The following is a 115343-nucleotide window of genomic DNA, read 5'->3' as shown; positions in this document are numbered from 1 at the left end:
GATGCCTCCGGCACCGTGAATATCGGCGGGGTAGACCTTTCCGTAGAGGGCACCGTTGCCGAAACGCAGTTTTCCCACTCGCCGGTGGTATGGGTATCTACCCAGACTTGGCAGAAGGTAAGCCACGCCCCAGAGGGTGTGGTCGGCACGCTTGCCCTCCATTCCGAAGAGGTCCCCGGCTCGGTCGAGATGTCCGATTCCTTCTCCGGCCTGCCCGCTTATCAGTCCGAACGCGGTTCGTTGCTGACTATGCAGGGCTTCCTTTACGGCATCTCCGCGCTGGTCACCGTGGCCTTCCTGACGGTGTGGACCCTCCAGCGCACCCGCGATCTCTCCATCCTGCGCGCCCTGGGCGCCTCGGTGCGCTATCTGCTGCGCGATGCCCTGGCCCAGGCCGCGCTGATTTTGGCCGCCGGCACCATCCTCGGCGCGTTCGTCGGCTGGCTGCTTGGCCTGCTGGCCTCCGGCACCGTTCCCTTCGACGTATCCGTGCGCACCATCATTGTTCCCGCGGTCGGCATCTGGATCCTGGGCATGGCCGGTGCCCTGGTCTCCACCCGCCGCGTAGCCAAAGCCAACCCCCTCGATGCATTGGGAGGAAATGCCTAAAATGTCCACCGTTCTTGATATTCGCGACGCCACCGTCACCTTTCAGGACGGCACGACGACTACTACGGCGCTTGATAATGCCACCTTTAGCGCCGACTCCGATACTCTCACCGCAATCGTGGGCGAGTCCGGTTCCGGTAAGTCCACGCTGCTCTCCGTCGGCGCCGGGCTCATCACTCCGGACTCCGGCACCGTAGAGGTCAACGGTACGAACTCCATCATCTTCCAGCAGTCGAACCTGTTGTCCGCGCTCAAGGTGCGCGATCAGCTGCTCATCATGGACCACATGGCCGGGCGCAAGCTGCGTAAGGATCGGGCCGATGAGCTGCTAGAATTCGTTGGTCTTAAGGGCATGGGCAATCGCCGCATCGGCCAGCTTTCCGGCGGCCAGGCCCAGCGCGTCAATATCGCGCGCGCCTTGATGGATGAGCCGAACCTGCTGCTTGCCGATGAACCCACCTCCGCCCTCGACTCCCACCTTTCCCAGGAAATCATCCGCCTGCTGCGCGATATTACCCAGGAGATGCATACCGCCACGGTGCTCGTGACGCACGATCGCTCCCTACTCACCTTCGCCGACCACGTGGTTGAGGTCAAAGACGGCCGCGTGAGCACGCAGGACGCTATCGGTGCATAACGAGCAAGCGCGCGATGGACTGGGGCATCGCCGCGGCGATCTGGGAAGCGGAACAAATGCCAAAACCATCGGGGGTATGCGCCGCGATGGCGGCCGCGTGCTGGTGTAGGGCGGCGGCGTGGAGGATCTCCATAATGATGTACTCCGCATCGGCCTTCTCGTGGTCTACCTGCGCGATGGTGGCGCCGAGGATGCCGGATAAAACATCGCCGGAGCCGGCGGTGGCCGCATAAGAGTGGCCGGCATTCATCCCATAGATGGACTGGCCAGGCGCGGTCACCGTGGTGATTCGGCCCTTGTGCAGGACAAAACAGTCCAAGTCCTCGGCGAGCTCGCGCTGGCGCGGGCCCACGCCCTCGCTGAGATCGAGCTCGCGGCCGCAGGTGGCCTCGTAGAGGCGGCGGAACTCGCCGGCGTGCGGGGTAAGGATGACCCGCGGGTGGGCGCGGACGCTATCGCGCAGCTCGGCGCTTTGGGCGAGCAGCGTCAGGGCATCGGCATCCAGGATGGTAGGCAGCCCGCGATCCAAGACGGCGTGGAGCTCGCGGGCTGCTGCTTCATCGGTGCCGCGGCCAGGGCCCACCACCCACGCCTGGGCATGCACCTTATCCTCGGCGCTCGCGTGGGGAACCACCTCGGGTAGGTGGGGGACCACGGCATCGTTATCTATCACCCGCACCATGGAGGGCGTCGCGCGCACCGCGCCGGTAGCCGCCAGGATGCCCGCGCCGGGATACGCGCTGCTGCCAGCACAGATAGCGGTGACCCCGCCGGTGTATTTCGTGCTTGAAGCGTGGGGAGTGGGGTCCACGATGGGCCCTGTGCAGCCCACGGGCTTGGGGGCGGTGACGTGGCCCAAGTGGACATCGGCAAGCACGGGCTCCGCAGGCCACTGGTAGGGGAGATCGATGGTGGGCTCGTTGGCGATATAGCCCGCTGGCTCCGCCGAGGCCGTTAGTTCCTCCGCGAAGGACCGCGGCGCGTTGGGCAGCTGCAGATCGCACAGGACCACCGTGCCGCATTCCGGGGCGAAGACGTGACCGGCGCGCGCCCAACCGAAGCTCACGGTAATCGTTGCCTCGACCGCGTTCTCTGCGGCCACGCCCGTATCGGCGTTGATGCCAGAGGGGATATCCACCGAAAGCACCGGGATATCGTGCTGCTTGGCCGCGCGGTACGCGGCAAGACCCGCTCCGCTGAGGCCGCGGGTGGAGTTAAGGCCAGCGACGGCATCAATAAGCAGGCCTGTGGCCTCCGCGCGCGGTTGCTCAGTAATGGTTCCTCCGGCGGCCTTAAAGGCCTGCAACGCTGGGTCGTGCGCGGAACCGGCGACGAGGATTGCTTCGACGCCATAGCCCTCCTCGGCGAGGAAAGCGCCTGCATAAAGGCCATCGCCGCCATTGCCGCCAGGCCCGGCCAGGATGGAGATGCGGCGAGGCGCTGGGCCTGTCAGCATGGATTTCGCCGTGGCGGCAATGCCCTGCGCGGCCAGGCGCATGAGCTCATCATCGTGGCTCTGCTGCGCGAGGAGCGCGGACTCGGCGGAACGAACGGCGGATACACTATAGGCAGGTCGCATGCCCGCCACTATAGGCCTTAAGCAGCGGATTGGCAGGTGGGGCACCAGAAGAGGTTTCTGCCCTCCATTACCTGCTCTGCAATCGGCGTGCCGCAGACATAGCAGGGCAGGCCGGCGCGCCGGTAGACGTAGACTTCGCCGCCGTGATCATCCTTGCGCGGGTCGCGCCCCATGGCCTCGGGGGAGTGCTCGGCGCGCACGGTATCGATGCGGCCGTGCTCCACGCCGTAGTTCATGAGCTCTACCAGGTCTTTCCAGATGGCGAAGAATGTTTCACGGGAAACATCCTTGCCAGGGGTGAAGGGGGAGAGGCAGGCGCGAAAGAGGGCCTCCGCGCGGTAGATATTGCCCACACCGGCATACAGGTGCTGGTCCATCATGAGGGAACCTATGCTGCGGCGGGATTTGCTCACCTTGGCCCACAGGGCTTTTGGGTCGGCATCGGCGCGGAGCGGATCCTGGCCCACCTTGGTTAGTCGCGCCCGGTAGTCCTCCTCTGTAAGTAGCAGGCAGAATTGGGGCCCGCGCAGTTGCGCGGCTTGCGCCCCATTGTCTATGCGTATGCGGATTTGCCCGCGGGTTTCCTCGCGCGGTTCGAAGCTGAGCTTGCCGATGAGCCCCAGGTGAATATAGAGGATATGCGCCGGGTTGGTGGCGGTGAAGTGCACGAAGAGGTGCTTGCCGAAGGCCTCTGCGTGGTCGATTTCTGTACCGTCCAGGATGGCCGCCTCGGCGGCGAAGCGGCCTTGCGGGCTGGTCACGCTGAGCGGCATCCCGCGATAGTCAGTGTTGAGTGTGAGGGCTAGGCGGTGGATCACGTGACCTTCAGGCATGACTTCAGTGTAGTGAAATAGTTGGTCGCCCCCAACTAGGGTGCGTGGCGCCGGGGGATGAAAAAGAGTAAACTCGAAGCGCGGATTGATTTTATTTCTATTGAAGGGTCGATAAATCATGACGCATAAAATCGGCTTTGACCGAGAAAAATACATAGAGCTGCAGTCAAAGCACATACAGGCCCGCCGCGAAGAAATCGGCGGAAAGCTCTATCTGGAAATGGGCGGCAAGCTTTTCGATGATATGCACGCCTCCCGAGTGCTGCCGGGCTTTACCCCGGATAACAAGATCGCCATGCTGGAGCGCATCAAAGAGGACATTGAAATCCTCCCGTGCATCAACGCCAAAGACATTGCCCGCCACAAAGTCCGCGCTGATTTAGACATCCTGTATGAAGACGACCTCCTGCGCTTGGTGGACGTATTCCGCAGCCGCGGCTTCTTGGTTGAAAACATCGTCATGACCCAGGTGGAAGACGGAAATGCGCAGGCAGAAGCGTTCATCGAAAAGCTCGAGCGCCTCGGCCTCAAGGTAGCTCGCCACCGCGTTATCCCTGGCTATCCCACGAATACGGATCTCATTGTGTCTGAGGATGGCCTTGGCAAGAACGAGTTCGCGGAAACCTCCCGGGACTTGGTCGTCGTGACCGCCCCAGGTCCTGGTTCCGGCAAGCTCGCCACCGCACTATCGCAGGTCTACCACGAGCACCAGCGCGGCAATAACGCTGGTTATGCCAAGTTTGAAACCTTCCCCATCTGGAATCTTCCCCTCGAGCACCCAGTCAACCTCGCCTATGAGGCTGCCACGGTGGATCTTAATGATTCCAATATTATTGACCACTTCCACTTGAGCGCCCACGGCGAATCCACGGTGAACTACAACCGCGACGTCGAGGCGTTCCCGCTGCTGCGGACCCTGCTGGAAAAGCTCACCGGCACCACGCCATACGAATCGCCCACGGACATGGGCGTGAATATGGCCGGCTACTGCATTACCGATGATGCGGTCTGCCGCGCCGCCGCACAGCAGGAAATCATCCGCCGCTATTTCAAGGCCAAAGTAGAAGAAGCCCGCGCCGGGCTGGGCGATGAGCAGTCCGAGCGCGCCGCCGTCGTCATGGCAAAGGCCGGCATTAAGGCCGATGACCGCCCTGTGGTTGGCCCGGCCCGCAAGCGCGCGGAGGAAACCGATGGACCCGCCTCCGCAATGCAGCTGCACGATGGCACCATCATCACCGGCCGCACCTCCCCGCTGCTGGGGTGCTCCGCGGCGATGCTACTCAATGCCCTCAAGTATTTAGCCGGCATCGATGACGAAACGCACCTGCTCTCGCCGGAGTCGATAGAGCCAATCCAAACGCTGAAGACGAAGCACCTGGGATCTTCCAACCCACGCTTGCACACCGATGAGGTGCTCATCGCGCTATCCGTATCCGCCGCGAAGGACGAGGATGCGCGCAAGGCGCTGGAGCAGATCAAGGAGCTCGCCGGCTGCGACGTCCACACCACCACCATCCTGGGCTCGGTGGATGAGGGAATCTTCCGCAACCTTGGCGTGCTCGTGACCTCGGATCCGGCCTTCGCCCGCAAGAAAGCGCTCTACCAGAAACGCTAAGGAATTGGGGATCTTTCCGGTAGCGGGCCTAAGATTATGGGCGTGACTATCGGCAAAGTTCTCCTGTATTACTGCTTTACCCCCATCGAGGATCCGACCGCCGTCATGCTGTGGCAGCGCACCCTGTGCGAGTCCTTGGGCTTGAAGGGTCGCATCCTCATTTCGGAACACGGCATCAATGGCACCGTTGGCGGCGACATGGATGCCTGCAAGCGCTACGTGCGCCAAACCCGTGAATACCCGGGCTTTAAGCGCATGCAGTTTAAGTGGTCCGATGGTGGAGCCGAGGATTTCCCGCGCCTATCGGTCAAGGTGCGCGATGAAATCGTGGCCTTTGGCGCGCCGGGCGAGCTGAAGGTAGATGAAAACGGCGTCGTGGGCGGCGGCACGCACCTCAAGCCGGAAGAGGTCAACAAGCTGGTAGAAGAGCGCGGCGATGAGGTCGTATTCTTCGATGGCCGCAATGCCATGGAAGCAGAGATTGGCAAGTTCAAAAATGCCGTCGTGCCGGATGTGCGCACAACCCATGACTTCATTGAGGAACTGGAATCCGGCAAATATGACTGGATGAAGGACAAGCCGGTCGTATCCTATTGCACCGGCGGCATCCGGTGCGAGGTCCTTTCCTCTCTAATGAAGAACCGTGGCTTCAACGAGATCTACCAAATCGATGGCGGCATCGTGCGCTATGGCGAAAAGTACGGCAATGATGGGCTGTGGGAAGGCTCCATGTATGTCTTTGACAAGCGCATGCACCAGGAGTTTGGCCAAGGACTAGAGGACCCGGGCTTTATCCAATTGGGCCACTGCGTGCACTGCGGCAAGGGAACTAATACCTTCCACAACTGCATTAATGAGAACACGTGCCGCCAGCAGGTGCTCATCTGTGATGACTGCATCCAAAATGTGGAAACCCAGCATTGCGGGAGACCGGATTGTGAGGAAGTGGCCCTTCGCCTTGCCAGCTAGCTTTGTGATGTCTAGTGACTTTTTGGACTCGGAGTCCATTGACTTTTTGGACTCGGAGTCCAGTTAGTTTTTTGACGCGGAGTCCAGGAAGTTTATGGACAGGATGTCTAACGACTTTTTGGACTCTGGCTTCTTGACAATGTGGGGATGGCAATTCCCATTACTCTCCGCAAGAAGATAGCGGATTTCGACCCCATCCGTGAGGGCATCACGGTCCAGCAGTTCTGCAAGAACATCGGCGTATCGAAGCAGACGTACTACAACATCAAAGCACGTATCGCCGAACGCGGGCGGGCTGGCATCGTGCCCGACAGCACGGCACCACTGAACCCGCGACGGGTCTACGATGACAAGATTCGACAACAGGTCCTGCAAGCTCGCGGTACGTTAAGAGCCCGCGGCCAAAACTGCGGCCCATGGTCAATCTTCTACTTCTTCCTCGACGAACTCGGCTACGACCAACCACCGTCACGAGCTTTAATCGCACAATGGTTGCACGAGGCTGGCGTCGCTGACATCAATGCACGTAAACGACCGCGTAAGTCCTACAGGCACTTTGCCAGGGGCGAAGTCAATGAACTGTGGCAGATCGATGCGTTTGCCTACAGACTCTTCGATGTGCCTCACACGCAAGTGACTATCTACCAAGTCGTCGACGATGCCAGCCGCTTCGACGTCGGCTCCCAAGCTTTTGGAACTCCAGAAAACGGCACCGATGCCCGCATCACGCTAAGTGGAGCCATTGATGCTTACGGACTTTTCCAAGAAGTCCTCTCTGACAACGGTGATGCCTTTGCCACCTACCATCGCGGCCGGCTGTCGCAAACCGAACGCTGGCTCGCCAGCCTGGGAGTTCAATCAAGTGCGGGCTTTGCTCCCACGACGCAAGGCAAAGACGAGCGATCGCACCAAACCATGACCAGGTTTTTGGATGCTCGTACCCCGACGACGCTGGCGCAGGTCCAACAGCTGATTGTCGACTACCGCAACTTCTACAACACACGCCGTCGCCACCAAGGACTTCTCAGGGGCAAGATGCACATCACCCCAGCCCAAGCCTGGGAGATTATCTCGCATGCCCAGCCACCGACGCAGCCGATTGACCCAGATGTTTTATGGACAAAAATCGCGAAACAATATCACCGGATTCACTCCGACAACCAGGCAGATGCCTTAGCAGCCGACACAGTGGTCGCGACAGATAATGCCCTGCCTGAAGTTGCAGCTTCAGACAGGGCACCAAGTAACGACACTCAGGCGATCCAGCAAGATACACCCCATGCCGATTCCTCAACCGTAATGCCAAGCCCTACCGGTGTAAATGCACTCTGGCCTATCCCGGACAAGCTGTGGATCAACAAAAGCGGGGTGGTACGCGTTATGGGACACGGCCTCTACGTCGGGCTGCGCTTCAAGAATCGAGCCATCTACAGCAGCGTAGCCGATGACTATGTGGAATTTTTTACTGATCACGACGGTGAGAAACTGTTTTCATTTCCGCTACCGATCCAACTGAATCAGCGTCCACCCGGCGGTCAAATCAACATAAACCACGTTGTCGGCATGTGGCACCGACAACCCCCAGAGCTAAAACCCAACCTCTCTGGGCCACGGCCAAACCGCCGGAAGAAGCCAAGCTAGCACCAGTACAAAAACTCCGTAGACTCCCCGTCCAAAAAGCGGGGAGACTCCGCGTCCACAAAGTCCCTAGACTCCGAGTCCACAAAGTAGCTGGACTCCAAGTCCAAAAACCTCATGGACATAACACTTGCCAGCTAGCTTGGACAGCTAGGTGCGGGGTTAGCGCACCAATAGCAGCTGAATATCGCTAATAGCCCAGATCATGAAGTTGAAGGCCACCACCCAAAAGATCGCCATCCAGCTGCGCCAGCGCAGGTAGCGGCGCAGCTTGCGCACCATAATGATCGCGCAGCCGATCATGCCCAGCAGCGGGATGATCATGGTGGAGATGGCAAAGAAGTTTCTTTGGCCCTCGGTACACAGCCAGCTTGCGGTGCCATCGTCGCACAGTGGGCCGCCGCTAAGGCGCGAAAAGAGCGCGACGCCGAAGCCGTACAGCGCGGAGATGACCAGCACGGACACCATGTACCAGATGGCTTGCCGCGTGGAGCGCCGGTTGGCGGCGGCTACCTCGACGGGATCGGGCTCGTCTGCCAAATCATCGAAGCTTTGCGGCTCAGGCCGGCGCAAGTTGGCATAATCGGCGTCGGTCGTCAGGTCGTTTTCGGGGTGCTCTGGGCGTGAGCTCATACTTTAAAGCCTAGTCGGTCGCGGGGTGAATGAGTACCGGTACGCGAATATGAGGGAGTAACTCGGTTGCGGTAGAACCCAAAAAGACCCGCGCGATGGGACCTTGTGGGGCAGAGGCCATCAACATTAGATCGCCCTTTTTCCACTTAAGCGAATCAACCGCACCGGACCACCCGGCCCCGGAGCCGATCTCGGAGGAGACCTTGAGCTCGGGGAAGGAATCTTGGATGTGGTCGCGAGCCCGGTCGAGCATGGCCAATGAATCCTCGTGCCACTCCGCGGTGAGCTTGAGCGCAATATCGCTTTTATCCTTCGACGGGGAATGCAACAGGTCATCCGCCGAGAAGGCCAAGATGCGCAGGGGCAGATCCCAGCGATCTGCCAGCGCGGCTGCGCCCAATAATTCCCTATCAGCACGGTCACCGCGCTCTGTAATGACAAAATTAAAGCGGGTCACACCGTGTTTCGACAACTTGGCCTTGCGGGGGATAAGCCCTAAGGATTGCGGCGAGTAGTGCAGGAGGGTATCCGCAGTTGAGCCGGGGAAAAAGCGGCCCTTGGGCGCGGCTTGGTTAGGGCCTAACAGGATAATATCGGCCTGAAAATCTTGGGCCATCTCAGTAAGAAGCTGGGGGCGAGAGGGGCCATCGACAAGCACGGAGGGCGTATCGTCCCAGTACTTTTCCGGGATACCTGCCTCCGTCAGGGCCGCAGCGGTGGCTGTCACGCATGCTTGCTTCTGCTCTTTGAACCACTTCTTGTATTTCCCGCCCAGCTTGGACAAAGACGTCGTGGTCCAGGGCTGGAAAACCGTGGAAATAACGCGCACCTCTATCACCGCGGTGCGCGATAACCATGCGGCGAAGTCGAGGGGTTCCGTACCGGAAGAGGAAGGACTCCAAGAAATGAGGATGCGCAACGGCTCTTTGGCCGAGCCTTTATGCAGGGTCGGCAGCAGCGGTTGTTTAGATTTTTTGCCCATAGAATGAATATGTATGCGAAAGTTTAATGAGTACTAAGGCTCATTATCGTCTGTTGTGGCCGCAAAACTAAAATTGCACGCCGCCGCAAGCTTGCTATTCGCTATCCATGGTGGGGCGGTAGACATCCGCAAGCTTGGAAATGACCGCACCCATCTCGCGGGCGGTGGCCAAGTCCTCGGGCTCGAGCCACCGCATAATCTCCGCAAGGGCGGCGGCGCGTTGGCCGGAAACTATGGCCAATTCGGACTCGCCCAGCTGGGTGAGCGCAACCAGCACCCCGCGGCGATCTTCCTCATCGCGGTGGCGTTCCACGAATCCGCGGCGCTCTAGTTGGTAGAGCGCGTTGGACGCAGTGGGCATGCGGATGAGCTCCGCCTGGGCGATAGTGGATACGCGGGAAGGCCCGCGCAAGCGCAACTGGTTCATGATGGAGACCTGCGAGGTAGTCAACGATGAACCCTCTGCGGTGCGCTGGAAAATAAGAATTAACTTATTGAGCGCCGGTTGGATATCCCGCGCTACCTCTACCGCGTCCTCGTATTCGGACGGGGACTTCGTTGGGGCCGTCTCATCATGATGTTGCGTCATAGAACTAAATTCTATCGTGCACTACCGCCTAGCGGTAGTATCGCGACGAAAAAATTAGCTTCCCTTAATAAAATCTTCCAGCTCGTTGCGCGCGACATCGTCGGCCTTCTGTACTGGAGGGGACTTCATCAGGTAGGAGGAAGCGGAAAGTACTGGACCGGCAACCTTGCGGTCCAAGGCGATCTTGGCGGCGCGGACGGCATCGATAATAATGCCGGCGGAGTTAGGGGAGTCCCAGACCTCGAGTTTGTACTCCAGGTTCAGCGGAACCTCGCCGAATGCGGAACCCTCCAAGCGGACATAAGCCCACTTGCGGTCATCCAGCCACTCCACGTAGTCCGACGGGCCGATGTGGACGTTGCGGTCTGCGCGCTTGCCAGCGATAGGGGAGTTGTGCACGTTGGAGGTCACGGACTGGGTCTTGGAAATCTTCTTAGACTCAAGGCGCTCGCGCTCCAGCATGTTCTTGAAGTCCATGTTGCCGCCCACGTTGAGCTGCATCGTGCGGTCCAGGCGTACGCCGCGGTCTTCAAAAAGCTTCGCCATAACGCGGTGGGTGATGGTTGCGCCAACCTGGGACTTGATGTCATCGCCCACGATGGGCAGACCGGCGTCCTCAAACTTCTTGGCCCACTCTGGGTCAGAAGCAATGAAGACCGGCAGGGCGTTGACGAATGCGCAACCGGCATCGATAGCGGCCTGAGCGTAGAACTTATCCGCCTCTTCGGAACCAACCGGCAGGTAAGAAACAACAACCTCGGCACCCGCTTCGCGGAGGGCAGCTGCGGCATCGGCAGGAGCTTCATCCGATTCCGTAATGGATTCCTGGTAGTAACGGCCCAGGCCATCCATGGTGGGGCCACGCTTAACGGTGACCCCGAGGTCTGGGACGTCTGCGATGGTGATGGTGCAGTTGCGGGAGCTGCGGGTAGCCTCCGCAAGATCCTTGCCCACCTTGTCTCCATCGACGTCGAAGGCCGCGACGAACTCAATATCGCCGACGTGGTAGGGACCGAACTGCGTGTGCATCAGGCCAGGAATATTTTCCTCTGCTGCGGCGTTGCGATAAAACTCCACGCCCTGAATAAGGGACGTGGCGCAGTTGCCGACGCCGACGATGGCGACCTTTACTTTGTCAGACACACTATGCTCCTTTATAAATTCGTTGCTGTGTGGTGCCTGCGCAACGTTAGGCCAGAAATTATGCCTGGTGGTAGCACGACGGCATATGGATCGATCAAGAAGAGGAAATTAAGATAATGCGGGTGAATTCCGTTGCCTTTAAGCACGAGGTTTCTCACGAATGGGAGCGCACCCAACACGTCCGCGAATACCGCGCCGGGCCCTTGGGGCGCGATGAGGTGTGCGATGCGGACTTCCTCCTCCGGGCCGCCGCCGAGCACCACGGCCGCACCATGGATAAACCCTGCCCGGTCTGCGGGGAGAACCTGCGCCTGACCCGGTGGGTGTACGGCGAGAGCCTAGGCCGGCGCGCCGGGAGCGCCCGCAGCGAGCAAGAAATAGCGGAATTTGTTGGTGAAGGCCTGGAATTTACCGTGCATGAGGTGGAGGTCTGCAGACACTGCCGGTGGAATCATTTGTTGCGTTCTGCAACGGCTTTTAACGCGTGTTAGTTTTCGACGCACCGCCTTAGGCAGTAAGCTGCAATTATTTAGTTTGTTACCAGGGATGAATGAGGACACGAATCAGTGACCGAGAAGGAATCTACTGGCGAGTCCACTAAGGTGGACCGCCGTAAAGAAGGCGAAGAACCCAAAAAGCGCCGCATTTGGCCGTGGGTCGTTGTGGCTCTCCTAGTGGTTTTTGTGGCACTGCCTGCAGGCCTTTTTGGCTATGCCTATTCGCAATACACCGTTCCGGAGCCCAAAGAGCTGGCCAATAACCAGGTCTCTACCATCTATGCCTCCGATAACGATACCCAGCTTGCGCTTTTGGTACCGCCGGAAGGCAACCGCACGCACGTGACCTTGGATGAAGTACCCGTCTTTGTCCAGGACTCCGTGCTCGCCGCTGAGGACCGCGACTTCTGGGAAAACTCCGGCTTTTCCTTCACCGGTTTGGGCCGCGCGGTACTGGGTAAGGTCACCGGCAATGACACCGCCGGCGGTGGTTCCACGATTACCCAGCAGTACGTGAAAAACACCCTGGTGGGCAACGAATACTCCTACGTTCGTAAAGCGCGCGAGCTCATCTACTCCATCAAGATGACCAATGAGTGGGAAAAAGAAGACATCCTCAACGCCTACCTGAATACGGTCTACTTTGGCCGCAATGCCTACGGCATCCAGGCTGCATCTAATGCCTATTTTGATAAGGACGCCAAGGACCTCACCCCTGAGGAAGGCGCCATGCTCGCCGGCCTTATCCAGTCGCCGTCTGGCCTGGACCCGCGCGTGAACCAGGAAGGTTCCGAAAACCGGTGGAACTACGTGCTTGATGGCCTCGTGGACATGGGCGATCTCAGCAAGGAAGAGCGCGATGGAATGGTCTTCCCGGAGACCCGCGACCCCTCTGAGTATTCGGCATATACGGAAGCCCCGGGTGCCAATGGCCACATTAAGGACCAGGTCATCCGCGAGCTTGAAGAGGTGGGAATTACGGAAAATCAGGTCTCTACCGGCGGCCTGCGCATTACCACCACCATCGATATGAACGTGCAAAACAATACGGTGCAGGCAGTCGATGACCAGCTGGCGCCGCTACAAGAGGATGCCCGCGCAGCTTCTGTAACCATTGACCCGAAGACGGGTGCGGTGCGCGGATACTTTGGCGGGCATGATTCCAACGGTTGGGATTACGCCAACTCCCCGTTGCAGACCGGTTCGACCTTCAAAATTATGGCGCTTGCCGCTGCACTGCAGCAGGGCATTAGCTTGGATACCAACTACTCCTCGGCGCCGTACCAGCTGCCGGGCTCCGATCTGGTCACCAACGTGGGCGGCGGCTGTGGCGTATGCGACCTGCGCGAGGCCACCAAGCAGTCCCTGAACACCTCTTATTTGCGCCTGCAGAGCGATCTGAAGAACGGCACCCAGGACACCGCGGATATGGCCCACGCTTTGGGCGTTGCCCGCTCGCTGCCGGGCATCGAAAAGACGCTGACTGAAAACGGCAAGCAGCCTTTCGAAGGTGTGGTCTTGGGCCAGTACCAGTCCCGTCCGTTGGACATGGCAACCGCGATGTCTACTCTTGCGAACCAGGGTGTCTGGCACAACCCGCACTTTGTGCAGCGCGTAGAAAATGCCGCAGGGGAAGTTCTGTATGAACACCCAGACGGTGAGGGCGAGCGCCGCGTTTCCGCCAATGTGGCCAATAACGTCCTTGAGGCCATGGGGCCAGTGGCAGCATGGTCCAACGGCTCGCTGGCGGGCGGACGTGCTTCGGCATCTAAGACCGGTACGACCCAGCTCGGTGATTCGGGAACCAATAAGGATGCATGGATGGTCGGTGCCACCCCGCAGCTTGCCACCGCCGTGTGGGTAGGTACGGCCGATAACACCTCTGCCATTTTCGACCAGTATGGCGGCATCATGTACGGCGCTGGCGCACCGACGAAGATCTGGAAGTCCGTATTGGATAACTCCTTGGCGGACCAGGAATTCCAGCAATTCCCCACTGCTTACCCGGTGCGCTTCGGCACGGTTTCTGCCGGCGGCGGTCCGGCCTACAACCCAGGTGGTAGCGCCGGCGGGCAAAGCACCCAGAACTACACTGGTCCAGCGCAAAATGGCACCCCTGAAGAAGAGACCAGCCCAGCACCTGCGGAAAGCCCGGATGCGGGTCGCGATGCCCCGTCGCAGCAGCCGGAGAACCAGGGAGGCAATAATGGAAACGGCGGCAATAGGGGAAATGGCGGCGGCAATAACGAGCCAGCCCCACCCGAAGCTCCGTCTTTAGATGACATCCTTGACCGCGAAGGCGGCCTGGCTGACCTCTTAGGCTAAGCAAGGAGCGGTACGCGTGAGCCAAGACCAGCGCTTGTCCGCCGCAGACGAACCAATGGCGCGAGGCGTCATAGAGTTCTTGGGCGGGCCGAGGGGACGCTTTGCCCGGGATAGCCGCGCGCAGTGGTGGACCCCGCTGCGCGCGCTCATCGCGGTAGCCTGGATTTTCTTGGCCGGTGGGTTCTTATCCAAGGCAAATTGCGCCGCTGGTACTCGCGGCGAAGACGGCACCATCAATCTTGATTGGTCCGCTAACCGCCAGTACACCTCTTTTTGCTATAACGACATCGTCCCGCTTTATGAAGGCCGCGGATTAGATCAACCGGGCTTTCCCTACGCCTTTTCCTGGCAGGAAGATGGCCTGACCCGCTACATGGAATACCCGGTATTGGCGGGGATGTTCCAGGGCCTGATGGGCTGGATTGCGCGCCATACTTATGGGCTCGTGGAATGGGCTGGGGTGCCCGCCGCTGGCTGGTACTTTGGGCTCACCGCCATGGTCATGGCCTGCACCTGGGTCGGCGTCATCTACATGGTTTACCTCTTGGTGGGAAACCGCACGTGGGACACCATCCTGGTAGCCGCCAGCCCGTTGATTATCATCCATGCCTTTAGCAATTGGGATATACCTGCCATCGCCTTTGCCGTCGGCGCGCTACTGGCCATTAGCCGCCACCGCCCTTGGCTCGCCGGCATCCTCATCGGCCTTGGAACCGCATTCAAATTATGGCCGATATTTCTGCTCGGTGCGTTTTTCGTCCTTGCCTGGCGCAGTCGCCGCTGGGACGCTTTTGCCAAGGTCGCCGTCGCTACGGCTGCCGCTTGGTTCGTGGTCAACCTTCCCGTTGCCTTGAAATACCCGGACGCCTGGGCGGAATTTTTCCGCCTGAACCAGGAACGCGGCGCGGAATGGACCACCCTGTATGCGCTGATTAGCCGGAATCTGGACATTTCTTTCAGCCAGGACTTTTTGAATACTTTCTCGCTCGTGGCATTCATCTTCTTGTGCGCCGGTATTGCCTTGGCCGGCTGGCGCAGCCCGCTTACCCCGCGGGTAGCGGAGTTGGTCTTCCTCATCGTCGCGGCCTTCCTGCTGGTCAATAAGGTTTGGTCCCCGCAGTATTCGCTCTGGCTCCTAGTTCCAGCGGCCTTGGCCGTGCCGCGTTGGCGGTTGGTTTTGGGCTGGGCGCTTGCCGATGCCCTCGTATGGCCCCTGCTCATGTGGCACATGCTGGGCATCGATAATAAGGGTATTCCACACGAGCTCTTGGACGTGGCGATCCTTGTGCGCGATGGATTCATCATTGCCATGGCGGTTATTGTGCTGCGGCAAATGTGGAATAAAACGGAAGATAAAGTGCGTGCGGCGCATACGGGCCGCGACCCAGTGGCGGGAGTATTTCAATGATTGTGACCATAATCGGCATGGTGTCGATCTTGTTGGGCTTTATCTGCGTTATGGCGGCCTTTTGGCTGTTTCATAACAGGGAAGATAAGCGCGGGCCCATCATCTTGGGCATCCTTGCCATTGTTTTTCTCACCATCATTCCCGCGACGTGTGCTATCTTTTTTGCCTCCACTACGACGGGATAGATTTCTTTTCGCCGGTCATTTGCGGTACTGTGGTGGGGTTGCTTGACGCAACGCACCCTCCTGCTGCATCCGCAAAGGTGATGCAGCCGAAAACGACTAGACCATAGGAGGTGATGAGGTCCGTGCGTCACTACGAAGTCATGATCATTCTGGATCCTAATCAGGATGAGCGCACCGTAACCCCGTCCCTAGATAAGTACCTCGACATCGTCCGCAAGGACGGCGGCAAGGTTGAGAACCTCGATGTATGGGGCAAGCGTCGCCTTGCATACCCTATCGAGAAGAAGGAAGAGGGCATTTACGCCGTCGTTAACCTGGAGTGCGAGCACCCTTCGGTTTCCGAGCTCGACCGTCGCCTGAACCTGAACGACACCATCCTGCGTACCAAGGTTCTGCGCACCGACAGCAAGTAGCGGATACTGGGATCAAGCACAATCCACGTAACCGATAAGGAGTAAAGACATGGCACAGGGAGATACCAATATTACGGTGGTGGGCAACATAGTTGCTGACCCCGAGCTTCGCTTCACCCCAGCGGGTGCGGCGGTAGCTAACTTCCGCGTCGCCTCCACGCCTCGTCGCTATAATTCGCAGACGAACCAGTGGGAAGACGGCGAAGCTATGTTCCTGACCTGCAACGTATGGCGCCAGGCGGCGGAGAACGTCGCCGAGACCCTGAGCAAGGGCATGCGCATCATCGTTACCGGCCGCTTGAAGCAGCGTTCCTTCCAGACCCGCGAGGGTGAAAACCGCACTGTATTTGAGATCGACGTCGATGAGGTCGGTCCGTCGCTCCGCTACGCCACCGCACAGGTAAACCGCAATCCCCGTGAGGGCGGCGGCAACTTTGGCGGCGGCGGCCAGCAGCAGCGCTCGAATAACAATAATCAGGGCGGCTTTGGAGGCCAGCAACAGCAGCAGTCGCAGCAGCAGAACCAGGCTCCTGCAGAGGATCCGTGGAACTCCGCACCGCCAGCAGGCGGCTTCGGAGGCGCTGATTCTGAACCTCCGTTCTAAGTCTGTCACCCGCAACTATTCAACTAACTCAATTGAAAGGCAGGGATCATGAAGCTGATCCTCACCGCTGCCGTTGAGAACCTCGGCGCCGCTGGCGAAATTGTTGAGGTTAAGGACGGCTACGGACGTAACTACCTGCTTCCCCGCGGCTTGGCCATCGTGGCTTCCCGCGGCGCTGAGAAGCAGATTGAGGGCATCAAGCGCGCCCAGGAAGCTCGCGAAATTCGCGACCTGGACCACGCACGCGAGGTCCGCAACCAGCTTGAGCAGCTGACGAACGTTGAGGTCAAGGTTAAGACCTCCACTTCCGGCAAGCTCTTCGGTTCCGTTAACGCAGAAGACATTGTCAAGGCCGTCTCCAAGGCCGGTGGCCCTAACTTGGATAAGCGTATCGTTGATATGCCCAAGGGCCTGGTCAAGAAGACCGGCAACTACCAGGTCGAGCTGAAGCTGCACGCTGACGTGCTCGGCAAGGTGAACTTCTCGGTCGTCGCTGCTTAAGCAGCGCTCGACGGTCCACAGACCCAAAGACAACAGCACGGCTTAAGGCCCCAAGAATTCTCTATGTGAGGTGGAGAATTCCTGGGGCCTTTTGCCTACCCAACTGGCCTGTGGATAACTGTGAAAATCTGTGGATGAATGTGGAATTCAGGGTACGGGCTCACCAAGATTTTTGCACGACTTTACCGCTGGTCACGGCCTATTTTCCGCCACTGTGTGGGAATTTTCACACTTCGAAATAATCGCCCTGACCAGCGGTTATTATCGTTGCAGGTCACAGTGATGCCAAGTTATCCACAGTCGTGACCTCGGCAAATGAAATGCAACGATCGGCCTACCAGGTAATTCCACAAGCACCTGTGGATAACTGTGGGAGTTATGCCCAGGCAGGTAGTGTCCGGGAGCTCGTCTACACTTGGACAGCGTTACGCACGGTCTCTTTACGGACACCAAGGGGGACACATGACCAACGCGAGCTTCGATGATGAACAGCTTCCGCCGGAACCACCGGCGCCGGATAATGCCGTAGCGCGCCGGCCGCGGTACCAACAGGATCAACCGCAGCGCTACGAGGAGTATCGCCAGCCGCCGTCGGACCGGGAAGCAGAGCAGGGCGTATTGGGCGCTATGCTGCTCAGCCCCAATACGGTCATGGAGGTAATTGAAGAGCTCGAACCCGATGACTTCTATTATCCGGCCCACGCCTTAATTTATGGTGCCATGCTGGACCTCTACGCGGCGGGGCAAGACATCGACCCCCTTATCCTTTCCTCGCGGCTGGATAGGTTTAATAACCTCGAACGCGTTGGTGGTGCGCCCTACTTACACACCCTTTTGGCTACCGTTCCCACCGCGGCCAATGCCCGCTATTACGCGGAAATCGTGGCGGAAAAGGCCGTCCTGCGCCGGCTTGTGGATGCCGGTACGCGCGTGGTCCAACTGGGATTTTCTGGCACAGAGGATGCCGAGATCGAATCGGTGATCGACCGAGCCCAGCAGGAAGTATTTGCCATCGCCCAGCGCAAGACCGCTGAGGACTACCGCGTGCTGGGTGATCTGATTGATCCCACCATTGATGAGTTGGCGGCGCTACAGCAGGCGGGCGGCGTTGAATTGGGCGTGCCCACAGGCTTCATTGACTTGGATAAGCTCACCAATGGCTTGCACGCAGGCCAGATGATCATCGTGGCGGCGCGACCCGGTGTGGGTAAGTCCACGCTAGCGATGGATTTCATTCGCTCGTGCTCTCTGCAGCACGGCAAGTCCTCCGTCATTTTTTCCTTGGAAATGTCAGCCTCGGAGATCGTGATGCGCCTGCTCTCCGCGGAATCTGAGGTCAAGCTCACCGATATGCGCAGTGGTGGCGTCTCCACGGAGGATTGGGCGAAGATCGATGACACGCTTAACCGCATTCAAGATGCGCCGCTATTCATTGATGATTCCCCGAACCTCACGATGATGGAGATCCGTTCGAAAGCCCGCCGGCTCAAGCAGCAGCATGGCCTCGACCTCATTGTTTTGGACTATCTCCAGCTGATGTCTTCGGGTAAAAAGGTGGAGTCGCGCCAGCAAGAGGTCTCGGAGTTCTCGCGCCAGCTCAAGCTATTGGCCAAGGAACTTGAGGTGCCGGTGATTGCCATTTCGCAGCTGAACCGTGGACCTGAAGCCCGTAATGACAAGAAGCCGCAATTGGCTGACTTGCGTGAGTCCGGTTCCTTGGAGCAGGACGCCGATATGGTGATGCTGCTATACCGCCCAGACTCGCAAGACCGCGATAACGAGCGAGCCGGAGAAGCGGATATTATTTTGGCCAAGCACCGCGGCGGGCCCATTGACACGGTTCAGGTGGCCCACCAGCTGCACTACTCCAAGTTCGTCAACATGGCGCACGGATAAAGGACTTATAGGTCCACGACGGCCGCGGGGTCCCCTAAGCGGGGACCCAGAATTACCAGCACGATAAAGACCGCGGCCGCGACCAAGGAAAGCCACCGCCATACCGGGAAGAAGCGTTGCCCGCCCCAGTGAGCGATCGCTGCACCGATGAGCGCGCCGAGGGTATTAAAGAGCAGATCATCGATATCTGTGCGGCCTAGGGCAAAAACATATTGGGCCGTCTCCAGGGTTAAACTCAGCGCGAATCCCCAGGCAGCCGATACCTTCACGGAACGGCACAGCGTGAATATCAAAAGCCCGAAGGGGATGAAGAAGGCGGTATTGCCGGCGTATTCGAAAAGCGGCGCAAACCAACTATTGCCGGAAAATTCATCGAGGGGAACTAAATGGAGCTCGCGGACGCGCTGGTTTTCGGGCTTCCACAGGTAACCAATCTGGAAGAAAGCTTTCAGGGTGGTCAGCGCCACCATGACGCCAATCCACGCGCTAAGGGCTAATTTATCGAGCAAGGGCCTCACCCTTAAGCTCAGGCAAAGTAAATGCAGCTGTGGCGGCGATGGCGAAGGCAGCCGCAAAGAGCACGAAAAGGAATCCAGCGCCGGTCGCCGCGATGAGTGGCGGCACAACGAGCGGTGCGACGATGGAGGCGATGCGACCAAAACCGGCGGCGGCACCTGTACCACGACCGCGCAGCGCGGTGGGGTAGAGCTCCGGACCAATCGCATAAAGAGCACCCCAGGCGCCGAGGTTGAAGAAGGACAACAGGCACCCGGCGATGATGATGAATACTTCGGAGCTTGCGGTGCCATAGAGCCCGGCCGAGACGGCGGAGCCGACCAAGAACACGGCGAGGGTGACTCGCCGGCCCCAGACCTCAATGAGCCAGGCGGCGGTGGCGTAGCCCGGTAGCTGTGCCAAGGTAATGATGAGGGTGAAGCTGAAAGATTTTACGAGCGAGAACCCATCGGCAACCAGCAGGGACGGGATCCAGATGAAGGCGCCGTAATAGGAGAAATTGACGCAAAACCAAATGGTCCACAGGGCCGCCGTGCGGCGGCGCAAACCCCGACCCCAAATGGAGGTCTCGGTGGAGGCAGTGGGTTCTGGGTGGACATCGTCAAGCGGCTGGCCCGCGGCGGCCTCCTCGAAGGACGCCACAACCTCTTCGGCCTCGCCGTGGCGGCCCTTGGATTCGAGGAAGCGCACCGATTCCGGCAAGCCTAGGCGCACGTAGACCGAATAAGCGGCGGGGATGAGACCCACGGCAAAGCCCCAGCGCCAGCCGTTTTCGCCGGCGCCCACGATGAAGGTGCCGATGAGCGCGGCGAGGATCCAGCCGAGCGCCCAGAAGGCCTCGAGGAGGACTACGATGCGCCCGCGGATGCGGCGCGGTGAGAATTCGGAGATGAGTGTGGAGGCGACCGGCAGCTCCGCGCCCAAGCCCAGCCCGACGATGAAGCGGAAGATGATAAGCATGGTCAGCCCACCGGCCAGGGCGGAAGCGCCGGTGGCCAGGCCATAGACCAAGAGGGTGAGGGAGAAGACGTGGCGGCGGCCGTATTTATCCGCAAGGAGCCCGCCGAATGTCGCGCCCAGAGCCATGCCGAGGAAGCCAACAGAGGCGAGCCAGGAGGTTTGGGTGCTACTCAAATCCCAATGCACGGCCAGGGCGGCCATGATGAAGGAAATGAGCCCGACATCCATAGCATCGAGCGCCCACCCTAGGCCGGAGCCCAAGAGTAGGCGCTTGTGTTTGCTGGTGACCGGAAGCCGGTCTAATCGTTCATTGCGGCTGAGCATGCGCTAATCATAGCGCTGGGTGGAAAATTTCCGGAGACGCAGGGAATTGGAGACGACGAATACGGAGCTCAACGCCATTGCAATGCCGGCAAATAGCGGGTTCAGCAGGCCAAAGGCCGCCACGGGGATGAGAATAATATTATAGGCAAAGGCCCAGAACAGGTTGCCCTTAATGATTTGCAGCGTGCGGCGGGATAGGCGAATGGCATCGGCTGCGGACCGCAGGTCCCCATTCATCAACGTGATATCGGAGGCCTCGATGGCAACGTCGGTACCGGCGCCCATCGCCAAGCCAAGGTCCGCCTGGGCCAAGGCCGCGGCATCGTTGACGCCGTCACCAACCATCGCCACATTGTGCCCCTCGGACTGGAGCTTCTTGATGACGTCGACCTTTTCCTCCGGAACCACGCCGGCTGTGACCTCGGTGATGCCAACTTCCTCTGCCACGCGCTTGGCCGCGCCCTCATTATCGCCGGTCAGCAGGTGCGGGGTTAGGCCCAGCTGCTTCATCTGCTCTACGGCCTCAGCGGAGGTGGGCTTGACGGTGTCCCGGACCTCAATGAGCCCAGCGAGCTCATCGTCGAGGTACACCGCCACTGGGGTAGCGCCCGCGCCCTCTGCCTTGCGGAAGGCCTCAGCGTACTGGCCTAGGTCCCCACGCGGCTTGCCGACGCCCACGCGGACCCCATCCACCGTTGCTTCCACGCCAGCGGTGCTGGTGGAAAAGTCGGTGCCGGGCTCCACGTCGCGCTCGCGCGCAATGGCCTGGGCGATGGGGTGTTCGGAGTTCCGCTCGACGGCGGCTGCGTACTCGAGGACATCGCCATGCACGGCCGTAACGGACATTTCACCGGCGGTCACCGTGCCGGTCTTATCCATCACGATGGTATCGACCTGCTTGGTGGACTCGAGGATCTCCGGGCCCTTGATGAGCAAGCCCAGCTGGGCACCGCGGCCGGTGCCGACCAAGATGGCGGTCGGGGTGGCAAGGCCCAGCGCGCAAGGGCAGGCGATGATCAGCACGGAGACGGCGGCGATAAACGCCGGCGCCACGCCGCCAAAGATGAGGTGTACCAGCAGCGTGAGGACGGAAATGCCGATCACTATCGGTACAAAGACCTGCGCGATGCGGTCCACCAGGCGCTGCACGGGTGCCTTGGAGGCTTGCGCGTTGGTGACCAAGGTGGCCATTTGGGAAAGGACCGTGTCCTCGCCCACCTGGGTGGCCTTGACCTCCAACTTGCCGGAAGCGTTAATGGTGGCGCCGGTAACGGTATCGCCCACGCCCACCTCTTCCGGGACGGATTCACCGGTGATCATGGAGGCATCCACGGCGGAATTGCCGGAGACGACCTCACCATCGGTGGCAACCTTTTCGCCCGGGCGCACAACGAAGACATCGCCCACCTGCAATTGGGAGATGGGGATGCGCTTTTCCTTGCCATCCCGCAGCACGGAGGCTTCCTTCGCACCCATGGACAGCAGGGTGCGCAGCGCCTCGGACGATTGTCCCTTGGCCTTGACCTCGAACCAGCGGCCGAGGAGCAGGAAGGTAATGACCATTCCCACAGACTCAAAGTAGATATGGTCCATCTCGGCCGAGCTGGAGGACCACGACATGCTCATGGTCATGCCGGGCTCGCCGGCGTTGCCAAAGAATAGCGCGTACAGGGACCACAGGTATGCGGCCGAAGTGCCCATAGAAATTAAGGTATCCATGGTGAACGAGCCGTGCTTCAGGTTGGTCCACGTAGCGGAGTGGAAGGGGGCGCCACCAAAGATGAAGACGACGGTGGCCAGCATGGCGCAGGCCCACTGCCAGTTCTGGAACTGAAGGGCGGGCACCATGGAGACAACCATGATGGGGGCGGACAATACCGCGGAGATGATGGTGCGCCGCAGCAGGCTCTGTTGTTCGGCAGCGCGGGCATCATCAACCGGCGTGCCCTCTGCGTCTGCGTCCCCGTCCTGGTCGCCGTCATCGCTGCCGGACATATCGAAAGCGCTGTATCCGGCGCCTTCGACGACCTTGATCAGATCCGCGGGCGTAGAAGTCTCCGGATCGAACTCAATAGAGGCGGATTCGGTGGCAAAGTTTACGCTCGCCTCAACGCCGTCTACCTTGTTGAGCTTTCGTTCTACCCGGGAAGAGCAGGACGTGCAGGTCATGCCCGAGACCCCGAGATCAACGTGTGACATAGTATTCGCCTACTTAAGGGTGTATCCGGCTTCGGCTACGGCGGCTGCCACTTGCTCATCGGTGAAATCGCTACCGGAGACAGACACTGCGCCGGTGGTGTGGTCTGCAGAAACTGCCTCAACACCGGCGATTTCGCCTACCTCTTCGCGGATGGACATTTCGCAGTGTCCGCAGCTCATTCCTTCTACGGTGTAGTTCTTCGTTGCCATGACTATCATCCTTTCTCGGTTGCTTATGCTTCCATGCTATACCCCCTAGGGGTATCAGGCAAGGGAGGAATTTAGGTACGGTGGGGAATAAACCACAATGTAAAGGAGTTACAACGAGTATGGCTACTATCGACGTCACTGAAGAGAACTTTGAACAGACCGTAACCGGCGAAGGCATTACGCTTGTCGATGCCTGGGCGGACTGGTGCGGCCCATGTAAGCGCTTTGCTCCTGTCTACGAGAAGGCATCCGAGGAGCACACCGATGCTACCTTTGCCAAGCTGGACACCGAGGCAAACCAGGGCCTTGCATCCGCGCTGCAGATTCAGTCCATTCCTACCCTGATGATCTTCCGTGATGGCATCCTCGTATTCCGCGAGGCTGGCGCACTGCCGCCCGCAGCGCTGGAGGATCTGCTCAAGCAGGTCAAAGACCTGGACATGGCTGAGGTTCGCCGCCAGGTTGAAGAGCAGAACGCACAGCAGGCATAGAATCTGAATTTTCAGAGCTTCCACGGCGCTTTCTGGTGAGTATCGCTAAACTCGCTAGAAAGCGTCTTTTTTATGACCAAAGGAGATAGTGATGGCTAACCCCTTCAGCAAGGGCTGGAAGTACGTGATGAGTTCTCTCGATCAAAAGATTGATGAGAACGCCGATCCAAAGGTCCAAATCCAGCAGGCGGTCAAGGCCGCCAAGGAACAGCACCAGGAAATCTCGGATCATGCGGCAGAGATCATCGGGCACAAGTCTCAGTTGGAAATGCAGATGAACCGCCTGGTGAAGTCCCAGCAGGATTACCAATCCCAAACCGAGCGCGCCTTGGAGCTCGCGGATTCCGCTGAGGACCCCCAGAAGGCGAATGAGTACAACCAAGCCGCTGAGGTAGTGGCTTCCCAGCTCGTCGCGGTGGAGCAGGAACTAGAAGACGTCAAGCAGCAGCACGCGGCGGCGGAGCAGGCGGCTGAACAAGCCAAGAACCAGCAAAAACAATCCGAGGCCCGACTCAAGGAGCAGCTGGCACAGGTGAGCCAGTTGGAAGCGCAGGCGGATCAGGCCGCAATGCAGGAAAAGAATGCGGAAGCACTCGATTCCATGAACGAGCTCAAGCCCGATGATTCCGTGCCGAGCCTGGATTCCGTCCGCTCCAAGATTGAAAAGCGCTATGCCGATGCGCTTGGTGCACAAGAGTTGCAGCAGGCAACCGGTGGCGACCGCATGAGTGAGATTCAAGCGGCCGGCAACGACATGAAGGCCAGCGCGCGGCTAGATGCGCTGCGCGCCGATATGGCCAAGAAGAAGGAAATCGAATCCGGGGATTAATTCTCGCGGCGGATATTAATTAGCACGCCGCGGATTCCTGAGTGGAACCCATCGCGCAAGTTCACGCGCTGGGTTTCCGTCAGGGTGTATTCATGCAGGGTTTCGCAGGCGAACTGCAGCAGCGGGCGGTCGATTTCCGGCGGTAATCCGCCGCCAGACAGTAAGTGGGCTTGATCGCGCTGCTCTGAGTTGGCGGCATTATCAAACCACCACGATGCGTACTGCTGGCCCACATCGAATGGGGACTGGAACCCGGCAGAGCTCCAGACCTCTTCTGGCAGCGGGACGTACTTCGAGCGCAGCTTGCGCCGCGGTGCCATCATTGACGGCTTCGGCGCAGGCTTTGGTGCTGCTTGATCGGTAGCCTCGGCCTCTTCGGCAGGGCCCTTCTCCGCTTCTGCAGTGGGCTTGTCTTGCTCTTGTGGGGTTGGGGTTGCGGCCTGCTGTGCGCTTTGAGGCGGCGCAGGCTTTGGGGCAGGCGCCGGCGTCGGCTTTTCCGGGGTGCCGAATGCGGTTTCCACCTCGGAGGGCTCCTCGCACTCGTCGCAGTGCTCGGCTCCTGGAAGCTCCTCTTCTGCTTCCTCTGCCTTCTGCGCTGCATCGCGGACCACTGGGGGAAGCGGTCCCTCGAGGACCTGCAGCTCCATGGAATCCGCGAAGTCCTCGCGCGGATCCAAGATGGTGGTGGAATCGCACGTATGGCGCAGCGCTGCGGACATGGAATCCCAGCCAAACCCGTACAGGTGCACGCGGATGCCATTGTCCACGGCGGTCTGCGCGCCGGGAATCATGTCCGCGTCGCCGCTGACCAGCACAAAGTCGGTGAACTGGTTCTTCACGGCGGCCATGACCATATCGGCCACGAGCCGGGTGTCTACGCCCTTTTGGGTGCGTCGCTCGCCCCATTCAATGAGTTGTCCCGTGCGCAATTGCACGCCCTCGCAGGTGCGAAGGCCGCGTTGGTAGCGGTGCGGACCGGTATCCGGGATTCCGTCGTACCAGTATTGGCGTTGAATCGGGTTGCCTAATTGCTCCTCGATCATTCCGCCCATGGTGCTGACCACCTCGGGCAGATCGATTTCTAGCTGCGCGCGGGCCCCCGTTTCCCAGGAGTTATAAAAGCTCGCGAGCAGGTATGAGGCATCGACAAAGACAAGTGTGCGTTCAAGCATGGCTCCTAAGTTCCGTTCTAATTGTTCTAAATAAAATTCTTTGTTACCTCCAGTGTGCCTTATTCACCCCGAAACGTCGATCACAATTCGCTAATTCCCAGCATATTGGCCGCAAATGAAAAGTTTTCGGTGACCATTGCGGCGTCGGCAAGTGTGTTATATGGTTAGTTACACAACTAACTAAGTAACTAACGAGCCGAAGGTGATGATGGATAACTCCACGCAGCCGCTCTTTCGGCAGATTGCGTCCTTGGTGGAAGACACCATTGTGGACGGCACTCTGGCGGAGGGCGATAAGGCACCTTCCACCAATGAGTTGGCGGATTTCCACAACATCAACCCCGCAACCGCGCGGAAGGGGATCACCCTCTTGGTGGACCTAGGGGTGCTGGAAAAGCGGCGGGGCATCGGCATGTTTGTGGCCGAGGGTGCATCGCGTGCCATCCGCGAGCGCAGGCGAGGCGACTTTGCCGCGGAATATATGGCCCCGCTTGTCGATGAAGCAGTTCGCTTGGGCTACAACCGCGCCCAGCTCCATGACCTTTTCGATCGGGTTGCAGAAAGCAGAGGAATGTACTCATGATTACTACCCGCGATTTCACCTTTTCCGCAGGTCTTACCCATGGCTTGGTGGGCCGCAACGGAATTGGCAAGACCACCTTATTGCGAAAAATTGCCGGCCAAATTCAATCCGGTCGCATCACGGTCTTCGACCGCCAGCCCTTTGATAACCAATCCGTACTCAACCGGGTAATCCTCATGGGCATCGACAATCCGCTGCCGGATTCGTGGGGTAGCAAGAAGCTCGGCGCCGTCGGCCAGGCGCGATGGCCCAACTGGAATGCGGAGCAATATGACGACCTCATCGCCGGATTCGACATCCCAAATAAGGCGTATTCCGCGCTCTCGCGTGGACAGAAATCGGCATTGGGATTTGTTTTCGCCGTTGCCTCTGGCTGCGAAATAATGCTTTTGGACGAGCCTTATCTGGGTCTCGACCTGCCACGGCGCGAACTCTTTTACCAGGTCCTCCGGGAAGAGCACGGTCGCACCATCGTGGTATCCACCCATCACCTCAATGAAATAGAGGGGTTGTTGGACACTATTTCCCTCATGGGGGAGAGCCCTATCAGCGGTCCAGTGGATGAATTTGTTGATTCCTTCCTGGAAATCAGCGGGCCCGAGGAGGCCATCTCCGCGGCCGTTTCCGCCCTTGACCTGCCGGTATTGGAGCGCGCTTCAACCAGCCTGGGAGACCAAGTGCTTGTCGATGCCCGCACTACCTCGCCCGATCCCGTCTTCCGCTATGCCAACGAACATCATCTCCGGGTAGCAGAGGTATCACTTGAAAAGGCTGTCCGAGCATTGGAGGAGCAGTCATGAAACTCTTATGGCACACAACGGAATGGGTCTGGGTAACAGTCCTATTCTTCATTGCGCTTTATCCTGTACTTTTTGGCGAAAAGTGGGGAACTGTCACCTTGCTCTTGCCCCTTGTGCCCATCCTGACGTATCAACCCAGTTTTGATAAGTACCAAGTACTTGGCCTGAGCTCACAGATATGGAATGAACACCGCCGGATTATCGTCTCGGTTTTTGCTGTTGTGGCCATGGCAGGAGCGGCTGCACGGCAGAGCTGGTGGGCGTTGGCTGTTTATGCGGCGGCATTGGCATGGGCGCTGTGGCGGAAACCAACCCCAACCAGGACGGGGTACTCACGACCCCTTTGGGAATTGCATCCAAGCTTGGGCGTTTCCCGCCGACGCTCGACGCGCAGGCTGTATACCGCCGCCAGGTCCGCATGTGGCTGATGGTCGTCGTATTCTTAGCCATCAACGTTGTGCTTTCGCTAATGAGCACGCTGTGGGAACCGATGGAATTCATCGCTTTCATTGCTTGGTCACTCTCCGCCGTTTTCATCAGCCAGCCCATGGGCATATTGCGGGATACGCTCAGGGATTATGTCACCCTCGGCGGCACGCGTCGGCGCTGGGCTTCCATGACCGCAATGACGGGGCTCATCCTCATCCTTGGTTGCGCCGCCGTAGGGTTAGCCCTTTCCTTCTGGGGGAACACAATCGAGGTCGCCGCCGGCATGACCGCCATCGCGGGCGTCACCGTCCCGGGACTTATGTACCTCGAGTTCCTAGAGAAGAGGACCCTTGGAGTTTTAGTCGCGTACCTCCTCGGTATCGCAGCACTGTTATGGCTTTTCGCCCAAGGCTATATCTCGGCCGCGGTGGGGATGTTTATAAGCCTTGGCATCTACGCCGTATGGGCCGTAACTCTGCCGATATATGCACGCCGCATAAGCAGCCTGTGGAGGAAAGGCTTTGCGGGCTGGCTTGGCATGAGATAAATGCGTTCGAAACCAGGAGTGACCAGCGAGTTTGTAAAAGTTTAAAGCGGTGTGTAACTTAATACGAGTCAGCGCGACCGACAGCGCCCCACAGAGACAAGAATTTGTTTCTGGCTGAAGCGGCGATAGGAAAACAGGCCCTGACAAAAAATAACTTTTTACTCGCAACGAGTTCCATGCTTTAGAGCATGTAGCTGTTGTGTGGTGACGATGTTTGAGAACTCAATAGTGTGCCAATGTACTTATTTTTTATTTTTGTGTGCATGGTTGTGTGTTGATTGGTCTGTTGGCCAGCGAATCTTGTGTGGTTTGTTGGTTGGTGTGTGCCGGTAAGGTGTTGGAATACGCATCTTTTTGAATACTGTTTAGTGTTTCGGCTGCATTGATGGATTGGTTGGCATGTGATTGTGTTCAACTTTTTGTCTCCCTTTTTTGCCCCGTCGGGTTGGGGAGGCAATGATTTTTCTTTGTAGTAATTTTTGGACGCCAGCATGGGCCTGCTTTTGTGTGGTTTGTGGTGGTTTGTTCTTTTGGTTAGGTTTGGGCTTTTCACGGCCTTTTCAGTGTTTTGCTGAAATTCTTTTTGTGGAGAGTTTGATCCTGGCTCAGGACGAACGCTGGCGGCGTGCTTAACACATGCAAGTCGAACGGAAAGGCCCTGCTTGCAGGGTACTCGAGTGGCGAACGGGTGAGTAACACGTGGGTGATCTGCCCTGCACTTCGGGATAAGCTTGGGAAACTGGGTCTAATACCGGATAGGAACCATCTTTAGTGTGGTGGTTGGAAAGTTTTTTCGGTGTAGGATGAGCTCGCGGCCTATCAGCTTGTTGGTGGGGTAATGGCCTACCAAGGCGGCGACGGGTAGCCGGCCTGAGAGGGTGTACGGCCACATTGGGACTGAGATACGGCCCAGACTCCTACGGGAGGCAGCAGTGGGGAATATTGCACAATGGGCGCAAGCCTGATGCAGCGACGCCGCGTGGGGGATGAAGGCCTTCGGGTTGTAAACTCCTTTCGCTAGGGACGAAGCTTTGTGTGACGGTACCTAGATAAGAAGCACCGGCTAACTACGTGCCAGCAGCCGCGGTAATACGTAGGGTGCGAGCGTTGTCCGGAATTACTGGGCGTAAAGGGCTCGTAGGTGGTTTGTCGCGTCGTCTGTGAAATTCTGGGGCTTAACTCCGGGCGTGCAGGCGATACGGGCATAACTTGAGTGCTGTAGGGGTAACTGGAATTCCTGGTGTAGCGGTGAAATGCGCAGATATCAGGAGGAACACCGATGGCGAAGGCAGGTTACTGGGCAGTTACTGACGCTGAGGAGCGAAAGCATGGGTAGCGAACAGGATTAGATACCCTGGTAGTCCATGCCGTAAACGGTGGGCGCTAGGTGTGAGGGTCTTTCTACGACTTTCGTGCCGTAGCTAACGCATTAAGCGCCCCGCCTGGGGAGTACGGCCGCAAGGCTAAAACTCAAAGGAATTGACGGGGGCCCGCACAAGCGGCGGAGCATGTGGATTAATTCGATGCAACGCGAAGAACCTTACCTGGGCTTGACATACACTAGATCGCTGCAGAGATGTAGTTTCCCTTTGTGGTTGGTGTACAGGTGGTGCATGGTTGTCGTCAGCTCGTGTCGTGAGATGTTGGGTTAAGTCCCGCAACGAGCGCAACCCTTGTCTTATGTTGCCAGCATTTGGTTGGGGACTCATGAGAGACTGCCGGGGTTAACTCGGAGGAAGGTGGGGATGACGTCAAATCATCATGCCCCTTATGTCCAGGGCTTCACACATGCTACAATGGTCGGTACAATGCGCTGCGACACTGTGAGGTGGAGCGAATCGCTGAAAGCCGGCCTTAGTTCGGATTGGGGTCTGCAACTCGACCCCATGAAGTCGGAGTCGCTAGTAATCGCAGATCAGCAATGCTGCGGTGAATACGTTCCCGGGCCTTGTACACACCGCCCGTCACGTCATGAAAGTTGGTAACACCCGAAGCCGGTGGCCTAAACGTGTTAGGGAGCCGTCGAAGGTGGGATCGGCGATTGGGACGAAGTCGTAACAAGGTACCCGTACCGGAAGGTGCGGGTGGATCACCTCCTTTCTAAGGAGCTTTTTATTGGGCTGCAGTTGCAGCCAATGGCCCACTGTTTGTGGGTTGCCCACTGTTGTTTGATGGTGGGTTGGTGGTTGAGTAGGCGAGTGTTCTGCTGCCACCGCATTATGGAAATTCCGGGTAGGACATACACCTTAATCAGCAGGACCGAGTGTTGAGACAGTGCTTTGTGACATGCGTAAAAGTGTCCATGCATACAAAAATGAGTGTTTAGTGGTAAGTCGTTGGTGCATTGTTGGGTGTCTGGGGCATTATCCCCTTTTTTGTGTGCCTGACTGGTTGATGGATGCTGCCTTTGTTGGTGGTGTTGGTTGCTGGTTCGGGGTGTTGTGTGAGAACTGTATAGTGGACGCGAGCATCTGCATGGTGCCACTTGCTTTGTGTGGGTGGTGTTTCATGTGTGTGATGTGATTTTTCTTTTTGTTTATTTTGTCAAGTTCACTTGTTGCTACCGCACGTGGGCTGCGTGACCTTTTGTTGGTTGTGTGGTTTGTGTGTGGTGGTTGGTGTGTTCGTTATTTAGGGCGCATGGTGGATGCCTTGGCATGCTGAGCCGATGAAGGACGTGTAAGGCTGCGTTAAGCCTCGGGGAGTTGTCAATAAAGCGTTGATCCGAGGATGTCCGAATGGGGAAACCTGGCCCTGGTTATGTGGGGTTACCCTTCAGTGAATTCATAGCTGTTGTGGGGGTTACGCGGGGAAGTGAAACATCTCAGTACCCGTAGGAGGAGAAAATAATAATGATTCTGCTAGTAGTGGCGAACGAACGTGGATGAGGCTAAACCGTGTGCATGTGATACCTGGTAGGGGTTGTGTGTGCGGTGTTGTGGGGCCTGATTTTGTGTCATCTACCAGTGGCACGCCCTGTGCATTGTTGTTAGGTGAAGTGGTTTGGAATGATCTACCGGAGTAGGTGAGAGTCCTGTAGCTGAAGATGATGATGTGGGGGTTGTTGGGTTCCCGAGTAGCAACGGGCTCGTGGAATCTGTTGTGAATCTGCCGGGACCACCCGGTAAGCCTAAATACTCAGTGTGACCGATAGTGGATAGTACCGTGAGGGAATGGTGAAAAGTACCCCGGGAGGGGAGTGAAATAGTTCCTGAAACCATGTGCTTACAATCCGTCAGAGCACCTTGTGTGTGTGATGGCGTGCCTTTTGAAGAATGAGCCTGCGAGTCAGCGGCATGTCGCGAGGTTAACCCGTGTGGGGTAGTCGTAGGGAAACCGAATCCTAATGGGGTGGTTAGTGGCATGTCCTGGACCCGAAGCGGGGTGATCTACCCATGGCCAGTGTGAAGCAGCTGTAAGAGGTTGTGGAGGCGCGAACCCACGTAGGTTGAAAACTGCGGGGATGAGCTGTGGGTAGGGGTGAAAGGCCAATCAAACTCCGTGATAGCTGGTTCTCCCCGAAATGCATTTAGGTGCAGCGTCGTATGAGCTTGGTGGAGGTAGAGCGACTGGTTGGTTGAGCGGGACTACAATCTTAGCAATGTCAGCCAAACTCCGAATGCCATCAATTGTGTTGTGCGGCAGTGAGACTGTGGGGGATAAGCTTCATAGTCGAGAGGGAAACAGCCCAGATCGCCGGTTAAGGCCCCTAAGGGTGTACTAAGTGGAAAAGGATGTGGGATCGCGAAGACAGCCAGGAGGTTGGCTTAGAAGCAGCCATCCTTGAAAGAGTGCGTAATAGCTCACTGGTCGAGTGGTTCTGCGCCGACAATGTAGTGGGGCTCAAGTACACCGCCGAAGCCGCGGCAAGCAACAGTTTTTGTTGTTTGGGTAGGGGAGCGTCGTGCATGGGTGGAAGCGTTACCGTGAGGAGGCGTGGACTGTGTGCGAGTGAGAATGCAGGCATGAGTAACGAATTGTAAGGTGAGAATCCTTACCGCCGGATGACTAAGGGTTCCTGGGTCAAGTTCGTCTTCCCAGGGTGAGTCGGGACCTAAGGCGAGGCCGACAGGCGTAGTCGATGGATAACCAGTTGATATTCTGGTACCCGTACATGTGCGCCCATGATGAAGCACTGATACTAACCACTGCGGATACGCTACCTAGCATTCTTTGAGTGTTGGTGGTGTTGATGTCGTGGGGCCTGATGTGTGGTTCGAGTGATGGGGTGACGCAGTGAGGTAGCCGCGCCACTTAGTGGATTGGTGGTGTAAGCGTGTAGGCCGTGTGGTAGGTAAATCCGCTACACATGTGGTTGAGGCGTGATGCGTAGACCCTAAAGGGGTTGATGGTGGTGATCCTGTACTGTCGAGAAAAGCCTCTAGCGAGTGTGTGTATGGCCCGTACCCTAAACCGACACAGGTGGTCAGGTTGAAGATACTAAGGCGTTCGGGTGAACTGTGGTTAAGGAATTCGGCAAAATGCCCCCGTAACTTCGGGAGAAGGGGGGCCCTGTGATGTGAAGACCCTTGCGGTTGGAGTGTTGTGGGGTCGCAGAGAATAGAGGGAAGCGACTGTTTATCAAAAACACAGGTCCATGCGAAGACGTTAAGTTGATGTATATGGACTGACGCCTGCCCGGTGCTGGAAGGTTAAGAGGACCGGTTAGTGACTTTTTTGTTGCGAAGCTGAGAATTTAAGCCCCAGTAAACGGCGGTGGTAACTATAACCATCCTAAGGTAGCGAAATTCCTTGTCGGGTAAGTTCCGACCTGCACGAATGGCGTAACGACTTCTCTGCTGTCTCGACCACAGGCCCGGTGAAATTGCATTACGAGTAAAGATGCTCGTTACGCGCGGCAGGACGAAAAGACCCCGGGACCTTCACTATAGCTTGGTATTGGTGTTTGGTTCGGTTTGTGTAGGATAGGTGGGAGACTGTGAAGCTATCACGCTAGTGGTGGTGGAGTCGTTGTTGAAATACCACTCTGATCGGATTGAGCATCTAACCTTGGCCCATGATCTGGGTTGGGGACAGTGCCTGGTGGGTAGTTTAACTGGGGCGGTTGCCTCCCAAAATGTAACGGAGGCGCCCAAAGGTTCCCTCAGCCTGGTTGGCAATCAGGTGGTGAGTGTAAGTGCACAAGGGAGCTTGACTGTGAGACAGACATGTCGAGCAGGGACGAAAGTCGGGACTAGTGATCCGGCACCTACTTGTGGATGTGGTGTCGCTCAACGGATAAAAGGTACCCCGGGGATAACAGGCTGATCTTCCCCAAGAGTCCATATCGACGGGATGGTTTGGCACCTCGATGTCGGCTCGTCGCATCCTGGGGCTGGAGTAGGTCCCAAGGGTTGGGCTGTTCGCCCATTAAAGCGGCACGCGAGCTGGGTTCAGAACGTCGTGAGACAGTTCGGTCTCTATCCGCCGCGCGCGTTGAAACTTGAAGAAGGCTGTCCCTAGTACGAGAGGACCGGGACGGACGTACCTCTAGTGTGCCAGTTATCCCGCCAGGGGTATCGCTGGTTGGCTACGTACGGAAGGGATAACCGCTGAAAGCATCTAAGCGGGAAGCCTGTTTTAAGATGAGGTTTCTTTTGAGGTCCCCTAAAGACTATGGGGTAGATAGGCCAGACTTGGAAGCACTGTAAGGTGTGAAGGCTACTGGTACTAATTGACCAAAACAAACACACCACAACAACCCAAACAATGTTTGGATATGTTGGGTGGACTTGTGAAGCGAGTAAACAAATAAATGAACACATTATTGTGTGTCGCGTCCACTATGCAGTATCTGACACAACACCCGCACACAGTGTGGTGGGTAGTGTTCTTTTAGGTTTGTCGGTGGTTTATAGCTACAGGGAAACGCCCGGTCCCATTCCGAACCCGGAAGCTAAGCCTGTACACGCTGATGGTACTGCAACCGGGAGGTTGTGGGAGAGTAAGTCACCGCCGACACCAAACAACAAACAAACAACAAAATAAAGTTTGTACCGAGAGGGGCAAGGACACCGATTCCAACGGTGACCTTGCCCTTTTTGCTTACAAAACAGCAGGGTTTTACAATCACACCCACAGACACTATTCACCCAGCTAGTTAGCTAGTAAGACGATCTTGGGCCTGACCCCCGGACAGTGGACACGTCGGGGGTTAGCTATGCTGCTGTGGTCAGTATAGCCGAAGTCTTGGTTTCAAAGACATCAGGCGCTACGAGATTGCACCAGGAGTGCCGCCGGCGCGTGTTATAGCGCATGCACCACCGGAAGACCTCTTGGCGGCAGGTAATTGGGTTGTCAAAGACTTTCCGATCACGTAGCACTTCACGTTTTAAGGTGGCGTTAAACGATTCTGCTAGGGCATTATCGGCACTAGTTCCCACCGCTCCCATGGACTGGCGTACACCTAACGACGAGCAGTAGTTCCTAAAGGTTTGTGAGGTGTACACACTGCCGTGATCAGAATGGAAAATAGCCCCGTCAAGACTGCCGCGCACACCATGTGCGTGGGCTAGGGCATCGATGACCAGTGAGACACGCATGTGGTCTGCGAGTGCATAACCTGCAAGTTTACGCGAATAAGTATCAATGACTGTGGCCAAATACATGTTCTTGCCGCCCTTACACGGCAGGTAGGTAATGTCGCCGACATACACACGGTTCGGCTCGTTGGCGGTGAATGTACGGCCTAGTAAATCCGGCATGACACGGTGACCAGGCTTGCGCCGGGTGGTGATGCATCGACGCCGTTTGCTAAAGCCTTTTAGTCCCATGGTTTTCATGATGCGTGCAACCTTCTTGTGATTGACCGGGGTATACACCGGGTCTTCCTTAAGGCTTGCGGCGATGCGTTTAGCCCCATAAAGACCATGCTCATCATCGAAGATGGTTGTGATTCTTGCACCAATAAGACCGTCAGAATATATCTTTAACCTGCGCTTTTTGCGGGTGCTCACCCACTTGTAAAACGAGGAACGATTCAGCTTTAAAACGTGGCACATCCGCTTAAGCCGAGTATTCGGTTCGGTGGTCATCGACAAACTGGAAGCGGATCACCAGTGAGTTGCTTTAAGCAAAATATTTCGCGGCCTTACGCAGGATATCGCGTTCTTCGCGCAGCTTAGAGACTTCCTTTTCCAGCTGGCGGATTCGCGCAGAATCATTCGCCGCTTGGGCTTGATCGTGCACTGCTTTTATGCGGGCACGTTTTCCGGTGCCGTACTTGGTGACCCAAGCATGAAGCGAGGCTCGATTGATACCGAGCTTGGCTGATGCTGAGTTCAGCGAGAGGTCCTCATTGTTCTCATAGAGGGCCACGGCATCGCGTTTGAACTGTTCTCAGTACCTGGACATGGTGGTAGATTACCAATCTTGCCAGCCCGACTGGGCTGGATATCAGGTGTCCACGGTTGCGTCCAGTAGCGTGGTGTATCTGTAACTGACGGTGGGCCCCTTATGAATGAGGCCGGCGACCACCGTAGTACCTTTCGATTCCGTAACCACACTTCCTCGAAAGGGATAACCACGATGGCCGCTAGCCCATATTCTATAGACCCGACTACCTACTTAGACGAATTGCTGGCCCAAGCATCCCCAGATCTCATGCGCGAGATGCTTCAAGGATTCATCAACCAAATCCTATCGACTCAAGCAGACCAGATCTGCGGCGCCGACTACGCCACCACGTCTAAGTCTCGAACCAATGTCCGCAACGGCTACCGCCACCGCGATCTTGATACTCGCGTTGGCACCATTGATGTCGCTGTACCCAAACTACGTACCGGGTCATTTTTCCCGGACTGGTTATTGCAACGACGCACTCGGGCAGAACGAGCACTAACAACCGCAATAGCTACCTGCTATTTAAAAGGCGTGTCCACACGCAGGATGAACGATCTCGTCGCCAGTTTGGGAATTAATAATCTTTCAAAGTCGCAGGTATCTGACATGGCTAAAGACCTGGACGAGATGGTCGAAGACTTCCGTACCCGACCACTCGATACCGGTCCATACCTGTATATTGCCTGTGATGCATTGACCATGAAAGTCCGCGAAGGAGGACGCGTGGTCAAAGCTTCCGTCCTCGTGGCTACCGGGGTTAATGCCGAAGGCTATCGTGAGCTATTGGGCATGCAGGTTGCTACATCTGAGTCTGTGGCGTCGTGGACTGGGTTCTTTAGGGATCTTAAAGCTCGCGGACTTAATGAGGTCTATCTTGTCACCAGTGACGCGCATCTAGGAATCCAGCATGCGATTAGTGACGTGTTGCCGAATGCGTCCTGGCAGCGGTGTCGAACGCACTTTTCTAAAAACCTGTCTTCGATGGTTGCCAAGACCCAGTGGCCAACCCTATCGGCGATGTTTCATACGATATTCCAGCAACCAGACTCGGAATCGGTGTGGTCCCAAGCACGTGAGGTCGTAGCGTTTTGTGAAGATAAATTCCCCCACGTTGCCAGCTACCTGGAAGAAGCCCTCGACGAGCTCTTAGCTTTTACCAACGCCCCGAAATCCGTCTGGAAGAAAGTCTGGTCGAATAACCCTACTGAACGGCTCAATCGTGAAATCCGCAGACGTACGGATGTTGTAGGCATCTTCCCCAATCGTGACGCTGTCGTGCGCCTTGTTGGTGCTGTCCTAACAGAACAACACGATGACTGGATCCAGCAAAACCGCTACATGTCACTAACCAGCCTGGAACAGACCAAAGCATTGATTACCGCCAACGTCATAGACGCTGACACCACCAAGGAGGTCGCATGAACCAGTTAAAGCACCGAGCACGTGCTGGCCCCTGACACCATCACACTGCATGCTCTATCGAAAGGTAGAAACACCACTCAAACGGACTTGACCCTTGCTTAAGCGCAGACAAGAAATATTTCTCCCCACCACCAGATCTCATAGCACTTTTTAAAGGTAGGTTCACCTCACTCAAGATCTACCTCCCCGTTTTCTCCTGCGCATACTTACCCTCACGACGGTGGGGATGGTTTATCTACACCTGCTGGGTTTACAGGAATACAGGTGCGGTAAAGCTGTATTCCTGTAAAACCGTATTTGTTGTTGCGGACGTATTCTTCGAGGTAGTTGCTGACAATCTCGCGAATGGTCATGCCTTTTTGCGCGGCGATGACTTTGAGTTCTGCGTGAAGTTCGCGGTCAATTTCGACGGTCATCTTCTTGACGTAGTCGCGGCCGGTGGGTTGATGGAATGCACCTCGTACTGTTTTCTTCTCCGCGGTCGGGGCCGGCCTTGCGGATTTCTTTGAGGAGGTTCGCGGGCCTTGCTGGGCCCTGGCGCGTTCTTTGCTGGTGCTCATTTCATCATCTCCATGAGTTCGTCTGCGGCTTGTTCATAGCCGTGCATTTCTGGGCCTGGGCAGTAGCCGAAGGCTAGGTGCATGTCCTCGCGTAGCGGGATTTCGGTTTTAAAGTGGGGCATTTGTTCTGTATCAAGTGCTTCTCGTGCAGCATCAAGAGCACTGGTGCCCTTCCTAGCGAACGTCAGCAGGACTGCATGCGGTGTTCCGCTAACTGCGTCGCGCAGTTCCCACACACGAGAAAGGTCAGCTGCAGCAGAACGGGTCGGAAGAATGATGAAATCACTGACAGCGATTGCTGCTTCGATAGCGTTCTCGTCTCCTGGTGGCACATCAATAAACATGAACTCATCGTCCCCGACGAGTGCCGCCTGCCTATCAACACGCTTGGGAATAGACAATTCAACCCCAAACGGTAAAGGGTCGCCTCCATCTTCCGCGCGTTCAGACCATTCCAGAGCTGAACCCTGCCGGTCTAAGTCTGTGACAGTCACGGTCTTTCCTCGGTGGGCGAAAACCGTAGCGAGAAACATCGTTGTAGTGGTCTTGCCAACGCCACCCTTGGCGTTAATGGCAGTAATAATCATGGCTTCTCCTAGGTGGATACGTCATTACGTCTATTAGTTTACAGATTTCAGTAAATACTGTTTTACATCTATACAGGTCTACAGTTGTATAGTTTACTGTAAATACTAAAAGTACTGGCAGATGAGTCTTTTGCTTCTTTTTATCGTCATGTTCTACAGACAGACCTGCGAGCTTGATGCGGCAAAACTCGTTTTCAATGCTCTTGTCTTCGAAGTCCGCTGCGATGTGTCCCCAGTGGTATCCCTCCAACTGGGACAGCATCGCAGTAACTGCCATCTTGAGTTAGAAGCCACGACTGCGACCAGTACGGGCACATAGAGCATCTAGGCGCTCGATGATGCCTTCTGACATCCGTATAGATACCACTCGGTCTGAACGGTGAGGTCCTTGAACCATAATCAGAAGGCCTTTCGCTCCTACCACAAACAATGATTGCATAAGTTCGGCCTCGACACGGAAGAGGCGACTTTTTACCATGGAGAACCTCTTCCTTATTACATATACTTAAAGTGAGCAGGAGCAAAAGTTCCCTAGCTCAACACTCAGGTACTCTATGCCTAATCACCGCCCATAGGAGATTCGAAATGCATACTTCTCACTCATGGCTGAAAAGAACCTGCACCAAACGCGCCATGATAGCCTGCGTGGCACTTAGCATGGTTGGAGGAAATACATACGCTACAGCAGCCGAGACAAATTCCCCCGATTTTACCGCTGCCGAAGTAAATTCAGAACCGACTTCTGCACAGGAAGCACAACTGGCTGATGACCTAGAAGTACTGTTTACGGAATATATTCCCCAAAAAGATGGTGTCTTCACCGTCAATGAACAAGCCGTAATAAGAGATGGTTACGCAGACAGCATGGGCGACTTTCATGCAGTGGCCCGAGCCTTCAACAGTCCCAACCCTGGACATCCTCAGGCAGGTTCAAAAACCCCAGTTATGGTACAAACTTACGATGCAAATTCATACGCAAAGTGCGTATTATGGAGTGCGCTAGGAATTCCAGCCACGGCTTTCACTAGCGGCACGTGGTCAGCCATCGTAACTGGTATTAAAGCCTTCAATTGGAAGCTGACCGCTTCCACCATCGTACGAGCTCTTGGCCCTGCATTCGTAAACGGTGCTGGAAAGGCCATCGGTGGTCCAGCGACGATCGCAGCCGCCTTGGCCGCTTCCGCAGGATTGTGTGCCTTTCAACAGTAATGGTTTCTAGAAAAAAGTATCTTGTTCGCCTGATTGGCACCAGCATTATTTTCTTTGCACTTGTTGCCGTTATCTTCGCTTTCTTTTTTTCAATGGGCCGAGGACACACGCTAAATTTTGATGACGCGATTCCTTGGCTTATCGGAACCCTAGTCTCTGGACTGCTGACTGTAATGTGGGTCAAAAGAAAAGCAAAGGACTTCCGAGAAAGAGAGAATCTCTGGGGACCATCGACGAAATAAAAGCACCTAATTTACCAGGATGGTAATGCTCAGATGTTGCGACGAGGGCCGAAACTTTTTAAAGTTTCGGCCCTCGTCGTCTGGGGTGTAGTCAAACGAGTCGAAGTTTAGATTTCAGGCCTCGACAGAGATTGCTAGTGGAATGTTTAATTGCTGCCGCGGACGTCGCGCAAGCGCGACGTCCTTGCCACGCTATTCCGGTACCACTACCAGCGTGCAAACTGGTGCAAGTATTTACAACGGAGACTTGGAACGCATTCAAATCGATGCCCACGGAACTGTAGGGACTGCAGGAGAATGTCACATTATTGTTGGATAGTTCTTCATATGTATATGAATGAATATAGTTTCATGTCCTAAAATCTACCCGCCTGAAGTCCCTCCCTATGAGGTTGTTTTGTTAGTCAAAGAATTTGTCCCGTAAGCGAGTTTCGTCGTGAGCGCCATAGGAATCTATATGGATGATTGTGTCAATCCGCCGGGCAAGCGCTTGTCGCCGCGATGCTGGCTCCCATAAATAGTAGCCCCGCGGAGATTCATTAGAAACCATCACAACGTGCGTGTACGCAGCAGCCTTGTTCGCGTAGCGAGCCGGAAGACTCATAGGCCACACATCGAGGATATTGAGTACAAGGCTTAATGGCATCGAGCCATCGAATTCGTCGAGAATCAGAGTCTTTTCCCCTGCATAAGAATCAAACGGATGGGAGTAGTCAGTGACTCGATAGAAATCGTCGCCACCTATATCCACCGCTAGTGATGTTTTCCCGGTGCCAGGCGGACCATACAGCCACAGAACCTCAATTTCTCGAGGTTCTGAGTTCTGTGCGCGCTCTCGGGCAGCAACGAGCCTTTCAACGAACGAAGTCATACGAGCAGCTTCTGGAACTTGAAGAAATATTTGGTCCGCGGAGAGCTCTTTTTCAAGGACTGCTTCACGAACTATCTCGACGTCTTTGCGACGCCCTTTTTCGTCATTGTGTCTAATTATGCCGTGTTCTAGCCTTGGCTCTCCAGTGACACGAGTTGTCTCTTTGGTGACGTACTCGATGGCCTGCTGTATGGGACCGCGGCGGGGTTCTAGATGCCCCGTGGGTAGTTTATTTTTAAGCGTGGAAAACCTGATCGGCGAGGTGTTGCCATCAATGAGTAGCTGCCAGGGGCGGTATCCGTCTTCTTCGCCTTCTTCTAGCTGCCCTAGATAGGAGTACTGTGCAAGAGCTTCTTCTATCTCCTTTCGGCTCATCTTCTCTGCTGATACTGTGGCCATCCATGACCGTGACTGCGTAGTCTTGCTACATTTTCTGCTACGCATTGCTTCACCTGAATATCCTTTCTGAGCTGGGGTGATACATGCTACAGAGGTGCCGGGTAACACTAACCCCGGCACTGGGCTGCCGCGACGGTCGCGCCTGCGACCGCCTTGCCCTGAAAAATCGCTTAAAACAAGGTGCGCGGCCCCGTCCCTGTGAGCACCGGGCCGCATCCCCCCCAATCACGGCGGCACTCACTTACCGCTCCCTCTGCTCCGGCCTCTCGGCCTCCCTCGGCTTCGCGCTCCTCCCGCTGGGAGGTCGCTCCGCGTCGGCCTTACCGGCCTCCGCGCGGTCACTCACGCTCGGCCTTGGATTGGGGGGACATACAACTAGGGAGCGAACACCTGCATTTCGACGAGATTCCCGCCCTCACCAGCGCAGACAAACCGACCACGGCCAACTTCCACCGGAGACGGTTCACCGTCCTCAGGTCTGCGTCCCAGTACCAGCTCAGCGTCTTCCGGGCGGGTGACATGTCCGCAAAGCTTCACACCGCAGAGGTCGCGAATCGCAGTTGGCAGCACGTCGGCGGTCATTCTCTGGGTTGCCAGGACAACAAACACCCCGGCTGACCTGCCACGTTGCACCAAATCTCTTACAAGTCGTGTACAATCGTCGGCAGACTTCTTATCGTCTTTTGACGACGACGCAGCAGAAAACACTAACTGACATTCGTCAACAACAGCGACGAGCAGACAGCGACGAGCAGCTTTTTCCCCTGAGGATCTCGCCAAAAATCCAACTCAGACGAAAGCCGCTTGTTCATTACTTTCTGCATGCTCTTCAAAACCGGTAAGAAGTCTTCTGCCTTCTCTCGCTTGCCGTCGAACGTCTTCACGGTCGCGCCCGCGCTGCTTAGCGCTCTCACCAGGTGCTGCAAAAGAATGGACTTCCCGTAACCGGGCATTGCACCGACGACAGCCCCTGACTGCTCCCTCAGATCAACGCCGGTCTCGCCGTCTTCGGACAGGCCTAGAATGACCCGGCCTTCCTCGTACCGAGGAACGCCCCGAACTGTCGAAGGCAAGTCCACCAGGTCAACGACTTGAACCTTCCCTCTCTTCACCAGCACTTTGACCGGAGTCTTTAGAAGGTTGCCCAACTCCGCCGACAGCCCCTCACGAGTCCACTTCGATGTATCCCCCGGGGCGATAGGAACCATGCCGTCTCGGCTTACTCGGTTTATCTTCATCTCAAACTTTTCCTCAACCTGTTTTCTCCTGGTCGACAACTCGCGCGCCGCGCGAGTGCGGAACCACCGCCGTCGGAAAAGCTTGACAAGAGCAAGCCAAACAATGCCGGCAACGACAACGGCCAGGGCTATCCGAATCGACCAGAAGATGACAGCCTGCTGTAACTCATCGACGTTCAACGGCAGCTGCATTCACAAGCTCCTCTAGAGCATCAGTCGCCTCGTCCATGCTGGTAAACCCGCAATTCTCCGGGCCTTCAGCCTCGATTACTTCCCGCATGAACGAAGCGCACTTCCAGGGCGAAGTCAGAGCACGAAAAGTCGATTCAACCTGCGACTTCCTGAACTCTTCCGAACCGCCGACGAACACTCCGTAGTCTCCAGCTGTGCTTTTGATGGCGTGGAGCATTTTTAGGCCTCCTTAACGTTAGTTGCTTGAACGAACTGGACGGCATTTCCGTCCTGAGGTGCAAAAGCGCCGGTCATCACGTTTTCGAAAGTCACGACGTCACCCTCACTGACCAGCGGTTTTACTTGAGACTACACGGTCACCGAACCATCGCGAGTCTCCCTGTCCACGACGGTCACATCGTTCCGCGTCGTCTTCTTCTCGCTTAACACATACTTGACGCCTATTTTCCATGCCTGACCAAGGAAAACCTGCGAGGTTTTCGACTCACCATCGCGAGTCACGACTTCTTGAGGCTCGCTGCTCACCTCAATCCCCTCAGAGAGTTGGCCGACGGGAAGAAGATAAGAAGGTATCTTCACGACAAAATCCTTTCTTTATTCAGAAAAGGCAAGTTAATTGACTCCGGTGCATGAACAAGGGCAGAGAGTTCAGAACTCTATAAAAGCACCGGTATTTGACTATTGTACAGAAAGAGCGTGACGTGTCACTCGTACAATATAGAAAAAGCAAATCGAAACGATTTATGCTGGATACGGATGCATAAATAAGGAAACAGACATCACGGCTCTCGGAAAGTGCCGGTTATTCGCCTCTAGTACATACAGCGCGCGAAGTGTCAGACGTATAAGAACAAACTAGAAAAACCGAAAGATGAGCATTAGGTTCGTATACATGCGTAAGAACATAGATATCGACGAGGTTGAAAAATACCTTTCCGACCTACAAAATCGCGTCGAAGCGATTGAGAAGGAACTTCAGGAGCGTCTAAAGACCATCAATGAGATTCCCGGAGCGAAATTCGAATATGTCGATTTAGTGACAGCCATGAATACTTGGGAAGAGGAGGCCTTCTATAGTGCAGAGGATCAACTCAAAGCCTCAAACCCAGATCCGAATTGGGAACCGACAGACGACGAAGTGAAGAGAAAAATGAACTATCCGCCCCAAGACGAAATCCTCTTGAGTCGGATCACCACTGCCGTAAAAAAGCTGACCGAGGTACAAAAATATCTCGCAGCCTCACTCAACGACATCGGCTATTCCCAAGCAAAAGTCGCAAAGATCGCCCATACGTCCCAGGCGCGGGTTGGACGCTGGATTCGCAGCGTTGAAGGAGACCTGCCTCCGCGAGCTAAACGCCCGTGGTAGTCAAAACTGGGGGTATCTCGACCCCTCGAATGGTAAAAGCGTGTTTTTACACGCCGATAATGAATGTTATGTCGTCGCCCCTAGAACCAATGAGGTGTTTATTTCCTATCTGCAGATTGAAGTTTCCCACAGATTATTTTCCCCAGTCCTTGTCACTGACAAGAATCGCTAATGAATCTACTGTTAAGGCAGGCTTCGCTGTATTATGCGGATAAACTCAGCAACTACGTTAGCAGTTATGGCTGAAGAGAAAGTCTCGCTTGTGCGGATCGTAGATACGCGTATGGGGTCCATGAATATATGACATTCGCTTCTTCTTTATTTGGGTCCTCCCGGTAGGCAAGGCCAGGCGATTTTGTCGCCGTTAAGCTTTATTGCTTTTAGTTTTCCCCAGCTTGATCCAGAGATACTAAAGATCGGAGTCAGGAGGATTAGTGTAGTAATCGTCTCCGTCACCGCTTTCGGCGCCAAGTCAATTCCCATAGAGCGAGCTGTTACAAAGAAGATCAAAAGCATCCAAGCCAAAGAGGTTGTTCTTTCTAGGGAATAGGCATCCGGGTCATTAGTTACTTGGTACCCACGCTTGTTTACACTGCTCATCCATATGCTTCGATACCCGAAAATAAAAACATTAATTAGAGAAAATACGGCCAATGGCAGGAATTCTTCATTGTGACAACACAACACGGAAATCCATGCTGTAATGGTAGTTACAAGTACAAGAAAACAGATGGTGCGATTAATTCCCAAATACCACCGAACACTCCCTTTCAGTTGCGTGTTACTTTGGGCGCTTTCGACAGTTTCGTTATCGCCTTCCACCCCATTTCGTGCCTGTCGCCTCGACGAAAAACGATCCAGCGTTACGGCAGCAAGATGGAACGCTAGTAAAAATAATGCCCACTTTATACTGTTCTTTGAACGCCGAACGTCTGACGACAACGGATTTCACCTTTCTTTTTACGAGCTTGCTCACTGAGCAGTATAAGATGAGCACAGCCAAGTATCCTCGATCTACAAACGCTAGGCCGTAGGCTGAGTTGTATGAAGTTACTTCTTTTCTCTTACCTGCATCCTGATCTCGCCATGTATTTGACTGGAAGAATTCTCTATATAGATGACGCGGCGGTGGAAATGCGACAGGCTCCATTTGCCCAGGAGGAGTTAAAAGAGGTTAGTGAAGTGGCGGATACGCTGGTGTCTCTTACTATTTCAGAGACACCGCTGAGTGTTTTTCGCCATGAGCTTGAGCAAGCTGATTGCGTTTATGTTGCGAGTGGTGAAACATTCCGCTTGCTTCACGCGCTGAAATCTACCGGGGCAGATCAGCTTCTTGCTGACGCCGTGCGTAATGGAAAGTTGTATGCGGGAAGCTCTGCTGGGGCGATTGGGCCTGACCCCCGGACAGTGGACACGTCGGGGGTTAGCTATGCTGCTGTGGTCAGTATAGCCGAAGTCTTGGTTTCAAAGACATCAGGAGCCACAAGGTTGCACCAGGAGTGCCGCCGGCGCGTGTTATAGCGCATGCACCACCGGAAGACCTCTTGGCGACAGCTAATTGGGTTGTCAAAGACTTTCCGATCACGTAGCACTTCTCGCTTTAAGGTGGCGTTAAACGATTCTGCTAGGGCATTATCGGCACTAGTTCCCACCGCTCCCATGGACTGGCGTACACCTAACGACGAGCAGTAGTTCCTAAAGGTTTGTGAGGTGTACACACTGCCGTGATCAGAATGGAAAATAGCCCCGTCAAGACTGCCGCGCACACCATGTGCGTGGGCTAGGGCATCGATGACCAGTGAGACACGCATGTGGTCTGCGAGTGCATAACCTGCAAGTTTACGCGAATAAGTATCAATGACTGTGGCCAAATACATGTTCTTGCCGCCCTTACACGGCAGGTAGGTAATGTCGCCGACATACACACGGTTCGGCTCGTTGGCGGTGAATGTACGGCCTAGTAAATCCGGCATGACACGGTGACCAGGCTTGCGCCGGGTGGTGATGCATCGACGCCGTTTGCTAAAGCCTTTTAGTCCCATGGTTTTCATGATGCGTGCAACCTTCTTGTGATTGACCGGGGTATACACCGGGTCTTCCTTAAGGCTTGCGGCGATGCGTTTAGCCCCATAAAGACCATGCTCATCATCGAAGATGGTTGTGATTCTTGCACCAATAAGACCGTCAGAATATATCTTTAACCTGCGCTTTTTGCGGGTGCTCACCCACTTGTAAAACGAGGAACGATTCAGCTTTAAAACGTGGCACATCCGCTTAAGCCGAGTATTCGGTTCGGTGGTCATCGACAAACTGGAAGCGGATCACCAGTGAGTTGCTTTAAGCAAAATATTTCGCGGCCTTACGCAGGATATCGCGTTCTTCGCGCAGCTTAGAGACTTCCTTTTCCAGCTGGCGGATTCGCGCAGAATCATTCGCCGCTTGGGCTTGATCGTGCACTGCTTTTATGCGGGCACGTTTTCCGGTGCCGTACTTGGTGACCCAAGCATGAAGCGAGGCTCGATTGATACCGAGCTTGGCTGATGCTGAGTTCAGCGAGAGGTCCTCATTGTTCTCATAGAGGGCCACGGCATCGCGTTTGAACTGTTCTCAGTACCTGGACATGGTGGTAGATTACCAATCTTGCCAGCCCGACTGGGCTGGATATCAGGTGTCCACGGTTGCGTCCAGTAGCGTGGTGTATCTGTAACTGACGGTGGGCCCCTTATGAATGAGGCCGGCGACCACCGTAGTACCTTTCGATTCCGTAACCACACTTCCTCGAAAGGGATAACCACGATGGCCGCTAGCCCATATTCTATAGACCCGACTACCTACTTAGACGAATTGCTGGCCCAAGCATCCCCAGATCTCATGCGCGAGATGCTTCAAGGATTCATCAACCAAATCCTATCGACTCAAGCAGACCAGATCTGCGGCGCCGACTACGCCACCACGTCTAAGTCTCGAACCAATGTCCGCAACGGCTACCGCCACCGCGATCTTGATACTCGCGTTGGCACCATTGATGTCGCTGTACCCAAACTACGTACCGGGTCATTTTTCCCGGACTGGTTATTGCAACGACGCACTCGGGCAGAACGAGCACTAACAACCGCAATAGCTACCTGCTATTTAAAAGGCGTGTCCACACGCAGGATGAACGATCTCGTCGCCAGTTTGGGAATTAATAATCTTTCAAAGTCGCAGGTATCTGACATGGCTAAAGACCTGGACGAGATGGTCGAAGACTTCCGTACCCGACCACTCGATACCGGTCCATACCTGTATATTGCCTGTGATGCATTGACCATGAAAGTCCGCGAAGGAGGACGCGTGGTCAAAGCTTCCGTCCTCGTGGCTACCGGGGTTAATGCCGAAGGCTATCGTGAGCTATTGGGCATGCAGGTTGCTACATCTGAGTCTGTGGCGTCGTGGACTGGGTTCTTTAGGGATCTTAAAGCTCGCGGACTTAATGAGGTCTATCTTGTCACCAGTGACGCGCATCTAGGAATCCAGCATGCGATTAGTGACGTGTTGCCGAATGCGTCCTGGCAGCGGTGTCGAACGCACTTTTCTAAAAACCTGTCTTCGATGGTTGCCAAGACCCAGTGGCCAACCCTATCGGCGATGTTTCATACGATATTCCAGCAACCAGACTCGGAATCGGTGTGGTCCCAAGCACGTGAGGTCGTAGCGTTTTGTGAAGATAAATTCCCCCACGTTGCCAGCTACCTGGAAGAAGCCCTCGACGAGCTCTTAGCTTTTACCAACGCCCCGAAATCCGTCTGGAAGAAAGTCTGGTCGAATAACCCTACTGAACGGCTCAATCGTGAAATCCGCAGACGTACGGATGTTGTAGGCATCTTCCCCAATCGTGACGCTGTCGTGCGCCTTGTTGGTGCTGTCCTAACAGAACAACACGATGACTGGATGGGCCCGAACCCCGGAAAGTGGACACGGGGATTTAATCAAGATGCGATAGTAAGTGTAGCTGATCCGGCGGCTTCGAAGGCGTTCGGCGAGCGATAGCCGCACCACGAGTGCAAGCGCTTGGTGTTGTAGTGCGTGCACCACCGGAACACGTCCCGACGACATACGATCTGACTTGGGAAAACGGACTCGTCCTGGAGGACTTCCCGTTTCAGCGTGGCGTTGAACGACTCCGCCAACGAGTTGTCCGCGCTCGTCCCGATTGCTCCCATCGACTGGGTGACACCGAATCGTTCACACAGCTTCCGGTATTGCCCAGAGGTATAGACGCTGCCATGATCGGAGTGAAAAATCGCCCCGTCAAGGTTGCCTCGGACCCCGTGGGCCATCGTGAGAGCTTCTTCGACCAACTCCGTGCGCATGTGGTCGGCGATCGCGAAACCGGTCAACTGCCGCGAATAGCAGTCGATGACGGTGGCCAGGTACATATTCGACCCGTCCGCGATCGGCAGGTACGTGATATCGCCGACGTAGATGGTGTTCGGTTTCTCCGCGGTGAACCGGCGTTTCAGCAGGTCGGGCAACTTCGGAGCCCGTTTCGCAGACACGGTGGTCTTCACCCGGCGTTTTTTGGTGTAGCCGAACAGGCCCATCTGGCGCATCAACCTGGCGGTGCGCTTGTGATTGAAAAGGTCGTCGTTGGCTGGATCGGAATTGATGGCCGCCGTCACGCGTTTCGCCCCGTAACAACCGTTCTCGGCCGTGAACACGGCCTTGATCCTCGCTCCCAGCACCGCGTCGTCAAGGACGCGTCGCCGGCGGGCAGGAGCAGCTGATTTCCATTTGTAATACGAGGACCGGTTGATCTTCAAAACCTCACATAACCGCTTGACCTCGTAGAGGCCTCGGTTGTCATCAACGAACCGGAAGCGGTTCACCAGTTCGTCTCTTCCGCGAAATATTTGGCCGCCTTGCGGAGAATCTCTCGTTCCTCCCGGAGCTTGGCGTTTTCGCGTTCCAGCACGCGGATGCGTTCGGCGTCGGAGAGTCCTTCAGCAGGCGTGCGTGCGCTGTTGGCTGCGGCAATGGGGCTGGCGACTTTTTCACCGTTGGCGTTGGTTTTGGTGCCGGTGCCGAAGGCGTCGAGCCAGGTGCGCAGGGAGTTGCGGTTGACCCCGAGATCGGAGGCGATCGCGTTGAGCGTTGCTCCGGGGGTCGACTCGTACAACGAGACTGCGTCGCGCTTGAACTGCTCAGTGTAGGTCTTGCGTGGCATGGTGGAAAGGTACCTCACTTCCCCAGCGAGATGCTGGTTTCAAGGTGTCCACCATCTGGGGGTCAGGTCCGATCCAGCAAAACCGCTACATGTCACTAACCAGCCTGGAACAGACCAAAGCATTGATTACCGCCAACGTCATAGACGCTGACACCACCAAGGAGGTCGCATGAACCAGTTAAAGCACCGAGCACGTGCTGGCCCCTGACACCATCACACTGCATGCTCTATCGAAAGGTAGAAACACCACTCAAACGGACTTGACCGTGTCCACCAAATGGGGGTCAGGTCCCAGATCTTCAGTGAGCCTGCTTGAAGCAAAATTTTTGGCGGCCTTGCGCAGGATGTCACGTTCTTCGCGCAGCTTCGCGTTTTCTTTTTCTAACTGGCGGATCCGTCTCACGACTCATTCGCTACTTGAGCTTTATCCTGCAATGCTTTTATGCGGGCACGTTTGCCGGTGCCGTACTTGGTGACCCATGAATGAAGCGAGGCACGGTTGATACCGAGCTCGGCTGACGCTGAGTTCAGCGAGAGTTCTCATAGAGGGCCACGGCATCGCGTTTGAACTGTTCTCAGTACCTGGACATGGTGGTAGATTACCAATCTTGCCAGCCCGACTGGGCTGGATATCAGGTGTCCACCAAACAGGGGCCAGGTCCGATAATGACTACGGTGTCACTGAAGAGAGGCCATACCCCAGCGAGGATTAACGAAGTCAGCGAGAAGCTGATGGAAATCCTAGGATCGCCGGCTTGATTAACGAATTGTCGACCCCACCAGTTAACGCTGGCTTGCGAACGAAGATGATACACATTTGAGCTACGGCCACTTGACATCGGTCTAGATGCTTGCGTTCCTTCCTTGAAACAGAATCTAAAGCCGATGAGATGGACTGCTCAGTACATGGGGATTTCTGGACCTTGGTTACGGAATTTTTCGAGCAAGGACCCGAATTCGACCTCCCATATATGAAACTCACTCGGCAAGAATGTAGGTTCCTTTTTCTGCCGAGAAACGACATCAGCTTGAGCTGCTTCACGCGTAGCAAAAGCAGCCAATATATCTGGGCTAATTTCCTGGTGGCGCGCGGAGGAATTTTGCGCATATCCTTCTCTAAAAACGAGATAAACGAGGTTCGGGAAATGGCACTTGTTTAGTTTCCCTCTCCAGCCCTGAAGGGGAACTTCTTCAGCCCAACAGGTCATATCTGAAGAATCAACATGCTCGCCCATGGCGCGCTCCTGCTCTCTGGTTAAAGCTACTCCGACAAATTCTTCGTCATACGTAGCTTCCATACGCGCAAAGAGCACAAAAATTTTAGCTTGGTTACTGTTATCTGAAGTTCTACCTGTTAAACCTTGCATGCTTCTCTAAACGGTTCAGTGTCAACAGTCGCAGTGTAAGTTTTATCACCGTCTACGATAGTTCCCGTAGTCGTGCCAATAAAGTTCGTATCCACTAAGCCATTGCAACGAAACTCAATGTTTTTCTGTTCGAGTTTGGATTGTCCCTGATTGTAAGAACGCGTAGGAACGCCAGACTTTAATGGTGCGTCTTTCCATACCATCCAATACTGGTACTTAAGTTTACTCTCGTGTTTGATAGAAGTTACCGGACGACTACACTTAGTCACCGGCTTAAAACCGATGATCCTTGCATCACCATCGCCGGTCTTAGTTCGTACATGAACTTCTGTAGGCTCGAGTACGCACGGTCCATAGTCTGGAGTTGCAGCGTACGGTTGAGCGGCGGGAGCACTACTATCGCCTTCTAGCTTTTCAACTCGTGTATAAACACCGCTCTCACCGGATTGTTCTACCGAAGCGGGAACCGTAGATGCCTCCGCCACCGAAGGAGTCAACGCAATAGCTAATGCCAAGCAGGAGCATGACGCGGACATCCTAGCTATTTTACTGAACAAAGCTCCACCCTCTCGTTTCTAGACACAATGAGTACCAATGCTAAGTCTAATTATGTATTGTCTCTTTTTCTATAAAAGTGAAGTGCCTCGTGTTTTGTTCCTAGGCATTTGCCTTGATTTCTATTATTACTTGCGGCGGGTTCTTCTTCCACAATTCGGTTTCCACCTCGGCCGGGGTTCGGTATCCCAGGCTTTGGTGGAGCCTTACCTCGTTCCACCATGACACCCACTCAAACGTGGCGATTTCTGCCTCGACAACATCATTCCACCTGCGAGTATGGATGAGTTCGCCTCTTGTGAGGGGCCGTTAACGTTTTCAGCTGAGAGTGTCTGATGGTTTGTGTGTGGGAACCCAACCCGCATAAGGAGATGAACCAGAATGACTACTATGGCGAGACGAGATCTAAGCTGATAAGGCCAAGATTGATGCGATTGAAAAGAAGCTGCTTGCTAACCCTGACATCGCGAAACTGATTGATGAGCTAGGCACGTCCACCACGGATGCCAATGACTTGGTTCGGGGCATGCTACAAGCCTCAATCACCAGAGGCTTGAATGCTGAAATGGATACCCACCTAGGCTATGAGCCCGGTGATAGAGCAGCTAAAGCTACTGCTGAAACGGATAATTACCGCAACGGGTCGTATCCAAAGACCGTGGATTCTAATTACGGGCCAGTAAACATTGATGTTCCACGAGACCGGGCCGGGACGTTTACCCCAACCATGGCCCCTCAAAGGCTCCAGGCGGCTAACAGATGTCGACGATATGATTGTCAGCTTATATGCCGGCGGCATGACCATTAGGGATATCCAGCATCATATGGCAACTGCGATGCGGGTAGATATCTCCCATGAAACAATCTCTGCAGTAACTGATGCCGTCGGCGATGAGGTCATGGTGTGGCAAAACCGCCAGTTAGACGAGTTCTACCCCGTGATATTCCTGGATGCGTTGCGCATTAAAGTCCGCGATGGCGGCCGGGTAGTCAACAAGTCCGCGTACATGGCAATCGGGGTGGACCTCGACGGCATCAAACACATCCTGGGATTGTGGATTGCCAAAGAAGAAGGTGCTTCCTTTTGGGCACACGTGTGCGCCAACTTATCTAACCGCGGGGTCAAAGACGTCTTTATTGTCTGCTGTGACGGGCTGAAAGGCCTACCAGAGGCTTCTAGAGGCAACCTGGCCGAATTCCATGGTACAAACCTGCATCGTGCACCTGATTCGCGCCGCGAACCGGCAGGTCACCTACGGGGATCGCCGCGCTGTATCAGCCGCGTTGAAGAAGGTTTATACGGCTACTGATGAATCCACGGCAGAAGCAGCGTTGAAGGAATTTTCCGATTCTGAACTGGGTGTGAAGTATCCTCAGTCGGTCAAGGTCTGGCAGGACGCATGGGATAGATTCGTGCCATTTTTGCAGTTCCCACCAGCAGCCAGGAAGGTCATCTATACGACGAATTCCATTGAGTCGTTTAACAACCAGCTGCGTAAAGCCACCCGCAACAGGGTGCAGTTCACCAACGATGAATCCGCGCTGAAAACGCTGTGGCTGATGATCTGCAATATTGAAGACAAACGAGCCGCAAAGAGAGCCAAGCAAGGCAAACGAGTCTTAGCGACAGCCGGCAGACTCATGGAAGGAGCCCGAGTTTCCGGCTGGAAACAAGCCATTAACCAAATGGCCGTGGCCTTTCCCGACCGCTTCGACAAATACCTATAAACCTAGCCCCACACACAAACAACTTGACACGCTCATTGCTCGTCGTTGGGTGTGCGCCAGTCCATGGGCGCGGTAGGAACGAGTGCAGATAACGCCCTAGCAGAATCGTTTAACGCCACCTTAAAGCGGGAAGTCTTGCGTGATAGGAAAGTCTTTGGCAATCCCATTATCTGCCGTCAGGAAGTCTTTAGGTGGTGCATGCGCTACAACACGCGCCGGCGACACTCGTGGTGCAACCTTCTAGTTCCCGATGACTTCGAAGCACTCACATCAGCTACACTGACCAAAGCAGCATAGCTAACCCCCGACGTGTCCACTGTCCGGGGGTCAGGCCCATAATAGAAATCAAGGCACATGCCTAGGAACAAAACACGGGGCACTTCATCTTCCCAACTCGACTGGGTTGAATATCAGGTGGCCACCAAATGGAGGTCAGTTCCTTCCAGATTTTCCCCTCTATTCAAACGGAACAAAACCTGGGACACTTCAGGCTTAAAGCAATTTGTGCATGACCAATGGAAGTCTTGAGATGAAATGGCGCGGCTTTCCGCTGAGTGGATCCGTGAATTCTAAGTCCGTTGCTGTTAAGTGCATGGGTACGGACATGTCTTCAGCTTCCTCAGGGAAAATCGTGGGGTAGACGGGATCGCCGAGGATCGGTACGCCCGCCTGCCACATGTGCAGCCGCAATTGATGGGTCTTCCCAGTCTGTGGTTTTAGGGTGTAGATGCCGAGGTCAGCTAGTGAACCGTGAACCTTTTCGTAAGGGGCCTTATCAATGGGTTCTACCGATTCTAGTGTGGTGAAAGCATTTGGTTCACCATCTGCTATCCGGCCCTGGATTTCACCGGGCGTTTTAGTTAGGTGGGAGGACCATCGGAGGGGCGTCGGCAAGCGGCGGAATTCCGCGACCGCCTGGTAGGTTTTGTGAACTTTCTTTTCTGCAAAGAGGGACTGGTAGGCGCCGCGGACGTCCTTGTGCTTGGTAAATAGAAGAAGGCCGGAGGTGAGGCGGTCGAGGCGGTGTGCCGGCACTAATTCGTTAATTCCGGTGGAACGGCGAAGGCGTACGGTGGCGGTTTCGACGATATGCCGGGCGCGCGGCATGGTGGCCATGAATGGGGGTTTATCGGCTACCAGGATGTTGTCATCTTCATAGATGATGGGGATGTCATAAGGCACGGGTGCTTCTGGTGCGGGGATGCGGTAGAAGAAGACATCGACATCTTTGCCGAGCACGGTACCTGGCTTTAGGGGAGTTTGATCGCGCAGGACTACCTCGCCCGCGGTGAATCGGTCACGCAGTGCCTGTGCATCATCATTAGGGTGGCGGTGGCGCTGCGAGGAGATGACTTCGCTGAGAAAATCCCAGGTGCTGAGACCTTCCTCCGGCGTACGTACGCGCGTGGGGTTCAGCCCATTTTTAATGGGCAAAGGGCTGAATCCTTTTTTGTGGTGTATTAGTGTGTTTGACATGGATATTAATTCTCTCGCGGACCAGGTGCTGGCTTTTTTCAATGACGGAATTGGCGCGGTGATATGGGACGTATTCCGAACGCTCCTCGAAATTTTCTCTCCGTCCAATTCTGATCCTGCAACTGTCAACCATTAAGCCTAATCCGTACTATAATTAAGTTATAACCACTGAAAGGAAAGATCATGGCTAAGGAAGACATTGTAGTCGTCGCCGTCGACGGCTCTGACGCCTCAAAGAACGCCGTCCGTTGGGCGGCAAATACGGCGATGAAGAGGGAAATCCCGCTGCGCATCGCATCGAGCTACACCATACCGCAATTCCTGTATGCAGAAGGTATGGTTCCGCCGAAGGATCTCTACGATGACTTGCAGGACGACACCCTGGAAAAGATTGAGGAAGCTCGTGCAATCGCTCACGAGGTAGCCCCAGAGCTCAAGATTGGGCACACCATCGCAGAGGGCTCCCCCATCGATATGCTCTTGGAAATGTCTCAAGACGTCACCATGGTCGTGATGGGTTCGCGCGGCATGGGCGGCCTGTCCGGCATGGTCATGGGGTCTGTCTCCGCCGCAGTTGTTTCCCACGCCGCTTGCCCGGTAGTTGTGGTTCGTGAAGATAATAACGTCACCGACTCCACCAAATACGGCCCAGTTGTCGTTGGCGTGGACGGTTCCGAGGTTTCTCAGAAGGCAACCTCCTATGCTTTCCGCGAAGCCCAGGCTCGCGGCGCGGCCCTCGTTGCCGTGCACACCTGGATGGATATGCAAATCCAGGCATCCCTCGCCGGCCTCTCTGCAGCTCAGTCTGAGTGGTCAGAGATTGAAAAGGAACAAGCTGAGGTGCTGGAAGAAAACCTGAAGGAACCGCGCGAAGAGTTCCCAGATGTTGAGGTGAAGAAGCAGATCACCCGTGACCGCCCCGTCCGTGCGTTGACGGAGGCCGCCGAAGGTGCGCAGCTTCTCGTCGTTGGTTCCCACGGCCGTGGTGGATTCAAGGGCATGGTCCTTGGCTCTACCTCCCGCGCATTGCTGCAGTCTGCACCGTGCCCGATGATGGTGGTACGCCCAGACGACGAAGGCTAAATCATTCGCTAGCCTGACTTCCCAGCGCTCTTCTCCCGGCTTTTAGAGCCAGGAGTGGAGCGCTTCTGGTGTTTTAAAGCCACTTTGCTATACAAATGTGTCGCATTTGTTATCGCCACTTGAGTCACAGGGGTTTAAACTGGGAAGTATTCGATACGTTTATATTAGGAGGAAATCATGGGACTAGGTTTGGGTCTATTTACTTCAATCATTGTTGGTATCATTGCCGGTTGGCTGGCAGAGAAGATTATGAAGCGTGACCACGGCTTGTTTACCAACCTGGTGGTGGGTGTTATCGGTGGCATCATTATCCAGCTGCTGAATATTGAGGCTAGCGGTGGTTGGATCTTCTCCATCGTCGCTGCCACCGCGGGTGCTTGCATCTTGCTGTGGATTGTGGACAAGGTGAAACAATAGTCCGCATATAACTAGCGTACATACCGGTTTGTCTATAAAGTATAGATGAACCGGTTTTGTCGTTGTAGAGAGGAATCCATGGCAGAGAAGAAGTCGCGCCGCAATCGCCCCAGCCCGCGGAGTCGATTGCTGGAATCTGCAACAAAGCTCTTTAAATCTGAGGGCATTCGCGTCATCGGTATTGACCGCATCTTGCGCGAAGCGGATGTGGCCAAGGCATCCCTATATTCCTTGTTTGGTTCCAAGGATGCCTTGGTTATTGCCTACGTAGAGTCCTTGGATGAACAATTCCGCCAGGACTGGGAGCAGCGGACGGCTGCCATGCAGGATCCGGACCAAAAGATCTTGGCCTTTTTTGACAAGGTCATTGAGGAAGAGCCGGAGGAAGGATTCCGCGGTTCGCACTTCTTGAATGCAGCGGGCGAGTACCCGCGGCCTGAAACGGATTCGGAGCGCGGCATCGTCGCGGCCTGCATGCAGCATCGCAATTGGGTGCACTCTACCTTGACGGCTCTGTTGACGGAGCGCAACGGTTATCCCTCGGCCTCCCAAGCAAGCCAGCTCTTGATTTTCCTCGATGGCGGTCTCGCCGGATCCCGCCTGACCAAAGAAGCAGGGCCACTCTATACCGCCCGCGAGCTAGCTACTCAGATGCTTTCGGCTCCTCCTGCTGATTATTCGATTTAAGGTGCTTGCGCGCCTCAATGCGCAGCCGGTTGACCCGCTTTTTCTCCTCCTTGGAAAGAGCGGGTTGTTTTTCTTTATTCCGCCAATTTTGAAGGCTCTCACGGCGCATCGCATTTACTTCATCTGTAAGCGGGTAGAACTCGCGCAGCATGATTTCGAAGATGATGGTCTGAATGAGGGTAATCCAATATGCACAGGCCCAATAAATAATGATGGCGACGGGAATGGGGCCATTATGAGCTAGGTGCCAGAGGAAGAAGGGCACGATGATGAGCAAAATGCCCATGAAAATGAATATGCGGCGGTTTAGTTTTAGATCGAATTGCGTGGTGAGGAAGCTGCGGATTAGGGCGATGATGGAATTCGCCATGGTAAAGACGATGGCAGCAATGAGGACGGGATTAAGAAGATCGCCGTGATCGCGGGCGAAGTCAGTGATTGGGGCACCGTAGAATGTGGTTTCACGAAAGGCGGCGACGTCGTCAGCATTGAGCATGCCGACGGTCTTTGAGTCCTGATCGATTTTCGACATCCGAAGGATTACTTGGTACAAACCAATGAAAACCGGAATCATGATGAGCGGTGGGATGCAGCCAGCAGCAGGTTTGTAGTTATAGCTCTTCATGAGATCCTGCTGATTCTTGATGAGCGCAGCCATTTCCTCTTTGGTGCTGGCCTGGTTCATTTCCTTAGAGATATCGTTATTCTCCGGACGCATGAGGACACCGATGCGTGCGGAGCGCAGCGACATCCAGTTGAGGGGGATAACGATGCCTCTCACGGTGAGTACCAAAAGGAAAATGGAGACAAGCCATGCAGCGGATTCATCAACGAAGCCGCTGATCAGCCAATGCCAGAATTTCATGATTCCGGAAACCGGGTACATGAAGAACTCGAACATGGTTTTCCTTTCGGAGAGGAAGTATGGTTTAGGACATGACAAAAGTTCTGGGCGAACTCATGCTAACCATTGGTTTGGTTTTAGTTCTATTTGCATTCTATGAAGCCTATTGGACGAATGTGGAATCAGGGCGCTTACAAGATGAAGCTAATGCAAAATTAGAAGAGCAGTGGCGCAACCCCCGGGAGAAAGTGGACCCAGATTTGGGAGAGGCTTTCGCACAGATGTACATCCCAGCCTTTGGCTCGGATTATCATTTTGCCATCATTCAAGGCACGGATGATGATGATCTTCTACGCGGACCTGGTCACTATGAGGACACACAAATGCCAGGTGAGACGGGGAATTTTGCGGTGGCTGGGCACCGCGTAGGCAAGGGTGCCCCATTTAATGATTTGGGTTCTTTGCACACCTGCGATGACGTTATCATCGAAACCCAAACGGAAAAGATTACTTACAAGGTGCTGCCTATCGATGGCGAGCATGCGGATTGCTTCGATGAAGTACCAGAAGAATATAGCCATGTTGCAGGCAGGCACATCACCACGCCTGGCGATGTCTCAGTGATCGACCCCGTCCCAGGAACTGAAGCGGACCCCACGCGGGGAATGCTGACTCTGACTACCTGTCACCCGCAATTTTCCAACGCCGAGCGCATGATCGTGCACGCGATGGAAGTTGGAAAGGAAGCTAAGTAATGTATCGCGCTTTGTGGAATCTATTGCCAGGACCGAAGCCAGTGAAGGCGCTGCTCGCCATCGCCATTGCGGTGGGAATCTTCTTCCTCCTCATGGAGGTTGTCTTCCCCTGGGTTTCGCCGATGATGCCCTATAACGACGTCGCGGTTTAAAGCCCTAAATTGGCAATGGCTTCCTGAGCAATCTGCTCGGACTTGAAGGTCTGTTGCTGATTGCTCCACACCAGCACCGCGTGGGTATCCTTTTGCACGGCATAGACGGCCTGCTCATTGACGATGCCCCGTCCGCCTTCCCAGCCTGCAAAGGAGGCGGGCTCGGTGGCATCGATTGGCGCGGCCCAATCCACCGCGGCGCGGGCGTCTTCTACAGTGGGCATCTCGCGCACGATGACGGTAGCTTGCGGGTGGTCTTGATAAGACCAGAAGACGCACGCGGGGGTGGGAAAGCGCGTGTCGATGCCCTGCTTGGTAAGACGCTCGCCATTGGTATTTTCCAACCAGCCGGGATCGATATAGGGGCAATCGCTCCACTCGTTGACCTCTGCGGTCTGTGCGACGTTGATGGCGGCGCTTTCCGGTGTCACCTCGTGTTCCGGTTCGGTCTGGTCTGCTTGTTCGGTCTGGCATCCCGCGATCCCTATTCCGGTCAGGGCGAGAAGGACAAGTAGGCTTTTGCGCATGAGCTCCACATTAGATCGGGATTCTGATGCACTGCGTACCGGCATTCATTTCTTGACTGCGGTCCTGTTAGTGGTGGGTATTTTTACTTCGGTGAAAATGCCGCTATCGCAGTCCCTTATTAACCTATTGCTATTGGTGGGGTTCGCGGCCGTCTACTTTGCGGGATCGATCTATGCGGAGCAGTGGCCGCGGCCCATGCGCTACTTGTGGATAAGCATCCTGACGGTGTTATGGGGTGCGGATCTTTTCGTGGCTCCCGCCGCCATTTATCTGGTATTCGTCATGTACTTTTTGTACCTGACGGTGCTGGATGTGACCGCAGGTATCCTGTGTGTCATCGGTGCGACCGTGCTCACTGTCGTGGTGCAGATACCGGGAGGTCTGACCTTTGGTGGAGTGATGGGACCGGCGGTCTCGGCACTAGTAACCGTGGCGATTACCTATGCGTTTCGCACCTTATCGCGCATGAACCGGGAGCTAGTAGAAACCCGTACGCAATTGGCGGCCACGGAACGAGACGCCGGCATGGTGGCCGAACGCCAGCGCATCGCCCATGAGATTCATGACACCTTGGCCCAGGGGTTGTCATCAATTCAGATGCTCCTGCACTCCGCCGACCGGGATCTGGATAAACACGACATTGCCGCCGCCCGGCGGCGCATTGAGCTCGCCCGGCGGGCCGCGGCGGATAACCTGCATGAGGCGCGGGCCATGATTGCGGCGCTGCAGCCTCCCACACTGACGGAGACATCCCTTGAGGCGGCGCTGACGCGCATGGCGGAAAACTTCGCCGCTACGGCGGGGTTCCAGGTGGAGGTCGAAAGCGAGGGCGCGGAGCAACAGCTGCCGATGAAAATAGAGGCGGCGCTATTGCGGATTGCACAGGGGGCGGTGGGGAACATCGTCAAGCATGCCCACGCCAGCCGCGCCCGGATCACCGTCACCTATGAAACCGACGAGGTGCGCGTGGATGTGGTGGATAATGGGCAGGGTTTTGATCCCGCGATGGTGGAAAGCGCGCCGGCGGGTCTGGGGCATATTGGCCTTTCTGCCATGCAGCGCCGTGCGCAGGAGCTGGGCGGCGAGGTGATCATAGAATCCGCGCCGGGGGAGGGAACGGCTGTGTCAGTTAGTGTGCCCTTTGATAAGGCGGTAGATTAAACTTTTGGTTGAGAAAAACATCGATAGGAGGGATGTCGTGATTCGGGTCCTTTTGGCAGATGACCACGAGATTGTGCGGCTGGGGCTGCGTTCGGTGCTTGAAGGTGCCGAAGATATCGACGTCGTGGGCGAGGTAGCGACGGCGGAGGCCGCTGTGTCTGCGGCACAAGCAGGCGGTATCGATGTCATCCTCATGGACCTGCGCTTCGGGGCGGGCCTGGAGGGAACGCGCGTTATGGGTGGCGTCGAAGCCACCGCGCAGATTCGTTCCTCCATGAGCACGCCGCCCAAGGTGTTGGTCATCACCAATTACGACACCGATGCGGATATCCTCGGCGCTATCGAAGCAGGCGCGGTGGGCTACCTCCTAAAAGACGCTCCACCGCAGGAGCTTTTGGATGCCGTCCATTCGACGGCGGAGGGGGACTCGGCGCTCTCGCCCATCGTGGCCGATCGCCTCATGACCCGAGTCCGCACGCCCCGCACCTCGCTGACCCCGCGCGAGCTAGAGGTTTTGCAACTGGTGGCGGCGGGGGCCTCGAACCGGCAAATTGGCCACGACCTCATGCTTTCTGAGGCCACGGTGAAGTCCCACCTGGTGCACATTTATGACAAATTGGGTGTGCGCTCCCGCACGTCCGCGGTGGCGGCCGCTAGGGAACAGGGCGTGCTTTGAACGTCTAGTGGGCGGCGTTGTAGGCGTCGATAATGTCTTGGGGGATTTTGCCGCGGCGCGCTACGTCATGGCCCTGCTTTTTTGCCCATTCGCGGACCTTGCGGGGATCGACCTGTGGGGACTCGGCATCGGGGGCGGCATGTGCGGCCTCGACAAAGGGAGCGATTGCCTCGTGGAAGCGGCGAGCATTGTCGCGAGATAGATCCATGAGGTAGCTACGTCCGTTGACGCTGAAGCGAACTACTTCTAATTCATCCTCACCAATGAGTTTATTATCTAGGTCATCATAAAATTGCGTGATTTCGCGGCGTGCCATAGTACCTCCATGGTTTCATGGTTTATTGCGTCGATATGTTTGCCTAATACCGGCATTTGGAATCTGAATTAACTTTAATTCAATTCTACCAGTGTGGAAATTAATAGACAATAAAAATTTACTTATTGGCGCTCGCGTAAAAAATATCGCCGCCACCTTAAAGAAAGGTGAACGGCGATTGGTAGAAAGAAAAAGAGAAATTAAGCGCCCAGGCGCTGTTGAATCTCCGCAGTAACGGAATCGATCTCTCCGCTAATGGTCTTATGTGCACGGCGGCGCTGCTGCTCCGTCATGAATTCGGCGTTATCGATCGCGGAATCAACCTCCTCGAGGCGCTCGCGCACGTCGCGCTTGAAGCCGGCGGGCAGATCTACATCCTTGAGGGAATTACGGATGCCGGCGGTGCGGGCCTTGAGCGGGGCGCCATAGCCAGAAAAAGAGGCCATTTCCGCGGAACTCACGCCTGCCTTGTGAGCCTTGCGCTTTTCTTTTTCGGACTTAAGGCCCACAAATGCGCGATAAACGAGGGGAAGCAACAGCGGGGCGGCGGTGCGCAATGCGCCTGCATAGCGCTTGACCTTGCCAGAATTAAAGTGGCCCTCGCGCAACTTTTCCAGTTCTTTTTCCGCCATTTTTTGTTCGTGCTTCCGGCGCTTTTTGAGGCCCTTTTCTTCGGCCTTAACAAGGTGCTTTTCTTGCTTGGCAAGGAGCTTTTGTTGGCGGCGACGATCCTTCGACTGGGCCTTTACCTCAGCCTTGGCGCGCGCCTTTGCCGCCTTGGCCTGCGCACGCGCTTCTTGGCGAGCCTTTTTCAATTTCTTGAGGATACTCATTATTTTCCCTTACGTTTGATCGAGTCTGGATTCAACATTACCTTGCTGTTCTATTAAGCTCACCCGGTGTGGAGGATGTCGTTGTAGCTTCGGATCTCGTTGGGTGCCGCTATCGCTTGGTGCAGCGGCGCGCCCACCCGGAGATTCCGCGCACCCGATCCTCGATCGCTAGGGCCGAACGCCACAGCGCCGCCGTAGACGCGGTCATGGAATTATTCCCGCGCAAAGCCCCTGGCCGTTTCCGGCGCATCGATCTAGAAGGCGATGATTGGGAACGCGCCATGGCCACGCTGGAGGCCATTGCCTCCGGCTATACCCACATCACCAATGCGGTCTTTGCCACCGAAAAGTGGAAAGTACACGTGGAATTGCTACTCCGAGAGGGCAGCTCCTATACCCCCATTATTGTGAGCAACCACCGCGTCGCGCGCAAGAACCCAAAGAAAACCACGCTTGCCGTGCCCACCCATCGCCTTGGGCTGAGCGAGCCTATGGAGGTTCCGTATAAGTCCCGCCACCATGCCGTCGATGGGTATCGTTTGGCGCTCGCCGCCCAGGCCTTGGAAGACATGGGCCTGAACTCTGGGCGCGGCGGTGCCATCGGGCAGGACCGCCAGCAGGCCTTTTTCACGGAGACGGCGAAGTTTGACGTGCAGCGCGCTTGGGATAAGCCGCTTCCCACCGCGCCGGTGCGGGTCAAGGAATGCGCGAGTTGTAGGTTCTGGCCCCTGTGCGAGCAAGAGCTGGTGGCGGCGGACGATATTTCCCTTTTCTTACCGGGCGATCTCGCCCGCCCCTTTCGCGAGCGCGGCATTACCACGGTGCAGGCGCTTATCGATGCCAATGCGGGCGAGCCCTCCCGCCTCGCGGCCGCGTGGCGCTCCGGTCAGACGCTGTTGCGCCGCGGGGATACAGCGGTGCCGCGCGCGGATGTCGAGGTGGATGTGGACATGGAAGCCTACATGGACCAGGGCGCTTACCTGTGGGGCGCGTGGTTCGAGGGCGAGTACCACCCCTTCGTGACCTGGGAGCCGCTAGGCGGGCGCGCTGAGGCGGAGATCTTCGCCGAATTTTGGCGGTGGTTGATGCGGTTGCGCGATACAGCGCATGCGGAGGGCAAGACCTTTGCCGCTTATTGCTATTCCGCCCACGGCGAGAACCACTGGATGCGCCGTTCCGCGCAGCGCTTCCGGGAGGTAGATGAACGGGACGTAGAAGACTTTATCTCTTCCCCGGAGTGGGTGGATATGTTTGCCTACGTGAAGAGATCCTTCGCGGGGCCCTTTGGGCTGGGGCTCAAAGTGGTGGCCCCAGTGGCGGGATTCCGGTGGCCGGACGAGGAATTTGATGGCGAGGAATCCGTGAACGCGCGCCGGGAGGCCCTGGCCGGCGACATGAGCGTCCGGCAGCGCCTCTTGGACTATAACGCCGGCGATGTGCACGCCACCCGGATAGTGCGTGAGTGGATGAGCGACGGCGCGCCGGGAATCCCGGAGCTCTAGAGCGCGGCAATAAAGACATATATGAACAGCAGGATGCCAATGCCGATATAGATTTGGTTCCAGTCCGCGGTGGTTTTTGGCTCGGGACCTTCCGCCTTTTTCATCAACACCTGCTTTTGGGCCTTGACCGCGCGGGCGATGAATATGGGGTAGACCGCCAAAGAGCCGATGCATAACAGCGAGGCCACTACCTTGAGCACGGAGATATCCGTGGCGATCCAGATAAGCAGGCCGCCATTGACGAATGTGGCGCGCAATAGGCCCCACCGATCCAGCTCTTGCAGTCCTGCGCGGACCGCGCCGGGGCCGCCGCCCATGGTGGTGGGAAGAAGATAACTCATGACTCCGATGAGCAGCTGCGCCGCAAAGCCCACCACGAGGCCGAGCGTGGGAAGCCCTGGTTCTGCCACGAGGAAGTGCTGCGTGGTGTAGTACGTCAGGGAAAGCACCAGCCAGAGCGCGGCCATCAGCACCGAGACGGAGGCAAAGTTAACGCGGTCGCGCGGTGCGCGGGCGACGTCGATGACATTGCCGAGCCACTGCTGCAGGCTCAAGATCCAGCCGATGCAATAGATAATCAGCCCGAGCTGCGGGAAGTTCAGGAACGCGCCGATCGTCGTTGCCACCACGCCCAGGGTAAGTAGCAGGAACGAGGAGGACATGCGCTCATTGGTGCCCTGCGTGCGCCAGATGGTGGGAAAGAGAATGGTCAACGAACCTGCCGCGGCAAGGCCGATGAAACCGCCGATATTGGCGGCGATATGGGCCAAGAGCAACTGCGGATCGCCCGGGTGAATGGCCAGGATTGCGCCGAAGACTGCACCTACCGGCAGGCACAGCGCGGATAGTACATAGGCGCCGACAACTGGGCGGAAGCGCTTATCCTTAGCGGAGCGCCACTGGGTAAACAAGGCCACCGCGTGCCATAAAACGGTAAGCGCGATAAGCGTGGCACCGATCTGGGTCAGTATCCAGTGGTGAGCCCAGAATTGCACGAGGATTTGGCCCGCGACGGCGATGATGATGCCGATATTGAGGATATAGATGCGCGCGAGCTGTTTGGGGCGGGCGGAATCCGGCAGTTTTTGTTGCACGAATTTTTTCGTGAGGTGCTGCGACCACACCAGGATGCTGTTGGTGACTAGGCCCAACGTGAAGAGGTGGATTAGTACCCAGCGATAATTGGGCACGAAAATGTGTGCTGCGCCCACCACGATGAAGACCATCATCCAGATGGACACGGGGCGTGAGGCTTTGCGGTGCCAGGTGCGGCTCGACCACTTATCTTGAGGCATAAAACCGAGTTTAGTCGGATTTAACCTTGGTCCAAGTCAACCCCGTGAGAGCGAGTGCGAAGGCGGCGAAGCAGGCGATGAATTGGTGCCAGGTGAGGGCATCGAAAAGCACGCCTGCCAAGGCGCCCACGATGGATGAGCCCAGGTAATAGCAGAAAACGTACATTGAGGACGCCTCGGCGCGGTCGTGGGTGGCCAGTTGCCCCACCCAGCCAGATGCGGTGGAGTGCACCGCGAAGAAACCGATGGTCAGGCACACCATGCCAATAAGCGTCATTGCCAGGTTGCCGGCGCAGAGGATAATGCCCACGGTAAAGAGCGCGGCGGAACCGACCATCGTTTTTCCGTGCCCAATGCGCGCGACCAGCGTGCCCGCCCGAGCCGAGGACCACGTGCCAGAGAGATAAAACAGGAAGGTAAAACCAGCCAGCGCCGGCGACAGGCCAAAATCCCCAGTCAGGCGGAAGGTGAGGAAGTTATACATGGACACGAACGTGCCCATGGATAAAAAGGCAACGATAAATAGTGTGGCAAGATCCTTATTTGCCCAGTGCCCAAAGACCGCGCTCAGCTCGGAGCGGAAATGAATTGGCTTGGGGTGAAAATTCCGCTGGGCGGGCAGGAGGAGCCAGCAGGTGATGGCAAAGGCCAGGGAGACCACGGCGGAACCGAGCATCGCCCAGCGCCATGAGGAAAACTCCACCAAGCCAGCGGGAATAATGCGGCCGGTGAGCCCGCCCACGGAATTACCGGCAATATAAAGGCCCATCGCCTTAGGCAAAGCATGATCCTCGAGCTCTTCTGATAGCCAGGCCATGGCCGTCGCCGGAGCACCAGATAACATCGCGCCCTGCAGCCCGCGCAGGGCAATGAGCTGCCAGCCCTCTTGGGCTAGGGGCACCACGAGGCCCAGGATGGTGGCGGCGATGGCAGAAATGAGGAGGATTCGCCCGCGCCCATAGCGCTCAGAAAGGATGGACGCCGGAACCACGCAGATGGCTAACGCGCCGGTGGCGGCCGACACGGTCATGGCCGCCTCAGTGTGTGAGATGCCCATATCCGTTACCAACGTGGGCAAAATTGCTTGGGTGGTATAGAGGCTAGAAAACACCGCCAAGCCCAAAAGGAGCATGGCGATGGTGGCGCGCCGGTTTCTGGTCATGCATACCAGCATTCTCCTCACAGGCGGCGGTGTAAATTGCGCCACACCCTTGATGGGGTTAGCGCAAACATAAAAATGCCGCCCTTCCAGTAAGGAAAGGCGGCAGAAAGTAACTAAGTTAAACGTTACTTCTTAGCTGCAGCGAAACGCTCTGCAACGTCGTCCCAGTTGAAGACGTTCCATGCGGCCTTGACGTAGTCAGCCTTCACGTTCTTGTACTGCAGGTAGTAAGCGTGCTCCCACATATCGAGCATGAGCAGCGGGGTGAAGTCAACGGAAACGTTGCCCTGCTGGTCGGTGAGCTGCTCGATGATCAGGCGGTCAGCGATGTGGTCGTAACCCAACACTGCCCAGCCGGAACCCTGCAGGGAGGTAGCGGCACCAGCGAAGTGTGCCTGGAACTTCTCGAAGGAACCGAAGTCGCGGTCGATAGCCTCTGCCAGCTCGCCGGTGGGCTGGCCGCCACCGTTCGGGGACAGGTTCTTCCAGAAGATGGAGTGGTTGGTGTGGCCACCCAAGTTGAATGCCAAGTTCTTGGACAGGGCGCGGATACGGTCTGGGTTAGCCTCGCCGTTGCGCTCCTCTTCCAGTGCCTCGAGGGCAGCGTTAGCACCCTTCACGTAGGTTGCGTGGTGCTTGTCGTGGTGGAGCTCCATAATCTCTGCGGAGATGTGTGGCTCCAGTGCATCGTATGCGTATGGGAGGTCAGGAAGTTCGTAAACAGCCATTTGTGTAATCCTTTCTTCGGGTACGTGTCCCGATGATAGGCACGATCGAAAGATTTCGCCATGATTAATTTGAAATCTGCAATTACAGCGAATATTTAGTGGCCCGGGAATCTATTTGCCCAGTACAACGTTATTAGGGAAATGGAGAAAGGAGCTTTAACTGATGTGGATGTTTAAACCAGAACCGAAGATGGTGGCTGCGGAAGATGCCTTGCCGGGCCGCAGCGAGCCGGTCTTGGACCCAGCCCCGCACGCGGTGCTGAATACCCCAATTACCGGCCCGTGGAAGGACGGCCAGAAATCGATTTTGATTGCCCTGGGCTGTTTCTGGGGTGCGGAAAAGATGTTTTGGGAGACCGATGGCGTCGAGTCCACATCTGTGGGCTACGCCGGCGGCACCACCCCGAACCCCACGTATTATGAGGTCTGCCGCGGGCAAACAAACCATGCAGAAACCGTGGAAGTTACCTACGACCCAGAGAAGATCTCCTTGCGCGAGCTCGTGGTGAAGGCCCTGGAAGCCCACGATCCGACGCAGGGCTTCCGCCAGGGAAATGACGTGGGCACGCAGTACCGTTCCGCGTTTTATCCCCGTACCGAAGAAGAGCGGGAAGAGATCCAAAAAATCGTGGATAGCTACGCGAATAAACTCAAAGAATTTGGTTTTGGGGAAACCACGACCGAAGTAAAACGCTTAGCTGATACGGACTCTGGCGAGTACTACCTGGCCGAAGACGAGCACCAGCAGTACCTGCACAAGGTGCCGAACGGGTACTGCCCGCACCACAGCACTGGTGTGAAGTGCGATTAGGCGTCGAGGCGGATAAATCCGGCGATTTTTCCGGCTAATTTTGGAGTGAGGTTCAGGCGCGATTGGGAGCCTAGGACCTCGTTCCAGTACCAGAGCATCTCCTGAAAATAATTATGCCCGTGGCCGCCTGGGACGTTTAGGGAGTTGATCTGGTCTAGGCCAATCTGCCACCAAGTAATAAACGGCGCCCAGCGCAGGTGGCGGAGCGTATCCGCTCGGAGTGTTTCCGGTTGGGGTTCGTGCATCCAGGTGGGGCGGCGGAACATTAGGTTTAGGTCCCACCACACGATGGCATCGGAGGCATGCTGGGCAATGAGCACGCGGGGCCGGCGCCAGCTCGAGGAAAAATCGTTGCCAAAGGCATCGCGGCGCGAGTGCTCCGGTTGGGCAACAAAGCGGACGTGTTGTCCGCCATCGATGACGGGAAGTCGCTCGAGCGAGCCGATATCGCGGCGCAGGCGCTGGGTAAAGCGCGTCATCCGCGGCGGGCCAGAAAAGACCGCGCCGCTGCAGGCGGCGAGAAGTTCTTCCTTGTTCTGGAAGTTTTCCATAATGGCGTAGGCGCCCAAGGATTCTCCCGCAAGGTAGAGACGCGGGCGGTCTTCTTCTGGGAGCTTGTCAATTTCTTCTTGCACCACGGAAATGAGCTCGGCCGCGGCGCGCTTGGGCGCGTTTTTATCCACGAGGTAGGCAAAAACCGAGGGCAGGTAGGAATACTGCATGGTGACGGTGACGCAATCACCGGCAGTTAAAAACTCATAGGAGCTCGCGCCCCAATTATTGATCCACCCGGATCCCGCGGGCATCTGAATGACGATGGTATCCCGGCGCAGCGCACCGGTGCGCTGCAATTCTGAGCGCACCTTCTTCGCCGCTTGGGCAAAGGAGCGCCCTGGGATATAGCCGGCATAAATGCGGATGGGTTCTTTGGCGGGAGCGCCGGTGACGGTGCGAATATCGCGGGCGCGCGGACCGTTAGAGACAAAACGCCGCCCTTGTTGCCCCAGCGCGGACCAAGGTTCAAGTGACCATGGGCTGCCGGAGCGCTCCGGCTCCCAGGGCATCGACGTACCGGGAAAGATTTGCTTGTTTAAGCGCTGTGCCTTGTGGGAGAGCGAACGGATCCAGCGACGGAATACCACGCGGTCCGATAGCCCCACCGCGGCCAAGGTTAGACCTGCGGTGACGACCGGCCAGGCCACGAGTGCTGGAACCCAGCGACCCAATTGACGCGATAACTTGGTCACGGTTAGTTGTGCGGCCTCGCCTACCAAGAGCAGGGCGCCGTATCCGGCGGTGCCGGCGGCTAGGCCGATGGCCGCGGTAGCCGGACCGCGAACCAATTGCTTATTGACCAGACCCGCCTGCTTTTCCTGGTTGCGCAGCGAGAGCGCCGCGTTGAAGGCGGTGCCGGCGCCAATAGCTAAGTGCAAGATTTGGCGGTGCTGCGGGCCCAAACGGTCTTGCGGGCGTTTGCCCAGCCGGTTGAGCACAAAGCTCGTCGAGGCCGCCCCGAGGTGCCCGATGGCCTGCCCGATAGATACATTTGCCGCCGTTACCCACCACGGGCGGGGCAGCAGGGACGGGGATACCGCGGCCCACGTGGCCAGCTCTGCGCCTAAAATCCCGGCCGACATATGAGGCGGCAACGTTTGTCGGCTGGTCATGCGGACGACGGGCGTGAGATCCGCGACTACGCCAAGAGAAATTAGTGCAGCGCGGCTGAAGGCGCGTTTCATGGTTGCCCATTATCCCAGAACATGTTCCGTTGCGCAGTGTGAAACAATCCGCATGCAAAACCCCGCTAAGCGTTGCACAATGGGGTTATGGCAAAGCATGTAGGAAATAAAGTCGTTCTCATTGGCGCGGGTGACGTGGGAGTCGCTTACGCCTACGCACTGGTCAACCAGAGCATCGTCGACCACCTGGCCATCATCGACATCGATGAGCGGAAGCTGGAAGGCAATGTCATGGACCTCAACCACGGCGTAGTCTGGTCGCCACAGCGCACCCGCGTCACCAAGGGCACCTACGCGGATTGCGCGGACGCTGACATGGTCGTCATCTGTGCCGGCGCTGCCCAAAAGCCCAGTGAAACCCGCCTTGACCTGGTGGATAAGAACGTCAAGATCATGAACAGCATCGTCGCGGATGTCATTGCTAATGACTTCGACGGCATCTTCCTAGTCGCCTCCAACCCGGTCGATATCCTGACCTACGCGGTATGGAAGGCCTCCGGCTTTGACCACAAGCGGGTCATCGGCTCCGGTACGATTCTGGACTCCGCGCGCTTCCGCTACATGCTGGGTGAATTGGAAGGCGTGGCACCGAAGTCCGTACACGCTTACATCATTGGTGAGCACGGCGATTCTGAGCTACCGGCCGTCTCCACCGCGAATGTTGCCGGTGTGCCGCTTTCGCAGAAGCTGGAAAAGGATCCGGAATACGCCGAGCGCATTGAAAAGATCTTTGAAGAAACCCGCGACGCCGCCTACTCCATTATCGATGCAAAGGGCTCGACCTCCTACGGCATCGGCATGGGGCTTGCACGCATTACCGCCGCGATCATCCAGAACCAGGACGTGGCGCTTCCCGTCTCTGCTTACCTGCAGGGCGAGTACGGCGTGGAGGACCTCTACATCGGCACCGCGGCCATCGTGAACCGCACCGGCATCGTGCGCCCAGTAGAACTGCAGCTCAACGAGCACGAAAAGGAGCGCTTCGACGCTTCTGCAAAGACGCTCAATGACATCAAAGAAAAGTTCTTTGGCTAGTGCACATCGTCGCGCATAGGGGATATTCCGGAAAATACCCGGAGCTATCCCCCTTAGCTTTTGAAAAGGCCATGGAGCTTCCTATCCATGGCGTGGAGTGCGATGTGCGGTTAAGCCGCGACGGCAAGGTGGTAGTCCAGCACGATCCCACCTTGGAGCGAACGACGGGGCGCGCCGGGCGAGTTTCGGCGATGGACTGGCGGGAGCTGAGCGAGGTCGACATCGGCAAGGGGCAGCGCATGATGCTTCTCGATGACCTCTTGGCCATGCTGGAGGACAAGCCTCACCACCTTTATATTGAAACCAAGCACCCCTCTGGGCAAGGTAGCGCCTTGGAAAAGCGGGTCATGGAACGACTGCGCGCCGCCGGGCTTGATGAGGATCCGCGCCTTCACGTTATTTCCTTTTCCCATAAGGCCATCCGGCGCATGAAAATTTTGGCACCGCATATTGACCGCATTTACCTGCGCCGAGATTGGGAACGCCATTTCAATCGCTCGGATTTCATGTGGTCGCGGCCGAGCGCCCTGGGGGTTTCCCTGCTGCGCGCCAAGATGCAGGCGGCCATTATCGGTGCGCAGGGTTTGCCCACGTATATGTGGACCGTTGATAAGCCGGAGGACATGAAGTGGGCCTGGTCCAATGGCGTGGACATGCTTGCCACCAATCAGCCGGAGGTGGCCCTGCGCGCTATTGAGCTGTAGAAAGCAGGTATCTTGGAGGCATGGCCAAGAAGAAAAAGAAACAAGAAGACCTGCCTGAGGGCATGTCCCGCCGTCAGGCGAAGCTTGCTGCCCGCGCCAAAGAGCGCGCCGCCCTAGAAAAGGACCCACGCCCCTATAGCGGCCTTGCGGCGGAGGCTTCCCTCGTTGCCATGCAAGAGTTCGTGCCCTCCGCTTTTGCGAAGCTCGACGTGAAGGGCTGCGATAGGAACGTCTACGTCTCTACCGTCCTCCCGGGCGCCACCGCGGCGCTGATCCGCGATGAGGAATTCGGCGGCGATGCTTTTGTGGCACTGCAGGTGCAGTCCCACACTCATAACCCCGGCCGGGATCTGGCCTTCGCCCTGAACTGGGTAAAGAACAACGAGCCAGGCTCTACCTTGGAATCGACCGCGGCCGATGGTTCGCAGCCAGAGCTTAGTGAGCTTATCGATGCCGCAACCACCCTCGACATCGAAGTTCACCAGGACTTCAGCTGGTGGATTCCGGAAGGCGCGCAGGTCACCCCTGAGGTATCGCAGTCCATGCGCGCCGCCAATGACTCGGTCATCGAATCCCACCAGGTGGGCAAGGACATTACCGGTACCGCCTTTTGGGCCAATGCCGGCGGCGGCAAAGCGCACGTGCGCTGGGTGCGCCCGAACGACGATGAGGCCGCATTCCTCAACGCCCTGGCGCGAGTCGCCGCGCGCGGCGAGCTGAACCTGGGCGAGGACACCAAGTTCGCCGGAGTCTTCCGCACCCACGGACTCATCGCTCCCGTCTTTGACGTGCAGCCCGAGGTTGATTACTCTTCTTATGAGGACAAGCTCGCGGGCGTAGATAAGGCCTTGGAAGAAGAAATCTCCAATGACGCGCAATTGAACGCAGAAGAGCGCAAGCAGCTAGAAAACATCAAGTCCCGCCAGGTGACGTTGCGCTAAACGAACCACACCAAAGCGGCCCTTTCCCTACAGTACGAGGAGGAAAGGGCCGTTTTCTTCGCAATCTAGCTAGGACGAGTTAAGGCATGAACAAGAAAAACTCAGGGCCTCGGCGCATAGCCTGGGCTTTCGCAGCCGCCGGCGCAATAGCCTTCATCCTTGGCATAATTAGGATGTTCTCTATGGATCCTGTGGAGTGGAGAATTCTCCTTGAATTCTTCATAGCAACCACACTTGCTGGTTTCTCAATAACGTTTTTCCGATACGAAGATTGAGTTCAGGCCTATTTCATGGAGTCCCAGAGTTGTTGGGCGCCTTCATCGTCCCAGAGCACGACATTGCCCACGACGGTGTCCTGGAACCCGCCAATGGGAACGGTTTCCGTATCTACGCCGGAGCCCATCGCAAGCGCCACGCGGGCCAGGTGCCATACGTGGTCGCCATCGCCCACGATGAAGGAGGAGGCGGTGTGGTTAATCAGGGAAATCGACCGGAAGGGGTTAATCAGCGTGGCCGGGGAAGTGATCTTATCTAGGAGCGCGGCAAAGAATTCGCGCTGGCGCTGCACGCGGTCGAGATCGCCCATTGCGGTGGCGCGGGTGCGCACATAACCCAGCGCATCGCTGCCCTCTAGCTTCTGGCAGCCTTCCTGCAGATCGATGCCCGCCAGGGGGTCATTGATGGGCTCTGCAACGCAGATATCAACGCCGCCGACGGAATCGACCACATTGGCCAAACCACCCATGCCGATTTCGGCATAGTGATCAATGTGCAGGCCAGTATTGCCCTCCACGGTTTGTGCTAAGAGCTTTGGCCCGCCGTAGGCAAAAGCGGCGTTGATCTTATCCATGCCGAAGCCGGGTACTTCCACGTAGCTATCGCGCGGAATGGAGACCAGTTGGGCTCGGCCGGAGCGTGGGATATGCAGGAGCATGATGGTATCGGTGCGGCCCTCGCCCACATCGCCACCGGTGCCGAGGGCTTGTTGATCCTCTTCGGACAGGCCCTGGCGGGAATCGGATCCCACCAACAGCCAATTGGTGCCGGAGGTATTGGCCACCTGCTCATCCGGGAGGGCATCCACGCGGGTCAGGCGCGTATCGGCCCACAGCGCGAAGATGAGGCTGCAGACCACGACGAAGAGGACAAAGATGCCGACGCACCCAAAGAACCGCTTGACCGGATTGGTCTTTTTCCGGCGGCTATGCGGTTTAGAGTGGCGGCGGGGCGGTTGCTGCGCTTGTTGTGGTTGGTAGCGCTGTTGCAGCTGCTGCGGCGATTGCGGCTGCGATCGCTGTGGCGGCCGTTGCTGTGGCTGTTGTGGCCGCTGTGGTGGTTGCTGCGCGGAACACTGCTGGGCCCGGTACTGGCTGGGGTAGCGGGTAGGGGTTTCCTGGCGCGGGATGTGCTGCTGCGGCTCGGCACGATTCGTGCGCGGCCGGCGGCGGATGGGCCGACCGTAGCGGTCCTTGAGGGGACGGCCATCGGCCCCAAGGACGAACTCACTGGATGAGCTATCGCCAGCGCGGCGCGCCTCCCGATGCGGATCTCGTCCTGATTCAGTCATGCGCTATACCTTACAAGGCGCCGGCCAATTCCCCCGCTTTCCTCGCGAGCACGCCACTATTAAAGCACAGAAAGGCCGAAGGAATAGGCGAGGAAAGCGATCGCATCGATAAGAAAGTGCGCGATGACAAGCGGCCACACGCGGCCTGTGCGGTGATAGTAGTAGCCGTAGATTACGCCCATGATGATATTGCCAAAGCCGGCCGATACCCCCTGGTACAGGTGATATGAACCGCGCAGGATGGAGCTAGCTGCCAAGGCAGCCGGCAGCGACCAGCGCGCCTGGCGCAGCCTCGTCATCAGCCACATGACCACCACGGTCTCTTCCGCAAAGGCATTTGCGGCGGCCTTGATGAGGGACACCGGAATCTCTAACCACGCATTGTCGAAGTCACCGGGGATGACCTCTTTGCTCCAGCCAAACTGCATCGCGGCGAAATACAAAACTAGGCCCGGGATGCCGATGAGCGCGGCGAGTCCCGCGCCGTGCAACCAATCAGAGGCACGGTAGGCGGCCGGTTTAATGTGGTCTTGTGCCAGCAGGAAAATCACCAGCGCACCATAGGCAAAAAGGACCGCCGCCGAGCACAATTGCAGTCCCAAATCCACCCATGCCAGGCTGGATTGGCTGGAGTTGAGCGTGACGGATTGCTCATTGAGCGCCTGTGGAGCAGCCAGCGAATTGATAAGCCGCAACACCGCCCTGACCCCGGAAATACCAAAGGTCAGGGTGAGGACGATGAGCAGCTCGGCGCGTAGTTTCTTGGTCATGGGTGCAGGATGTGGGCGAGGCCTAAAAGTTGGGCATCGGAAAGCGTAATGCCTCCCACATGCACGCCGACGGGCGGGTGCGCGGGGATGGCCCAAGGTACAGAGATGGCGGGCAATTGGGCCATATTAAACAGCGAGGCCCATGGGGACCAGCGCGTTTGGGCGTCGAAATTCTCCGCGTGCGGAAGGGACAGGAAATGCCCCCGCGGCGGGGGATCCGCGGTGAGCATGGGCGTGATAATGGCATCGACCCGCCATTGCTGCGCTAGGAGCTCCGGGAGGTGGCGGACATGGCGCTGCGCCGCGTTCAGCTCTGCGGCGGATACGGTAGCGCCTTGCTGGGCCACCCAAGCCGCGTAGCCCTCTGCCTGCGGCAGCCCCACAAACCGGGAGGTAAAGATCTCGCGGAAGTGCGCAAACGTGGCCCCCGCCTGCGGATAAGGCGCAATGGGGACCACCTCGAACCCCGCAGCGCGCAGGCGATCCGCGGCCTCGCGTGCCGCCCGCAGGTGGTGGGCCTCCACCCGAGTCGCGGCAAAAAGGGGCTCAAGCAACAGCCCAATGCGGGCGCGCGGGGTGATCATGCGGTGGCCGTGCAGGAAGGCATTATCGGCCACAGTGCGGGTGATAAACCCCTCCGCGCCCAGGTTGCTGCCCGCAGGCTTAAAGCCCACGACCCCGCAGGCCGCCGCGGGAACGCGAATGGAACCGCCGCCATCGCTGGCCTGCGCCGCGCGCACGAGGCCGCGGGCTACCTGGACGGCCGCGCCGCCAGAAGAACCGCCCGGGGTGCGTCCTGGATAAAGGGGATTATCGGGGTGGGGAAGATCCACCGGCTCGGTATCGACGCGCAAGCCCAACTCCGGGGTGGAGGACTTGCCAATGAATACCGCGCCCTGCTTTTCCAATGTCGCGATGAACGGCTCGCTGACCGCGGGATAGTACGTGCGCTTGGCATTGCCCAAGGTGGTGGGCATGCCCGCGACATCGTTGAGATCCTTTGCAGATAGGACCCACCCGCACAGTCGACCGGTGCGGGCGGGGGTGCGCTGCAGATCCAGGTAGGTAAAACCGTGCTCTGTGGGGCCCATGCCCTGCACATCGGCGCGGAATCGTTCTATGGAAAAGTCCATGGCGCACCAGTCTAGTGGGCTAAGGTGACGGGCATGACTACAACCATCGCTTTCTTAGGCCCCGCCGGTACGTTCACGGAGGCCGCCGTGCACAAATTTGCCGCGGAGTGGGAAGCGCGCGGGGAGACCGTGGAGACCCTACCGGTGGACTCGCCTTCAGCGGCGGTGGCGGCCGTGCGCGCCGGGCAGGCCGATTATGCCTGCGTCGCCATCGAAAACTCCGTGGACGGGGCGGTGACGACGACCTTTGACGCGTTGGTAGAAGGCGATCCCGTACAGATTTACCGCGAGGTAGATATCCCCGTGACCTTCAGCATCATGACCCGGCCGGGAACGAAAGACATCACGCGCCTGAGCACGCACCCGGTGGCCTTCCAACAAATCCGCGGCTGGGTGGCAGAGAACGCGCCGGGCGTGGAATTCGTGCCGGCGAGCTCGAATGCGGCGGCGGCTCAGGCCGTAGCGCGCGGGGAGGTCGACGCGGCGGCGGCGCCAGCGCGGGCGGCAGAACTTTTCGGCCTAGAAACCAAGGCGAGCGGCGTGGCCGACGTGCAGGGCGCGGCTACCCGTTTTGTGTTGGTAGGCCTGCCGGGTCGCCCGACCGCACGCACCGGCCAGGATCGCACCAGCGTCATTTTCACCCTGCCCAACCAGCCGGGAACCCTGGTGGGGGCCTTGCAAGACTTTGCCCACCGTGGGGTGGATCTTTCCCGGATTGAGTCGCGGCCGACTCGCCAGACCTTTGGTACCTACCGCTTCTATGTGGACCTGATTGGGCATATCGATGACCAGCCGGTTGCTGAGGCCCTGCGCGCGGTGTGGTTGCGGGCGGAGGAACTGCGCTTTTTGGGCTCCTGGCCCACCGCGACGCCCGCCGGCCACCCGCCGCGGGACCTGGCTGAGGCGGATGCCTGGGTGGCGAGGGCGCGCAGGGGTCAATAATCTGGACGCATGACTGGAAGAATCATCCTGCTGCGCCATGGCCAAACCCATTCCAACGTATCCCGGCTGCTGGATACCCGGCCGCCGGGCGCGGAGCTTACGGATCTGGGGCGCAACCAGGCCACGGAGGTGGGCCGGGAGCTAGCGGGGTTCGTGGGTGATCGCGAGGTCGACTTCAAGTGCTCTATTGCGCTGCGGGCGCAGCAGACCGCCACCTTGGCGGCGCGCGCCTTTGAACAGGAGCGGAACCTGCCGCGCTTTTCCATTCCCATCGATGTCATCCCGAATGTGCAGGAGATTTTCGCCGGCGATTGGGAGCTCGATGCCAGCGAGGCCGCCCACCGCAGCCACGATACGGCCATGCGCGGCTGGTGTTACGGCGATAGCCAGGCCGCCATGGAAGGTGGCGAGCGGCTCCAGGACGTGCTTTCGCGTTTCCAGCCCGCATTGGAAGAGATTGCGGCGCAGCTTGCCGATGACCGCGATGTCATCCTCGTCAGTCACGGCGCCGCCATCCGGGTGGTGACGAAGCACGCCACCGGGGCGGACGCGGACTTTGCCTATACCGGTTATATGCCCAATTGCCGCTTTACCGTGATGGAACCGCGCGGCAAGAAATTTGGCGAGTGGACGCTTACCCGCTGGGCCGATATTGAGCTCTAACCCCAGCCCAGCTGGTGCAGTTCGTGTTCTTCCATGCCAAAGTAATGGCCTAGCTCGTGGAAGACCGTGACCTTGACCTGCTCGGCCAGGTCTTCTTCTGACGTGGCCCAGCGCTGCAGCGTGCTGCGATAGATGAAGATCGCATCGGGCAAATACCCGGTGTGGTCAAATGTGCGCCGAGGCAAAGCGACGCCTTCATAGAGCCCCAGCAAGGTGGGATTATCGGGGTTTTCCTCTTCCACCAGGATCACTAGGTTGCGCATCTTGCGCACGAATTCATCGGGCACCTGATCGAGGGCGTCATTGACCATCTCCTCGAAGCGCTCTTCCGAAACGGAATACATTTACGGTGCCGGCTTATTATCGCGAATCGGGTTGCGCTCTGGGCGCTCCTCCGGCGGGTTGCCATCGATGGATAGCGCTTGGCGGCCACCGGTGGCGGTGCCAGTGATGGAGGAAAAGCCGCCATCATCGCGGGCGTGGACGAGCGAGCAGTTCACGGACTTGGTACCGCCATTCCAGGACTCTTCAGACACGGTTCCCCAGAACGGCTGCAACGTGGATTGGTAGAGCTGCTCCTCCCCACCCAGGTAGTCCTCGGCGGCGGCCGTGCAGGTATCCGAGAGGAATTTATCCATCTCCTTGCCATCCGGGTACGCGTCGGGGAATTTCTTGCCCAAGTCGATGACGGATACTGTCTCCAACTGGTGTGGCTGGCCGCAGTCCACGACGCGCGGTACCTGCTGATCATCGATGGCCAAGCACTCGCCCGGCTTAGCCAGATTGGCCTGCTCGGAGGCCTCGACATTGCCGGTGGTCAACTGTGGTACGCCGTGATCATCGGTGGTTTGTAGGCCACACAGCAGGGTGCGGTCACCGTTATTCCACGCGGATTCCGGCGGCAGGATGGAGGCAATATCGTATTTGCCGTGCGGATCCCACTTGCTGTGCAGGTAGCTCACCGTGGCGGATTCACAGAGCTCATCGCGCAGCTGGTGCTGGCGGGTAAGCGCGGGCCGCGAGGCATCCGGGCCGAATTCACTGGTGGGGTAGACGCTGAGATCCTCCACTGTGGAGACCTCGAAGCGGTGTTGCTCGGAGCATTCCACCTCCTTGAAGGAAGCGGCAGAACCATCCTCGTTGATATCCCACGTCACGCAGGATCCGGCGGAAGCGGAGGTAAAAGGCTCCGTTTTGGAATCGGAAGATCCCGAGCCATCCGCACCGCGCTCAGAGGACTGCTCAGAAGAGGCCGTATTATCGGCCCCGTTGGAGCCGTGGTTGCTGGCAATGCCGTAGATGCCCATGAAAACGGCCGCCGCGATTGCTGAGATCAAGGCAATCTGGACGGCCACAGCGGAGCGCCACGCAGGTGATTTCTTCATAAGGCCCATTATCTTACCCCTTAAGCAGGGTCTTTTCTAGATTGAGGTATCCCGGGAAACCCGGGTATTCAGGTGGTACCTATCGGTGCGGTAGACCGAGGAACACCATTCCACGGGCTTATCCCCCGAACGTGAGCAGCGCACGATGTGCAGCAGTGGGGAACCCACGGGGACATCGAGAAGCGGCGCAATCTCCTCATTGGCGGCAATGGCGGATACGGTCTGGTCCGCGTCCGTGATGGGGACGCCAAACGTCTTATCCAAAATCGAGTACACCGAGTTATAGGTGTCATTTTCCAGCAGGCTCGGCGCAAAGGTGGAGTTGTACCAGCCGTCATCGATGGAATAAGGCTCGCCATCGCCCAAGCGCAGCCGGCGCAAATGAATCTGTTCCTCTGTGGCAGGGGTGCCAAAGAAGTTGGTGGCCGCCTCCGGTGCGCTAGCGCGGCCGCTGTTGAGAATCTTGGAGGAGGCCACCACGTCCTGGGCGCTCATTTCATCGGAAAAGGAGGCCAGGTGCAGGCGCGATACCAAGGGGTTGGGGGCAACGAACGTGCCCTTTCCGCGCACGCGGCGCAATTTACCGGCGGTAACGAGATCCCCGATGGCTCGGCGCACCGTAATGCGGGAGACACCGTAGGTCTCCTCCAAGAGCCTCTCACCAGGGAGGATATCACCGGGTTTGAGGGTGGTATTACATAATTCCTCCAGAATATCGTGCAATTGGGCGTGCTTTGGGGTGGGGCCATCGCTAATCTCGCGGGCCGGCAATTCTAAGGAGGACATGATTCCATAATAATTCGCTGGTTATTACCACGGCAAGGCAAAGGCAGTGCGCTAGAATCAGTTCCGTGATTGATCTCAAGCTACTCCGTGAAAACCCAGACGTTGTCCGCGCCTCTCAGGTCACCCGTGGGGAAGACCCCTCGCTCGTGGATCAGCTCCTCGCAGCCGATGAGAAGCGTCGCTCTGCCATCCAGAAGGCAGACGAGGTGCGTTCCCAGCAGAAATCCCTGGGTAAGAAGATTGGTCAGGCCTCCCCAGATGAACGCCCAGCGTTGCTGGAAGGCGCAGATGAGCTCAAGGCCAAGGTAAAAGAAGCAGAAGAGGCTCGGGCCGCGGCTGAGGCCACGGTGGAAGAGCTGCAGTACAAGATCGATAACGTCGTCGAAGGCGCGCCCGCCGGCGGCGAGGATGACTTTGTTCTCGTTGAAGAAGTAGGCGAGATCCCGCACTTCGATTTCGAGCCAAAGGACCACCTTGAGCTCGGCGAGTCCCTGGGGCTCATTGACGTCAAGCGCGGTGCGAAGGTCGGCGGTGCCCGCTTCTACTACCTCACCGGCGATGGCGCCTTTTTGCAGCTCGGCATGCTGATGCTGGCGGCGCAGAAGGCACGGGAAGCCGGCTTCCAGCTGATGATCCCGCCGGTTCTGGTGCGCCCAGAGATCATGGCCGGAACGGGCTTTTTGGGCCAGCACTCCGATGAGATCTACTACCTCCCGGCCGATGATCGCTACCTCGTGGGCACCTCCGAGGTAGCCTTGGCCGGCTACCACAAGGATGAGATCATCGACCTGTCCAATGGCCCCCTGCAGTACGCCGGCTGGTCCTCCTGCTTCCGCCGTGAGGCTGGTTCCCACGGCAAGGACACCCGCGGCATCCTGCGCGTGCACCAATTCGACAAGCTAGAAATGTTTGTCTACTGCAAGCCGGAAGATGCCGAGGACATGCACCAAAAGCTCCTCGCGATGGAAAAGGAAATGCTGGCTGCGATGGAATTGCCGTACCGCACCATCGATATCGCCGGCGGTGACTTGGGTTCTTCTGCTGCCCGCAAATTCGATAACGAGGCGTGGGTGCCAACCCAGGGCACCTACCGCGAGCTGACCTCTACCTCCAATTGCACGACCTTCCAGGCCCGCCGTCTATCTACCCGTTACCGCGATGAGAACGGGAAAACGCAGGTAGCCGCCACTTTGAACGGTACCCTGGCCACCACCCGTTGGATTGTGGCAATTTTGGAAAACCACCAACAAGCCGATGGCTCCGTCGTTGTTCCAGAGGCCCTGCGCCCATTCGTGGGCAAGGATGTTCTCACGCCGCAGTAGCCTGCGGAGCAAACCCAAAGGAGCACCATGAACGCTGCGACGAATTTCTTGTACCGCCAGATCACCCACTTTGGGCGCGGCCTCACCTTGGCCCAAGGCCTGCAGATGCGTCTGTCGGGGGAAGAAAATATTCCCGATGACGGCGGCGCCGTCCTCGTGTGCAATCACACCGGGTATATGGATTTTCTCTTCGGTGCGTTCATTGCCTATCGCAAAAAGCGTCTAGTGCGTTTTCTGGCTAAGGCCAGCATCTTTAGTGCCCCGGGCGTGGGCGCCCTGCTGCGTGCCATGGGGCACGTGCCGGTAGATCGCATCGATGGCAAAGAGTCCTTGCGCAAGGCGGTGGAGCTTGCCGAAGCCGGCGAGCTCGTCGGCGTCTTTTCTGAAGGCACGATTTCCCGCAGCTTTGAAATCCGCAGCATGAAAACCGGCGCATCCCGCATCGCTTTTGAAGCCGGCGTGCCGGTTGTACCGCAGGTGATATTTGGTTCGCAGCGCCTGTGGACAAAGGGCCACAAGAAGAACTTGGGACGCACCAAGACTCCGGTCTTTATCGCCGCGCTCGAGCCGTATTATCCCACCGGGGATCCAGAAGCCGATACCGCAGAAATCCGCCGCCGCATGCAGGCGGCCCTGGAGGGACTCTGGGAGGATTACGAGGCGGAGTTCGGACCCATGCCCGCCGGCGAATATTGGGTGCCCGCGCGCAAGGGCGGTTCCGCCCCGACGCTGGAAGAGGCCGAGGCGCGCGATGCGGAGGTGGAAACGGAGCGGCACCGGGTGCGTCGTTTGCGCGATGACTTGGTAGGGCTCAAAGAGCGCGTTTCCGTTTCCTCCGTTGAACTCGTACGCAACCACATGGCCTCTGCTAAAGGTAAGGAAGCCCAGGAAATACACGAAGGCGACGAGGCACAGGAAAAGAAGCACATCGCGGCCGATACCTTGGAGTGGGTCAAAACCAATCTCAATGCCGTGGTGGAAGAGGCGACCCGTGGCTTGGATGAAGGCAGGGATAAGGTCGCCGATGTCATGGCGCAATTGAAGACCGATGTGGCGCAGGCCCAGGCCTCAATTGCCGCAAGCAGCAAGGAGATCTGGGAAGGATCCGTGGTAGAGCAAGGATTGCTCGCCGCGGCGACCCAATCGCGCCTGATCGTTTCCCGCCTGCCGCACCGGCTCAAGGCCCAGTTTTCTGACATCCCGCGCGTAGTAGTGGCGCATCAAAGCACGCTGAACTGGGAAGATGGTGCCCTGACCCCGCGGTTGAAGGCGGCGCTAGAAGGCATCTACCCCGCGGCGGAGGTACTCATCGTGGTGTCGTGCGATGCGGATCTCGATGTCCCGCAGGCGGTGTGGCATATCCAGCTTGATGAGCAGGCCGAAAAGCCGCTCGTGGATAAGGAGGCGATGAAGGTTACCTCGGCCACGGCGGCCGCCGGCGTGGACTGCATCCTAGATGATTTGGAAGCCAAGCCGAGCGAGACTTTGGTCTTTGGTAATGAACCAGGGGATGAAGAATTTTTGAATCACATCCCGGTCGTTGCTCTAGAGACCGCGCCCATCGAGGTGGTCAAGGATGCGCAGGCTGTGACGTATTCCGCCGAGCGCGCAGGTATGTCTGAGGTTTTGGAAGCGATGGCCCGGCTACAAAAAGATTAGCCGCGTGCAAACGTTGGCGTTGCCACCCCCGCGAGGGGGTGTTTTTCTTTTTGGGGAGCTAAGCAAAGGGTGGAAATTGACTGCTTACGGGGCCGGAAGTTACGTGTGAGAAACCTCTAGTGAATGTTTACCCGGTGACCTCTAGCATAGGAGATAGGAGATATTGGCTCTACTTTTTAGAGCGCAATAGTCGCCATCATGAATCATCCAAAACTTGCTTTTAGCTGTGCTTACGCCATCTCATTCATCGTTTGTCGGAGCAAGCACACATGAGCACCAAGGAAGGAGATGCGGTCTCTAATGACCCAGCAAAGCAACCAATCCTTTAACCCCGAATATTTTGAAAATGTGTGGAACGGCTACGCGGATGAGGACTACGACGTCGTCATCATCGGTGGTGGCTCCGTAGGTGCCGGCGCGGCACTGGATGCAGCAACCCGCGGTTTGAAGACCGCAGTGCTGGAGACCCGCGACTTCGCCGCTGGTACCTCTTCTCGCTCTTCCAAGATGTTCCATGGTGGCCTGCGCTACCTTGCGATGTTTGACTTCCGCCTCGTGGCAGAGTCCCTAAAGGAGCGCGAGCTCAACATGTCCACGTTGGCTCCCCATCTAGTTAAGCCGCTGAAGTTCATCTTCCCGCTCACCCACCACGTATGGGAGCGCGTCATGATGTTCGGCGGCTTTACCCTTTATGACCTCATGGGCGGTGCAAAGAGCGTGCCGATGCAAAAGCACCTCACCCGCAAGGGCGCCCTTAAGGTCACCCCTGGCCTGAAGGAAGACGCCATCGTCGGCGGTGTGCGCTACTACGACACCCTGGTGGACGATGCCCGCCACACGATGACCGTGTTGCGCAGCGCCGCCGAGTACGGCGCCGATGTGCGCACCAATACCGAGGTCATCGGCTTTGATAAGGACCGCGGTGGCCGCATCGTTGGCGCCAAGGTCCGCGATACCGCCACTGGCCGCGAGGCCACCGTGCGCGGTAAGGTCTTCATCAACGCCACCGGTGTTTGGAACGACAAGATCCAGGAGCTGGCCGGCGTGGAAGGCAAGTTCACCGTTCACGCTTCCAAGGGTGTGCACATCGTCGTGCCAAAGGATGCCCTGGATGCAGAAGCAGCACTGTGCTTCGTAACCGAAAAGTCCGTCCTCTTCGTCATTCCATGGGGCGATTACTGGATCATCGGTACTACCGATACCGACTGGGAGAAGGGTCTATCCCTTCCGGATCCCGCCCCCACCAAGGCAGATATTGACTACATCCTGAATGAGGTCAACCAGCGCGTGCGTCGCCAGATCACCCGCGATGACATCGTCGGTGTCTACTCTGGCCTGCGCCCGTTGCTGTCCGGTAAGTCCGATTCCACCACCAACCTGTCCCGCAACCACGCCGTGGCTCGCGTGGCCCCGGGCATGGTTTCCGTTGCCGGTGGTAAGTACACCACCTACCGCGTCATCGGTAAGGATGCCGTTGACCTAGCCGTGAAGGAACTCGGCGGCAAGGTGCCGGAGTCCATCACCGAGCACACCCCGATCCTGGGCGCTGCCGGCTACCACGCACTGGCCAACCAGATTCCTACCTTGGCCCGCCGCTACAACCTGAGCGAGGACTTCATCGAGCACCTGCTCGGCCGCTACGGTTCGCTTTTGGGCGAGGTTCTGGCTCCTGCGCAGGATGACGAGTCCTTGCTCGAGCCCGTTCCTGGCGCAGAGTCCTACCTCTGGGCTGAGGTGCGCTACGCCGTCACCCACGAGGGTGCACTGCACTTGGACGATATCTTGACCCGTCGCCTCCGCGTTGCCATCGAGTTCGGTGACCGTGGCGTCAACGCAGCTCCCGCTGTTGCGGACTTCGTTGCTCCGCTGCTGGATTGGAGCGAGGAAGACAAGCAGCTCGAGGTGGATACCTTCACCAAGCACACCGAGGCCGAGCTGGCTGCCGAGGCAGCTGTAACTGACCGCGAAGCTAACGACATTCTGGTCCGCGCTGGCTCCGCTCGTCCGACCGAGACTCAAGGATAAGGGGAGGCGCTAATGGCTGGATCTGACGCATTTTTGTGGGAGTTTATCGGCACCACGCTGCTGATGCTTCTTGGTAACGGCGTGTGTGCGCTGGTAAACCTCCGCACTTCGGGCGCCCGTGGCTCCGACTGGATTGTTATTGCCTTGGGTTGGGGCATGGGTGTCTTCGTCGGCGCCAGCGTCGCTGACCCAACCGGCGGTCACTTGAACCCTGCGGTAACGCTCATGCTCGCGCTCAATGGTTCGCTCGAATGGAACTTGGTTCCGTTCTACGTGCTGGGCCAAATCCTGGGTGCTATGTTCGGTGCCTTCTTGGCCTGGGCCGCATTCAAGCAGCTCTTCGATGCGAATAACTACGACGAAGAGGGCAATGTCACCGGTGCCAATTCTGAAACCGCGGGCATCTTCTTCACTGCCCCCGCTCACCCACACAATGGATGGAATACGGTAACTGAGTTCATCGCCACCACCGTATTGTTGATATTCATCGCCTTCGGCCCTGCCGGCGGCGAGCTGGGACCGCTGAGCTACTTCGGTGTGGCATTCGTTGTTGTCGCCGTTGGCCTGTCCCTGGGTACGCCTACGGGATACGCCATCAACCCGGTCCGTGACTTGGGTCCACGCTTGATGTACGCCTTCGTCCTGCCCATTAAGGACAAGGGCAGCGCTAATTGGGGCTATGCTTGGGTGCCGATTGTTGGCTCGCTGCTTTCGGCCGTCGCCGTTGGTCTACTGTCCATTGCGCTTTAATCCAACCCTATACAGGAGAAATTAGACACATGAGTGATAAGAAATACGTCGCAGCTATTGACCAGGGAACCACGTCAACCCGCTGCATCATCTTCAACCACGATGGCGATCAGATTTCCGTGGGCCAGCTCGAGCACGAGCAGATCTTCCCAGAAAAGGGTTGGGTAGAACACGACCCGCAGGAGATCTGGAGCAACACTCGCCGCGCCGTGGGGGAGGCTTTGGCCAATGGCGATATAACAGTAGAAGATATCGACTCCGTCGGTATCACCAACCAGCGCGAAACCACAGTTGTGTGGGATAAGAACACTGGCGAGCCCGTCTACAACGCCATCGTCTGGCAGGACACCCGCACCTCCGCTATCTGTAAGGAACTGGCTGGTGAAGAGGGCCCGGATAAGTGGCGCCGCCGCACCGGCCTGCTGATCAACTCCTACCCTGCCGGCCCGAAGGTTAAGTGGATCCTCGACAATGTCGATGGCGTCCGCGAGCGCGCCGAAAAGGGCGACCTGCTCTTCGGAACCATTGACTCTTGGCTGCTGTGGAACCTTACCGGCGGTGCCGAGGGCGACGGCGACATGGAAGCGCTGCACGCAACGGACGTGACCAACGCTTCGCGTACGCTCCTCATGGACATCGAAAAGCTGGAGTGGGACGAAGAGCTGTGCAAGGAAATGGGCATTCCTATGTCCATGCTGCCGGAGATTCGCCCGTCCCTGGGTGATTTCCGCACCGTTCGGGAGCGCGGTTCCCTCGCCGGCGTACCTATTCGCGCCATCCTGGGGGACCAGCAGTCCGCTATGTTCGGCCAAGGCTGCTTCCGTGCAGGTTCGGCCAAGAACACCTACGGCACCGGCCTCTTCCTGCTGCTGAACACCGGTACCACCCCGAAGTTCTCCGATAACGGCCTGTTGACCACCGTTTGCTTCCAGCGCGAGGGCGAGCGCCCCGTGTACGCGCTGGAAGGCTCCGTATCCATGGGTGGCTCCTTGGTGCAGTGGCTGCGCGATAACCTGCAGCTCATCCCTAATTCTTCTGCCATCGAGAACTTGGCACGGGAGACCAAGGACAACGGCGGCGTTTACATTGTTCCGGCGTTCTCCGGTCTCTTCGCCCCGCACTGGCGTCCCGATGCCCGCGGCGTCATTGTGGGCCTGACCCGCTTTGCCAACCGTGGACACCTGGCCCGCGCTGTCCTCGAGGCAACCGCTTACCAGACCCGCGACGTGGCAGATGCCATGGTGGCGGACTCCGGCGTGGAAATTACCGAGCTGCGCGTGGATGGCGGCATGACCACCAACGAGCTGCTCATGCAGTTCCAGGCTGACATCTTGGGTGTGGAGGTACACCGCCCGAAGAACATTGAGACCACCGCAACCGGCGCCGCTGTTGCTGCCGGCTTGGACAATGGCTTCTGGGAAGACCTCAGCATCTTGGATACCCAGCGCGGTGACCTCACCGTATTCAAGCCCAAGATGGAACAAGAAGAGGTGGATTACCTCTACGGTGAATGGAAGCGCGCTATCAAGCGTTCCTTGAACTGGGAAGACTCCGATGAGGATGAGATGGACTTCTAAGTCCTGAAGTAAACTCGCGGGTATGGATACTTTCCCTACCCGGGCCCCTCGGCTCATCGCGAGCGATATTGACGGCACCCTGTTGGACCGCAATCATCGCGTCCCGCGTCGCAACCGCGACGCAGTGGCGCGGGCGGTGCAGCAGGGTGCTTATTTTGCGTTATCCACCGGCAGGCCCTTTCGCTGGATAGAGCCGGTGCTGGAGCAGCTCACGGTGCTCCCGGTATGTGTGACCTCAAATGGGGCGGTGCTCTATGATTCCGCGGAAGACCGCGTGCTATCCGCGCGGGAGCTTTATCCAGACGCGCTAGAAGAGGTGGTGACGGTAGCGCTGCGCGTCCTTGGCACGGTTGGCTTTGGTGCAGAGCGGGCGGGTGGCTCGCTTGCCAATGCCCCCGAGGAGCTCTTCGTCGTCGACCCGCACTACTCCGAAAATGCCCTCTTTGAAGGCTTCGGCGTCGTCAGCGTGGGCGAGCTGGTGGCACGGCCAGTGGTCAAGCTGCTTATCCGGAATACGGATTATTCCGCGCCAGAACTCTATGACTTGATTGCGCCTCATATTGATCCGGAGCTGGCGCATATCACCTACTCCATGCAGGAGGGCGTGCTCGAGGTCGCGGCCCCCAACGTCACCAAGCGCCGCGGCGTGGAGTGGTTGGCCAAGCAGCATGGGATAGCGCAGGAAGAAACCATTGCCTTTGGCGATATGCCCAACGATATTGAGATGCTCACGTGGGCCGGCTGTGGGGTGGCAATGGAAAACGCCCTCCCGGCGGTGAAGGCGGCCGCTGATGCGGTCACCGTGGCCAACCACCAGGCGGGCGTGGCAAAGGTTTTGGAGCGCTGGTTCTAACTCCCACTCCACGGGGAGGCTAGTCGGTGTAGATGTCTACCTTTTCGGTATCCATGTTGTAGACAATCTCGCCGCCCTGGAACTGGACGCGGATTTCCTTGCCGTCTTTCATCTCGTTTGTGGTGGGCAGTCCGAGTTTGGAAGCGTTATCGCCTTCTGCCCACTTCTTGGCAATCTCTCCGGTCAGGGCCTTTGCCCCAGAGTCCTCGGAGGAGAGGACCACACCGTTTTTGAAGAGCTGGTACATGATCTTGCCGGAATCGGTGGTGTCAGGTCCGCCAACGGCGAGACCCAAGACTGGGCCAAAGGCGTTCAGGACGGAGGTCCAGGATTCCTTGAGGCCTTCGTTATTAGAAAGCTGCACAACCTTGTTGACGATCTTCGGAATCTCGCCGACGGTAAGCTCACCCGCAACCTTCTTATCGGCATCCGGCTGCGCTACGCGGTCATTGGCAACCAAGACGCCGAACACGGTGGCGGCGATGCCAGCCAAGGCTTGGATGGTCGATACTGGAACATCGACACCAGCGATGGAAGAGGTGGTATCTCCCGAGGTGGACTGATCGCCGCCACTCGATGGCGACTTCTTATCCCAGTTCATTGCTGCGGAGTTACCGCCAGCCTTAACAGCGTCGTACTTCTTTTTGGTGTTCTTGCGGATCTCGTCCCAGTGCTGCACGGTGTAGCGACCAGGGCACTGGGTGTAGTGGAAATCATTGTGACCGCTGAAGGCAGGCACGGTTGCCTGCGCACCGGCTGGAAAGCGGGAGCCGCCAAAGCCGCCAGAGGTCAGGGTAGCGGTGCCCGTGGGATCGATGCCGGAAATTGCTGCCTTCCACCCGGCAATTTCTGCCACCGAGTTCAGCATCTTCTGTGATGGTTCCTCAATTTCGTAGTTACCAATCATGGAAATACCCCAGTTATGGGAGTTGAAGCCACCAACGTGTGCGCCCTGGACGGCCTTGTCCAGCCCGCCGTAGCGGCCCTCGTAGATGGTACCGAACTTATCCACGAGCACGTTGTATCCAATATCGCACCAGCCCAGATTCTGGGCGTGGTACTCGTAGGCAGCGCGAACCTGTGCGGCAGCCTGTGCCGGGGTGTAGTTATTGGAGCCCGCGGTGTGGTGCAGCGTCATCGCCTTGATGCCGTCATCGTAGGTGGGCTGTTGGCAGCGCTTGGATTCATCGGCGCCCCACCCAGAGCGGGACACTACCTTGGGCATGCCATCGGTGGCGGCAGTAGGTTCGATGGCTTGGCCTTCTTGGGCATTGCCGTCCATAAAGACGGCATCCAGGTCCGACACGGTGGTGCGGTCGGTGTTGTTTTCATCAGCTACAGGGGCGATATCGCCGACGTTAGAAGGCTGCGAGGCGGCGCGGTTGGCATCCGCAGCGCCGGCTGCTTTATCGGGCAACTCAGCATCGTCATCCAGGTTGGAACCGGTTACTAGGTCTACATTGGCCATGGATACCTGCACATCGTTGGTATCGCCTACGTAAATAAGCTCGGTACCGTTCTTGCCATCGCCGTAGTTCATGGCATCCATATCGAACCATTCGCTCCAGGAGCCGTCCTCCTGCTTGGAGCGGACGAAGGAGTGCACGTCGCGCTTGCCCTCCCAGGTCACGGCGAACATGTTGAATGTCTCGTCGCGGTGGAAGTGCTTGACGGCACGTGGGCCCTCGCCATCGCCTTGCGCTGCCACGGCGGGGTCATCAACGACGACGGAGTCGGCGTTGCTAAAGCTTTCAGAGGCGTTTTTCACCTCGATAGGTCCGCCAGAACCGGAGTCCTGGGTTTTAAGGACCTGCTGGCCGCCGAATGCGGCCGCCATGACGAGGGCAATGGAGGAAACCGTCGCGATGACGGGTGTGGACCACGGTGACCTCGTGGGGACTAGTCGACGTCGTTGCTTCACTCTATTCTCCCTGGGTTGAGTTAGGTGCCGATGTAGCTGTAAAAACGGTTGCCAAAAGTTAACAGTTGATAGTGATGCTACGAGTGTGACAACTGTGAATCTTGTTGCGACACGCCGATGACCCGTGTTCCCCTCTGGAGTGCAATAAAGTGGAAGCCATGACTTCTTATGACCTCATCGTTGTTGGTTCCGGATTCTTTGGCCTGACCGTTGCGGAAAGGGCCGCTAGCCAGCTGGGAAAGAAGGTGCTCATCGTCGAGCGCCGCGAGCACCTGGGCGGCAATGCCTATTCCGAGGCGGAACCCACCACCGGAATTGAAGTGCACAAATACGGCGCGCACCTCTTCCACACCTCCAATAAGCGCGTGTGGGAGTACTGCAACCAGTTCACCGATTTCACCGACTACCAGCACCGCGTCTTTGCCATGCACGATGGCACCGCCTACCAATTCCCCATGGGGCTGGGGCTTATCAACCAATTCTTCGGCCGGTACTACTCGCCCGATGAGGCCCGCGAACTGATCAAAGACCAGGCCGGCGAATTCTCTGCGGATGAGGCCAAAAACCTGGAAGAAAAGGCCATCGCGCTTATCGGACGCCCGCTCTATGAGGCGTTCATCCGCGACTACACCGCCAAGCAGTGGCAGACCGACCCCAAGGAACTGCCGGCCAGCAATATCACCCGCCTGCCGGTGCGCTACACCTTCAATAACCGCTACTTCAACGACACCTACGAAGGCCTGCCCGTCGATGGCTATGCGGCGTGGTTAGAAAACATGGCGGATCATGAAAACATCGAGGTCCGCCTGGATACCGATTGGTTCGATGTTCGCGAGGATCTGCGCGCCGATTCCCCGGATGCTCCCGTAATCTACACCGGCCCGCTGGACCGCTACTTTGACTTCGCCGAAGGCGAGCTCGGCTGGCGCACCCTGGATTTCGACCTCGAAGTGCTCGATACTGGCGACTTCCAAGGCACCCCGGTGATGAACTACAACGATGCCGATGTGGACTTCACCCGCATCCACGAGTTCCGCCACTTCCACCCAGAGCGCAAGGACCGTTACCCCTCCGATAAGACGGTCATCATGAAGGAGTACTCGCGCTTTGCCGATAAGGGCGATGAGCCGTATTACCCCATCAATACCCCGGAGGATCGCTCCAAGCTGGAGGCGTACCGCAAACTAGCCGCCCAAGAAGCCAAGGAAAACAAGGTGTTATTCGGCGGCCGCTTGGGCACCTATCAGTACTTGGATATGCACATGGCCATCGGCGCCGCGCTGTCCCTATTCGATAACAAGCTCGTGCCCTTCTGGAACGAGGACAAGGCCATCGAGCAAGAGCGCGGACACTAAGAGCTGCTAATCTGCCCTGGGCACGCTATGCTTAGTCACCTCACAGGTTAGGAGGTGACGGCATGGCTCAACGCAAGAAATACACCAAGCCCGGGCACGCGGACCGCAGCATGTGGAAGATGTCCCCGGAGCGGCTCCAGGAGCATTTGAAACTGCGCAGCCGCGCAACGCGCATTCCCGATAAGAAAAAGCAGCAAGCAAAGAAGGCCTGCCGGAACACCCGGCGGGCCTTTCCGCTACTTAACCCCGCGATTATGAGTGCTTGCATTGCCCAATAGATGCAGCACTGGAAAGTATTTTTATGGTGTTTATTCAGCCCGAAGCCCAAAAATTCCTCGACCTGAACAGGGATGCCCCACAGCTGGACACGCGTACTCCTGAAGAAAACCGCGCCGCCCAGCAGAAGACGGCAGCGGCTTGGGGCAAGAAAACCCCGATGGTTTCCGTGTACGAGACCTCGGTGCGCGGTGTCACGGTGCGGGTTTATGTGCCACAGGCGCCCGCGCTTGCCGATGCCCCAGCAGCGCCTGCCTTCATCTTCTTCCACGGCGGCGGCTGGGTGCTGGGGGATTTAGAGACCACGGATACAACCGTGCGGGACATTGCCGCAGAAGCGGGAATCATCTGTATCAGCGTGCACTATCGCCGTGCACCGGAGCACCCTTTCCCGGCGCCACTAGATGATTGCCGTGCAGTAGTAGACGGGGTGCTACAAGGAGAATTGGGGATCGGCATCGATCCAACGCGCGTTGCCGTGGGCGGAGACAGCGCGGGCGGCAATATCGCAGCGGTGATCGCACAAGAACTGCGCGATCAGCTGGCTCATCAGGTGCTGATTTACCCCGTCATGGATTTATCCACCTTTGACACGCAATCCCATTCGGATTTTAGCGATGGCTATTACCTCACCAGGCGGCGCCTTAACTATTTTTATGATTCTTATGCTGGCGCTGCAGACCGCACGGATATCCGTATGTCTCCCGGCAGGAATGGCGATCTGGCGGGGCTGCCTCCAGCGACGGTGATTACCGGTGAACTTGATCCGTTGGTCTCTGAAGTAAGTGACTACGTTGGGCGGATGCTCAATGCGGGAAATGTAGTGAGCTCTATCGAATTTAAGGGCCAAGTCCATCCGTTCGTCCAGATGGGCGGGATCATTTCGGATGCACTGATTGCGCGCACCATTATTGGCAGCGAATTAAAGCGTGCGCTGCGAGGCCAAGGCTAAAGGCCGCGATCTGCCGGAGCCAAAGGGAAGCGCGGCGTGAACACCCAACACTCAACACAACACTCAACATGTGCAGTGTTGTGTTGAGTGTTTGTGTAGTGTTATGTGTAATGCTCGGCTGAAGGTGAGAGGCAAGCGGGGAAGCGATGGACCTAGAAGAAATTGAGCGGATTGTTCACAATCTGCGTGCCATAGGCAAAGACACCAGCATGGTCGAAGTAAAAGCAGCTGGCGGAGGCCTTCCCAAGAAGATAACGCGGTCGGTGTCTGCTTTTGCCAACGGAAAAGGCGGAACGATCATCTTTGGTCTCGATGAGGACTCAGGGTTTCTTCCCGTCGAAGGCTTCCAAGCCGAGCCCATAGCCAAAGCATTCGTGGAGGCCTGCGCGGAGAAATTGACCCCTGCTGTCCGTGCCGATGTGGAAATTGGTGCTGTCGATGGCGCGCCGGTAGTAGTTGCGGAAATTCCAGAGCTTGCACCCTTTGATAAACCATGCTGGGTTACTGCGCAATCTAAATACAACGGCAGCTACATTCGCGAGCACGATGAAGACCGGTTATTGAAGCCCTATGAAATCGATCGTCTCGAAGAAAATAAGATGCAGCCCTCGTGGGATCTGGAGGTCGTGGAGGCGGCTACTATTGCAGACCTCGATCGGGACATCGTCCAGCAAATCCTAGAGCGCGAACGCAGCCTGCGGCCAGGGATCTTTGGCAAGTTCTCTGATGAAAGGGCATTGAAAGCCCTGCATCTCACCGGCGTGGGAGATGATGGGGATGTTCATCCAACCTTGGCTGGCTTATTAGCAGCTGGCATTTATCCGCAAGAATTTTTCCCGCGGCTCAATGTAACTTTTACTGCTTATGTGGGAACGGATAAGACGTCGACCAAAGGCCAAAGATTTGTTGATAACGCGAGTTTTGTAGGCCCGATTCCGGAATTGGTGCCAGCGGTGGTTTTCGCGGTTGAGAAAAATATGCGGGTAGGTGGCGTCGTCGACGGGGCGTTCCGAGAAGACCTGCCGGATTATCCGCCAGTAGCAGTCAGGGAAGCAGTTGCTAATGCGCTCATGCACAGGGACTATTCTCCCCAGGCTAGAGGGACACAGGTTCAGGTTGATATGTACGCTGACCGCCTAGAAATCATTAATCCGGGTGGCCTTTTTGGGATGGTGAACGTCAATAACCTTGGGGATCCGGGCATGACAAGTGCGAGGAATCAGCACCTGTCTCAGCTATTGGAGGTAACGGCTATCTCCGGCGGGTCTGGGTACGTGGCGGAAAATCGTGGAACTGGCTACATTGAGATTCTTGACCAGCTGCAAAAGACACTTCTTCCTCCGCCGAAGCCGACGGATTCGTTGACCACGTTTAAGCTAACTTTTGAACGGCGTGAAATGACTTTGCCAGAGCGGAGTGCGTCTATACACGGCGGTTCTAGTGAACGGATTCTGGAGTATTTGGCTCAGCATCAGTCTGCGAATAGCCGTGAGTTGGCGGCGGCCGCCGGGATTTCTGTTGGTGGGGTGCGCAGAATCCTGAACCAATTGGTAGATAGTGGAAGGATCGAGCGTACGGAGCCTTTGCGCAGCCCTAAACAGAGGTATCGCTTGGTGAGGTAGGTGGGCGCCTGAACACCCAACACTCAACACGAACACTCAACACAACACTCAACATGTGCAGTGTTGTGTTGAGTGTTATGTGTAGTGTTCGCCTGCACCCGCGGGGCTAAAACCCTGCCACCACCAGTTTTGCCAGATTGCGGCCTCCGGGTGCGGCGGTGGAGTGATGGTGTCGTGTGGTGTGTGTATGGAGCTGACGGGGCTAATTCCATGCAGTGAGTTGATAAACCACAGGGGACATTCCGCAGCGAGTGCCGGGGTCAATGGGTGCTGCGCGGTGGAAAGTCCCAAGTCATTGCAGCGGTGCAGGACTTGGCGCAGGGTCACGCTGGGCAGGCGCACGCCGGTAGGAAGCAGGAGCGTGTCGCCGTCCCAGGCGATGAGCGCGCCGGTGGTGGTTTCTGCGATGGCACCGTGGGCATCGACAATCGCGGTGTCATCGGTGCCGCTTACCTGATACTGGCTGCGGTAAGCAGCCAGGGCGGGCAAGTCCGGGCCTTTAACTAGAGGCTGCACGCGGGGATCGGGGGCCTGTGTATAAGTAAGGCGCGTGTGGGCGCGCGGAGCCGGGGCAGGCCGGATATCGAGGTAAAGCTCGCCGGCCATGAGGGCGATGCGGGGGAAAAGCTCGCCATCTGAAAGGAGCTCCAGCATGGCGGGGACGAAGCTTACGGGCAAGGTCCCGGCGGCGGATTCGAAGCGCTCCAAGTGCAGGTGGAGACCGTGCGTGCGGCCTTGCGAATGCCGCCAAGAATCGGCCACGGTGCAGGGGTCAGCCGGTGGGGTGCAGGGGATGAAGGCGCCGTCGCGCCAGATATAGGAACTCATGACCACGCCCCGAGGACCGATTGGGCCTTGAGGTTTCTTTCGGCCAGCTCGGCTGCGGGATCGGAATCGAGGACGATGGCCCCGCCGGCGCCGACGGTGACCTCGGAACCCGCGCGCACCGCGGTGCGGATGACCACGCTGAAATCAGCCTCGCCGGAATACCCGAGGTAGCCCACGATGCCGGAATAGACGCCGCGGGGTCCTGCCTCGAGGGCATCGATAATCTCGCAGGTGCGCAGCTTCGGCGCGCCGGTCATAGAACCGGGCGGGAAGGCGGCGCGGATGGCGTCGAGCGCGGTGGCGCCGGGGCGCAATTGGCCGGTGATCGTGGAGACGAGCTGGTGCACGGTGGCGTAGCTTTCCACGTTCATCAACCCCGGAACGCGCACGGTGCCGGGTTCGCACACGCGGGATAAATCGTTGCGCAAAAGGTCCACGATCATGAGGTTCTCGGCGCGGGTTTTGGGGTCATCGCGAAGCAGCGCGGGGTCCTGGTGGGCTGGAATGGTGCCCTTGATGGGCTTGGCCTCGACGCGGTTATCGCGCACGCTAAGGAAGCGCTCGGGCGAGGCGCTGCAGATTTCCACGCCGTCGAAGACCAGATGCGCCGCGTACGGTGCCGGGTTGTGCCGGCGCAGCGCAGCATAAATATCGCCGGTGGCCTGCGCGGTATAGGTATCGGTCAGGCATACCTCGTAGCTTTCCCCAGCGTGCAAGAGCTCTTGGGCGCGCTGGATTCGGTCAAGGTAGTCGGTGGTGCGCCAGGCGCCCGCGCTTGCCGATGCCCCCTCGTTTCCCACCTGCCCGCCTTTCAGGGCTGCCTCCAACCGGTCGAGCAGGCCTTGTGCGCCTTCGCCGTCGAGGCAGCACAGGTATGCCACTTGCCGGTGGTGGTCGTAGATAAGGAAGGACTGCGGCCGGATGAAGTAGGCATCGGGATACGGCGAGCGGTGGCGCAGCTGGATGGGCAGGGTAAGCTGCGCGCATTCGTAGCCGAGGAAACCGACCACCCCGCCGGTAAACGGCAAATCCGGCGCGTCAAAGACCTGCGTGGATAGCTCGCGCTCGAGGGTGGTGAGGATATCGGGGGCATCGCCAAGCCGGTAGCGAAAGGATCTGCTAAGCGGACCGGTGGCATCGCCAAGAATGCTATAGCACCCGCGCGCGTCGGCGGAGTCGAGGAAGAAGGCATCGGTGCCGTCTGCCTGCAGCGCCGCGAAGACGCTGGGGCAGTCAATCGCGCCGGGGACCTCGCGGTGGAGGAGGCGAAAACCGCCGAGGAAATTGCGCAGCAGGGTCGCGCCATGTTGTGTCAGCACCGATTCGGGGTGGAATTGCACGCCCCAATGCGGCAGGCCATCGACCTTGAGGGCCTGGACGGTGCCGTCCTCGCTGCGGGCGTGCACGGTGATGCCGGGGGTGGGCTCAATGTGCAGGGAGTGGTAGCGCACCGCCTGAAAGTCCTGCGGGATGGTGGCGAAAAGTCCCTCGCCGGAGTGGCTGATGGTGGATACGAAGCCGTGGCGCGGTTCGGGCGCGCGGCGTATGCGGGCACCGGCGAGCATCGCCAGACCCTGATGGCCGAGGCAGACGCCAAGCAGGGGAATTCGCGCTGTGGCGGCCGCCTCGATAACGCGCCGGGACGTGCCAAAGTCGTTGTCTTCCTCCGGGGTGCCGGGGCCGGGGGAGATAACCACGTGGCTGAACTCGCCGGCGCGCACGCGCTCTGGGATGCCGGCGGCCTCGCCCGCGGGAACGACGAGTGGCTCGGTTCCAGAGACCTCTGCGATGAGGTGCGCGAGGTTAAACGTGTACGAGTCGTAATTATCAATGAGCAGGATCATCAAAGGCAGAGTCTATAGCCCAGTGCGCCCCACGCGTAACTTGCTCCACGGGAGGTCTAACTAATGGGTTATGACCAATCAATTGACGGATGTCACACCGCGCTGTAAGGTTAACTTCAAGTTAACAAAAAGCAAACGGGGAAAGAATCCAGGAAAGGGGATAACAATGAACCAGTTTGAAACCCTCCGGCATGACCTACATACCAAGTACGGTCACGGATATACCCGTGCTGACATCGATGCGAAGCTGGACGAGGTCATCGCCAAGCACACCGCCAAAGCCGAGCTCGTGGAATTCATCCCCGTGCTGGTAGAGCGCGAGGTGCGCGAGTTCTTCGGTGCCCACCGCATCCACGTTCGCTTCGCCGCGGGCAATAACCACGCCCTGGCCAAGGCCGCAGCGGACCTTACCAAGAAGCACGCGGGGGAGGCGCTCTACGTCGATACCGCCGCCGCGCACCCGGAAAATGACGGCAATGACCACCTGGCGCACGTCATGAGCGAGCGCGGCATGGGACAGGCTCCCAAGAAGTACCTCGAAGAGGTGCGGACCGTGGCCATGCCGGACTACATCGTGTACCTGGGCCGCGAGGTCGAGCGCGATGAGGCCGGCAAGGACATCAAGATCTGGGACATTGCCCCGGCTGAGACCGTTGAGCAGGCCCGCGAGCTTGCCGATGACCTAGAAGCCCGCGTCTACTACATGCTGAACAAGCTGGGCATCGACCCGGTAACCGAGCGCGTGAGCGCATAAGGGGAGGCACCATAAGCCCTGGGCCGAGGAGGAATTCCTCGGCCCTTCTTTTATTGTCCGCGTGTAAACCCGAGCAGTCGCGCGAAAGCAACTACGCTAGGTCGCTGACTACTGTTTAAACCGTTTGGAGAATCGAAGCAATCGTGACTGCCAACAACACCTCGGCTTATGAGCCCCTGCAGCGAATCTTGCTGCCCAAGCGCGGCGAACCCTTTGATGTACGCATGCTCTACCTCATCGAGGCGGAGCAAAACCGCGAGCGCTTGAGCTGGACAAACCGGACCGCCGTGACCATCCCGGCCGGCGAGGAAGCCTCCTTTGAAACCTACTTCAACGCCTTCCCGGCCTCCTACTGGCGCCGCTGGTCGCAATTGCGCTCGGTGGTTCTAAGCCTGGAGATCGAGGGTCAAGCCAACGTTTCTTTGTATCGGTCCAAGCAGGATGGCCAGCGCATTTCCGTGGCCAACCACCTCGTTGGCACGGGCCACCACGAGTTTGAGCTGCCGCTCAAAAACTTCGAGGACGGCGGCTGGCTGTGGTTCGATATCACCGCGGAAAAGGAAACCACCTTGGCGGATGCTGCCTGGTGCTCCCCGCAGGCCCCAGCGGCGCAAACGCTTCCCGATGGCACCGAGATCGCCCCTTCCGAAAAGCGCGTCGCCGTCGGTATTCCCACCTTCAACCGCCCCACCGATGCCGTCGCCGCCCTGCAAGCCCTGGCAGAAGATCCCGTGGTGGATGAGATCATTGACTTCGTCCTCATGCCGGACCAAGGCAACCAGCACCCGGCCGATGAGCCCGGATACGACGAGGCGGTAGCGCACTTTGGCGATCGCTTCCGCGAATTCCGTCAGGGCAACCTCGGCGGTTCCGGTGGCTATTCCCGCATCATGTACGAGGCGCTGGAGAATACGGATTCGCCCTTCATCTTGTATATGGACGATGACATTGCCATCGAGCCGGACTCCGTGCTGCGCGCGGTGCAGGCAGCACGCTATGCGGAAAAGCCGATCATCGTCGGCGGGCAGATGCTCAACCTGCAGGAGCGCTCCCAGCTGCGCACCACCGGTGAGCAGGTCAACCGCTCCGATTTCATGTGGGGCGCCGCGCCGCATGCCGTGTATGACCACGACTTTGCCAAGTACCCGCTGCGCGCCATTGGCACGCCAGAAACCCATGTGGATCCAAAGAAGTACGATTCTCGCGCGCTGCACCGCCGCGTGGACGTGGAATATAACGGCTGGTGGATGTGTCTCTTCCCGCGCGTGGTGGCAGAGACCAACGGCCAGCCACTGCCGCTGTTTATCAAGTGGGACGATACCGAGTACTCCCTGCGCGCTGCCCGCAATGGCTTCCCCACGGTGACCTGGCCGGGCGCGGCCATCTGGCACATGGCCTGGGCGGATAAGGACGATGCCATTGACTGGCAGGCCTATTTCCACCTGCGCAACCGCTTGATCGTGGCCTCGCTGTACCACGATGGCGCAGTATCTGGCATTACCAAGTCCATCTTTAAGTCCACGCTCAAGCACACCATGTGCATGGAATACTCCACCATGGCCATCCAAATTGAGGCCATGAAGGACTTCCTGGCGGGACCGGACCACCTCTTCGATATCTTGGATACCTCGCTGCCACGCATCGCGGAGATCCGCAAGAACTACTCGGATGCGGTCATCATCGAATCCGCAGACCAGCTGCCGGCGCCGACCGGCGCGCCGGGCGTTCCCACCCGCAATGTGGGCGGGCGCTTGGCCAAGGTCAAGAAGCTGCCGTGGGCAGTAAAGGGGCTTAAGCACCTGCTGAGCAAGGAGGATCCCGCGCATCAAGCGGCGCCGCAGCTGAACCTCACCCCGGAAGAGGCGCGCTGGTTTACCCTTTCCCGCGTTGACTCCGCCACCGTTTCCACGGCCGGCGGCACGGGCGTGGCCTTCCGCAAGCGCGACCGCGATTTGGCCAAGGAGCTTATCGTTGAAACCCGCAGCCTGCTGAAAGAAATTGAAGAGAACTTCGATGATCTGCGGGCACAATACCGCGCCGCGTTGCCAGAACTGACCGCGCGGTCTTCCTGGAAGAAGGTTTTTGATGCCCAATAAGCTTTCCATCGCAGAATCCCACGTCTTGGAGTCCATCCAGGACGCCGCCTTTGACGTGCCGGGAGTGCTGCCCGCCGCCCGCGGTTTAAGTCACTTGGGCGAGCACGCCCTGGGCTGGATGGGTGGCGCGGCACTTGGGGCCAGTTTGGACAAGCAGCGCCGGGAGGAGTGGATTCGGATCGGTGCCGCGGCGTTTACCGCGCACGCGGCAAGCGTGGTGCTCAAGCGCATCGTGCGGCGCAAGCGGCCCGATTATTCCTACGTGCGCGTTGGGGTCAAAACCCCCTCGCGCCTATCCTTCCCGTCCTCGCATGCTACCTCCACCACGGCCTTTTTGGTGGGCCTGTCCCGCCTGACGGGGTCCAAGGCACCGCTTGTGGGAGTGCCGGTGATGATGGCATCGCGTATGGTGCTCGGGGTGCACTATCCAACCGATACCGTTGCGGGCGCAGCCATTGGCGCTGCTACCGCGCGGGCAATGACGAAGGGAAAGACGCATGAGTGAGGACGGCAACCAGCACTTTCTCCATTCGGAGCCGCATACGTCTGGCGTCGATACCGGCCGTAAGCGCAAGCCGCCGAAGAATTTGGCCGATGGCATGGTCAAGGCCCTGCGCCCGAAGCAATGGGTAAAAAACATTCTCGTGCTGGCCGCGCCCGCTGCGGCCGGTGCGGACTCGCTCTTTCACGGGCGCGTGCTTGTCGATGTCCTCCTAGCCTTCATCGTCTTCTGCCTCGGCGCTTCTTCCATCTACCTGATTAATGACGCCAAGGATTGGCGCGAGGACCAGGAGCACCCGACCAAGCGCTTCCGCCCGATCGCCTCGGGCGTGCTGCCCATCAAGGTGGCCTATGTCATGGCCGTGGTGCTCGTAGGCCTGTCCATCGGGCTGTCTTTCTTGGCCACCGCGGGACTAGAGCTAGCCATCGTCATGGCGGTTTATATCGCCCTGCAGCTGGGCTATTGCTTTGGCTGGAAGCACATTCCGGTCATCGATATTGCGCTGGTGTCCTCCGGATTCATGCTGCGCACCATGGCCGGCGGCGTGGCGGCCGATATTGAGCTTTCGCAGTGGTTCTTGCTGGTTGCTGCCTTTGGCTCGCTGTTTATGGCCTCCGGTAAGCGCTATGCCGAAATCCTGCTGGTGGAAAAGACCGGCGCGAAGATCCGCAAATCCTTGCAGGGCTATACGCCGACCTACCTGCGCTTTGTCTGGACGCTAGCGGCCACCGCCGTGGTGGTCTTCTATTCTCTGTGGGGCTTTGAGCTGGCTAATGCCGCAACCTCTGGTGGCGTCTGGTACCAGATTTCCATGGTGCCGTTTACCATCGCCATCCTGCGCTATGCCGCCGATGTGGACCGCGGCCAGGGCGGGGCGCCGGAAGAAATCGCGTTGGGGGACCGCACCCTGCAGATCCTCGCCATCGCTTGGCTGGCCTGCATCGCCATGGCCGTCTACATCATGCCATTGGTCTAAGCAGCGGTGGCATAGACGTGTTGAACTAGAAGATCTTGAGGGAACTGATATACTCACCCGACGTGGTTAACACCGGTAACAAGAGAATCGTAGTTGGAGCGTACCCGCCTCGGTTCTTATTATCGGTGTTTTTTCTTTGTGGGGTGGTTTTGCCCGCCGCTGGATCGCCGATGATGGACTCATCGTCCTGCGCACCGTCCGCAACTTAGAGGCCGGCAACGGGCCTGTGTTCAATGTGGGCGAGCGCGTCGAGGCCAATACCTCCACGGTCTGGCAATACCTCATCTTTGTGGCGCGGTGGGTAAGCGGTGCTGAGCTCGAAACGATCGCCATCTACCTCGGGCTTATCCTGGCGGTTGCGGCGATGGTGGTGGGCACGTGGGCATCGGCAAGCATGCACAAGGGAATTGTTCTTCCCGCTGGTGCCTTGGTGTATCTGGCCCTGCCACCGGCACGGGACTTTTTTACCTCCGGCTTGGAATGGAGCCTGTGTCTTTTCTACTTGGCCGTCTTGTGGTGGATGCTGATTTCATGGGCGCGACCGCGACAAGAATTGCCGCCCGAGCCTCTCGTGTATGGGTTGGCATTCTGGGCGGGGCTGTCCTGGCTCATTCGCCCTGAGCTCGCCCTGTATGGCGGCTTGGTTGGCGTTGTACTCATAGTGAGCACGCGTTCGTGGAAGGTTATCGCTGCCGCCTTGCCCCTGCCCCTGGGGTATCAAGTCTTCCGCATGGGCTACTACGGCCTGCTTACGCCTCATACCGCCGTTGCGAAATCCGCGGCCGGTTCCGCGTGGGGCAAAGGGTTTGCGTATCTGGGTGACTTTATGGCGCCCTACGCGCTGTACCTCCCACTCATCGTGCTGGCAGTGGCGGCGCTATGGAACGCCAATTTTCGCCCGCCGGCGCTGCGCTCGCTGCAGACTGTGGTTTATATCTTCCTGGGCGCTGCGCTTTTGCATGCCCTGTATGTTGTGCACGTGGGCGGCGATTTTATGCATGGACGCATGTTGCTGCTTCCGCTTTTTGCTGCGCTCCTGCCCATCTTCGTAGTTAATCTACGAACCTGGTGGGCTGCCGTATTCTCTGCGGTGTGGGCTCTCGTTATTGTCGTGCATGGCCACCCGGTAGACCGCGCTGCGTACGCGGGGAAGCTTACTGTTGTGGATGAGCGGGACTATTGGACCGATATCACCAACCGGCAGGAACCACCTCGCCGGGCCGAGGATTTCCTGGGTATGGATGTGATGAATGACTACGAAAAAGCGGTGCAGGACTTGGCAGCCGGCGATGCCATGACCTTCCGCTATAGCAAGGAAGGGGGCCAACCATCGTGGACGACGGTGCCCGCGGATCCGGAACGCTCCGATCCTCCCACTGTGTATTTTGTTAACCTCGGTCTTACTTCTATGAATGCCCCGCTTGAGGTGCGCGTGCTCGATGAAATTGGGCTCAGTAATCCCCTAGCAGCGCGCCAGCCCCGCATCGAGGGCGGGCGCATTGGCCATGATAAGAGCCTTGGTGTGGCGTGGCAGATTGCCGATTCTGCAGTGGATATTGACTCCCTATTGCTGGGGCAGGATAAAGATTCCGCGTGGCAAGCACGCACTGCGCTTAATGATGCCAATTTCCAGAAACTCTTTGCCACCTATAGGCAACCGCTAACCTGGGGCCGATTCTTAGAAAATATTAAATTTTCCCTGACAGAGGGAAGAACCCTAACCTTTTCCTCCGATCCGGGGGATTACCTGCAATGATGGTTGATAATGAGGCAAAAAGCCTGTGAGTGAACTACACTGCCTTTCAGTGAGGTTTTCGCTGAGGGGTGTTAACGATTCACAGGTTCCCAGCGATAAAGCCAAAGAACAATAATTGAGTACTTTGTGGAGGAGAAAGATGACTGCATCTTTGAGGGGACGCGTCCTATCGGTCATCATGGCGGTGGCCGTAGCGCTTGGCCTCGCCGTAGTGGCAGGCGGCACGCAGCAGGCACACGCGGGAAACCGCGATTGGCTGCGTCCGGATAATACTGGCACCTGTGAATGGGACCCAGTTGGATTTTGGGTTCAGCGCTGTGATGTCTGGTCCCCGTCCATGAACCGTAATATCCCGGTACAGATCCAGCCCGCAAAGAATGGCGGCAACGCTGGTTTCTACCTATTGGATGGCATGCGCGCTACCTACGCAACCAGCGGCTGGGTTAGCCCGCATAGCGAGGTTAATGCCGCAAAGACCTACTCGGACAGCAACCTCACCCTCGTGATGCCGGCAGGTGGCGAGTCTTCTTTCTATGCCGACTGGCAGGCACCGGGCAAGTATGATCCGAACGATCCGGTTAACTACAAGTGGGAGACCTTCCTTACCCAGGAGCTTCCTGCCTACCTCGAGCAGAACTTTGGCGTGGCCCGCAACAACAATGCGATCGCTGGCCTCTCCATGGGTGCCGGTTCCGCCATGACTTTGGCTGCTAAGCACACTGACCAGTTCAAGCAGGTACTGTCCTACTCTGGTTACTTGACTATGACGGTTCCAGGTGCCCAGACTGTCCTTCGTTTGGCCATGCTGGATGTAGGCGGGTTCAATGTCAACGCCATGTACGGTTCCCTATTTAACCCAAGGCGTTTCCAGAATGACCCGCTCATGCTGATTCCGCAGCTGCGCGATGGTGGTACCGATGTTTATATTTCAGCCGCATCCGGTATGCCGGGTCAATTGGATAAGGAAACCCTCCCACCGAAGTTCCAAGCACCGGGTGTCGCACTGGAGGTTGGTTCTCAGCTGACCACCCGCGCTTGGGAAGGCGCCGCTCGACTGCAGGGTCTGAACCCAACGGTGAGCTACCCGGCCGAGGGCTTGCATAACTGGTACCAATGGGACTACCAGCTCAATGCTTCCAAGCCACGCGTTCTCAACGCTTTGAATGCCTGGTAAGGCTCACTAACGGACTATCCCCGCGCCGTTTGAACTGCTCCCCAGTAGTTGGACTGAGAAATCAGCTACCAACTAGTGGGGAGCATTTTTCTTTGGGACTATGAAGTTCGCTAAGTGAAACGCAGCGCGAGCAAAGGGTGGAGCGTTTCGAACAGGGCAGGGGCACCAAGCCGGAGGGGCTTACTGAAGGAGACAAACAGCGTCGCAAAAACGAACTGTTGCCGGCCGAAAATGCCTAGCTGAAAAATACAGATGAAGGCTTCCAATACCAGCATTCAACCTGGCGGACATTGATCCACGACAACGGCGGCGTTCAGTCGATGTCGCGTACAGCCAACTGCTACGACAACGCAGTAATAGAGAACGCTTTCGGTCACCTGAAAAGCGAGATATACCACGGAGAAGACTTCAACACCGTCGAGGAGTTCACCCAGGCGATCGAAGATTACATCCAGTGGTACAACACCGAACGCACCCAACAATGACTTAAGGGCCTGACCCCGATGTAATATCGGAATCAGGCCCTTGCGCCCCTAGCCACCTAGAAGCGAATCAGTCCAACTCTTGGGGACTAGTTCATGGCGCTTTCGGTGGTGTTGCGGGTTCGTGCTTTGGTTAGTGGTTTTGGAGTTCTCGGGTGATGATTTGGGTCATTCCGTCGTGTCCTACGTCTGTTGGGTGTAGTGGCATGACGGATGGGGCGGTTGGGGTCTGCACGAGTGTGGCCCATCGTTGGTTGGTGTCTGGTTGGCAGGGGTCGTGGGTCTTTGCTTGGTCGTGGAGGTTGATGAAGTTGACTCCGAGGTCGTGTGCTGCGCGTCCGATTTCGCGGTTGAATTCGTCTTCTGCGGTTGTTGCGCCCGGGATAGTTACTGGGAGCTGCAGCTGGTCGTGGTTGACTACGCACAGGGTGTCGTTGACGGTCATTGGGACGTAGTTGACCATGGTGATGCGGGCGTTGGGTGCGGCTTTGCGGATTTTGTTGAATTGGAAGTCTAGTAGTCCGCGGTAGGTGGAGGCTTTGGGAACGTCGGGGAGGGTGGCGTTGGCTAGGGCGTCGAAGTAGGTGCCTTGTTGGAGGCCGCCGTACATGAATACTACTTCTTTGGTGTCGTGGCCGATGTTGCCTTGTTTGATGGCGTCGTCGACGTGTTGGTTGACCCAGACGCTGGTTCCGTTGCAGGAGTAGTCGGCGAGGTTGTGGTCGAGGTTGTTGGCGGTTTGGTGCGCCCAGTTGTGCTTGTCGTTGAAGCAGGGGTGGAAGGGGCGCTTGTATGGGGAGGTTGCTCCTCGGTCTCCTGGTGCGCCGCCGTTGGCGGTGAAGGAATCGCCGAAGGTGACCATTTCCTTGCCTTGGTCCGCATTTGCAGTCTGGGCCATGGTGAGGCTTGTGGTGAGGGCGATGAGTCCGGCGGTGATTTTGGTCTTTATGTTTTTCATATCTTTCGCCTTGGGTAGGGGATGTTTACAGGGGGCACCTTTGTGCATGCTGTGGTTATCTTAGTGGTTTCTTGGTGAGAGTCCAGTCTGTAGTTAAGCTGGGAGATTGCTTATTGGGTGATTCCGGGGGACAGCCTCTGCATCGAGATAAATGGTGATATAACTTTGCACGGCGTGTCAGCCTTTCCAAAGCTTCAAGTTCAACTTAAACTTAAGCGCACAATAGACAGCTCACGCCGCAGGTAGCAGTCCGGAGGAGGGGAACCTTCGGAATGCGGCCGCGGTAAATCTTCAAGGACGTTTACCTATGCGCAAAAACACTTCCCCGGGCAAGGTCCGTAAGGGGCTCGCGGTAGCAGCCATGCCGACCGCCATTGCCGTTGGACTTGCCCTGCTGCCCAACGCCACCGCCCAAAGCTCTCTTGGTGACATGAGCTCCGCTCAGCCAGGCAACGGCAGCAGCCTGTCTGATCACTTTGCGCCTAAGGATCCGCCGGCCCGTACCCCAGTGGAGACCGAATACCCACAGGTGGAGGGGCTGCCGGATGGCGTAAAGATCAACCGTGTGGAGTACCTGTCCAACCGTCACCTGATGGTTTATATCCAGTCCGCAGCCATGCCGGATCACGAGCAGAAGGTGCAGATCCAGCTCGCGCGCGACTGGTATTCGCAGCCGGAGAAGAAGTTCCCAGAGGTATGGGCACTTGATGGCCTGCGCGCCCGCGATGACGAGTCCGGCTGGACCATTGAGACCAATATCCTCAACCAGTATGCGGATCGCAACGTCAACCTCATCATGCCGGTGGGTGGCGAATCTTCCTTCTACTCCGATTGGCAGCAGCCGGATGCAGGGAAGAACTACAAGTGGGAGACTTTCCTTACCAAGGAATTGGTCCCAATTTTGGATCATGAATACCGCTCCAACCAGAAGCGCGCGGTGACTGGGCTGTCCATGGGCGGTACCGCAGCGGTCAACTTGGCGGAGCGTAACCCGCACTTGTTTGATTTCGTGGGTTCGTTCTCCGGCTACCTCGATATGACTACCCGTGGCATGCCACAGGCCATCATGGCTGCGCAGCGCGATGCTGGCGGCTACGATTCCCGCAAGATGTGGGGCGAGCCGGGCTCGCAGGATTGGATCGACCACGATCCGAAGCTGGGCATCGAAAACCTCAAGGACATGCAGGTCTATGTCTCTGCTGGTAACGGCAAGGACGACTTTGGCCAGGAAGACTCGGTGGCCAAGGGACAGGCAAGTCTGGCCGGCATGGGGCTGGAAGTTATCTCTCGGATGTCCACCCAGACCTTCGTGGATTACGCGAAGCGCGCCAATGTGGAACCAGTAGTGGAATTCCGGCCCTCCGGCGTGCACAGCTGGGAATACTGGCAATTTGAGATGCAAAATGCATGGCCGCACATTGCTGATGCCCTCGACCTTGACAAGGCTGACCGCGGTGCGGATTGTAATACCGAAGGCGATATCGCCAAGGCCACCAAAGAAGGCATACTCGGTTCCTGCCTGAATAACGAATATGATGTTGCCGGTAAGGGCAAGGCACAAGACTTCGAAACCGGTACGGCGTACTGGTCCCCGGAGAATGGTGCGCACGCCCTGTACGGCCGCATCGGCGCCCGCTATGCGGAAATCGGTGGCCCCACCTCCTGGTTGGGCTTCCCTAAGTCCGGTGAAACTAAGACGATGGATGGCAAGGGACGCCTCGTGCGTTTTGAACACGGTTCCATTTACTGGAGCCCAGAGACCGGCGCCTGGGAAATTACCGGTGACATGTACAAGAAGTGGGGCGAGAAGGGCTACGAAGGCGGCGATCTGAAGTTCCCGACCGGCCCGGTAAAGAAGGTGGGCGATGGCCTTGTCCAGGAATTCCAAGGTGGCATTCTGACCCGCAACCCGGACGGCAAGAACCAGGTCTCCTTTGGTGCCATTGGCAAAAAGTACAAGGACATGGGTGGCGCTGACTCCCCACTGGGCTTCCCCACGGACGGTGAGAAGAAGGTAGAGGGCGGCTTCTTCCAGGAGTTTGAACATGGCTCCATCTACTGGTCCCCAGAATCCGGCGCGCACTACATTTTGAAGGGCGCCATTATGGATGAATGGGGTAAGAAGGGCTGGGAGCAAGGCGAGTTTGGCTGGCCCACTTCTGATTACTCCGAAATCGCCGCTGGTGGATTGAAGCAGGAGTTCCAGCACGGGACGATCAGTGAAGTCATGGGCCGCGTACAGACTGAAAAGAAGTAAGCATGCGTAAATTAGCCCTCGTAGGAGCGGTCTTATGCCTCGGATTGGCAGGGTGTGACTCTGCCACCGTGGATAGTGACTCCGGCAATGACACCTCGGTGGCGCCGCTGTCGCGCGAAAAAACCTCCGAAAAATCGACCACGAGTAGTAGCGAGTCCGCATCCAGCAGCGCTTCCTCCTCGCAGGAGCCATCCGAATCCAAGGAATCCGCGGAGCCGACGAATGGGTCTCGTTCAGCGAACTCCCCAGAGGATCGCGGTGCGCGCGAGATTTCAGAGATCCCCTCCGCGCAGCTGCCCAAGGAAGAGGCTGCGTACTTGGATTCGTTGAAGGATGCCGGCGTGAATGTCGATGGGGTAGAAGATCAGCTCCTCGGCGCCGGTCAAGGGGCCTGCGGTGACAATGGCATCACTATTCCTGCGGTAGCTGGGCAACTGATTGAACAGCAACGCTCTGACATGGATTATGAGGAGCTCACCAAGCTTCTCCAGGACAACGCACGTTCAGCTCTTTGCTAGCTTTCTTTGAGGTTTTCCGGGTACAACTAGTTCATGCGAAAAATCATAACCGTCGTTGCCGTCCTCGCTCTCCTCGTCGTTATCGGCGCGGGGGCTGCGCATTACCTCACGAGCTCGGACTCGGCGGGGCCTAGCTCCCCCGAGGGGCCAGAATCCGGGCAGCCACCGGAGGAATCCCAGCCGGATTGGTGCCCGAGTGCGGAGTTCATCTCCGCGCCAGGTACCTGGGAATCGGCTGCCGACGATGATCCCCTCAACCCTTCTGCTAATCCGCGCTCGTTCATGCTGTCTATTACGCAGCCGTTGCAGGAGGCTTACGGGGATGATGTAAAGGTGTGGACCCTTCCTTATACTGCGCAATTTAAAAATATCAATGCGCAGGAGGAAATGAGCTACGACGATTCCCGTGATGAGGGCACCGCGAAGATGAATGAAGAGCTGCGCGGCATGCATGATAGCTGCCCACAGACTAAGTTCATTTTGAGTGGTTTTTCCCAAGGTGCGGTGATCGCCGGCGATGTGGCCGATGACATTGGCGGTGGCGAAGGTGTAATCCCCGCAGAAAATATCGCGGGCGTGGCGCTGATTGCAGATGGCCGGCGTGAAAACGGCGTGGGCCAAAATCCGGGCCACGAGCTCGGCGGAATTGGTGCCGAGATTGCCTTGGAGCCCGTCTCCGGCCTCGTTCAGCCCATCGTGCCTGGGGCTACCATGCGCGGCGCGCGCCCGCACGGCTTCGGAGAGCTCGCGGATAGAACCTTCCAGATCTGTGCCCCCAATGACACCGTGTGTGATGCGCCCACCGGCGTGGGCAATGGTTTGGAACGCGCCAAGGATTTGATCGGGGCCAATGGGGTGCACGCGCAATACGCCAGCAACGACGGCGTGATTGATGGGACTACTGCGAACCAGTGGGTTGTGGACTGGGCACACGGCGTCATTGACGCCGTGTAATGTGAGGCGCTATAACATCGATATTTTTTAAGACAAAACCATTTACCAAAGGAGAATCGATGGATATACAGCAACTCATGGGGAAGTTCTTTGACACCGAGGGCAATATAGCCCTCCCGGCAGAGCTCACCTTGGCGGGCTTGGCCGAGAACCTCTACCAGGCAGAGACGGATACCTCGCAGGTTGTAATCCGCCAGCGGCTATACGGTGAGGAAGACACCGCCCGTGAGCTCAGCCGCCAGGAGGTCAATACCCGGATCAAAGTGGTGGCAGCGCGCCTACAACAGGTTGCAGAACCGGGAACCCGCGTGGCCATTCTGGCAGGCAACTCTCCCGAATACCTCTTTGGTTTCTTAGGTGCGATGTATGCGGGAATGACCCCGATTCCGCTCTATGATCCGAATGAGCCGGGGCACGCGGATCACCTCAAGGCGGTCTTTGCTGACTGCGAGCCCCCTATCGTGTTGACCAATCGCGTATCGGCCGCGGCGGTGCGCAGCTACTTCTCCACCGAGCGGGAGCGCCCGCGCGTCATCTCCATCAATGCGCTGCCTGATTCCTTGGCGGCGTCGTGGAAGCCGGTCGCTGGCGCGGGCGTGGAGTCCACCGCCTTCCTGCAGTACACCTCTGGTTCAACGCGCACCCCTGCTGGTGTAGAACTGAGCAATCGCGCGATTTTGGTGAATGTGCTGCAGATCTTCCGGGCGGTGAACCTGCAGTTCCCACCGCGCGTGGTCTCGTGGCTGCCGATGCACCACGATATGGGCATCATCTTGGCGCTATTCACCACTATTTTGGGCATCGAATTGGACATGATGACCCCGCGCGATTTCATCCAACACCCCAACCGGTGGGTTGAGCGCATCAGCTGCCAGCCGGGTAAAGAGAAGAATACCTATACCGCCGTGCCCAATTTCGCCTTGGAATTGGCCGCGCGCTACGGCAAGGACGCGGATTTCTCCAACGTTGATGGCATCCTCATTGGTTCTGAGCCGGTGACGGAACCAGCGGTACAGAAGTTCTTAGACACTTTTAGCGTTGACCGCTCGGTGCTGCGTCCGTCCTACGGTTTGGCGGAGGCAACCCTCATCGTCGCTACCGCACAGGATGAAAAGCGCCCCGTCATTTCCCATTTCAACCGCGAAAAGTTGGCGGACGGGCACGCTGTTATTGAAGAAAAGTCCGCTGCAACGGTTGCTTTTGCCTCGAATGGCCAGGGCGTCTCGTTCCAGCACCTGGCCATCGTGGATCCTGAAACTAAGGCCGAGGTCCCAGAGGGCACCATCGGTGAAATCTGGGTGCATGGACAAAATATGGCAACGGGCTACCTCAACCGCCCGGAAGAAACCGCGGCTACCTTCCGCAATACTCTGGACGAGCGCATCCAGGATGGCCTGCCGGAGGATGATTGGTGGATGGCCACCGGTGATCTCGCCACCATCATCGAAGGCGAACTGTATATCACCGGGCGGCTTAAGGATCTCATCGTCATCGCCGGGCGCAATCACTACCCGCAAGATATTGAAGGCACCGTGCAGGACGCATCGGCGCACGTGCGCCCAGATTCCGTCGCCGCCTTTGCCGTAGAGGGCGAAAACTCAGAGTCCTTGGTTCTCTTGGTGGAGCGCGCCGATGATGCGGATCCGTCCGGCGACGCTGCCGCCGGCGAGGCGATTCGCACGGCCGTGACGAAGAATCACGGCATTACCCCGAGCGATATCGTGTGGAAGGCGCCAGGAGAAATTAAGCGCACCTCCTCGCATAAGATTGCCCGCCGCGTGGCAAAGAAGGACTACCAAGCCTAAAGCTGGATTCGGACGTTGAGTTAACAAGGTGACAAAATAGAGCGATATAGGTATTTGTCGTTCTATTAACCCCACTAGGAAAGACGGTTTATGACCATCGAGCAACTTCGTGCATGGCTGCGTGACTGGGTATCCCAGGCCACGGGCGTAGCGGCCGCAGAGATTTTAGATTCCACCCCCCTGGAAAACTATGGTCTTTCCTCTCGAGATGCCGTAGTGCTGTCGGGTGAATTAGAAAATCTTTTAGGCACGCAGCTCGATGCGACGGTGGCGTATGAGTACCCCACGATTGAACTTCTAGCCAATCGCTTGCTTAATGGGCCCGCGGGGCGGCACGACGATGCACCGCGCGTGCAGCGCACAGCTCGCGCTGCACAGGGTACTGATATTGCGGTTATCGGCTTGTCCGGACGTTTCCCAGGCGCTAAAGATGTGCCGGAATTTTGGACCATGCTCGCTGAATCGCGCGCGGGCACAGGGCCGCTGCCGGTGGGGCGGTGGTCTGAGTACAGCGCGGATCCGGTAATGAGCGAGAAGATCGCGCAGCACAATACCGACGGCGGTTATATCGACGATATTGCATCCTTTGACGCGGAGTTTTTCGGCCTATCGCCGCTGGAGGCCGCAAACATGGATCCGCAGCAGCGCATCCTGCTTGAGTTGGTATGGCACGCGCTGGAGAACGCGGGCCTTCCCGCCAATGAGCTGCGCGGCACGCACACGGGGGTGTACATGGGCTCGACCAATAATGATTACGGCATGCTGATTACCGCCGATCCCACGGAGATGCACCCTTATGCACTCACGGGTAATTCCTCGGCAATCGTTGCCAACCGCATTTCCTATGCCCTGGATTTCCGCGGCCCGTCCATCAATGTGGACACGGCCTGCTCGTCTTCCTTGGTTGCAGTCGATCATGCGATCAAGGATCTGCGCACCGGTGCGGCCGATGTAGCGCTGGCGGGTGGCGTGAATATCTTGGCCGCCCCGCACGCCTCCACCGCCTTTTCGGAGCTCGGCGTGACCTCTCCTACCAGCGCCATTCATGCTTTTTCTGATGACGCCGATGGCATCGTGCGTGCCGATGCCGCCGGTGTTCTGGTGCTCAAGCGCCTGGAGGATGCGGAGGCCGATGGCGATGAAATCCTAGCCGTTCTTAAGGGCTCTGCCGTCAATTCCGATGGTCACTCGAATGGCCTGACCGCACCTAATCCAGAAGCGCAAGAAGACGTGTTGCGCCGTGCCTACGCGGACGCGGGCGTAGCACCCGAGGATGTGGATTATGTGGAGGCCCACGGAACGGGCACCATCTTGGGAGATCCCATCGAGGCTAGCGCGCTCGGTCGCGTGCTGGGTACTGGGCGTGGGATGGAATCGCCCGTCCTCTTGGGCTCTGCCAAGACCAATATCGGCCACTCTGAATCCGCTGCGGGTGTCGTGGGCCTCATCAAGGTCATCGAGGCCATGCGGCACGATATTATCCCGGCGAATATCAATTACTCCGGGCCCAATCGCTATATCGATTTCGTGGGCGAGCGCCTCGAGGTCGTTGAAGACCCGCGCGAGTGGCCGGAATACTCCGGGAAAAAGGTGGCCGGCGTATCGGGCTTTGGCTTTGGCGGCACGAATGCCCACGTCGTCTTGACGGATTACCAGGGCACCCCGCGCACCAGTGATCCGCAGTTGTCCACCGGAACGGTGGCGTTGCCGGTCTCTGGCCTCTTGCCGTCTCGCCGCGCGCGTGCGGCGGGCCTGCTCGCGGATTTCTTAGAGGCAGAGCAGCCAGACTTGGCAGATGTAGCGCGCACGGTCGCGCGCCGCAACCACTCGCGCTCGCGCGCCGTCGTCATGGCTAGCTCGACTGAAGAGGCCATTAAGCGCCTACGCCAGGTGGCTGAGGGCAAGGTGTCTGTTGGCATTGCGGCCGCGGATTCCCCGCAGGTGCAGGGGCCGGTCTTCGTATATTCAGGCTTTGGTTCCCAACACCGCAAGATGGCGAAGGACATGATCGCCCTCTCACCGCTGTTTAGTACGCGGCTGAAAGAACTCGATGCCATCGTGGATTTCGAGTCAGGCTGGTCCATCCTGGGCATCGTTGAAGACGATTCCCAAACTTATGACACGGAAACGGCGCAGGTTGCCATCACCGCCATCCAGATCGCGCTGACGGACCTACTGGCCTCCTTCGGCGTGCGTCCGGCGGGCGTTATGGGCATGTCCATGGGTGAAATCGCCGCGGCCTATGCCGCAGGTGGAATTTCCGCGCGGGATGCGATGATTATTGCCTGCCACCGCGCGCGCTTGATGGGCGAGGGAGAGGCATCGCTAAGCGATGCCGAGCAAGGAGCCATGGCCGTCGTCGAGCTATCCGCCGAAGACATTGCCGCCCTCGATGCATCCATCGAGCCAGCCGTCTATACCGGCCCCGGCATGACCACCGTGGGTGGTCCGCGCCAGGCGGTACTGGAGTTGGTGGAAAAACTCGACGATGAAGGGAAATTCGCCCGCGCCCTCAACGTGAAGGCCGCGGGGCATACCTCTGCCGTCGATCCGATTTTGGGCGAACTCGAAGCAGCCATCGCCGGCATGGAGGCCCGCCCGCTGCATACGACGCTCTTTTCCTCCGTGGATAAGGGCGAGGTCTACCGCCCCGGCACCACCGTCCACGATGAGGATTACTGGCTGCGCATGACCCGCTACCCGGTGTACCTGCAGGACGCTACGGAACAAGCATTTGCCGCAGGGCACACTCAGCTGGTGGAGATTTCGCCGAACCCAGTGGCGCTCATGGGGCTTATGTCTACGGCGTTTGCCGTGGGCAAGGCCGATGCGCAATTGCTGTATAGCTTAAAGCGCAAGGTGGACCCTACCGAGTCTTTGTTGGATTTGTTGAGCAAGCTCTACGTGACGGGAACCCCGGTGAATTTCGCCGCCGTAGTGGGCTCGGGCTCGCAGGCAGAAGCGCCGTACACGCAGTTCAACCGCCAGCGTTTTTGGACCAATGCGCGGCCTTCGGCCGGGGTCTCCGGCCTGCCCGGTAACCGCGTGAACTTGCCGGAGGGCAAGGTAGCCTTTTCCACCAACGCGGATCAGGCCCCGTCCACGCTGGCCATCGTGGAGGCCGCCGCAGAAGCGGTGCAGCCTGGGGCGCACATCGTGGCCGCGGAGGAACACCGCGATCTCCCTCCGTACGGGGAAATAACCACCGTGGTCACCACGTCCATCGGCGGCATGTCCATCGCCGTCTACAGCGTGCAGGACACCCGGACGGAGTTCTTGGCGGAAGGTTTTGCCTCCGGCTTGGACTTGGGCGCGGGTGCGATCCCCGGGGTCGCAGCGGTGCCAGAGGGCAGCGCCGCCCCGGAGCCGACTGCCGATGACGCGAATGTAGACGCGGTGCGCTGGGATCCGCGCCAAGAAACCGTCGAGGACCGCCTGGCGCTTATCGTGTCCGAATCCATGGGATATGACGTCTCGGATCTGCCGCGCGAGCTGCCGCTGATTGACCTGGGCCTCGATTCCCTGATGGGCATGCGCATTAAAAACCGCGTGGAAAATGACTTCCAGATTCCACCGCTGCAGGTGCAGGCGCTTCGCGATGCCTCCTTGGCAGACGTCATCACCATGGTTGAGGAAGCCGTTGCCGGCGGCCGCATTGATAACAGTGAGAACAGTGCCGATGCTGCGTCGACTACCGAGTCCGCGGCACCCGCAGCAGACGAGACCACCCAAGACTCGGAGCAGGGCGTGGGCGTCGCCCCGCGCGATGCCTCTGAACGCATGGTCTTTGGCACGTGGGCAAGCATTACCGGCAAGGCCCCGGCGGGCGTGACCTCGCCGCTTCCGGAGATCTCTGAGGAAGCGGCAGCACAGATCGCCGAGCGTTTGCGCGAGCGCGCCCACATCGATGTCACCGCGCAGCAGGTTCTCGACGCCGAAGCACTGGAAACCTTGGCTGACCTGGTCCGTGAGGGCCTTGAGACCGAGGTGGAGGGAAATATTCGCGTCCTGCGCGAGGCCGATGGCCCAGCCGTATTCATGTTCCACCCGGCCGGTGGAACCACGGTGGTCTATCAGCCGCTGACCCGGCGGCTGCCAGCGGATGTCGCCGTTTACGGCGTCGAAAGGATTGAAGGCTCCTTAGAGGAGCGCGCCGCAGCCTATATTGAGGATATCGTTCGCTCTGCGCGCGGCCGCAAGGTCGTCCTTGGCGGTTGGTCCTTTGGTGGCGCCTTGGCCTATGAGGTGGCCTACCAGCTGGCAGAGCGCAGCAAGCGCGGGGAAGAGAGCGCCGAGGTCGCCTTCATTTCCTTGCTCGATACCACGCAGCCCTCCCACCCGGCACCGGATACGCCGGAAGAAACCCGCGCCCGGTGGGAGCGCTACGCTGCCTTTGCCAAGAAGACCTACGGCCTAGACTTCGAGCCGCCGTACGAGATGCTGGAAACCATGGGCGAGGATGCCTTGATGACCATGCTGGCGGAATTCTTGGCCACTACGGATGCCTCCGAACACGGCCTATCCGCCGGCGTCCTGGAGCACCAGCGCGCGTCCTTCGTGGATAACCAGATTTTGGCCAAGATCGATTTCCACCGCTGGGCCGATGTCAGCGTTCCCGTGCTGCTTTTCCGCTCCGAGCGGATGCATGACGGTGCGATCGAGCTGGAGCCGCGCTACGCTGAGATTGATCCGGATGGCGGCTGGGGCGTTATCGTTAAGGATCTAGATATTGTGCAGCTGCCCGGCGATCACTTGGCAGTGCCGGACGAGCCAGCCATTGGCATCGTGGGCAAGCATATGAACGATTGGATCGAGGAGAAGATACGTGGCGGCCAAGCAAACAACCGCTGAGAAACTCGCCGACCTGCGCAAACGCCTAGAAGAGGCGCAAGATCCAGGCAGCGAGCGTTCCCGCACACGCCGCGACGAGGCAGGCCGTACCACCCCTCGCCAGCGCATCAACGAGCTCTTGGATGAAGGTTCCTTTGTGGAAACCGGTTCCTTGGGCAAGACCCCGGGTGACCCGGAGGCCATCTATTCCGATGGTGTGGTTACAGGTTATGGCCGCGTATCCGGCCGGCCTGTGTGCATTTATGCCCACGATAAGACGGTCTACGGCGGTTCCGTGGGCGTGACCTTTGGCAAGAAGGTCACCGAGATCATGGATATGGCCATCAAGATTGGCTGTCCGGTCATCGGCATCCAAGATTCCGGTGGCGCCCGCATCCAAGACGCTGTGACCTCGCTGGCCATGTACTCCGAAATCGCCCGCCGTCAGCTGCCGCTTTCTGGCCGCAGCCCGCAGATTTCCATCATGATGGGTAAATCCGCCGGTGGCGCGGTCTACGCGCCGGTGACCACTGACTTTGTCATCGCTGTGGATGAGGAAGCGGAAATGTATGTCACCGGCCCCAACGTCATCCGTGAGGTTACCGGTGAAGACGTCACCTCCGCTGAACTCGGCGGTGCCCGCCAGCAGGAGCTGAACGGCAACGTCTCTGCCGTGGTGGATTCTGAGGAAGACGCCTTTGACATGGTGCGCGATATTTTGGATCACCTGCCGCTGACCTGCTTTGACGAGTCGCCGACCTTCCCCGCTCCTTCCGATGCCGAAATCATCGAAGACGAGGATCT

102 protein-coding genes, 3 rRNA genes and 5 pseudogenes (2 of these 110 only partly in view) are annotated in these 115343 nt (G+C 57.7%); 66 read left to right on the top strand and 44 right to left on the bottom strand.

Features of this window, described 5'->3' with window-relative positions; translation table 11 throughout:
• Together ACLI1O_RS11480 and ACLI1O_RS11475 are read left to right on the top strand one after the other, a co-directional pair.
• Positions 1–609, top strand: partial view of an ABC transporter permease gene (locus tag ACLI1O_RS11480; protein ID WP_239269598.1) — the 3' portion only. 375 nt of this gene lie to the left of the window's left edge; 609 of the gene's 984 nt are visible here — the last part of the coding sequence; the start codon falls outside the window, past its left edge; its stop codon occupies positions 607–609.
• 1 nt (position 610) lies between these two features.
• Complete coding sequence (locus ACLI1O_RS11475) at positions 611–1246, top strand: ABC transporter ATP-binding protein (RefSeq protein ID WP_239269599.1); 636 nt, start codon at positions 611–613, stop codon at positions 1244–1246.
• Here the strand turns inward: ACLI1O_RS11475 and ACLI1O_RS11470 are convergent.
• A complete protein-coding gene (locus ACLI1O_RS11470; protein ID WP_411706880.1) occupies positions 1233–2825 on the bottom strand; it encodes an NAD(P)H-hydrate dehydratase in 1593 nt (530 codons plus the stop codon). The genes ACLI1O_RS11475 and ACLI1O_RS11470 overlap by 14 nt on opposite strands.
• A 17-nt stretch (positions 2826–2842) precedes the next feature.
• Positions 2843–3658: an Fpg/Nei family DNA glycosylase gene (locus ACLI1O_RS11465; protein WP_411706879.1), complete on the bottom strand. Its 816-nt coding sequence runs from the start codon at positions 3656–3658 to the stop codon at positions 2843–2845.
• 118 nt (positions 3659–3776) lie between these two features.
• Between ACLI1O_RS11465 and ACLI1O_RS11460 the strand changes: the two genes are divergently transcribed.
• The 3 genes from ACLI1O_RS11460 to ACLI1O_RS11450 all read left to right on the top strand — a co-directional run bounded on the left by ACLI1O_RS11460 (position 3777) and on the right by ACLI1O_RS11450 (position 7883).
• Entirely contained in the window at positions 3777–5273 is a 1497-nt protein-coding gene (locus tag ACLI1O_RS11460) for a DUF1846 domain-containing protein (RefSeq protein ID WP_411706878.1), read from the top strand.
• Positions 5274–5315: 42 nt separating this feature from the next.
• Entirely contained in the window at positions 5316–6242 is a 927-nt protein-coding gene (locus tag ACLI1O_RS11455) for a rhodanese-related sulfurtransferase (protein ID WP_284770828.1), read from the top strand.
• 147 nt (positions 6243–6389) lie between these two features.
• Positions 6390–7883, top strand: a complete 1494-nt coding sequence (locus ACLI1O_RS11450; RefSeq protein WP_411706877.1) for an integrase core domain-containing protein — start codon at positions 6390–6392, stop codon at positions 7881–7883.
• A 159-nt stretch (positions 7884–8042) separates the two neighbouring features.
• On the opposite strand, the gene ACLI1O_RS11445 is transcribed toward ACLI1O_RS11450, so the two are convergent.
• The 4 genes from ACLI1O_RS11445 to ACLI1O_RS11430 form a co-directional block, all read right to left on the bottom strand.
• Entirely contained in the window at positions 8043–8513 is a 471-nt protein-coding gene (locus ACLI1O_RS11445) for a hypothetical protein (RefSeq protein WP_284771264.1), read from the bottom strand.
• A 10-nt stretch (positions 8514–8523) separates the two neighbouring features.
• Positions 8524–9495, bottom strand: coding sequence for a universal stress protein (locus tag ACLI1O_RS11440; RefSeq protein ID WP_411706876.1), 972 nt, complete (start codon positions 9493–9495; stop codon positions 8524–8526).
• A 94-nt stretch (positions 9496–9589) separates the two neighbouring features.
• Complete coding sequence (locus ACLI1O_RS11435) at positions 9590–10084, bottom strand: MarR family winged helix-turn-helix transcriptional regulator (protein ID WP_284771262.1); 495 nt, start codon at positions 10082–10084, stop codon at positions 9590–9592.
• Between the two features lie 54 nt (positions 10085–10138).
• Positions 10139–11227: an inositol-3-phosphate synthase gene (locus ACLI1O_RS11430; protein ID WP_284771261.1), complete on the bottom strand. Its 1089-nt coding sequence runs from the start codon at positions 11225–11227 to the stop codon at positions 10139–10141.
• Between the two features lie 116 nt (positions 11228–11343).
• Between ACLI1O_RS11430 and ACLI1O_RS11425 the strand changes: the two genes are divergently transcribed.
• The 8 genes from ACLI1O_RS11425 (at position 11344) to dnaB (ending at position 19056) form a co-directional block, all read left to right on the top strand.
• Positions 11344–11718, top strand: coding sequence for a DUF5318 family protein (locus tag ACLI1O_RS11425; RefSeq protein WP_411706875.1), 375 nt, complete (start codon positions 11344–11346; stop codon positions 11716–11718).
• A gap of 75 nt (positions 11719–11793) precedes the next feature.
• A complete protein-coding gene (locus tag ACLI1O_RS11420; RefSeq protein WP_411706874.1) occupies positions 11794–14049 on the top strand; it encodes a transglycosylase domain-containing protein in 2256 nt (751 codons plus the stop codon).
• Positions 14050–14065: 16 nt separating this feature from the next.
• On the top strand, positions 14066–15457 hold the full coding sequence (locus tag ACLI1O_RS11415; RefSeq protein WP_284771258.1) for a glycosyltransferase family 87 protein: 1392 nt from the start codon (positions 14066–14068) through the stop codon (positions 15455–15457).
• Positions 15454–15642: a hypothetical protein gene (locus ACLI1O_RS11410; protein WP_284771257.1), complete on the top strand. Its 189-nt coding sequence runs from the start codon at positions 15454–15456 to the stop codon at positions 15640–15642. Before ACLI1O_RS11415 ends, ACLI1O_RS11410 begins: the two co-directional genes overlap by 4 nt.
• 122 nt (positions 15643–15764) lie before the next feature.
• A complete protein-coding gene (gene rpsF / locus ACLI1O_RS11405) occupies positions 15765–16055 on the top strand; it encodes a 30S ribosomal protein S6 (protein ID WP_023016353.1) in 291 nt (96 codons plus the stop codon).
• 49 nt (positions 16056–16104) lie between these two features.
• Complete coding sequence (locus ACLI1O_RS11400; RefSeq protein ID WP_284771256.1) at positions 16105–16659, top strand: single-stranded DNA-binding protein; 555 nt, start codon at positions 16105–16107, stop codon at positions 16657–16659.
• A gap of 48 nt (positions 16660–16707) precedes the next feature.
• Positions 16708–17160: a 50S ribosomal protein L9 gene (gene rplI / locus ACLI1O_RS11395; RefSeq protein ID WP_005275797.1), complete on the top strand. Its 453-nt coding sequence runs from the start codon at positions 16708–16710 to the stop codon at positions 17158–17160.
• A 462-nt stretch (positions 17161–17622) separates the two neighbouring features.
• Positions 17623–19056: a replicative DNA helicase gene (dnaB, locus tag ACLI1O_RS11390; RefSeq protein ID WP_005275794.1), complete on the top strand. Its 1434-nt coding sequence runs from the start codon at positions 17623–17625 to the stop codon at positions 19054–19056.
• A gap of 5 nt (positions 19057–19061) precedes the next feature.
• Here dnaB and ACLI1O_RS11385 read toward each other — a convergent pair whose 3' ends face one another.
• Genes ACLI1O_RS11385 through ACLI1O_RS11370 form a run of 4 tightly spaced genes read right to left on the bottom strand, consistent with a single transcriptional unit; the run spans position 19062 to position 23265 of the window.
• The gene (locus ACLI1O_RS11385; RefSeq protein WP_284796906.1) at positions 19062–19526 is read right to left on the bottom strand and encodes a VanZ family protein; all 465 of its coding nucleotides are present in this window, start codon (positions 19524–19526) and stop codon (positions 19062–19064) included.
• A 28-nt stretch (positions 19527–19554) separates the two neighbouring features.
• A complete protein-coding gene (locus ACLI1O_RS11380; protein ID WP_349839460.1) occupies positions 19555–20856 on the bottom strand; it encodes an MFS transporter in 1302 nt (433 codons plus the stop codon).
• A 3-nt stretch (positions 20857–20859) separates the two neighbouring features.
• Positions 20860–23055, bottom strand: a complete 2196-nt coding sequence (locus ACLI1O_RS11375) for a heavy metal translocating P-type ATPase (RefSeq protein ID WP_284771254.1) — start codon at positions 23053–23055, stop codon at positions 20860–20862.
• Positions 23056–23064: 9 nt separating this feature from the next.
• A complete protein-coding gene (locus tag ACLI1O_RS11370; RefSeq protein WP_005280400.1) occupies positions 23065–23265 on the bottom strand; it encodes a heavy-metal-associated domain-containing protein in 201 nt (66 codons plus the stop codon).
• Positions 23266–23384: 119 nt separating this feature from the next.
• Here ACLI1O_RS11370 and trxA point away from each other — a divergent pair, with 119 nt between their 5' ends.
• Entirely contained in the window at positions 23385–23756 is a 372-nt protein-coding gene (gene trxA / locus ACLI1O_RS11365; RefSeq protein ID WP_005275779.1) for a thioredoxin, read from the top strand.
• 91 nt (positions 23757–23847) lie between these two features.
• Positions 23848–24585, top strand: coding sequence for a PspA/IM30 family protein (locus tag ACLI1O_RS11360; RefSeq protein ID WP_284771253.1), 738 nt, complete (start codon positions 23848–23850; stop codon positions 24583–24585).
• Here the strand turns inward: ACLI1O_RS11360 and ACLI1O_RS11355 are convergent.
• Positions 24582–25757: an NYN domain-containing protein gene (locus ACLI1O_RS11355; RefSeq protein ID WP_411706873.1), complete on the bottom strand. Its 1176-nt coding sequence runs from the start codon at positions 25755–25757 to the stop codon at positions 24582–24584. The two genes, ACLI1O_RS11360 and ACLI1O_RS11355, sit on opposite strands and share 4 nt — an antisense overlap.
• 208 nt (positions 25758–25965) lie before the next feature.
• On the opposite strand from ACLI1O_RS11355, the gene ACLI1O_RS11350 reads away from it, so the two are divergent.
• From ACLI1O_RS11350 to rrf, 6 genes are all read left to right on the top strand, one after another.
• Positions 25966–26340, top strand: a complete 375-nt coding sequence (locus ACLI1O_RS11350) for a GntR family transcriptional regulator (RefSeq protein ID WP_035108334.1) — start codon at positions 25966–25968, stop codon at positions 26338–26340.
• Positions 26337–27140 (top strand): ATP-binding cassette domain-containing protein, encoded by an 804-nt coding sequence (locus ACLI1O_RS11345; protein ID WP_284771251.1) that lies wholly within the window; start codon positions 26337–26339, stop codon positions 27138–27140. Before ACLI1O_RS11350 ends, ACLI1O_RS11345 begins: the two co-directional genes overlap by 4 nt.
• 256 nt (positions 27141–27396) lie before the next feature.
• Positions 27397–28116 (top strand): hypothetical protein, encoded by a 720-nt coding sequence (locus tag ACLI1O_RS11340; RefSeq protein ID WP_284850488.1) that lies wholly within the window; start codon positions 27397–27399, stop codon positions 28114–28116.
• Positions 28117–28698: 582 nt separating this feature from the next.
• Positions 28699–30216 (top strand): 16S ribosomal RNA (locus ACLI1O_RS11335).
• Between the two features lie 520 nt (positions 30217–30736).
• A 23S ribosomal RNA gene (locus tag ACLI1O_RS11330) occupies positions 30737–33809 on the top strand.
• A 150-nt stretch (positions 33810–33959) separates the two neighbouring features.
• A 5S ribosomal RNA gene (gene rrf, locus ACLI1O_RS11325) occupies positions 33960–34077 on the top strand.
• The 16S, 23S and 5S rRNA genes sit together here, the layout of an rRNA operon.
• Before the next feature lie 197 nt (positions 34078–34274).
• On the opposite strand, the pseudogene ACLI1O_RS11320 reads toward rrf, so the two are convergent.
• Positions 34275–35433, bottom strand: a pseudogene (locus ACLI1O_RS11320) (IS3 family transposase).
• 210 nt (positions 35434–35643) lie between these two features.
• Here ACLI1O_RS11320 and ACLI1O_RS11315 point away from each other — a divergent pair.
• Positions 35644–36879 carry an IS256 family transposase gene (locus ACLI1O_RS11315; protein WP_411706872.1) on the top strand — a complete coding sequence of 412 codons (1236 nt, stop codon included), beginning with the start codon at positions 35644–35646 and terminating at the stop codon, positions 36877–36879.
• Positions 36880–37091: 212 nt separating this feature from the next.
• On the opposite strand, the gene ACLI1O_RS11310 is transcribed toward ACLI1O_RS11315, so the two are convergent.
• From ACLI1O_RS11310 to ACLI1O_RS11300, 3 genes are all read right to left on the bottom strand, one after another.
• Entirely contained in the window at positions 37092–37439 is a 348-nt protein-coding gene (locus ACLI1O_RS11310) for a hypothetical protein (RefSeq protein WP_411706871.1), read from the bottom strand.
• Positions 37436–38026, bottom strand: coding sequence for a ParA family protein (locus tag ACLI1O_RS11305; RefSeq protein WP_284783792.1), 591 nt, complete (start codon positions 38024–38026; stop codon positions 37436–37438). The genes ACLI1O_RS11310 and ACLI1O_RS11305 overlap by 4 nt, the downstream gene beginning before the upstream one ends.
• 283 nt (positions 38027–38309) lie before the next feature.
• On the bottom strand, positions 38310–38423 hold the full coding sequence (locus tag ACLI1O_RS11300; RefSeq protein WP_203397387.1) for a ribbon-helix-helix protein, CopG family: 114 nt from the start codon (positions 38421–38423) through the stop codon (positions 38310–38312).
• Between the two features lie 188 nt (positions 38424–38611).
• On the opposite strand from ACLI1O_RS11300, the gene ACLI1O_RS11295 reads away from it, so the two are divergent.
• A complete protein-coding gene (locus tag ACLI1O_RS11295) occupies positions 38612–39235 on the top strand; it encodes a hypothetical protein (protein ID WP_284783790.1) in 624 nt (207 codons plus the stop codon).
• Between the two features lie 642 nt (positions 39236–39877).
• On the opposite strand, the gene ACLI1O_RS11290 is transcribed toward ACLI1O_RS11295, so the two are convergent.
• From ACLI1O_RS11290 to ACLI1O_RS11275, 4 genes are all read right to left on the bottom strand, one after another.
• Positions 39878–40723: a hypothetical protein gene (locus ACLI1O_RS11290; RefSeq protein ID WP_284796921.1), complete on the bottom strand. Its 846-nt coding sequence runs from the start codon at positions 40721–40723 to the stop codon at positions 39878–39880.
• Positions 40724–41454: 731 nt separating this feature from the next.
• Positions 41455–42177, bottom strand: a complete 723-nt coding sequence (locus tag ACLI1O_RS11285; RefSeq protein WP_411706870.1) for a hypothetical protein — start codon at positions 42175–42177, stop codon at positions 41455–41457.
• Complete coding sequence (locus ACLI1O_RS11280) at positions 42152–42394, bottom strand: hypothetical protein (protein WP_349839478.1); 243 nt, start codon at positions 42392–42394, stop codon at positions 42152–42154. The genes ACLI1O_RS11285 and ACLI1O_RS11280 overlap by 26 nt, the downstream gene beginning before the upstream one ends.
• 131 nt (positions 42395–42525) lie before the next feature.
• Complete coding sequence (locus ACLI1O_RS11275; RefSeq protein ID WP_284771338.1) at positions 42526–42756, bottom strand: hypothetical protein; 231 nt, start codon at positions 42754–42756, stop codon at positions 42526–42528.
• 313 nt (positions 42757–43069) lie between these two features.
• Here ACLI1O_RS11275 and ACLI1O_RS11270 point away from each other — a divergent pair, with 313 nt between their 5' ends.
• Positions 43070–43546: a hypothetical protein gene (locus ACLI1O_RS11270; protein ID WP_284771339.1), complete on the top strand. Its 477-nt coding sequence runs from the start codon at positions 43070–43072 to the stop codon at positions 43544–43546.
• A gap of 318 nt (positions 43547–43864) precedes the next feature.
• On the opposite strand, the gene ACLI1O_RS11265 is transcribed toward ACLI1O_RS11270, so the two are convergent.
• Positions 43865–44488 (bottom strand): hypothetical protein, encoded by a 624-nt coding sequence (locus tag ACLI1O_RS11265; RefSeq protein WP_284771340.1) that lies wholly within the window; start codon positions 44486–44488, stop codon positions 43865–43867.
• A 102-nt stretch (positions 44489–44590) separates the two neighbouring features.
• On the opposite strand from ACLI1O_RS11265, the gene ACLI1O_RS11260 reads away from it, so the two are divergent.
• Positions 44591–45067, top strand: coding sequence for a Type 1 glutamine amidotransferase-like domain-containing protein (locus ACLI1O_RS11260; RefSeq protein ID WP_284783813.1), 477 nt, complete (start codon positions 44591–44593; stop codon positions 45065–45067).
• On the opposite strand, the pseudogene ACLI1O_RS11255 reads toward ACLI1O_RS11260, so the two are convergent.
• Positions 44974–46132, bottom strand: a pseudogene (locus ACLI1O_RS11255) (IS3 family transposase). The gene ACLI1O_RS11260 and the pseudogene ACLI1O_RS11255 sit on opposite strands and share 94 nt — an antisense overlap.
• 210 nt (positions 46133–46342) lie before the next feature.
• Between ACLI1O_RS11255 and ACLI1O_RS11250 the strand changes: the two are divergent.
• Positions 46343–47575: an IS256 family transposase gene (locus ACLI1O_RS11250; RefSeq protein WP_411706869.1), complete on the top strand. Its 1233-nt coding sequence runs from the start codon at positions 46343–46345 to the stop codon at positions 47573–47575.
• Here ACLI1O_RS11250 and ACLI1O_RS11245 read toward each other — a convergent pair.
• From ACLI1O_RS11245 to ACLI1O_RS11230, 4 genes are all read right to left on the bottom strand, one after another.
• Positions 47515–48752 (bottom strand): IS3 family transposase gene (locus ACLI1O_RS11245; RefSeq protein ID WP_411701846.1). Its coding sequence is split into 2 segments (ribosomal slippage): positions 47515–48425 and positions 48425–48752, totalling 1239 coding nucleotides; the frame shifts between segments, so codons are not numbered across the junction. The genes ACLI1O_RS11250 and ACLI1O_RS11245 overlap by 61 nt on opposite strands.
• Before the next feature lie 250 nt (positions 48753–49002).
• A complete protein-coding gene (locus tag ACLI1O_RS11240) occupies positions 49003–49155 on the bottom strand; it encodes a hypothetical protein (RefSeq protein ID WP_284771360.1) in 153 nt (50 codons plus the stop codon).
• 496 nt (positions 49156–49651) lie between these two features.
• Positions 49652–50119 (bottom strand): hypothetical protein, encoded by a 468-nt coding sequence (locus tag ACLI1O_RS11235; protein WP_284771361.1) that lies wholly within the window; start codon positions 50117–50119, stop codon positions 49652–49654.
• Positions 50120–50776: 657 nt separating this feature from the next.
• Positions 50777–50959, bottom strand: a complete 183-nt coding sequence (locus ACLI1O_RS11230) for an integrase core domain-containing protein (protein WP_349819741.1) — start codon at positions 50957–50959, stop codon at positions 50777–50779.
• Positions 50960–51098: 139 nt separating this feature from the next.
• Between ACLI1O_RS11230 and ACLI1O_RS11225 the strand changes: the two are divergent.
• Together ACLI1O_RS11225 and ACLI1O_RS11220 are read left to right on the top strand one after the other, a co-directional pair.
• Positions 51099–52402: pseudogene (locus ACLI1O_RS11225) on the top strand (IS256 family transposase).
• Between the two features lie 36 nt (positions 52403–52438).
• A pseudogene (locus ACLI1O_RS11220) lies at positions 52439–52699 on the top strand (integrase core domain-containing protein); the annotation flags it as partial.
• Positions 52700–52894: 195 nt separating this feature from the next.
• Here the strand turns inward: ACLI1O_RS11220 and ACLI1O_RS11215 are convergent.
• Positions 52895–53941: a pseudouridine synthase gene (locus ACLI1O_RS11215; protein WP_411707044.1), complete on the bottom strand. Its 1047-nt coding sequence runs from the start codon at positions 53939–53941 to the stop codon at positions 52895–52897.
• A 120-nt stretch (positions 53942–54061) separates the two neighbouring features.
• Between ACLI1O_RS11215 and ACLI1O_RS11210 the strand changes: the two genes are divergently transcribed.
• The 3 genes from ACLI1O_RS11210 to ACLI1O_RS11200 all read left to right on the top strand — a co-directional run bounded on the left by ACLI1O_RS11210 (position 54062) and on the right by ACLI1O_RS11200 (position 56065).
• Positions 54062–54961 (top strand): universal stress protein, encoded by a 900-nt coding sequence (locus ACLI1O_RS11210; protein WP_284771248.1) that lies wholly within the window; start codon positions 54062–54064, stop codon positions 54959–54961.
• Positions 54962–55138: 177 nt separating this feature from the next.
• Positions 55139–55378, top strand: coding sequence for a GlsB/YeaQ/YmgE family stress response membrane protein (locus tag ACLI1O_RS11205; RefSeq protein WP_411706868.1), 240 nt, complete (start codon positions 55139–55141; stop codon positions 55376–55378).
• A 78-nt stretch (positions 55379–55456) separates the two neighbouring features.
• Positions 55457–56065, top strand: a complete 609-nt coding sequence (locus tag ACLI1O_RS11200; RefSeq protein ID WP_349839251.1) for a TetR/AcrR family transcriptional regulator — start codon at positions 55457–55459, stop codon at positions 56063–56065.
• On the opposite strand, the gene yidC is transcribed toward ACLI1O_RS11200, so the two are convergent.
• Complete coding sequence (gene yidC / locus ACLI1O_RS11195; RefSeq protein ID WP_284771246.1) at positions 56022–56966, bottom strand: membrane protein insertase YidC; 945 nt, start codon at positions 56964–56966, stop codon at positions 56022–56024. The two genes, ACLI1O_RS11200 and yidC, sit on opposite strands and share 44 nt — an antisense overlap.
• A gap of 35 nt (positions 56967–57001) precedes the next feature.
• Here yidC and ACLI1O_RS11190 point away from each other — a divergent pair, with 35 nt between their 5' ends.
• Together ACLI1O_RS11190 and ACLI1O_RS11185 are read left to right on the top strand one after the other, a co-directional pair.
• Positions 57002–57664, top strand: a complete 663-nt coding sequence (locus tag ACLI1O_RS11190; protein WP_284771245.1) for a class E sortase — start codon at positions 57002–57004, stop codon at positions 57662–57664.
• Positions 57664–57816, top strand: coding sequence for a hypothetical protein (locus ACLI1O_RS11185; RefSeq protein WP_284771244.1), 153 nt, complete (start codon positions 57664–57666; stop codon positions 57814–57816). The genes ACLI1O_RS11190 and ACLI1O_RS11185 overlap by 1 nt, the downstream gene beginning before the upstream one ends.
• Here ACLI1O_RS11185 and ACLI1O_RS11180 read toward each other — a convergent pair.
• Entirely contained in the window at positions 57813–58343 is a 531-nt protein-coding gene (locus ACLI1O_RS11180; RefSeq protein WP_284771243.1) for a DUF2020 domain-containing protein, read from the bottom strand. The two genes, ACLI1O_RS11185 and ACLI1O_RS11180, sit on opposite strands and share 4 nt — an antisense overlap.
• Here ACLI1O_RS11180 and ACLI1O_RS11175 point away from each other — a divergent pair.
• Together ACLI1O_RS11175 and ACLI1O_RS11170 are read left to right on the top strand one after the other, a co-directional pair.
• On the top strand, positions 58342–59505 hold the full coding sequence (locus ACLI1O_RS11175) for a sensor histidine kinase (protein WP_284771242.1): 1164 nt from the start codon (positions 58342–58344) through the stop codon (positions 59503–59505). The genes ACLI1O_RS11180 and ACLI1O_RS11175 overlap by 2 nt on opposite strands.
• Before the next feature lie 37 nt (positions 59506–59542).
• Positions 59543–60181 carry a response regulator gene (locus tag ACLI1O_RS11170; RefSeq protein ID WP_023018163.1) on the top strand — a complete coding sequence of 213 codons (639 nt, stop codon included), beginning with the start codon at positions 59543–59545 and terminating at the stop codon, positions 60179–60181.
• Between the two features lie 4 nt (positions 60182–60185).
• Here the strand turns inward: ACLI1O_RS11170 and ACLI1O_RS11165 are convergent, their stop codons facing one another.
• The gene (locus ACLI1O_RS11165; protein ID WP_284771241.1) at positions 60186–60497 is read right to left on the bottom strand and encodes a histone-like nucleoid-structuring protein Lsr2; all 312 of its coding nucleotides are present in this window, start codon (positions 60495–60497) and stop codon (positions 60186–60188) included.
• 200 nt (positions 60498–60697) lie between these two features.
• Entirely contained in the window at positions 60698–61330 is a 633-nt protein-coding gene (locus ACLI1O_RS11160) for a DUF6474 family protein (RefSeq protein ID WP_284771240.1), read from the bottom strand.
• 68 nt (positions 61331–61398) lie between these two features.
• On the opposite strand from ACLI1O_RS11160, the gene ACLI1O_RS11155 reads away from it, so the two are divergent.
• Positions 61399–62832 carry a TM0106 family RecB-like putative nuclease gene (locus ACLI1O_RS11155; protein ID WP_411706865.1) on the top strand — a complete coding sequence of 478 codons (1434 nt, stop codon included), beginning with the start codon at positions 61399–61401 and terminating at the stop codon, positions 62830–62832.
• On the opposite strand, the gene ACLI1O_RS11150 is transcribed toward ACLI1O_RS11155, so the two are convergent.
• The 3 genes from ACLI1O_RS11150 to ACLI1O_RS11140 all read right to left on the bottom strand — a co-directional run bounded on the left by ACLI1O_RS11150 (position 62829) and on the right by ACLI1O_RS11140 (position 66017).
• Positions 62829–64127 carry a copper oxidase gene (locus ACLI1O_RS11150; RefSeq protein ID WP_411706864.1) on the bottom strand — a complete coding sequence of 433 codons (1299 nt, stop codon included), beginning with the start codon at positions 64125–64127 and terminating at the stop codon, positions 62829–62831. The two genes, ACLI1O_RS11155 and ACLI1O_RS11150, sit on opposite strands and share 4 nt — an antisense overlap.
• A gap of 10 nt (positions 64128–64137) precedes the next feature.
• Positions 64138–65289, bottom strand: coding sequence for an MFS transporter (locus ACLI1O_RS11145; RefSeq protein WP_284771237.1), 1152 nt, complete (start codon positions 65287–65289; stop codon positions 64138–64140).
• Between the two features lie 125 nt (positions 65290–65414).
• The gene (locus ACLI1O_RS11140) at positions 65415–66017 is read right to left on the bottom strand and encodes a superoxide dismutase (protein ID WP_284771236.1); all 603 of its coding nucleotides are present in this window, start codon (positions 66015–66017) and stop codon (positions 65415–65417) included.
• Between the two features lie 163 nt (positions 66018–66180).
• On the opposite strand from ACLI1O_RS11140, the gene msrA reads away from it, so the two are divergent.
• Complete coding sequence (gene msrA / locus ACLI1O_RS11135; protein WP_349839248.1) at positions 66181–66828, top strand: peptide-methionine (S)-S-oxide reductase MsrA; 648 nt, start codon at positions 66181–66183, stop codon at positions 66826–66828.
• Here the strand turns inward: msrA and ACLI1O_RS11130 are convergent.
• Complete coding sequence (locus ACLI1O_RS11130) at positions 66825–68567, bottom strand: alpha/beta-hydrolase family protein (RefSeq protein WP_349839246.1); 1743 nt, start codon at positions 68565–68567, stop codon at positions 66825–66827. The two genes, msrA and ACLI1O_RS11130, sit on opposite strands and share 4 nt — an antisense overlap.
• 87 nt (positions 68568–68654) lie before the next feature.
• Between ACLI1O_RS11130 and ACLI1O_RS11125 the strand changes: the two genes are divergently transcribed.
• The 4 genes from ACLI1O_RS11125 to ACLI1O_RS11110 all read left to right on the top strand — a co-directional run bounded on the left by ACLI1O_RS11125 (position 68655) and on the right by ACLI1O_RS11110 (position 71522).
• Positions 68655–69602, top strand: coding sequence for an L-lactate dehydrogenase (locus ACLI1O_RS11125; RefSeq protein WP_284771233.1), 948 nt, complete (start codon positions 68655–68657; stop codon positions 69600–69602).
• Entirely contained in the window at positions 69602–70306 is a 705-nt protein-coding gene (locus ACLI1O_RS11120; RefSeq protein ID WP_284783621.1) for a glycerophosphodiester phosphodiesterase family protein, read from the top strand. Before ACLI1O_RS11125 ends, ACLI1O_RS11120 begins: the two co-directional genes overlap by 1 nt.
• 20 nt (positions 70307–70326) lie before the next feature.
• On the top strand, positions 70327–71247 hold the full coding sequence (locus tag ACLI1O_RS11115; protein ID WP_005279695.1) for a DUF5926 family protein: 921 nt from the start codon (positions 70327–70329) through the stop codon (positions 71245–71247).
• Between the two features lie 86 nt (positions 71248–71333).
• The gene (locus ACLI1O_RS11110; protein WP_284772102.1) at positions 71334–71522 is read left to right on the top strand and encodes a hypothetical protein; all 189 of its coding nucleotides are present in this window, start codon (positions 71334–71336) and stop codon (positions 71520–71522) included.
• 8 nt (positions 71523–71530) lie between these two features.
• Here ACLI1O_RS11110 and ACLI1O_RS11105 read toward each other — a convergent pair whose 3' ends face one another.
• Genes ACLI1O_RS11105 through ACLI1O_RS11095 form a run of 3 tightly spaced genes read right to left on the bottom strand, consistent with a single transcriptional unit; the run spans position 71531 to position 74717 of the window.
• Positions 71531–72814 (bottom strand): LCP family protein, encoded by a 1284-nt coding sequence (locus tag ACLI1O_RS11105; protein WP_284849693.1) that lies wholly within the window; start codon positions 72812–72814, stop codon positions 71531–71533.
• A 59-nt stretch (positions 72815–72873) separates the two neighbouring features.
• The gene (locus ACLI1O_RS11100; protein ID WP_284772104.1) at positions 72874–73584 is read right to left on the bottom strand and encodes a CPBP family intramembrane glutamic endopeptidase; all 711 of its coding nucleotides are present in this window, start codon (positions 73582–73584) and stop codon (positions 72874–72876) included.
• On the bottom strand, positions 73581–74717 hold the full coding sequence (locus ACLI1O_RS11095; RefSeq protein WP_284772105.1) for an amidase: 1137 nt from the start codon (positions 74715–74717) through the stop codon (positions 73581–73583). The genes ACLI1O_RS11100 and ACLI1O_RS11095 overlap by 4 nt, the downstream gene beginning before the upstream one ends.
• A 33-nt stretch (positions 74718–74750) precedes the next feature.
• On the opposite strand from ACLI1O_RS11095, the gene pheA reads away from it, so the two are divergent.
• Together pheA and ACLI1O_RS11085 are read left to right on the top strand one after the other, a co-directional pair.
• Positions 74751–75659, top strand: coding sequence for a prephenate dehydratase (gene pheA / locus ACLI1O_RS11090; protein ID WP_284772106.1), 909 nt, complete (start codon positions 74751–74753; stop codon positions 75657–75659).
• Positions 75660–75668: 9 nt separating this feature from the next.
• On the top strand, positions 75669–76322 hold the full coding sequence (locus ACLI1O_RS11085; RefSeq protein ID WP_239269315.1) for a histidine phosphatase family protein: 654 nt from the start codon (positions 75669–75671) through the stop codon (positions 76320–76322).
• Here ACLI1O_RS11085 and ACLI1O_RS11080 read toward each other — a convergent pair.
• The 3 genes from ACLI1O_RS11080 to ACLI1O_RS11070 are packed head-to-tail and all read right to left on the bottom strand — an operon-like array spanning position 76319 to position 78493.
• A complete protein-coding gene (locus ACLI1O_RS11080) occupies positions 76319–76666 on the bottom strand; it encodes a metallopeptidase family protein (RefSeq protein WP_239269314.1) in 348 nt (115 codons plus the stop codon). The genes ACLI1O_RS11085 and ACLI1O_RS11080 overlap by 4 nt on opposite strands.
• A complete protein-coding gene (locus ACLI1O_RS11075) occupies positions 76667–77716 on the bottom strand; it encodes a septum formation family protein (RefSeq protein WP_349839238.1) in 1050 nt (349 codons plus the stop codon).
• A 27-nt stretch (positions 77717–77743) separates the two neighbouring features.
• The gene (locus tag ACLI1O_RS11070) at positions 77744–78493 is read right to left on the bottom strand and encodes a GntR family transcriptional regulator (protein ID WP_349839237.1); all 750 of its coding nucleotides are present in this window, start codon (positions 78491–78493) and stop codon (positions 77744–77746) included.
• 65 nt (positions 78494–78558) lie between these two features.
• On the opposite strand from ACLI1O_RS11070, the gene serS reads away from it, so the two are divergent.
• The 6 genes from serS (at position 78559) to ACLI1O_RS11040 (ending at position 86679) form a co-directional block, all read left to right on the top strand.
• Positions 78559–79815: a serine--tRNA ligase gene (gene serS / locus ACLI1O_RS11065; protein WP_349839236.1), complete on the top strand. Its 1257-nt coding sequence runs from the start codon at positions 78559–78561 to the stop codon at positions 79813–79815.
• 27 nt (positions 79816–79842) lie between these two features.
• On the top strand, positions 79843–81474 hold the full coding sequence (locus tag ACLI1O_RS11060) for a lysophospholipid acyltransferase family protein (RefSeq protein WP_411706861.1): 1632 nt from the start codon (positions 79843–79845) through the stop codon (positions 81472–81474).
• Between the two features lie 300 nt (positions 81475–81774).
• On the top strand, positions 81775–83499 hold the full coding sequence (locus tag ACLI1O_RS11055; protein ID WP_239269309.1) for a glycerol-3-phosphate dehydrogenase/oxidase: 1725 nt from the start codon (positions 81775–81777) through the stop codon (positions 83497–83499).
• A gap of 12 nt (positions 83500–83511) precedes the next feature.
• The gene (locus tag ACLI1O_RS11050; RefSeq protein WP_239269308.1) at positions 83512–84249 is read left to right on the top strand and encodes an MIP/aquaporin family protein; all 738 of its coding nucleotides are present in this window, start codon (positions 83512–83514) and stop codon (positions 84247–84249) included.
• 29 nt (positions 84250–84278) lie between these two features.
• On the top strand, positions 84279–85826 hold the full coding sequence (glpK, locus tag ACLI1O_RS11045; protein ID WP_239269307.1) for a glycerol kinase GlpK: 1548 nt from the start codon (positions 84279–84281) through the stop codon (positions 85824–85826).
• Positions 85827–85848: 22 nt separating this feature from the next.
• Positions 85849–86679 (top strand): HAD family hydrolase, encoded by an 831-nt coding sequence (locus ACLI1O_RS11040; protein WP_239269306.1) that lies wholly within the window; start codon positions 85849–85851, stop codon positions 86677–86679.
• Positions 86680–86698: 19 nt separating this feature from the next.
• On the opposite strand, the gene ACLI1O_RS11035 is transcribed toward ACLI1O_RS11040, so the two are convergent.
• A complete protein-coding gene (locus ACLI1O_RS11035; protein ID WP_239269305.1) occupies positions 86699–88600 on the bottom strand; it encodes an N-acetylmuramoyl-L-alanine amidase in 1902 nt (633 codons plus the stop codon).
• 158 nt (positions 88601–88758) lie between these two features.
• On the opposite strand from ACLI1O_RS11035, the gene glf reads away from it, so the two are divergent.
• The 4 genes from glf to ACLI1O_RS11015 all read left to right on the top strand — a co-directional run bounded on the left by glf (position 88759) and on the right by ACLI1O_RS11015 (position 92805).
• Positions 88759–89955: a UDP-galactopyranose mutase gene (gene glf, locus ACLI1O_RS11030; RefSeq protein ID WP_411706860.1), complete on the top strand. Its 1197-nt coding sequence runs from the start codon at positions 88759–88761 to the stop codon at positions 89953–89955.
• Between the two features lie 62 nt (positions 89956–90017).
• Positions 90018–90233, top strand: a complete 216-nt coding sequence (locus tag ACLI1O_RS11025; protein WP_239269303.1) for a hypothetical protein — start codon at positions 90018–90020, stop codon at positions 90231–90233.
• 23 nt (positions 90234–90256) lie between these two features.
• Entirely contained in the window at positions 90257–91183 is a 927-nt protein-coding gene (locus ACLI1O_RS11020) for an alpha/beta hydrolase (RefSeq protein ID WP_239269302.1), read from the top strand.
• Positions 91184–91329: 146 nt separating this feature from the next.
• Complete coding sequence (locus tag ACLI1O_RS11015; protein ID WP_239269301.1) at positions 91330–92805, top strand: ATP-binding protein; 1476 nt, start codon at positions 91330–91332, stop codon at positions 92803–92805.
• Between the two features lie 75 nt (positions 92806–92880).
• On the opposite strand, the gene ACLI1O_RS11010 is transcribed toward ACLI1O_RS11015, so the two are convergent.
• A complete protein-coding gene (locus ACLI1O_RS11010; RefSeq protein ID WP_239269300.1) occupies positions 92881–93633 on the bottom strand; it encodes an aminotransferase class IV in 753 nt (250 codons plus the stop codon).
• Positions 93630–95477, bottom strand: coding sequence for a chorismate-binding protein (locus ACLI1O_RS11005; protein WP_239269299.1), 1848 nt, complete (start codon positions 95475–95477; stop codon positions 93630–93632). Before ACLI1O_RS11005 ends, ACLI1O_RS11010 begins: the two co-directional genes overlap by 4 nt.
• Positions 95478–95643: 166 nt before the next feature.
• On the opposite strand from ACLI1O_RS11005, the gene ACLI1O_RS11000 reads away from it, so the two are divergent.
• The 7 genes and pseudogenes from ACLI1O_RS11000 to ACLI1O_RS10970 form a co-directional block, all read left to right on the top strand.
• Positions 95644–96231: a three-helix bundle dimerization domain-containing protein gene (locus ACLI1O_RS11000; RefSeq protein ID WP_239269298.1), complete on the top strand. Its 588-nt coding sequence runs from the start codon at positions 95644–95646 to the stop codon at positions 96229–96231.
• 143 nt (positions 96232–96374) lie between these two features.
• Positions 96375–98327: a glycosyltransferase gene (locus tag ACLI1O_RS10995; RefSeq protein WP_239269297.1), complete on the top strand. Its 1953-nt coding sequence runs from the start codon at positions 96375–96377 to the stop codon at positions 98325–98327.
• The gene (locus ACLI1O_RS10990) at positions 98317–98832 is read left to right on the top strand and encodes a phosphatase PAP2 family protein (RefSeq protein WP_239269296.1); all 516 of its coding nucleotides are present in this window, start codon (positions 98317–98319) and stop codon (positions 98830–98832) included. Before ACLI1O_RS10995 ends, ACLI1O_RS10990 begins: the two co-directional genes overlap by 11 nt.
• Complete coding sequence (locus tag ACLI1O_RS10985; protein WP_023024308.1) at positions 98825–99805, top strand: decaprenyl-phosphate phosphoribosyltransferase; 981 nt, start codon at positions 98825–98827, stop codon at positions 99803–99805. The genes ACLI1O_RS10990 and ACLI1O_RS10985 overlap by 8 nt, the downstream gene beginning before the upstream one ends.
• A 136-nt stretch (positions 99806–99941) precedes the next feature.
• Complete coding sequence (locus tag ACLI1O_RS10980; protein ID WP_411706859.1) at positions 99942–101561, top strand: hypothetical protein; 1620 nt, start codon at positions 99942–99944, stop codon at positions 101559–101561.
• A 139-nt stretch (positions 101562–101700) separates the two neighbouring features.
• Positions 101701–102735: an alpha/beta hydrolase gene (locus ACLI1O_RS10975; RefSeq protein WP_284772114.1), complete on the top strand. Its 1035-nt coding sequence runs from the start codon at positions 101701–101703 to the stop codon at positions 102733–102735.
• Between the two features lie 239 nt (positions 102736–102974).
• A pseudogene (locus tag ACLI1O_RS10970) lies at positions 102975–103220 on the top strand (transposase); the annotation flags it as partial.
• 130 nt (positions 103221–103350) lie between these two features.
• Here the strand turns inward: ACLI1O_RS10970 and ACLI1O_RS10965 are convergent.
• Positions 103351–104175, bottom strand: a complete 825-nt coding sequence (locus tag ACLI1O_RS10965) for a GDSL-type esterase/lipase family protein (protein ID WP_239269293.1) — start codon at positions 104173–104175, stop codon at positions 103351–103353.
• Between the two features lie 307 nt (positions 104176–104482).
• Between ACLI1O_RS10965 and ACLI1O_RS10960 the strand changes: the two genes are divergently transcribed.
• The 6 genes from ACLI1O_RS10960 to ACLI1O_RS10935 form a co-directional block, all read left to right on the top strand.
• A complete protein-coding gene (locus ACLI1O_RS10960; protein WP_239269292.1) occupies positions 104483–106432 on the top strand; it encodes an alpha/beta hydrolase-fold protein in 1950 nt (649 codons plus the stop codon).
• 2 nt (positions 106433–106434) lie between these two features.
• Positions 106435–106950 (top strand): hypothetical protein, encoded by a 516-nt coding sequence (locus ACLI1O_RS10955; RefSeq protein WP_411706858.1) that lies wholly within the window; start codon positions 106435–106437, stop codon positions 106948–106950.
• Positions 106951–106983: 33 nt separating this feature from the next.
• Entirely contained in the window at positions 106984–107904 is a 921-nt protein-coding gene (locus ACLI1O_RS10950; protein ID WP_239269290.1) for a cutinase family protein, read from the top strand.
• A gap of 59 nt (positions 107905–107963) precedes the next feature.
• Positions 107964–109709: a FadD32-like long-chain-fatty-acid--AMP ligase gene (locus tag ACLI1O_RS10945; RefSeq protein ID WP_411706857.1), complete on the top strand. Its 1746-nt coding sequence runs from the start codon at positions 107964–107966 to the stop codon at positions 109707–109709.
• 90 nt (positions 109710–109799) lie between these two features.
• Entirely contained in the window at positions 109800–114560 is a 4761-nt protein-coding gene (locus ACLI1O_RS10940; RefSeq protein WP_411706856.1) for a beta-ketoacyl synthase N-terminal-like domain-containing protein, read from the top strand.
• On the top strand, positions 114535–115343 hold the 5' portion of the coding sequence (locus ACLI1O_RS10935; protein ID WP_239269287.1) for an acyl-CoA carboxylase subunit beta. The gene runs 748 nt beyond the window's last position; the window shows 809 of its 1557 coding nt (coding positions 1–809); the start codon lies at positions 114535–114537; its stop codon lies off the right edge, out of view. Before ACLI1O_RS10940 ends, ACLI1O_RS10935 begins: the two co-directional genes overlap by 26 nt.

Origin of the sequence: Corynebacterium sp. LaCa78 (assembly GCF_046717505.1) — a bacterium.
GTDB lineage: Bacteria > Actinomycetota > Actinomycetes > Mycobacteriales > Mycobacteriaceae > Corynebacterium.
This window is presented reverse-complemented; position numbering and strand designations above follow the sequence as displayed.

Bases quoted from the DNA above. Each gene is read 5' to 3' on its own strand.
- ACLI1O_RS11475 (WP_239269599.1), top strand. From the start codon at position 611: ATGTCCACCGTTCTTGATATTCGCGACGCCACCGTCACCTTTCAGGAC.
- ACLI1O_RS11470 (WP_411706880.1), bottom strand. From the start codon at position 2,825: ATGCGACCTGCCTATAGTGTATCCGCCGTTCGTTCCGCCGAGTCCGCG.
- ACLI1O_RS11465 (WP_411706879.1), bottom strand. From the start codon at position 3,658: ATGCCTGAAGGTCACGTGATCCACCGCCTAGCCCTCACACTCAACACT.
- ACLI1O_RS11460 (WP_411706878.1), top strand. From the start codon at position 3,777: ATGACGCATAAAATCGGCTTTGACCGAGAAAAATACATAGAGCTGCAG.
- ACLI1O_RS11450 (WP_411706877.1), top strand. From the start codon at position 6,390: ATGGCAATTCCCATTACTCTCCGCAAGAAGATAGCGGATTTCGACCCC.
- ACLI1O_RS11445 (WP_284771264.1), bottom strand. From the start codon at position 8,513: ATGAGCTCACGCCCAGAGCACCCCGAAAACGACCTGACGACCGACGCC.
- ACLI1O_RS11440 (WP_411706876.1), bottom strand. From the start codon at position 9,495: ATGGGCAAAAAATCTAAACAACCGCTGCTGCCGACCCTGCATAAAGGC.
- ACLI1O_RS11435 (WP_284771262.1), bottom strand. From the start codon at position 10,084: ATGACGCAACATCATGATGAGACGGCCCCAACGAAGTCCCCGTCCGAA.
- ACLI1O_RS11425 (WP_411706875.1), top strand. From the start codon at position 11,344: ATGCGGGTGAATTCCGTTGCCTTTAAGCACGAGGTTTCTCACGAATGG.
- ACLI1O_RS11410 (WP_284771257.1), top strand. From the start codon at position 15,454: ATGATTGTGACCATAATCGGCATGGTGTCGATCTTGTTGGGCTTTATC.
- ACLI1O_RS11400 (WP_284771256.1), top strand. From the start codon at position 16,105: ATGGCACAGGGAGATACCAATATTACGGTGGTGGGCAACATAGTTGCT.
- rplI (WP_005275797.1), top strand. From the start codon at position 16,708: ATGAAGCTGATCCTCACCGCTGCCGTTGAGAACCTCGGCGCCGCTGGC.
- dnaB (WP_005275794.1), top strand. From the start codon at position 17,623: ATGACCAACGCGAGCTTCGATGATGAACAGCTTCCGCCGGAACCACCG.
- ACLI1O_RS11385 (WP_284796906.1), bottom strand. From the start codon at position 19,526: ATGGTGGCGCTGACCACCCTGAAAGCTTTCTTCCAGATTGGTTACCTG.
- ACLI1O_RS11380 (WP_349839460.1), bottom strand. From the start codon at position 20,856: ATGCTCAGCCGCAATGAACGATTAGACCGGCTTCCGGTCACCAGCAAA.
- ACLI1O_RS11375 (WP_284771254.1), bottom strand. From the start codon at position 23,055: ATGTCACACGTTGATCTCGGGGTCTCGGGCATGACCTGCACGTCCTGC.
- ACLI1O_RS11370 (WP_005280400.1), bottom strand. From the start codon at position 23,265: ATGGCAACGAAGAACTACACCGTAGAAGGAATGAGCTGCGGACACTGC.
- trxA (WP_005275779.1), top strand. From the start codon at position 23,385: ATGGCTACTATCGACGTCACTGAAGAGAACTTTGAACAGACCGTAACC.
- ACLI1O_RS11360 (WP_284771253.1), top strand. From the start codon at position 23,848: ATGGCTAACCCCTTCAGCAAGGGCTGGAAGTACGTGATGAGTTCTCTC.
- ACLI1O_RS11355 (WP_411706873.1), bottom strand. From the start codon at position 25,757: ATGCTTGAACGCACACTTGTCTTTGTCGATGCCTCATACCTGCTCGCG.
- ACLI1O_RS11350 (WP_035108334.1), top strand. From the start codon at position 25,966: ATGGATAACTCCACGCAGCCGCTCTTTCGGCAGATTGCGTCCTTGGTG.
- ACLI1O_RS11345 (WP_284771251.1), top strand. From the start codon at position 26,337: ATGATTACTACCCGCGATTTCACCTTTTCCGCAGGTCTTACCCATGGC.
- ACLI1O_RS11315 (WP_411706872.1), top strand. From the start codon at position 35,644: ATGGCCGCTAGCCCATATTCTATAGACCCGACTACCTACTTAGACGAA.
- ACLI1O_RS11310 (WP_411706871.1), bottom strand. From the start codon at position 37,439: ATGAGCACCAGCAAAGAACGCGCCAGGGCCCAGCAAGGCCCGCGAACC.
- ACLI1O_RS11305 (WP_284783792.1), bottom strand. From the start codon at position 38,026: ATGATTATTACTGCCATTAACGCCAAGGGTGGCGTTGGCAAGACCACT.
- ACLI1O_RS11300 (WP_203397387.1), bottom strand. From the start codon at position 38,423: ATGGTTCAAGGACCTCACCGTTCAGACCGAGTGGTATCTATACGGATG.
- ACLI1O_RS11295 (WP_284783790.1), top strand. From the start codon at position 38,612: ATGCATACTTCTCACTCATGGCTGAAAAGAACCTGCACCAAACGCGCC.
- ACLI1O_RS11290 (WP_284796921.1), bottom strand. From the start codon at position 40,723: ATGAGCCGAAAGGAGATAGAAGAAGCTCTTGCACAGTACTCCTATCTA.
- ACLI1O_RS11285 (WP_411706870.1), bottom strand. From the start codon at position 42,177: ATGCAGCTGCCGTTGAACGTCGATGAGTTACAGCAGGCTGTCATCTTC.
- ACLI1O_RS11280 (WP_349839478.1), bottom strand. From the start codon at position 42,394: ATGCTCCACGCCATCAAAAGCACAGCTGGAGACTACGGAGTGTTCGTC.
- ACLI1O_RS11270 (WP_284771339.1), top strand. From the start codon at position 43,070: ATGCGTAAGAACATAGATATCGACGAGGTTGAAAAATACCTTTCCGAC.
- ACLI1O_RS11260 (WP_284783813.1), top strand. From the start codon at position 44,591: ATGAAGTTACTTCTTTTCTCTTACCTGCATCCTGATCTCGCCATGTAT.
- ACLI1O_RS11250 (WP_411706869.1), top strand. From the start codon at position 46,343: ATGGCCGCTAGCCCATATTCTATAGACCCGACTACCTACTTAGACGAA.
- ACLI1O_RS11235 (WP_284771361.1), bottom strand. From the start codon at position 50,119: ATGCAAGGTTTAACAGGTAGAACTTCAGATAACAGTAACCAAGCTAAA.
- ACLI1O_RS11210 (WP_284771248.1), top strand. From the start codon at position 54,062: ATGGCTAAGGAAGACATTGTAGTCGTCGCCGTCGACGGCTCTGACGCC.
- ACLI1O_RS11205 (WP_411706868.1), top strand. From the start codon at position 55,139: ATGGGACTAGGTTTGGGTCTATTTACTTCAATCATTGTTGGTATCATT.
- ACLI1O_RS11200 (WP_349839251.1), top strand. From the start codon at position 55,457: ATGGCAGAGAAGAAGTCGCGCCGCAATCGCCCCAGCCCGCGGAGTCGA.
- yidC (WP_284771246.1), bottom strand. From the start codon at position 56,966: ATGTTCGAGTTCTTCATGTACCCGGTTTCCGGAATCATGAAATTCTGG.
- ACLI1O_RS11190 (WP_284771245.1), top strand. From the start codon at position 57,002: ATGACAAAAGTTCTGGGCGAACTCATGCTAACCATTGGTTTGGTTTTA.
- ACLI1O_RS11185 (WP_284771244.1), top strand. From the start codon at position 57,664: ATGTATCGCGCTTTGTGGAATCTATTGCCAGGACCGAAGCCAGTGAAG.
- ACLI1O_RS11175 (WP_284771242.1), top strand. From the start codon at position 58,342: ATGAGCTCCACATTAGATCGGGATTCTGATGCACTGCGTACCGGCATT.
- ACLI1O_RS11180 (WP_284771243.1), bottom strand. From the start codon at position 58,343: ATGCGCAAAAGCCTACTTGTCCTTCTCGCCCTGACCGGAATAGGGATC.
- ACLI1O_RS11165 (WP_284771241.1), bottom strand. From the start codon at position 60,497: ATGGCACGCCGCGAAATCACGCAATTTTATGATGACCTAGATAATAAA.
- ACLI1O_RS11160 (WP_284771240.1), bottom strand. From the start codon at position 61,330: ATGAGTATCCTCAAGAAATTGAAAAAGGCTCGCCAAGAAGCGCGTGCG.
- ACLI1O_RS11150 (WP_411706864.1), bottom strand. From the start codon at position 64,127: ATGCCTCAAGATAAGTGGTCGAGCCGCACCTGGCACCGCAAAGCCTCA.
- ACLI1O_RS11145 (WP_284771237.1), bottom strand. From the start codon at position 65,289: ATGACCAGAAACCGGCGCGCCACCATCGCCATGCTCCTTTTGGGCTTG.
- ACLI1O_RS11140 (WP_284771236.1), bottom strand. From the start codon at position 66,017: ATGGCTGTTTACGAACTTCCTGACCTCCCATACGCATACGATGCACTG.
- msrA (WP_349839248.1), top strand. From the start codon at position 66,181: ATGTGGATGTTTAAACCAGAACCGAAGATGGTGGCTGCGGAAGATGCC.
- ACLI1O_RS11130 (WP_349839246.1), bottom strand. From the start codon at position 68,567: ATGAAACGCGCCTTCAGCCGCGCTGCACTAATTTCTCTTGGCGTAGTC.
- ACLI1O_RS11125 (WP_284771233.1), top strand. From the start codon at position 68,655: ATGGCAAAGCATGTAGGAAATAAAGTCGTTCTCATTGGCGCGGGTGAC.
- ACLI1O_RS11115 (WP_005279695.1), top strand. From the start codon at position 70,327: ATGGCCAAGAAGAAAAAGAAACAAGAAGACCTGCCTGAGGGCATGTCC.
- ACLI1O_RS11110 (WP_284772102.1), top strand. From the start codon at position 71,334: ATGAACAAGAAAAACTCAGGGCCTCGGCGCATAGCCTGGGCTTTCGCA.
- ACLI1O_RS11105 (WP_284849693.1), bottom strand. From the start codon at position 72,814: ATGACTGAATCAGGACGAGATCCGCATCGGGAGGCGCGCCGCGCTGGC.
- ACLI1O_RS11100 (WP_284772104.1), bottom strand. From the start codon at position 73,584: ATGACCAAGAAACTACGCGCCGAGCTGCTCATCGTCCTCACCCTGACC.
- ACLI1O_RS11095 (WP_284772105.1), bottom strand. From the start codon at position 74,717: ATGGACTTTTCCATAGAACGATTCCGCGCCGATGTGCAGGGCATGGGC.
- pheA (WP_284772106.1), top strand. From the start codon at position 74,751: ATGACTACAACCATCGCTTTCTTAGGCCCCGCCGGTACGTTCACGGAG.
- ACLI1O_RS11085 (WP_239269315.1), top strand. From the start codon at position 75,669: ATGACTGGAAGAATCATCCTGCTGCGCCATGGCCAAACCCATTCCAAC.
- ACLI1O_RS11080 (WP_239269314.1), bottom strand. From the start codon at position 76,666: ATGTATTCCGTTTCGGAAGAGCGCTTCGAGGAGATGGTCAATGACGCC.
- ACLI1O_RS11075 (WP_349839238.1), bottom strand. From the start codon at position 77,716: ATGGGCCTTATGAAGAAATCACCTGCGTGGCGCTCCGCTGTGGCCGTC.
- ACLI1O_RS11070 (WP_349839237.1), bottom strand. From the start codon at position 78,493: ATGTCCTCCTTAGAATTGCCGGCCCGCGAGATTAGCGATGGCCCCACC.
- ACLI1O_RS11060 (WP_411706861.1), top strand. From the start codon at position 79,843: ATGAACGCTGCGACGAATTTCTTGTACCGCCAGATCACCCACTTTGGG.
- ACLI1O_RS11055 (WP_239269309.1), top strand. From the start codon at position 81,775: ATGACCCAGCAAAGCAACCAATCCTTTAACCCCGAATATTTTGAAAAT.
- ACLI1O_RS11050 (WP_239269308.1), top strand. From the start codon at position 83,512: ATGGCTGGATCTGACGCATTTTTGTGGGAGTTTATCGGCACCACGCTG.
- glpK (WP_239269307.1), top strand. From the start codon at position 84,279: ATGAGTGATAAGAAATACGTCGCAGCTATTGACCAGGGAACCACGTCA.
- ACLI1O_RS11040 (WP_239269306.1), top strand. From the start codon at position 85,849: ATGGATACTTTCCCTACCCGGGCCCCTCGGCTCATCGCGAGCGATATT.
- glf (WP_411706860.1), top strand. From the start codon at position 88,759: ATGACTTCTTATGACCTCATCGTTGTTGGTTCCGGATTCTTTGGCCTG.
- ACLI1O_RS11025 (WP_239269303.1), top strand. From the start codon at position 90,018: ATGGCTCAACGCAAGAAATACACCAAGCCCGGGCACGCGGACCGCAGC.
- ACLI1O_RS11020 (WP_239269302.1), top strand. From the start codon at position 90,257: ATGGTGTTTATTCAGCCCGAAGCCCAAAAATTCCTCGACCTGAACAGG.
- ACLI1O_RS11015 (WP_239269301.1), top strand. From the start codon at position 91,330: ATGGACCTAGAAGAAATTGAGCGGATTGTTCACAATCTGCGTGCCATA.
- ACLI1O_RS11010 (WP_239269300.1), bottom strand. From the start codon at position 93,633: ATGAGTTCCTATATCTGGCGCGACGGCGCCTTCATCCCCTGCACCCCA.
- ACLI1O_RS11005 (WP_239269299.1), bottom strand. From the start codon at position 95,477: ATGATCCTGCTCATTGATAATTACGACTCGTACACGTTTAACCTCGCG.
- ACLI1O_RS11000 (WP_239269298.1), top strand. From the start codon at position 95,644: ATGAACCAGTTTGAAACCCTCCGGCATGACCTACATACCAAGTACGGT.
- ACLI1O_RS10990 (WP_239269296.1), top strand. From the start codon at position 98,317: ATGCCCAATAAGCTTTCCATCGCAGAATCCCACGTCTTGGAGTCCATC.
- ACLI1O_RS10985 (WP_023024308.1), top strand. From the start codon at position 98,825: ATGAGTGAGGACGGCAACCAGCACTTTCTCCATTCGGAGCCGCATACG.
- ACLI1O_RS10975 (WP_284772114.1), top strand. From the start codon at position 101,701: ATGACTGCATCTTTGAGGGGACGCGTCCTATCGGTCATCATGGCGGTG.
- ACLI1O_RS10965 (WP_239269293.1), bottom strand. From the start codon at position 104,175: ATGAAAAACATAAAGACCAAAATCACCGCCGGACTCATCGCCCTCACC.
- ACLI1O_RS10960 (WP_239269292.1), top strand. From the start codon at position 104,483: ATGCGCAAAAACACTTCCCCGGGCAAGGTCCGTAAGGGGCTCGCGGTA.
- ACLI1O_RS10955 (WP_411706858.1), top strand. From the start codon at position 106,435: ATGCGTAAATTAGCCCTCGTAGGAGCGGTCTTATGCCTCGGATTGGCA.
- ACLI1O_RS10950 (WP_239269290.1), top strand. From the start codon at position 106,984: ATGCGAAAAATCATAACCGTCGTTGCCGTCCTCGCTCTCCTCGTCGTT.
- ACLI1O_RS10945 (WP_411706857.1), top strand. From the start codon at position 107,964: ATGGATATACAGCAACTCATGGGGAAGTTCTTTGACACCGAGGGCAAT.
- ACLI1O_RS10940 (WP_411706856.1), top strand. From the start codon at position 109,800: ATGACCATCGAGCAACTTCGTGCATGGCTGCGTGACTGGGTATCCCAG.